At 54.8% G+C, this 115,343-nt stretch carries 110 protein-coding genes and 1 tRNA gene (1 of these 111 cut by a window edge); 29 read left to right on the forward strand and 82 right to left on the reverse strand.

Annotated features, from left to right (window positions below; genetic code table 11):
• Positions 1 to 44: 44 nt before the first annotated feature.
• A complete protein-coding gene (locus R1T41_RS05860; protein WP_317340572.1) occupies positions 45 to 1,220 on the reverse strand; it encodes a methyl-accepting chemotaxis protein in 1,176 nt (391 codons plus the stop codon).
• A 26-nt stretch (positions 1,221 to 1,246) separates the two neighbouring features.
• Positions 1,247 to 1,780 carry a PAS domain-containing protein gene (locus R1T41_RS05865; protein ID WP_062960632.1) on the reverse strand — a complete coding sequence of 178 codons (534 nt, stop codon included), beginning with the start codon at positions 1,778 to 1,780 and terminating at the stop codon, positions 1,247 to 1,249.
• A 268-nt stretch (positions 1,781 to 2,048) separates the two neighbouring features.
• Between R1T41_RS05865 and R1T41_RS05870 the strand changes: the two genes are divergently transcribed.
• The gene (locus tag R1T41_RS05870; RefSeq protein WP_062960631.1) at positions 2,049 to 2,432 is read left to right on the forward strand and encodes a hypothetical protein; all 384 of its coding nucleotides are present in this window, start codon (positions 2,049 to 2,051) and stop codon (positions 2,430 to 2,432) included.
• Between the two features lie 71 nt (positions 2,433 to 2,503).
• Here the strand turns inward: R1T41_RS05870 and R1T41_RS05875 are convergent, their stop codons facing one another.
• The 9 genes from R1T41_RS05875 to uraH all read right to left on the reverse strand — a co-directional run bounded on the left by R1T41_RS05875 (position 2,504) and on the right by uraH (position 13,360).
• Positions 2,504 to 3,586, reverse strand: a complete 1,083-nt coding sequence (locus R1T41_RS05875) for a BMP family ABC transporter substrate-binding protein (RefSeq protein ID WP_258547379.1) — start codon at positions 3,584 to 3,586, stop codon at positions 2,504 to 2,506.
• Positions 3,587 to 3,788: 202 nt separating this feature from the next.
• Positions 3,789 to 4,709: an ABC transporter permease gene (locus R1T41_RS05880; protein ID WP_317340575.1), complete on the reverse strand. Its 921-nt coding sequence runs from the start codon at positions 4,707 to 4,709 to the stop codon at positions 3,789 to 3,791.
• A complete protein-coding gene (locus R1T41_RS05885; protein ID WP_114109455.1) occupies positions 4,709 to 5,788 on the reverse strand; it encodes an ABC transporter permease in 1,080 nt (359 codons plus the stop codon). Before R1T41_RS05885 ends, R1T41_RS05880 begins: the two co-directional genes overlap by 1 nt.
• Positions 5,775 to 7,358 (reverse strand): ABC transporter ATP-binding protein, encoded by a 1,584-nt coding sequence (locus tag R1T41_RS05890; protein ID WP_317341567.1) that lies wholly within the window; start codon positions 7,356 to 7,358, stop codon positions 5,775 to 5,777. Before R1T41_RS05890 ends, R1T41_RS05885 begins: the two co-directional genes overlap by 14 nt.
• 122 nt (positions 7,359 to 7,480) lie before the next feature.
• Positions 7,481 to 7,933 (reverse strand): nucleoside deaminase, encoded by a 453-nt coding sequence (locus tag R1T41_RS05895; RefSeq protein WP_114122998.1) that lies wholly within the window; start codon positions 7,931 to 7,933, stop codon positions 7,481 to 7,483.
• 131 nt (positions 7,934 to 8,064) lie between these two features.
• Positions 8,065 to 9,099 (reverse strand): xanthine dehydrogenase accessory protein XdhC, encoded by a 1,035-nt coding sequence (xdhC, locus tag R1T41_RS05900; protein ID WP_317340578.1) that lies wholly within the window; start codon positions 9,097 to 9,099, stop codon positions 8,065 to 8,067.
• A gap of 5 nt (positions 9,100 to 9,104) precedes the next feature.
• Positions 9,105 to 11,513: a xanthine dehydrogenase molybdopterin binding subunit gene (xdhB, locus tag R1T41_RS05905; protein WP_317340580.1), complete on the reverse strand. Its 2,409-nt coding sequence runs from the start codon at positions 11,511 to 11,513 to the stop codon at positions 9,105 to 9,107.
• Positions 11,506 to 12,999 (reverse strand): xanthine dehydrogenase small subunit, encoded by a 1,494-nt coding sequence (gene xdhA, locus R1T41_RS05910; RefSeq protein WP_317340582.1) that lies wholly within the window; start codon positions 12,997 to 12,999, stop codon positions 11,506 to 11,508. Before xdhA ends, xdhB begins: the two co-directional genes overlap by 8 nt.
• A 7-nt stretch (positions 13,000 to 13,006) precedes the next feature.
• Positions 13,007 to 13,360 carry a hydroxyisourate hydrolase gene (gene uraH / locus R1T41_RS05915; RefSeq protein ID WP_317340584.1) on the reverse strand — a complete coding sequence of 118 codons (354 nt, stop codon included), beginning with the start codon at positions 13,358 to 13,360 and terminating at the stop codon, positions 13,007 to 13,009.
• 421 nt (positions 13,361 to 13,781) lie between these two features.
• On the opposite strand from uraH, the gene puuE reads away from it, so the two are divergent.
• Genes puuE through R1T41_RS05935 form a run of 4 tightly spaced genes read left to right on the forward strand, consistent with a single transcriptional unit; the run spans position 13,782 to position 16,864 of the window.
• Positions 13,782 to 14,702, forward strand: coding sequence for an allantoinase PuuE (gene puuE, locus R1T41_RS05920; protein WP_317340585.1), 921 nt, complete (start codon positions 13,782 to 13,784; stop codon positions 14,700 to 14,702).
• A gap of 33 nt (positions 14,703 to 14,735) precedes the next feature.
• Complete coding sequence (gene uraD, locus R1T41_RS05925; protein ID WP_168177083.1) at positions 14,736 to 15,263, forward strand: 2-oxo-4-hydroxy-4-carboxy-5-ureidoimidazoline decarboxylase; 528 nt, start codon at positions 14,736 to 14,738, stop codon at positions 15,261 to 15,263.
• A gap of 51 nt (positions 15,264 to 15,314) precedes the next feature.
• Entirely contained in the window at positions 15,315 to 16,346 is a 1,032-nt protein-coding gene (gene alc / locus R1T41_RS05930; protein WP_317340586.1) for an allantoicase, read from the forward strand.
• Between the two features lie 5 nt (positions 16,347 to 16,351).
• On the forward strand, positions 16,352 to 16,864 hold the full coding sequence (locus R1T41_RS05935) for an ureidoglycolate lyase (RefSeq protein WP_317340587.1): 513 nt from the start codon (positions 16,352 to 16,354) through the stop codon (positions 16,862 to 16,864).
• Between the two features lie 39 nt (positions 16,865 to 16,903).
• On the opposite strand, the gene R1T41_RS05940 is transcribed toward R1T41_RS05935, so the two are convergent.
• The 20 genes from R1T41_RS05940 to pspA all read right to left on the reverse strand — a co-directional run bounded on the left by R1T41_RS05940 (position 16,904) and on the right by pspA (position 35,310).
• On the reverse strand, positions 16,904 to 17,581 hold the full coding sequence (locus R1T41_RS05940) for an HAD-IA family hydrolase (protein WP_317340589.1): 678 nt from the start codon (positions 17,579 to 17,581) through the stop codon (positions 16,904 to 16,906).
• On the reverse strand, positions 17,578 to 18,252 hold the full coding sequence (locus tag R1T41_RS05945) for a tetratricopeptide repeat protein (protein WP_317340591.1): 675 nt from the start codon (positions 18,250 to 18,252) through the stop codon (positions 17,578 to 17,580). Before R1T41_RS05945 ends, R1T41_RS05940 begins: the two co-directional genes overlap by 4 nt.
• 158 nt (positions 18,253 to 18,410) lie before the next feature.
• Positions 18,411 to 20,117, reverse strand: a complete 1,707-nt coding sequence (locus tag R1T41_RS05950) for a DUF4153 domain-containing protein (protein ID WP_317340593.1) — start codon at positions 20,115 to 20,117, stop codon at positions 18,411 to 18,413.
• A gap of 143 nt (positions 20,118 to 20,260) precedes the next feature.
• Entirely contained in the window at positions 20,261 to 21,043 is a 783-nt protein-coding gene (locus R1T41_RS05955) for a succinate dehydrogenase iron-sulfur subunit (protein ID WP_007088832.1), read from the reverse strand.
• A gap of 25 nt (positions 21,044 to 21,068) precedes the next feature.
• Positions 21,069 to 22,865, reverse strand: coding sequence for a succinate dehydrogenase flavoprotein subunit (gene sdhA / locus R1T41_RS05960; RefSeq protein WP_062951142.1), 1,797 nt, complete (start codon positions 22,863 to 22,865; stop codon positions 21,069 to 21,071).
• Positions 22,866 to 22,869: 4 nt separating this feature from the next.
• On the reverse strand, positions 22,870 to 23,253 hold the full coding sequence (gene sdhD / locus R1T41_RS05965) for a succinate dehydrogenase, hydrophobic membrane anchor protein (RefSeq protein WP_062960618.1): 384 nt from the start codon (positions 23,251 to 23,253) through the stop codon (positions 22,870 to 22,872).
• A gap of 27 nt (positions 23,254 to 23,280) precedes the next feature.
• Positions 23,281 to 23,661 (reverse strand): succinate dehydrogenase, cytochrome b556 subunit, encoded by a 381-nt coding sequence (gene sdhC, locus R1T41_RS05970; RefSeq protein ID WP_062951138.1) that lies wholly within the window; start codon positions 23,659 to 23,661, stop codon positions 23,281 to 23,283.
• A gap of 273 nt (positions 23,662 to 23,934) precedes the next feature.
• Positions 23,935 to 24,987, reverse strand: coding sequence for a MaoC family dehydratase (locus R1T41_RS05975; protein WP_097051624.1), 1,053 nt, complete (start codon positions 24,985 to 24,987; stop codon positions 23,935 to 23,937).
• Between the two features lie 84 nt (positions 24,988 to 25,071).
• On the reverse strand, positions 25,072 to 25,950 hold the full coding sequence (locus R1T41_RS05980) for a CoA ester lyase (RefSeq protein ID WP_317340598.1): 879 nt from the start codon (positions 25,948 to 25,950) through the stop codon (positions 25,072 to 25,074).
• 143 nt (positions 25,951 to 26,093) lie between these two features.
• The gene (locus tag R1T41_RS05985; protein ID WP_317340599.1) at positions 26,094 to 26,987 is read right to left on the reverse strand and encodes an HlyD family secretion protein; all 894 of its coding nucleotides are present in this window, start codon (positions 26,985 to 26,987) and stop codon (positions 26,094 to 26,096) included.
• An 8-nt stretch (positions 26,988 to 26,995) separates the two neighbouring features.
• Positions 26,996 to 27,199 carry a DUF1656 domain-containing protein gene (locus tag R1T41_RS05990; RefSeq protein ID WP_317340600.1) on the reverse strand — a complete coding sequence of 68 codons (204 nt, stop codon included), beginning with the start codon at positions 27,197 to 27,199 and terminating at the stop codon, positions 26,996 to 26,998.
• Entirely contained in the window at positions 27,196 to 29,289 is a 2,094-nt protein-coding gene (locus R1T41_RS05995) for an FUSC family protein (RefSeq protein WP_317340602.1), read from the reverse strand. Before R1T41_RS05995 ends, R1T41_RS05990 begins: the two co-directional genes overlap by 4 nt.
• Before the next feature lie 14 nt (positions 29,290 to 29,303).
• Complete coding sequence (locus R1T41_RS06000; RefSeq protein ID WP_317340603.1) at positions 29,304 to 29,762, reverse strand: MarR family winged helix-turn-helix transcriptional regulator; 459 nt, start codon at positions 29,760 to 29,762, stop codon at positions 29,304 to 29,306.
• A gap of 141 nt (positions 29,763 to 29,903) precedes the next feature.
• Positions 29,904 to 31,007 (reverse strand): serine hydrolase domain-containing protein, encoded by a 1,104-nt coding sequence (locus R1T41_RS06005; RefSeq protein ID WP_317340605.1) that lies wholly within the window; start codon positions 31,005 to 31,007, stop codon positions 29,904 to 29,906.
• An 89-nt stretch (positions 31,008 to 31,096) separates the two neighbouring features.
• A complete protein-coding gene (locus R1T41_RS06010; protein WP_317340606.1) occupies positions 31,097 to 31,414 on the reverse strand; it encodes a hypothetical protein in 318 nt (105 codons plus the stop codon).
• Between the two features lie 37 nt (positions 31,415 to 31,451).
• Entirely contained in the window at positions 31,452 to 32,021 is a 570-nt protein-coding gene (locus tag R1T41_RS06015) for an EndoU domain-containing protein (RefSeq protein WP_317340608.1), read from the reverse strand.
• A gap of 107 nt (positions 32,022 to 32,128) precedes the next feature.
• On the reverse strand, positions 32,129 to 33,505 hold the full coding sequence (locus R1T41_RS06020; RefSeq protein ID WP_317340610.1) for an ATP-binding protein: 1,377 nt from the start codon (positions 33,503 to 33,505) through the stop codon (positions 32,129 to 32,131).
• Between the two features lie 259 nt (positions 33,506 to 33,764).
• Positions 33,765 to 34,343 carry a hypothetical protein gene (locus R1T41_RS06025; protein ID WP_317340612.1) on the reverse strand — a complete coding sequence of 193 codons (579 nt, stop codon included), beginning with the start codon at positions 34,341 to 34,343 and terminating at the stop codon, positions 33,765 to 33,767.
• Positions 34,340 to 34,588: an envelope stress response membrane protein PspB gene (pspB, locus tag R1T41_RS06030; RefSeq protein ID WP_097051635.1), complete on the reverse strand. Its 249-nt coding sequence runs from the start codon at positions 34,586 to 34,588 to the stop codon at positions 34,340 to 34,342. The genes R1T41_RS06025 and pspB overlap by 4 nt, the downstream gene beginning before the upstream one ends.
• Before the next feature lie 56 nt (positions 34,589 to 34,644).
• Entirely contained in the window at positions 34,645 to 35,310 is a 666-nt protein-coding gene (gene pspA, locus R1T41_RS06035) for a phage shock protein PspA (protein WP_097051636.1), read from the reverse strand.
• 169 nt (positions 35,311 to 35,479) lie between these two features.
• Here pspA and pspF point away from each other — a divergent pair, with 169 nt between their 5' ends.
• Positions 35,480 to 36,484, forward strand: coding sequence for a phage shock protein operon transcriptional activator (gene pspF / locus R1T41_RS06040; protein ID WP_317340615.1), 1,005 nt, complete (start codon positions 35,480 to 35,482; stop codon positions 36,482 to 36,484).
• A gap of 15 nt (positions 36,485 to 36,499) precedes the next feature.
• Positions 36,500 to 36,955 (forward strand): hypothetical protein, encoded by a 456-nt coding sequence (locus tag R1T41_RS06045; protein ID WP_317340617.1) that lies wholly within the window; start codon positions 36,500 to 36,502, stop codon positions 36,953 to 36,955.
• Here R1T41_RS06045 and R1T41_RS06050 read toward each other — a convergent pair.
• The 7 genes from R1T41_RS06050 to R1T41_RS06080 form a co-directional block, all read right to left on the reverse strand.
• Complete coding sequence (locus R1T41_RS06050; protein WP_317340619.1) at positions 36,952 to 38,085, reverse strand: acyl-CoA dehydrogenase; 1,134 nt, start codon at positions 38,083 to 38,085, stop codon at positions 36,952 to 36,954. The two genes, R1T41_RS06045 and R1T41_RS06050, sit on opposite strands and share 4 nt — an antisense overlap.
• Before the next feature lie 69 nt (positions 38,086 to 38,154).
• Complete coding sequence (locus R1T41_RS06055; protein WP_062951096.1) at positions 38,155 to 38,775, reverse strand: carbonic anhydrase; 621 nt, start codon at positions 38,773 to 38,775, stop codon at positions 38,155 to 38,157.
• A gap of 106 nt (positions 38,776 to 38,881) precedes the next feature.
• Positions 38,882 to 40,069: an acetyl-CoA C-acyltransferase gene (locus R1T41_RS06060; protein WP_317340622.1), complete on the reverse strand. Its 1,188-nt coding sequence runs from the start codon at positions 40,067 to 40,069 to the stop codon at positions 38,882 to 38,884.
• Positions 40,070 to 40,098: 29 nt separating this feature from the next.
• A complete protein-coding gene (locus R1T41_RS06065) occupies positions 40,099 to 41,271 on the reverse strand; it encodes an isovaleryl-CoA dehydrogenase (protein ID WP_317340624.1) in 1,173 nt (390 codons plus the stop codon).
• A 63-nt stretch (positions 41,272 to 41,334) separates the two neighbouring features.
• Positions 41,335 to 41,802, reverse strand: coding sequence for a PaaI family thioesterase (locus tag R1T41_RS06070; protein WP_097051642.1), 468 nt, complete (start codon positions 41,800 to 41,802; stop codon positions 41,335 to 41,337).
• Between the two features lie 190 nt (positions 41,803 to 41,992).
• Positions 41,993 to 42,835: a substrate-binding periplasmic protein gene (locus R1T41_RS06075; RefSeq protein WP_317340626.1), complete on the reverse strand. Its 843-nt coding sequence runs from the start codon at positions 42,833 to 42,835 to the stop codon at positions 41,993 to 41,995.
• A 235-nt stretch (positions 42,836 to 43,070) separates the two neighbouring features.
• Positions 43,071 to 44,891, reverse strand: coding sequence for a DEAD/DEAH box helicase (locus R1T41_RS06080; RefSeq protein WP_317340628.1), 1,821 nt, complete (start codon positions 44,889 to 44,891; stop codon positions 43,071 to 43,073).
• A gap of 375 nt (positions 44,892 to 45,266) precedes the next feature.
• Here R1T41_RS06080 and R1T41_RS06085 point away from each other — a divergent pair, with 375 nt between their 5' ends.
• The gene (locus R1T41_RS06085; RefSeq protein WP_062951089.1) at positions 45,267 to 46,937 is read left to right on the forward strand and encodes a methyl-accepting chemotaxis protein; all 1,671 of its coding nucleotides are present in this window, start codon (positions 45,267 to 45,269) and stop codon (positions 46,935 to 46,937) included.
• A 107-nt stretch (positions 46,938 to 47,044) separates the two neighbouring features.
• Here R1T41_RS06085 and R1T41_RS06090 read toward each other — a convergent pair whose 3' ends face one another.
• Both R1T41_RS06090 and R1T41_RS06095 read right to left on the reverse strand, forming a co-directional pair.
• The gene (locus R1T41_RS06090) at positions 47,045 to 47,905 is read right to left on the reverse strand and encodes a prephenate dehydratase (protein WP_062960594.1); all 861 of its coding nucleotides are present in this window, start codon (positions 47,903 to 47,905) and stop codon (positions 47,045 to 47,047) included.
• 81 nt (positions 47,906 to 47,986) lie between these two features.
• Entirely contained in the window at positions 47,987 to 48,727 is a 741-nt protein-coding gene (locus R1T41_RS06095) for a 3-deoxy-manno-octulosonate cytidylyltransferase (RefSeq protein WP_317340631.1), read from the reverse strand.
• 338 nt (positions 48,728 to 49,065) lie between these two features.
• Between R1T41_RS06095 and R1T41_RS06100 the strand changes: the two genes are divergently transcribed.
• From R1T41_RS06100 to R1T41_RS06115, 4 genes are all read left to right on the forward strand, one after another.
• Positions 49,066 to 49,761: a c-type cytochrome gene (locus R1T41_RS06100; RefSeq protein WP_062960592.1), complete on the forward strand. Its 696-nt coding sequence runs from the start codon at positions 49,066 to 49,068 to the stop codon at positions 49,759 to 49,761.
• 105 nt (positions 49,762 to 49,866) lie between these two features.
• A complete protein-coding gene (hisN, locus tag R1T41_RS06105) occupies positions 49,867 to 50,652 on the forward strand; it encodes a histidinol-phosphatase (RefSeq protein WP_317340634.1) in 786 nt (261 codons plus the stop codon).
• 95 nt (positions 50,653 to 50,747) lie between these two features.
• Positions 50,748 to 51,965: a cation:proton antiporter gene (locus R1T41_RS06110; protein ID WP_317340636.1), complete on the forward strand. Its 1,218-nt coding sequence runs from the start codon at positions 50,748 to 50,750 to the stop codon at positions 51,963 to 51,965.
• A gap of 84 nt (positions 51,966 to 52,049) precedes the next feature.
• The gene (locus R1T41_RS06115; RefSeq protein WP_317340637.1) at positions 52,050 to 52,433 is read left to right on the forward strand and encodes a nuclear transport factor 2 family protein; all 384 of its coding nucleotides are present in this window, start codon (positions 52,050 to 52,052) and stop codon (positions 52,431 to 52,433) included.
• Positions 52,434 to 52,626: 193 nt separating this feature from the next.
• Here R1T41_RS06115 and R1T41_RS06120 read toward each other — a convergent pair whose 3' ends face one another.
• From R1T41_RS06120 to R1T41_RS06140, 5 genes are all read right to left on the reverse strand, one after another.
• Entirely contained in the window at positions 52,627 to 53,295 is a 669-nt protein-coding gene (locus tag R1T41_RS06120; protein ID WP_317340638.1) for a LysE family translocator, read from the reverse strand.
• A complete protein-coding gene (locus R1T41_RS06125; protein WP_317340640.1) occupies positions 53,292 to 53,792 on the reverse strand; it encodes a DinB family protein in 501 nt (166 codons plus the stop codon). The genes R1T41_RS06120 and R1T41_RS06125 overlap by 4 nt, the downstream gene beginning before the upstream one ends.
• A 56-nt stretch (positions 53,793 to 53,848) precedes the next feature.
• On the reverse strand, positions 53,849 to 54,793 hold the full coding sequence (locus R1T41_RS06130) for a DMT family transporter (protein WP_317340642.1): 945 nt from the start codon (positions 54,791 to 54,793) through the stop codon (positions 53,849 to 53,851).
• Positions 54,794 to 54,906: 113 nt separating this feature from the next.
• Entirely contained in the window at positions 54,907 to 56,865 is a 1,959-nt protein-coding gene (locus R1T41_RS06135; RefSeq protein ID WP_062951075.1) for a potassium/proton antiporter, read from the reverse strand.
• Between the two features lie 238 nt (positions 56,866 to 57,103).
• Positions 57,104 to 57,568 (reverse strand): Lrp/AsnC family transcriptional regulator, encoded by a 465-nt coding sequence (locus R1T41_RS06140; protein WP_062951068.1) that lies wholly within the window; start codon positions 57,566 to 57,568, stop codon positions 57,104 to 57,106.
• Between the two features lie 151 nt (positions 57,569 to 57,719).
• On the opposite strand from R1T41_RS06140, the gene R1T41_RS06145 reads away from it, so the two are divergent.
• The 4 genes from R1T41_RS06145 (at position 57,720) to R1T41_RS06160 (ending at position 61,527) form a co-directional block, all read left to right on the forward strand.
• Positions 57,720 to 58,745, forward strand: coding sequence for a DMT family transporter (locus tag R1T41_RS06145; RefSeq protein WP_317340645.1), 1,026 nt, complete (start codon positions 57,720 to 57,722; stop codon positions 58,743 to 58,745).
• Entirely contained in the window at positions 58,738 to 59,688 is a 951-nt protein-coding gene (locus R1T41_RS06150; protein ID WP_317340647.1) for a DMT family transporter, read from the forward strand. Before R1T41_RS06145 ends, R1T41_RS06150 begins: the two co-directional genes overlap by 8 nt.
• 27 nt (positions 59,689 to 59,715) lie before the next feature.
• Complete coding sequence (locus tag R1T41_RS06155; protein ID WP_317340648.1) at positions 59,716 to 60,669, forward strand: DMT family transporter; 954 nt, start codon at positions 59,716 to 59,718, stop codon at positions 60,667 to 60,669.
• Between the two features lie 96 nt (positions 60,670 to 60,765).
• Positions 60,766 to 61,527, forward strand: a complete 762-nt coding sequence (locus R1T41_RS06160) for an SDR family NAD(P)-dependent oxidoreductase (RefSeq protein ID WP_097051655.1) — start codon at positions 60,766 to 60,768, stop codon at positions 61,525 to 61,527.
• A 73-nt stretch (positions 61,528 to 61,600) separates the two neighbouring features.
• On the opposite strand, the gene R1T41_RS06165 is transcribed toward R1T41_RS06160, so the two are convergent.
• The 3 genes from R1T41_RS06165 to R1T41_RS06175 are packed head-to-tail and all read right to left on the reverse strand — an operon-like array spanning position 61,601 to position 63,268.
• Positions 61,601 to 61,891 carry a 4a-hydroxytetrahydrobiopterin dehydratase gene (locus R1T41_RS06165; protein ID WP_209220577.1) on the reverse strand — a complete coding sequence of 97 codons (291 nt, stop codon included), beginning with the start codon at positions 61,889 to 61,891 and terminating at the stop codon, positions 61,601 to 61,603.
• A 42-nt stretch (positions 61,892 to 61,933) separates the two neighbouring features.
• Complete coding sequence (locus tag R1T41_RS06170; protein ID WP_317340651.1) at positions 61,934 to 62,575, reverse strand: uracil-DNA glycosylase family protein; 642 nt, start codon at positions 62,573 to 62,575, stop codon at positions 61,934 to 61,936.
• A gap of 27 nt (positions 62,576 to 62,602) precedes the next feature.
• The gene (locus R1T41_RS06175) at positions 62,603 to 63,268 is read right to left on the reverse strand and encodes a glutathione S-transferase family protein (protein ID WP_317340653.1); all 666 of its coding nucleotides are present in this window, start codon (positions 63,266 to 63,268) and stop codon (positions 62,603 to 62,605) included.
• A 336-nt stretch (positions 63,269 to 63,604) separates the two neighbouring features.
• Here R1T41_RS06175 and R1T41_RS06180 point away from each other — a divergent pair, with 336 nt between their 5' ends.
• Both R1T41_RS06180 and R1T41_RS06185 read left to right on the forward strand, forming a co-directional pair.
• Positions 63,605 to 65,005: a leucyl aminopeptidase family protein gene (locus R1T41_RS06180; RefSeq protein WP_317340655.1), complete on the forward strand. Its 1,401-nt coding sequence runs from the start codon at positions 63,605 to 63,607 to the stop codon at positions 65,003 to 65,005.
• Positions 65,006 to 65,099: 94 nt separating this feature from the next.
• The gene (locus tag R1T41_RS06185) at positions 65,100 to 65,447 is read left to right on the forward strand and encodes a MarR family winged helix-turn-helix transcriptional regulator (RefSeq protein ID WP_062951051.1); all 348 of its coding nucleotides are present in this window, start codon (positions 65,100 to 65,102) and stop codon (positions 65,445 to 65,447) included.
• Between the two features lie 324 nt (positions 65,448 to 65,771).
• On the opposite strand, the gene R1T41_RS06190 is transcribed toward R1T41_RS06185, so the two are convergent.
• The 7 genes from R1T41_RS06190 to R1T41_RS06220 all read right to left on the reverse strand — a co-directional run bounded on the left by R1T41_RS06190 (position 65,772) and on the right by R1T41_RS06220 (position 74,367).
• Positions 65,772 to 66,440: a LysE family translocator gene (locus R1T41_RS06190; RefSeq protein WP_114109411.1), complete on the reverse strand. Its 669-nt coding sequence runs from the start codon at positions 66,438 to 66,440 to the stop codon at positions 65,772 to 65,774.
• Between the two features lie 244 nt (positions 66,441 to 66,684).
• Positions 66,685 to 67,374: a hypothetical protein gene (locus R1T41_RS06195; RefSeq protein ID WP_317340658.1), complete on the reverse strand. Its 690-nt coding sequence runs from the start codon at positions 67,372 to 67,374 to the stop codon at positions 66,685 to 66,687.
• Between the two features lie 80 nt (positions 67,375 to 67,454).
• Positions 67,455 to 69,089 (reverse strand): ABC transporter ATP-binding protein, encoded by a 1,635-nt coding sequence (locus R1T41_RS06200; protein ID WP_317340659.1) that lies wholly within the window; start codon positions 69,087 to 69,089, stop codon positions 67,455 to 67,457.
• 11 nt (positions 69,090 to 69,100) lie between these two features.
• Complete coding sequence (locus R1T41_RS06205) at positions 69,101 to 70,132, reverse strand: ABC transporter permease (RefSeq protein WP_062960574.1); 1,032 nt, start codon at positions 70,130 to 70,132, stop codon at positions 69,101 to 69,103.
• Positions 70,133 to 70,134: 2 nt separating this feature from the next.
• Positions 70,135 to 71,244 (reverse strand): microcin C ABC transporter permease YejB, encoded by a 1,110-nt coding sequence (locus tag R1T41_RS06210; protein WP_097051663.1) that lies wholly within the window; start codon positions 71,242 to 71,244, stop codon positions 70,135 to 70,137.
• A gap of 3 nt (positions 71,245 to 71,247) precedes the next feature.
• Positions 71,248 to 73,098, reverse strand: coding sequence for an extracellular solute-binding protein (locus R1T41_RS06215; protein ID WP_231887008.1), 1,851 nt, complete (start codon positions 73,096 to 73,098; stop codon positions 71,248 to 71,250).
• A gap of 342 nt (positions 73,099 to 73,440) precedes the next feature.
• Positions 73,441 to 74,367, reverse strand: coding sequence for a LysR substrate-binding domain-containing protein (locus tag R1T41_RS06220; protein WP_062960571.1), 927 nt, complete (start codon positions 74,365 to 74,367; stop codon positions 73,441 to 73,443).
• A gap of 154 nt (positions 74,368 to 74,521) precedes the next feature.
• On the opposite strand from R1T41_RS06220, the gene R1T41_RS06225 reads away from it, so the two are divergent.
• Positions 74,522 to 74,731, forward strand: a complete 210-nt coding sequence (locus R1T41_RS06225) for a DUF1127 domain-containing protein (RefSeq protein WP_317340663.1) — start codon at positions 74,522 to 74,524, stop codon at positions 74,729 to 74,731.
• 232 nt (positions 74,732 to 74,963) lie between these two features.
• Here R1T41_RS06225 and R1T41_RS06230 read toward each other — a convergent pair whose 3' ends face one another.
• The 3 genes from R1T41_RS06230 to R1T41_RS06240 form a co-directional block, all read right to left on the reverse strand.
• The gene (locus R1T41_RS06230; protein ID WP_317340665.1) at positions 74,964 to 76,229 is read right to left on the reverse strand and encodes a class I SAM-dependent methyltransferase; all 1,266 of its coding nucleotides are present in this window, start codon (positions 76,227 to 76,229) and stop codon (positions 74,964 to 74,966) included.
• 136 nt (positions 76,230 to 76,365) lie between these two features.
• Positions 76,366 to 77,349, reverse strand: a complete 984-nt coding sequence (locus tag R1T41_RS06235; protein WP_317340667.1) for an NADPH:quinone oxidoreductase family protein — start codon at positions 77,347 to 77,349, stop codon at positions 76,366 to 76,368.
• Positions 77,350 to 77,451: 102 nt separating this feature from the next.
• The gene (locus tag R1T41_RS06240) at positions 77,452 to 77,757 is read right to left on the reverse strand and encodes a hypothetical protein (protein ID WP_062951010.1); all 306 of its coding nucleotides are present in this window, start codon (positions 77,755 to 77,757) and stop codon (positions 77,452 to 77,454) included.
• A gap of 339 nt (positions 77,758 to 78,096) precedes the next feature.
• Between R1T41_RS06240 and R1T41_RS06245 the strand changes: the two genes are divergently transcribed.
• Positions 78,097 to 78,186 (forward strand) — tRNA-Ser (locus R1T41_RS06245).
• Positions 78,187 to 78,312: 126 nt separating this feature from the next.
• Here R1T41_RS06245 and R1T41_RS06250 read toward each other — a convergent pair.
• Both R1T41_RS06250 and R1T41_RS06255 read right to left on the reverse strand, forming a co-directional pair.
• Complete coding sequence (locus R1T41_RS06250; RefSeq protein ID WP_317340669.1) at positions 78,313 to 78,846, reverse strand: SRPBCC family protein; 534 nt, start codon at positions 78,844 to 78,846, stop codon at positions 78,313 to 78,315.
• On the reverse strand, positions 78,843 to 79,211 hold the full coding sequence (locus R1T41_RS06255) for a metalloregulator ArsR/SmtB family transcription factor (protein ID WP_317340671.1): 369 nt from the start codon (positions 79,209 to 79,211) through the stop codon (positions 78,843 to 78,845). Before R1T41_RS06255 ends, R1T41_RS06250 begins: the two co-directional genes overlap by 4 nt.
• A 179-nt stretch (positions 79,212 to 79,390) precedes the next feature.
• On the opposite strand from R1T41_RS06255, the gene R1T41_RS06260 reads away from it, so the two are divergent.
• Positions 79,391 to 81,193, forward strand: coding sequence for a monovalent cation:proton antiporter-2 (CPA2) family protein (locus tag R1T41_RS06260; protein ID WP_097051668.1), 1,803 nt, complete (start codon positions 79,391 to 79,393; stop codon positions 81,191 to 81,193).
• Between the two features lie 12 nt (positions 81,194 to 81,205).
• On the opposite strand, the gene R1T41_RS06265 is transcribed toward R1T41_RS06260, so the two are convergent.
• Complete coding sequence (locus R1T41_RS06265; protein WP_317340673.1) at positions 81,206 to 81,739, reverse strand: NUDIX hydrolase; 534 nt, start codon at positions 81,737 to 81,739, stop codon at positions 81,206 to 81,208.
• A gap of 96 nt (positions 81,740 to 81,835) precedes the next feature.
• Positions 81,836 to 82,492, reverse strand: a complete 657-nt coding sequence (locus R1T41_RS06270; protein ID WP_317340674.1) for an NAD(P)-dependent oxidoreductase — start codon at positions 82,490 to 82,492, stop codon at positions 81,836 to 81,838.
• A gap of 196 nt (positions 82,493 to 82,688) precedes the next feature.
• Between R1T41_RS06270 and R1T41_RS06275 the strand changes: the two genes are divergently transcribed.
• Positions 82,689 to 83,246: a DJ-1/PfpI/YhbO family deglycase/protease gene (locus tag R1T41_RS06275; protein ID WP_062950997.1), complete on the forward strand. Its 558-nt coding sequence runs from the start codon at positions 82,689 to 82,691 to the stop codon at positions 83,244 to 83,246.
• A gap of 70 nt (positions 83,247 to 83,316) precedes the next feature.
• Here the strand turns inward: R1T41_RS06275 and R1T41_RS06280 are convergent, their stop codons facing one another.
• From R1T41_RS06280 to hutI, 11 genes are all read right to left on the reverse strand, one after another.
• Complete coding sequence (locus tag R1T41_RS06280; RefSeq protein WP_114109406.1) at positions 83,317 to 84,864, reverse strand: TRAP transporter large permease subunit; 1,548 nt, start codon at positions 84,862 to 84,864, stop codon at positions 83,317 to 83,319.
• Entirely contained in the window at positions 84,864 to 85,367 is a 504-nt protein-coding gene (locus R1T41_RS06285) for a TRAP transporter small permease subunit (RefSeq protein WP_037987601.1), read from the reverse strand. The genes R1T41_RS06280 and R1T41_RS06285 overlap by 1 nt, the downstream gene beginning before the upstream one ends.
• Before the next feature lie 60 nt (positions 85,368 to 85,427).
• Positions 85,428 to 86,525: a TRAP transporter substrate-binding protein gene (locus tag R1T41_RS06290; protein WP_317340678.1), complete on the reverse strand. Its 1,098-nt coding sequence runs from the start codon at positions 86,523 to 86,525 to the stop codon at positions 85,428 to 85,430.
• A 71-nt stretch (positions 86,526 to 86,596) separates the two neighbouring features.
• A complete protein-coding gene (gene hutU, locus R1T41_RS06295; RefSeq protein ID WP_247794747.1) occupies positions 86,597 to 88,273 on the reverse strand; it encodes a urocanate hydratase in 1,677 nt (558 codons plus the stop codon).
• On the reverse strand, positions 88,270 to 89,070 hold the full coding sequence (gene hutG, locus R1T41_RS06300; protein WP_317340681.1) for an N-formylglutamate deformylase: 801 nt from the start codon (positions 89,068 to 89,070) through the stop codon (positions 88,270 to 88,272). Before hutG ends, hutU begins: the two co-directional genes overlap by 4 nt.
• Before the next feature lies 1 nt (position 89,071).
• The gene (gene hutH, locus R1T41_RS06305; protein WP_317340682.1) at positions 89,072 to 90,574 is read right to left on the reverse strand and encodes a histidine ammonia-lyase; all 1,503 of its coding nucleotides are present in this window, start codon (positions 90,572 to 90,574) and stop codon (positions 89,072 to 89,074) included.
• Positions 90,571 to 91,395 (reverse strand): glycine betaine/L-proline ABC transporter ATP-binding protein, encoded by an 825-nt coding sequence (locus R1T41_RS06310; protein WP_062950985.1) that lies wholly within the window; start codon positions 91,393 to 91,395, stop codon positions 90,571 to 90,573. Before R1T41_RS06310 ends, hutH (R1T41_RS06305) begins: the two co-directional genes overlap by 4 nt.
• On the reverse strand, positions 91,388 to 92,245 hold the full coding sequence (locus R1T41_RS06315) for an ABC transporter permease (RefSeq protein WP_062950983.1): 858 nt from the start codon (positions 92,243 to 92,245) through the stop codon (positions 91,388 to 91,390). Before R1T41_RS06315 ends, R1T41_RS06310 begins: the two co-directional genes overlap by 8 nt.
• A 101-nt stretch (positions 92,246 to 92,346) precedes the next feature.
• Positions 92,347 to 93,375, reverse strand: a complete 1,029-nt coding sequence (locus R1T41_RS06320) for an ABC transporter substrate-binding protein (protein ID WP_258547145.1) — start codon at positions 93,373 to 93,375, stop codon at positions 92,347 to 92,349.
• Between the two features lie 199 nt (positions 93,376 to 93,574).
• Complete coding sequence (hutH, locus tag R1T41_RS06325; protein ID WP_317340687.1) at positions 93,575 to 95,116, reverse strand: histidine ammonia-lyase; 1,542 nt, start codon at positions 95,114 to 95,116, stop codon at positions 93,575 to 93,577.
• A 54-nt stretch (positions 95,117 to 95,170) separates the two neighbouring features.
• Positions 95,171 to 96,397, reverse strand: coding sequence for an imidazolonepropionase (gene hutI, locus R1T41_RS06330; protein ID WP_317340689.1), 1,227 nt, complete (start codon positions 96,395 to 96,397; stop codon positions 95,171 to 95,173).
• Positions 96,398 to 96,476: 79 nt separating this feature from the next.
• On the opposite strand from hutI, the gene R1T41_RS06335 reads away from it, so the two are divergent.
• From R1T41_RS06335 to R1T41_RS06350, 4 genes are all read left to right on the forward strand, one after another.
• Positions 96,477 to 97,841: a formimidoylglutamate deiminase gene (locus R1T41_RS06335; RefSeq protein WP_317340691.1), complete on the forward strand. Its 1,365-nt coding sequence runs from the start codon at positions 96,477 to 96,479 to the stop codon at positions 97,839 to 97,841.
• Positions 97,838 to 98,542 carry a GntR family transcriptional regulator gene (locus R1T41_RS06340; protein ID WP_062950979.1) on the forward strand — a complete coding sequence of 235 codons (705 nt, stop codon included), beginning with the start codon at positions 97,838 to 97,840 and terminating at the stop codon, positions 98,540 to 98,542. The genes R1T41_RS06335 and R1T41_RS06340 overlap by 4 nt, the downstream gene beginning before the upstream one ends.
• A gap of 1,155 nt (positions 98,543 to 99,697) precedes the next feature.
• Positions 99,698 to 100,054: a hypothetical protein gene (locus R1T41_RS06345; RefSeq protein WP_317340694.1), complete on the forward strand. Its 357-nt coding sequence runs from the start codon at positions 99,698 to 99,700 to the stop codon at positions 100,052 to 100,054.
• A 77-nt stretch (positions 100,055 to 100,131) separates the two neighbouring features.
• Positions 100,132 to 100,470 (forward strand): hypothetical protein, encoded by a 339-nt coding sequence (locus R1T41_RS06350; protein WP_317340696.1) that lies wholly within the window; start codon positions 100,132 to 100,134, stop codon positions 100,468 to 100,470.
• 191 nt (positions 100,471 to 100,661) lie between these two features.
• Here R1T41_RS06350 and thpR read toward each other — a convergent pair whose 3' ends face one another.
• The 6 genes from thpR to R1T41_RS06380 form a co-directional block, all read right to left on the reverse strand.
• Entirely contained in the window at positions 100,662 to 101,207 is a 546-nt protein-coding gene (gene thpR, locus R1T41_RS06355) for an RNA 2',3'-cyclic phosphodiesterase (protein ID WP_317340698.1), read from the reverse strand.
• Between the two features lie 68 nt (positions 101,208 to 101,275).
• Positions 101,276 to 102,142, reverse strand: coding sequence for a pirin family protein (locus R1T41_RS06360; RefSeq protein ID WP_317340700.1), 867 nt, complete (start codon positions 102,140 to 102,142; stop codon positions 101,276 to 101,278).
• A gap of 51 nt (positions 102,143 to 102,193) precedes the next feature.
• On the reverse strand, positions 102,194 to 103,234 hold the full coding sequence (locus R1T41_RS06365) for an NADP(H)-dependent aldo-keto reductase (protein ID WP_317340702.1): 1,041 nt from the start codon (positions 103,232 to 103,234) through the stop codon (positions 102,194 to 102,196).
• Between the two features lie 144 nt (positions 103,235 to 103,378).
• The gene (locus R1T41_RS06370; protein WP_062950973.1) at positions 103,379 to 104,497 is read right to left on the reverse strand and encodes an FIST C-terminal domain-containing protein; all 1,119 of its coding nucleotides are present in this window, start codon (positions 104,495 to 104,497) and stop codon (positions 103,379 to 103,381) included.
• A gap of 153 nt (positions 104,498 to 104,650) precedes the next feature.
• The gene (locus R1T41_RS06375; RefSeq protein WP_062950972.1) at positions 104,651 to 105,352 is read right to left on the reverse strand and encodes a J domain-containing protein; all 702 of its coding nucleotides are present in this window, start codon (positions 105,350 to 105,352) and stop codon (positions 104,651 to 104,653) included.
• A gap of 905 nt (positions 105,353 to 106,257) precedes the next feature.
• Positions 106,258 to 107,016, reverse strand: coding sequence for an arylesterase (locus R1T41_RS06380; RefSeq protein ID WP_317340703.1), 759 nt, complete (start codon positions 107,014 to 107,016; stop codon positions 106,258 to 106,260).
• A 183-nt stretch (positions 107,017 to 107,199) separates the two neighbouring features.
• Here R1T41_RS06380 and R1T41_RS06385 point away from each other — a divergent pair, with 183 nt between their 5' ends.
• The gene (locus R1T41_RS06385; protein ID WP_082832799.1) at positions 107,200 to 107,946 is read left to right on the forward strand and encodes an ABC transporter ATP-binding protein; all 747 of its coding nucleotides are present in this window, start codon (positions 107,200 to 107,202) and stop codon (positions 107,944 to 107,946) included.
• Positions 107,943 to 110,501 carry an ABC transporter permease gene (locus R1T41_RS06390; RefSeq protein ID WP_317340704.1) on the forward strand — a complete coding sequence of 853 codons (2,559 nt, stop codon included), beginning with the start codon at positions 107,943 to 107,945 and terminating at the stop codon, positions 110,499 to 110,501. The genes R1T41_RS06385 and R1T41_RS06390 overlap by 4 nt, the downstream gene beginning before the upstream one ends.
• Positions 110,502 to 110,578: 77 nt before the next feature.
• Here R1T41_RS06390 and R1T41_RS06395 read toward each other — a convergent pair whose 3' ends face one another.
• The gene (locus tag R1T41_RS06395; protein WP_317340706.1) at positions 110,579 to 112,195 is read right to left on the reverse strand and encodes an acyl-CoA synthetase; all 1,617 of its coding nucleotides are present in this window, start codon (positions 112,193 to 112,195) and stop codon (positions 110,579 to 110,581) included.
• Positions 112,196 to 112,358: 163 nt separating this feature from the next.
• Positions 112,359 to 113,891, reverse strand: coding sequence for a hypothetical protein (locus R1T41_RS06400; RefSeq protein WP_317340707.1), 1,533 nt, complete (start codon positions 113,889 to 113,891; stop codon positions 112,359 to 112,361).
• Positions 113,892 to 114,143: 252 nt separating this feature from the next.
• Here R1T41_RS06400 and R1T41_RS06405 point away from each other — a divergent pair, with 252 nt between their 5' ends.
• Entirely contained in the window at positions 114,144 to 114,863 is a 720-nt protein-coding gene (locus tag R1T41_RS06405; RefSeq protein ID WP_062950961.1) for a Bax inhibitor-1/YccA family protein, read from the forward strand.
• 90 nt (positions 114,864 to 114,953) lie between these two features.
• On the opposite strand, the gene R1T41_RS06410 is transcribed toward R1T41_RS06405, so the two are convergent.
• Positions 114,954 to 115,343, reverse strand: the final stretch of a protein-coding gene (locus tag R1T41_RS06410; protein WP_317340709.1) for a hypothetical protein. It continues 1,188 nt past the right edge of the window; 390 of the gene's 1,578 nt are visible here — the last part of the coding sequence; its start codon lies beyond the right edge, outside the window; the stop codon is at positions 114,954 to 114,956.

Genomic DNA, 115,343 nt, shown 5'->3' on the forward strand with positions numbered 1-115,343 from the left:
GGGCATCTATCCCCTTATCGTAGCAGAAAGTTCTTAACAGGTAGCTATTTGCGCGCGGTGCTGTATAGCAGTTCGGCGATGGTTTCAAGGAACCCGCCAAGCTGTTTGCGCAGATTTTCAGACTCCCGCGCCAGTTTGCCCGCCATATCACGCGTGGTATCGGCAGCCTCGCCCGTCTGACCGGCCATTTCGGAAACCACGGTGATATTGTCGGTGACTTCCTGTGCGCCGCTGGATGCCTGTTCGACATTGCGTGTGATGTTCGATGACAGTGCCGTCTGGGTTTCGACATTGTTCGAAATCAGGTCCGAACGGGCGGCCAGATCATCAATGACAGATGCAATTTCGCGGATCGAATTAACCGACGCTTCGATCGCATTCTGGATATCCTGAACTTTTTCCTCAATCGATTCAGTGGCCTTGCTGGTCTGGTTGGCCAGTCCCTTGACCTCGTTGGCGACAACAGCAAAGCCCTTGCCTGCTTCACCAGCACGGGCAGCTTCGATAGTGGCATTCAATGCCAGAAGGTTGGTCTGCGCAGCAATATCGCGGATAAAACTGACGACTTCTACGATTTCGCCTGCGGCGGCTTCGAGCTGACCAATCCGGCCATCGGTTTCCTGCGCCAGACCATTGGCGCGATGGGCAATTTCAACCGATTCACGGGCCTGATCGGCAACGGTGCGGATCGACTGGTTCAATTCTTCGGATGCCTCGGAAACGCCCGAAACATTGGCGGCAGTCTGGCGGGCCGCAGCAGCAACGTTGGTCGAACGCGAACTGGTTTCGTGCGCAATGCGGTTGGCATCACCCGATGCGTTTGAAAGTGCACCTGCGGCTTCGGCAATCTGATCAACAGCCTCGAACGAACCGCTTTTGAATTCTTCGATGATGGTGTTAAAGCCGGTAAGCTTCTTTTCAATCGACGAAGTTGCCGCATTGATTTTCTGCGCCGACGTCAGATAGGCACCGACCAATCCGGTTTCGACAATCCTGCGATAATAACGGTTTTCAGAAACCGCGCCCATGGATGCCGCACTTTCCCGCAGGAAGGCGTCATTGCGGTCGATCAGCCTGTTGATCGCGATGAAAAGTTCGCGCATGTCGGGATGACTGTCGACATTGGTAATGCGTGCTTCGTAATCACCCTCCGCCGCGGCAAGAACAACGTCCAGTGCCTTTTTGATCCCCGATTTGCTGGAACCACCAAATAGCGACATTTTGAAACCTCGAATTAGCAATCAGCCTAAAGGCTTTGAATGAATTTGTCGTATGCCAGACCGGCATCTGAAAGCTTTTGCGCCAGCGCCTTACCAGCCGCAATCATGCCGTCCTTGCGGTTGGCAGTGCTTTCTTCGATCTGGCGGAGTTCCGCGTAAAGCGGGATGATCTTATCCTTGAGGACTTTCGGATCAGCCACCCGACGGTTCGAATGGTAGCCAATAATTTTGCCATTCGCGTCAAGACTGGGCGTGATATGCGCATATACCCAGTAGTGATCGCCGTTCTTTGACATGTTCACGACATAGGCGAAAATCTCGTGACCAGCAGCGATTTCATCCCAAAGCAACTTGAAAACGCAGCGCGGCATGTCGGGATGACGAATGATCGAATGGGGCTGGCCCAGAACTTCCTTTTCACGGTAGTCGGAAAGACGCAGAAAAACCTCGTTGGCATAGGTAATCCGGCCCTTAAGGTCCGTTTTACTGACAATCAGTTCTTCAGGCTTGAAATGGCGTTCCTTGCCGGTTGGCTTGGACCTGACTAGCGTTTCGCTCACGTTTCTGTCCCCGATTTTCTGTCCGATAACCTGCCATTGTAGATCACAGCAGTTTTGCATGTCCGGATATCATGTAACGATATATCCGCGAATGATAAATGTAAAATATCCATGTGATACATAGACTAAGCGTGATGATAAAAATTAGATAAATATAATTGGCCATAGCGCTCCCGACATACAATAGCGGCGCCGGTCAGCGATCATGCCTTGTCAGATGTTCATGCTTTTGATTTTCTGATTATGGTGACGTTTGCAGGGAAGCAGCATGGCACAAGATCTTCGGGACTTTCCATTTCGCGTGGTCATCCATGAAAAGCACTCCGCCCAAGGGGTGCTTGACTGGCTGGACAAGAATATACGCAGCGACAGATGGACCATGGGCATTCGCAATATCGAACTGCCGCGTGCGACTCAATCCGCCCCCATCGTCGACATGGTGATCTATTTTGCCCGTCGGGAGGATATGGAGCTTTTCCGTGAACGCTGGGCTGGCAAGACGCGCGAACATAAGGTCAAACTGAAATTCTGGCGCGCCGCGCTCTATGCCCTGCTGCACCCGAAAATGGAAATGATCGCCTACGAAAAAATCGACGACAGCCCGAAACGCATCCGCCCGGGGGATCCGGAAACAAGCATCAAGAAGCCCTGAAACGAAACAACCCCGCATCTGGTATGCGGGGTTGTTCGTCGTGCTGCCCTCAAGAGGCTTGCAGATCGTGATTACTTCGGCAGTTCGGCATCGATGCCTTTGATGTACCAGTCCATGCCCAGAAGCATTTCGTCGGTTGCATCTTCGCCTTCCTTGATGCGCAGTTCGCCAGCCTGATCATAGATCGGGCCTGCGAACGGGTGGATTTCACCCGATGCGATCTTGGCTTCGGTTTCTTCGGCCAGTGCTTTTACGTCATCAGGCATATTGGTGTAAGGTGCCATGTCGACCATACCGGAATCAATACCCCCCCAGGTGTCGGTCGATTCCCATGTGCCTTCGGCAACAGCCTTGGCACGCGCGACATAATATTCGTCCCAATGGTCAACAATCGCAGTCAATTGAGCCTTCGGTGCGAACTTGATCATGTCAGATGCCTGACCAAAACCGACGATACCGCGGTTCTCGGCAACCTGAAGCGGCGCCGGGCTGTCGGTGTGCTGAACCATGATATCAGCGCCCTGGTCGATCAGTGCCTTGGCAGCGTCGCCTTCTTTGCCCGGATCATACCAAGTATTGGCCCATACGATTTTGACTTTAACGTCCGGGTTAACCGACCATGCGCCCAGCATGAACGAGTTGATGCCACGAACTACTTCCGGGATCGGGAACGAACCGACATAGCCGACAATGTTCGACTTGGTCATTTTACCGGCGATCACACCAGCAACATAACGACCTTCATAGAAACGCGCGGCATAGGTCGAAACGTTTGCATCACGTTTGTAACCGGTTGCATGTTCGAATTTCACATTCGGGAACTGCTTGGCAACCTTGACGGTCGGGTTCATGAAACCGAACGAGGTGGTGAAGATCAGGTTATGACCGGTCTGGGCCAGCTGGCGGATCACGCGTTCGGCGTCCGCACCTTCCGGAACGCTTTCGACATAGCTGGTGGTGGCATTGTCACCAAGGGCAGCTTCGATTGCCTGACGGCCGATATCGTGGCGATAGGACCAGCCATGGTCACCGATCGGGCCGACATAGACAAAGCCAGCTTTGACTTCTTCGGCCTGGGCAGCACCCATGCCGAGTGCAAGTGCACCGGTTGCCACAACGGCGGCAAGCGTGCGCTTCACGAGGTTTGCATTCATTATTTGGTCTCCCTGTTAATCAGCTAATCAGGATTTAAACCCAATTGTTTACGCAATCAATGACGTGTTCTTGTCCAGACCAAGACTCAGCCAAACCGGCCGCATGACACAAGACCGGTTTGATTGAGTGTTGGTCCGATACGCACTTCCTCCCACCGGGTCGGGGTACCCTTTGACGCACCCCGATCCCGTTTCACCAGCCCTATTGTGCGGGCCGGAACGCCTGCCCGATACAGGCAGGTGCATTCAGTCTGATCTTTGCGCGATCACTAGAAATGATCACCAGTACAATCACGGTCGCAAGATATGGCAGCATCGACATGAATTGCGACGGCACATGCACGCCTGCACTTTGCGCATGAAGCTGCAATACCGAAATAAGCCCGAACATATAGGCACCCGCCAATAGACGACCCGGACGCCATGTTGCAAACACGACAAGCGCCAACGCGATCCAGCCGCGCCCGGCGGTCATGTTTTCGGCCCACATCGGCGTATAAGACAGCGAAAGATATGCCCCGGCAAGGCCTGCCATCGCGCCGCCAAACATGGTAGCCATATAGCGGATTTTGATCACCGAATAGCCGATGGCATGCGCGGAATGATGGGAATCACCAACCGCCTTGAGGATCAGCCCCCCTCGGGTACGCGACAGGAAGAACCCAACCGCAATCACCATCACAATCGACAGATAAACCAGAAAATCCTGACCAAACAGGATTTCGCCAACCAGCGGAATATCGGTCAAAACCGGGATATTCAGCCCTGGGAGCGGTTCGATCGCAAAGCCGACAAAGCCGGAACCAACAAGGGCTGAAAAACCCACCCCGAAAATGGTCAGCGCCAGACCCGTTGCGACCTGATTGGCCATCAGGGTCAGGGTCAGAAAGGCGAAGATCAGCGACATCAGCATTCCGGCAACGATTGCCGCCAGAATACCCAGAATGGCCGAGCCGCTTGATGCGGTGACCGCAAAGCCGGAAATCGCGCCCACCAGCATCATGCCTTCGACACCAAGGTTAAGCACCCCGGATTTTTCGGCAATCAGTTCGCCGGTCGATGCCAGCAGAAGCGGGGTCGATGCCGTAATCACGGTCAGGATCAGTGGAATGAGCCAATCCATTATGCGGCCTCCCCTTTGGCTGCCGGGGTTCCGAAACGAACCCGGTACTTGGTCAAAACATCACAGGCCAGCAGGAAGAACAGCAAAATCCCCTGAAACAGGCCGGTCACCGCATTTGGTAGCCCCAACGTAATCTGGGCCAATTCCCCACCCAGATAGGTCAGCGCCATAATCAGCCCGCCAAACAGGATACCCAGCGGATGCAACCGCCCAAGGAAGGCAACGATAATTGCCGTAAAGCCATAACCGGGCGATATGGCAGGCTGCAACTGGCCAATCGGCCCGGCAACCTCGAACAAACCGGCAAGACCGGAAAGCGCGCCGCCCAACAACAGGGTAAACCAGACCATGCGTTTCTGACGGAACCCGACATGGCGGGCGGCCTGTGGGGCCTTACCAACCACACGCAGCTGGAACCCGATCACCGATTTCGACAGCAAAATCCAACCGGCAATCACCACCAGCACCGCAAAGGCGGTTCCAAGATGAACGCGCGTGCCGTCATAAATCACCGGCAGCAGGCCAGCATCCGGGAATGGACGGGATTCAGGGAAATTGAAACCTTCGGGGTTGCGCCACGGACCATGCACAAGGAAGCTCAGGAAAAGCGTTGCGACATAGGTCAGCATCAGGCTGGTCAGAATTTCGTTGGCATTAAATCGGGTGCGCAGAAGTGCTGGTATGCCGCCCCAGAACGCCCCGCCAATTGCCCCAAGCACAAACATTGCGGGCAACAGGAACATGCTTTCACTGTCATAAAAATAAAGCGCAAGACCACCGCCGAATATGGCGCCCATGGTCAATTGCCCCTCGGCACCGATGTTCCAGACATTGGCGCGGAACCCCATCGACAGCCCGATGGCGATGATCACAAGCGGGGTTGCCTTCACAAACAGTTCGGAAATGCCATAGCTGTTGTTGATCGGCAGGATGAAAAATGTGTAAAGCGCATCAAACGGGTTCTTGCCCATAAAGGAAAAGATGATCCCGCCGACTATCAGCGTCATGAGAATTGCCAGAACCGGCGACAGATAGACCATCGCCTGACTATGCTGGCGACGGGGTTCAAGCCTGACCAACGCGATCTCCTTCGATAAGCTCTTTCGTCTTCAGGGTTACGTCGCCATCCAGATCGTGAAGTCCCCCCATCAACAAACCGATTTCCTCGACACTGACATCGGCCATTGGCCGCGGGGCGGACATCTTGCCTTCGGACATCACCACCACCTGATCACAGATGGCGAAAATTTCGTCCAGATCCTGCGAAATCACCAGAACCGCCGTGCCCTTTGCCGCCAGATCAAGCAATGCCTGATGGATGGCACTTGCCGCACCGGCATCAACACCCCAGGTCGGCTGTGAAATCACCAGTACGCCCGGATCCTGAAGGATTTCACGCCCGACGATAAACTTCTGAAGGTTCCCACCCGACAGGCTTCCGGCCTCGGCCGAGGCACCGGTGGTACGCACATCAAATGTCTTAATAATCTTGTCGGCAAATGTACGGGTTGGGACTTCGCGGATCAAACCACGCGCGGACAGCGCCATGCGCCGGAACGCGGTCAAAAACCCGTTTTCCGAAAGGCTCATATCAGGAACAGCGCCATGCCCGTTGCGTTCCTCAGGCACAAAAGCCGCGCCAAGCCGACGGCGTCGGCGCGGACCAAAATGTGCAACCGGATTGCCATCAATCTTGATGCAGTCGGGTGTGCCGATGATTTCGGTTTCACCGGCCAGTGCCTGAAACAGTTCGTTCTGGCCATTTCCGGCGACACCGGCAACGCCCATGATTTCCCCGCCCCGCACCTTCAGGCCAATCCCCTTAAGGTCGGTGCCAAACTGTTCGTCACTGATCAGTGACAGATCGGAAATATCAAGACGCACATCACCGAATCTGCGCGTGCCGCTGCGATCGGGTGCTGTCAGTTTCTGGCCGATCATCATTTCGGCCATGGATTTCGCCGTCTCCTCGCGCGGGTCACACCCGCCGACGACCTTGCCTCCGCGCAATACGGTTGCCTTCTGACACAGTGCTTTGACCTCGTGCAGTTTGTGGCTGATATAAAGGATTGCGCAACCTTCGTCGGCAAGACGGCGCAATGTTTCAAACAGCTTTTCGACTTCCTGCGGTGTCAAAACCGATGTCGGCTCGTCCAGGATAAGCAGCTTGGGATTTTGCAGAAGACAGCGAACGATTTCGATCCGCTGCCGTTCGCCAACCGAAAGTGTATAAACATGACGATCAGGATCAAGCGGCAGACCATAGGTCTTTTCGACCTCGATCACCTGCTGACGCAGGGCAGCCATATCGCGCACGTCATTCATCGCCAGCGCAATGTTTTCCAGAACCGTCATGGTTTCGAACAGCGAGAAATGCTGGAACACCAGACCAACACCCATTTCGCGCGCGTCATGCGGGCTATGGATCGTGACTGGCTTGCCCTCCCACAGCAATTCGCCCTGATCGGCCTGCAGCACGCCATAGATGATTTTTACAAGCGTACTTTTACCCGCACCATTTTCCCCCAGAAGGGCATGGATTTCACCAGGTTCGATACGGAAACTGATATCGTCATTTGCCAGACAGCCCGGAAAGGCCTTGGTCACACCGCGCACTTCAAGCTGCGCTGGTTTTGACCCGCCTGTCATCGCCAAGCCTGTATCTGATCCGGTATTCCCGGTCGTCGACGTCACTGCTGCCACCCCTAAATTGCGATCCGATCACGCACACCGAAGGTATTACCCGTTCACGGTTTGCTAATCAAACGGTCTCAATACGCGATTTTGTCTTCTTTGGCATCCCAGGCCGCAAAGACATCACGCGCTTCCCCTAAATCCAGATGTTCGCACGGCAGGCTCCGATCCGGGATCGGTTTTGCCACTTCATCATACAGGAATTGATCGTCAAAGCCGATTGCCGCGGCATCATCGCGGGAATTGGCATAATAGATCCGGTCAAGACGCGCCCAATAGATCGCCGAAAGGCACATCGGGCATGGCTCGCAACTGGTGTAAATCTCGCAACCGGCAAGATTGAAGGTACCAAGCTTTTCACAGGCAGCACGGATGGCGCTGACCTCTGCATGAGCGGTCGGATCGTTGCTGGATGTTACCTTGTTCCAGCCTTCGGATACGACTTCGCCGTCCTTGACAATGATTGCCCCGAACGGGCCGCCACAGCCTTCTTCCATTTTTGTCCGCGACAAATTCACGGCATGGAGCATGTGTTTATGCTTGGCATCACACACAGCCAAATCTCCCTATATGAACTCCTGATCCGGTAAACGGATCCTCCTGATCAGGCCGCTATTGGCGCGGCCCTTTATCATTTATATGCCTTGCAATGAAGGCTTTATCATCCGGCAAGGCCGTCTTGTGCGATCCTGTTCACCGGATATTGCGCCAGACGTGCTTCACGCACGGACAGCAATTGCACTGCAACCGATGCCGCAATGATTGCCGGCTGTTTGCCGGTAATGCCCTGAATTCCAATCGGGCATGTCAAACGACCGATTTCCGTGTCACCCAACCCGCGATCCTTTAATCGCCGGACAAAGCGCGTGCGTTTGGTCTGGCTTCCGATCATGCCGACAAAACCAAGATCATTCCGCATCAAGGCCGCCCGACAGATATCAAAGTCCTGCGCGTGGCTGTGCGTCAGGATAAGCGCGAAGGCATCGGGCGGCATGTCGCCCACCTCGTCCTCGGGCCTTTCGCTTTGATGCAGATGAAGTTTCGATGTTTCCGGCAGGGTCAGGTATTCATCACGCGAATCGATCAAATGAAGATCGAACGGCAAGGGGGCCAGTGCCTGAACAATCGCCTGCCCGACATGCCCGGCACCAAACAGCCAAAGCGGCGCTGCCCCGTCATCAAGGCGCAGGCACAGCTTCTGCTGCCCCGCCAGATCACATAATCCTCCGCGCCCCCCGGCAAACAGGCGCTCCAATGCATCGGCATCCTGAATACTGGCCGTTTCAAGATGTTGGCTTTCGCCCATCGATAAAATCGCCCAAGCACGATGAACAGGACCGGCATTGCTTTGCGTATTTCGGATCGCTGTCGCCAACTGATGCTTTTGCATCGAGCTCAGCAGGTGAAACGCAATATCGACAGAACCGCCGCAGCATTGGCCGAGCCCTGGCCCCAACGGGAATGGAACCAGTTCCGCATCAAAATCCCGCCCCAGATTCAGGATTTCACGCGCCCGAACCGTCACCTGATGTTCCATATTGCCACCACCAACCGTCCCGACAATGTCGGCTTCACTGATCAGCATAAATGCCCCTGCCTCGCGCGGGGTGGACCCGCGAATGGCCGCCACACTGACCAGCATCACCGGATCGGATGATTGCAGCAAAGCGATATGGGCGTCGGGTGACAGGCGCATGATGTCTATTCCCCCGCCGCCGGAATCGCATCATGACTTTGGGCAATCATGCCCTTGGCCACATTGGCGACCGCATTCAGGACGGCCTCGGGCGTTGCCGGGGCATTCAGCATCGGGATCACCTTGTAATCTCCGACCGATGCGATCGCATCAGCAATGGCACGATGCACTGAAATCGCCAGCATCAGCGGCGGTTCACCAACAGCCTTTGATCGGTGAATGGTTTTTTCAACGTTTCTTCCGGAAGACCACAATTCAAGACGGAAATCTTCCGGTCGATCCGAGCATGCGGGAATTTTATAGGTGGATGGCGCATGCGTTCGCAAACGCCCTGCATCATCCCACCACAATTCCTCGGATGTCAGCCATCCCATGCCTTGAATAAAGCCGCCTTCGATCTGACCACGGTCAATCGCCGGGTTCAGCGACCGGCCGACATCGTGGCTGATGTCAACGCGTGTGACCTTATATTCGCCCGTCAGGGTATCGATCATCACCTCGGAACAGGCCATGCCATAGGCAAAGTAATAGAATGGCCGACCCGACGCGGTTTCACGGTCGTAATGGATTTTCGGTGTCGCGTAATAGCCCGTCGCTGAAAGCGAAACGCGCGCCAAATAAGCCTGTTTGACCAGATCGGCAAATTCCAGCTCGGTCACACCGCCGATAATCACCCGGCCCGGAACAAACCGGACGGCGGCCTCAACCACACCATATTTTTCCGCGGCAAAAGCAATCAGGCGCGATTTGATGGTAATCGCGGCGTCGCGCGCGGCCATGCCGTTCATATCCGCGCCGCTTGATGCCGCGGTTGCCGATGTGTTGGGAACCTTGCCAGTGTTGGTTGCCGTGATCTTGATCCGGTCGAGATCAATCTGGAATTCCTCGGCCACGACCTGGGCGACCTTGATAAACAGGCCCTGCCCCATTTCCGTCCCGCCATGGTTCAGATGCACCGATCCGTCCTGATAAATATGGATCAATGCGCCCGCCTGATTTAGGAAGGTCGTGGTAAAGGAAATGCCAAACTTGACCGGCGTGATCGAAATGCCGCGCTTGATCACCGGGCTTTGCGCATTGAACGCGTCGATTTCCTCGCGGCGCTTGCGATAGTCGCAAGATGCCAGAATATCGTTCGTCAGTTCCGCAAGGACGTTATCCTCGACCGTCATGTGATAGGGCGTCGTGTTGCGGTCGGTTGTCCCGTAATAGTTGGCGATCCGCACATCAAGCGGATCGCGGCCAATCGTCATGGCGATTTCATCGATGATCCGTTCAATCGCAACCATGCCCTGCGGCCCGCCAAAGCCGCGAAACGCGGTATTGGACACCAGATTGGTTTTGCAGCGATAGGACCGGATTTCGACATCGCCAAGGAAATAGGCATTGTCGGTATGGAACATCGCACGATCACAGATCGCGGCCGACAGATCGGCCGAGAAACCGCAATTGGCAGCATATTGAATATCCAACCCGCAAATCCGGCCATCATCATCAAAGCCGACATCATATTCGACGATAAAGTCATGGCGTTTGCCGGTCATGACCATGTCATCATCGCGGTCCAGACGCATTTTCGCCGGGCGACCAGTTTTAACCGCAACAATCGCCGCCAGTGCCGCCCATTGTGATGCCTGCGTTTCCTTGCCACCAAAACCACCGCCCATACGGCGCACTTCGACGGTTACCGCGTTGGCGGGACGGCCAAGGACATTGGCGATATTGTGCTGAACCTCGGACGGATGCTGGGTCGAGCAATGCAAAAGCACGTCACCGTCTTCCTGCGGAATGGCAAAGGTGATCTGGCCCTCAAGATAGAAATGGTCCTGCCCACCGATTTCCATCGCCCCGGACCGGCGATGTTTCGCGCGCACCAGTGCCGATTTGGCATCGCCCTGCGCCATGACATGGGGTGGCGCGACGAATTGCTGTTTTTCCAGTGCTTCCTTGACGCTCAGGATCGCGGGTAGTTCTTCATATTCGATCTCAGCCAGCTTGACGGCATTGCGTGCCTGTTCGCGGGTTTCGGCGGCAACACAGAAAACCGGCTGACCGTAAAACTGCACAATCCCGTCGGGCAGAACCGGATCATCATGGGTATGGGCGGGTGACACGTCATTGACACCGGGCACATCATCCGCCGTCAGGACACACACCACACCGGGGGCGGATCGAACCTTTGACAGGTCCATTTTCGTGATTCTGCCATGTGCAACGGTTGCCGCACCGGGGGCCAGATGAAGAGTGCCGAACGGTTCAAGAATATCGTCAACATAAACCGCTTCGCCCGCGACATGCTTCGGACCGCTGTCATGCTTGCTGGCGGAGCGAATCCCACCCGAAAGCCCCGGTGTCGGCGCCAGAAGCTCACCCGGGTCTTTGGTATCGATGACTTTGGATGCGTTGTCAGACATGGGCAGCCTCCCTGCCAACCAGACGGGTGGCAATTTCAGGTGCCGTTGTTTCGATAAACAGTTTGGTCAAAAGATTTTGCGCGACCAGCATGCGGTATTCCTTGGATGCCCGCATATCAGACATCGGGTCAAAATCCTTGGTCAAAGCCAGTTGCGCCGCGTTCAGACTGGCTTCGTTCCAATCCTTGCCAATCAGGGCTGCCTCACACTTTTTGGCCCGCATCGGTGTTCCGGCCATGCCACCAAATGCCGCACGGAATTCGATCACCTTGCCGCCATCAACCCGAATGGCAAAGGCCGCAAGAACCGCCGTAATATCCTGATCAAACCGTTTGGAAATCTTGTAGGCCTTGAACTGCACCCCGGCCGCAGGCTTCGGAATGATGATGCTTTCGACGAACTCGCCCTTGGCCCGGTCCTGCTTGCCATAGGTGATAAAGAAATCTTCAAGGGCAACTTCGCGACGGATATCGCCCATGCGCAAAACAATCCGCGCACCCAGCGCAATCAGGGCCGGTGGTGTATCGCCAATTGGCGATCCATTGGCGATATTGCCACCAACCGTCCCCGCATTGCGGATTTGCCGTGACCCGATCCGGCGGACCAGCTCTCCGACATCACCGGCAATCATGCCAAGTGCGTTATGGGCATCGCTATAAGTCACACCGGCACCGATAGTCAGAACACCATCCTTTTCCCGGACCGATTTAAGATCCGCGACATCCCCGATATAAATGATCGGATCAAGCCGTTTGAGCATCTTAGTCACCCAAAGCCCGACATCCGTCCCGCCCGCCAGCACCGTCGCATCGGGATGGGCCACCAAAAGTGCGGCCAGTTCATCGCTGCTGCGGGGGGCGAAATAACGCCCCACCGGCATTTCAAGTGCCAGCATGTCGGCACCTTCGATCATCGCGGTCAATCGGGTCGCGATATCGGAACGGCGTTTTTGTTCGACCGGATCGGTTGCGCTTATGCCACCGGCCTTGCGAGCGGCTTCGATGATTGGTCCGTAACCGGTGCAACGGCAAAGGTTCCCGGCAAGGGCATCATTGATGGCACCCCGGTCATCCTCGCCCCCATCCAGCCAAAGCTGATACAGGCTCATGACAAAGCCCGGCGTACAGAAACCGCATTGCGAACCATGGGTTTCCACCATGGCCTGCTGCACCGGATGCAGGCTGCCGTCATCGGATTTAAGATGTTCAACAGCCAGAAGCTGCTTACCATCAAGGGTTGGCACAAACTGGATACAGGCATTGACCGTCCGGTAACGCATGCTGCCCTGACTATCCGGTTCGCCCAAAATGACCGTGCAGGCACCGCAATCGCCTTCGGCACAGCCTTCTTTGGTCCCGGTCTTGCGCTCGTTTAAGCGCAGCCAGTTCAGAACCGTCATTTGCGGATCGATATCACGCAGGCTGCGTTCTTCGTTCCCGAACAGGAACCGGATATCATCGCGCGTATCAAGGGCCGGTTTGGTCATGATGGCCTCAGCTGCCGCGATAGATGGAATAGCCAAACGGCGAAAGCAGCAGCGGCACATGATAATGCGCCTGCGCATCTGAAATACCGAACCGGATTACAACCTGATCAAGGAATTTCGGTTCCGGCAGATCAAGACCGATGGCATCGAAATACGCACCGGCATGAAAGACAAGCTGATACTCGCCCGGCTTGAACGAAGCACCATCAAGCATTGGCGCATCGGTTCGCCCGTCGGCATTGGTTACGGCTTCGGCAACCAGATCATCATGGCCATCACCAAAACGGTGCAGCTCGATCCGGATGCCGCCCGCCGGGCAACCTTTTGCCGTATCAAGAACATGGGTAGTCAGTCGTCCCATGCCGGGCCTCCTCTTTTCTCTCTCATGCGGTGGTCGGTCGCTTCTTCCCTGGTCGGCTTTTCTGATTGATCGTTTTATGCCGAACGAATTTATAGCGTTTCAAAAAGGTCGCATTAGGACACGGATCGTGGAAAGAGGTGATAAAGTGAAACTATATCAATAATTCTTTGAAAAACGATTGCCACAGCTTCGTGCAGAATACGATCAAAGCCGGATAAAAAGCTTTTAAAAGCCAACAAAAAACCGGCCAAAGCGATTTCCCGTCCAGGAACATTATCAAAGTCATATTGATAGTGCGGCATAATCATCCATCAATCAGCGCGCAGGAGTTCTTCCTTGCTGCGCTGCGACCTATGGTTAATGCTACACCAAACAGCCCGCATGACAAAGCCGGGCGTTGCGATATCAGGAGAGGCCAAAGATGACCGAACAAAATTATGCACGCGACCTGATTGGCTATGGCCCCAATCCGCCAAAGGCCAACTGGCCGGGCAAGGCCCGTGTTGCGGTCCAATTCGTGCTGAATTACGAGGAAGGTGGTGAAAACTGCGTTCTGCACGGGGATCGCGCGTCCGAGGCATTTCTGTCGGAAATCATCGGTGCCGACATGCGCGAAGGCGTTCGCCATATGAGCATGGAGTCGATTTACGAATATGGTTCGCGCGTTGGTGTCTGGCGTATCCTGAACCTGTTCCGCGAACGGCAAATTCCGATCACCATCTTTGCCGTTGCCATGGCGCTGGCCCGTCACCCGAAGGTTGGCGAAGTCGCGATGCAGGATGGTCATGAAATCTGCTCGCACGGCTATCGCTGGATCGATTACCAATATTTCCCCGAAGAACTTGAACGCGAACATCTTCACAAGGCCATCGACATCATCAGGGATGTGACCGGGGAGCGCCCGCTTGGCTGGTATACCGGGCGTACAAGCCCGAACACCCGACGGCTTGTCGCCGAAGAAGGCGGCTTCCTATATGACGCCGATGATTACAGCGACGAACTGCCTTTCTGGTCTACACAGACAGACACACCGCATCTGATCGTGCCCTATACACTTGATGTCAACGACATGCGCTTTGCCGCCATGCAGGGCTTCAATTCCGGCGAACAATATTTTCAATATCTGAAAGACAGTTTTGATACTCTTTACGAAGAAGGTGCCGAAACGCCGCGGATGCTATCGGTTGGTTTACATTGCCGTCTTGTCGGCCGGCCGGGGCGGTTTGCAGCCCTGAAACGCTTTGTCGATTATGTGCGCGGTCATGATGATGTCTGGTTTGCACGTCGCGTCGATATTGCGCGTCACTGGCGTGAACATCATCCGTTTACCGAAAACAAATAAGCATCAAGAAAAACAAGAACTGAAATGGCCGTTATGACCAAACCTGAAAAATCATTGTTCGAAACCCGACCGCCCAGCACCTTGGCGCAAAGCGCCTTTGTCTCGCTGTATGGCGGGGTTTACGAACATTCCCCCTGGATCGCAAAGCAGCTTTATGATCGCGGCATCACGTCTGCCCTTGATACCCCCGATGCACTCGCCGATGCCATGGCCGCCGTGGTAAATGGCGCGGTTGACGATGACAAACTGACACTGCTTCGCGCCCACCCTGATCTTGCAGGCAAGCTTGCCTTGGCGGAACTGACGCATTCCTCGCAGAATGAACAAACCGGTGCCGGACTTGATCAATGCACGCCAGACGAACTTGCCCGTTTTACGCAATTGAATGACGACTACAAAAAGAAGTTCGGTTTCCCGTTCATTTTTGCTGTCAAAGGGTTCCATCGGACCGACATCCTGAACGCATTCGAACGCCGCGTTAAAAACGATGTTGAAACCGAATTTAACGAGGCCATCCATCAGGTACATCGTATCGCCAAGCTGCGCCTCGAAGCCCTTTGATCGCCAATGACTGGCCTGAACAAAATAACCAATAATCAGGATTTAAAAGCCATGAGCCATCACACAAACCTTGATGCCCCGGAATTTACCCGGCGTTTTGTCAATTTGGCCGATGAACGTCTGGGCGCAGAGGCAATCTTTGCGACCGATGATTTCTTTGCCGACAAGCAACGCATGCTGCAAACCGCGGATGCGATTTTCTATCCGGACAAATACGATGACAATGGCAAGTGGATGGACGGCTGGGAAAGCCGCCGGAAACGTGTGGAAGGTCATGATTACTGTGTGGTGCGGCTGGCAACATCGGGCCGGATTTACGGTGTCGATATCGATACCAGCCACTTCACCGGCAACTTCCCGCCCGCCGCATCGCTTGAGGCATGCTATTGCCCGGATGGCGATCCCGTAGATGATGCGACCTGGACCGAAATCGTCGCCCCGATCGGGCTGCGTGCCGGTGTCGGTGCAGAAGCCCACCATTATGCCGAAGTCACGGCAGAAGGCGTTTTCACCCATGTGCGCCTGCATATCTATCCCGATGGCGGTATTGCCCGCCTGCGCGTTTATGGACGTCCGGATCGCGACTGGTCAAAAATGGCAAGCAGTGCCGATCAGGTTGATCTGGCAGCCATGATCAATGGCGGCGTGGTCCTGACATGGTCGGATGCCCATTATGGTAACCCGAATGCCATTCTGGCACCGGGCCGGGGCATCAATATGGGTGATGGCTGGGAAACCCGGCGCCGTCGCGAACCCGGCAACGAGTGGCTGGTTGTTGAACTCGGCCATCCTGGCGAGATTGAAAAGATCATCGTCGATACCTGCCATTTCAAGGGTAACTATCCCGACCGGGTTTCCATTCAGGCCGCTTATGTCGATGGTGAAAAGGACAAGTCGCTGCGTGCACGATCCATGTTCTGGCAAACCATTCTGCCCGAACAGAAAATGCAGGCCGACCATATCCACGAATTTGATGCATCAGTGATCGCAAAGCTTGGACCGGTATCGCATTTGCGCATCAATTCCATTCCGGATGGCGGGATCAGCCGCCTGCGCATTCTTGGTAAACCGGCAAAGCGATAAGAACGATGAAACTGAAAGTCGAACCGCTGACACCAGCATCGTTTGCCCCGTTTGGTGAGGTGATATCAACCGCCACAGCGCGGGATGAATACAAGATCAATCTGGGCACAACGACGCGGTTTCACGATATATCACGCGTTGATGTCGGGGATGAAGGTGGTGCACCAATCATCAGCATTTTTCGCGGCACACCGCGCCCGATGCCGATTGAAATCAAAATGATGGAACGCCATCCGCTGGGCTCGCAGGCCTTTATGCCACTAAGCGGTCAGAAGTTCCTGATCGTTGTGGCAGACGGTTCAGACACCCCCGCCCCCGAAAATCTGCGTGCCTTTATCTCGGATGGATCGCAGGGAGTGACCTATGCCAGGAATGTCTGGCACCACCCGCTTCTCGTGCTTGAACCAGAAAGCGACTTTCTGATCGTGGATCGCAGCGGGCCGGGCAACAACCTGAACGAGGTCGACCTGCCGATGGTCAATGGCACCACCATCACACTTGACTGGCCGCAGACCTGATATCGCATCACCAAGACATAGCACCCTGATCGATTTCGATCAGGGTCGGTTTGCCAATCCCAGATTTGCAAGATACCGGTGCAGTTCGCTGGCATCGCCGACGACGTCCTCGGCACCGGCCTGCATCAACATTTCGGCATCTTCCGGATTGCGATGACCGCCACCAAGAAAGCCGACTGCCCGCATCCCGGCCGCCGCAGCGGCAATAATGCCGGCTGGACTGTCTTCGATCACGAGGCAGCTTTCGGGATTTGCACCGCATTCGCGCGCCGCATGCAGGAAGATATCCGGGGCAGGTTTGCCATTGTCCACTTCCTCGACCGAGAAAATCCGCGCCCCGAAGAAATCAAGCAGCCCCGTAATCCCAAGACACATATCAAGCCGCGCCAAATCGCTGCCTGATGCGACACAAACCGGCACGCTCAACGATTTCAACAAGGTGTCGATACCGCTGATTGCCCGAAGATCGGTTTCAAAAAGATGTGCGAGCAAATCTTCACATTCTTTCTGATAATGCGCCGCTTCGATTGCAGTCGCGTGTTCATCATTCAGACGGGCGATCATCCCGGCATAGGACACACCGCCAAACCGGCGTGCCAGATCATCCGAAGACAATGCAATGCCGTGACCTGCAAGTATCTGAACATCGACGGCAAAAGACAGAACTTCGCTATCGATCAGCACACCGTCACAATCAAAGATGACCAGATTGATCACTGCGTTGCCGAACCGCCCCCCAGATCAAGGGCGAGCAATCGTTTCTGAATTTCCTGGGACAGCACCGCACTTGGCTGCGCACCAAGGGCACGCTGATAGGCAGCACGTGCCATCTCGGTCTTGCCCATTGCAAGGGCGTTGTCGGCAAAATGCGCAAGATGTTCGGCCGTCGGCATTGCTTTGTTAACCGCAATGAATATCTCTTCGGCTTCCTGATATTTGCCCTGTTTGTAAAGCACTAGTCCATAGGTATCTAATATCGCTGGGTTTTCAGGCTGAACTTGCAAAGCGCGTTTGGTCAGGCGCTCTGCCTCGGCGAGATTTTCACCTCGCATTGCATAGTGGAATGCAAGCCAATTGGCAGCTTCAATATTCCCCGCATTCGATGCCTGGGTTGCTTCTGCCAGCATGGTGTTACGATAGGTTTCCATCACCGCCTTGATGGCATCGCTATCAAGACCATCAACCCATGTCAGACCGACACGAACCGCCTTGCATCCCTTGCCACCCTTTTCCTGACAAAGGGCAACGGACTCTTCAACCGCGCCCAGCACGGTGGCACTCGGTCCAGCGGCATATTCAACCCCGGCCTCGTCACGCGACAATGCCTTGAAATCAATCATCGCACGATAACGCTCATCGACCGGTTTTTCTGCCGAGCTGGCAAACATGTCCTGAGGCTCCCATTTCGGGGAGGTATCGCCACAGGCCGCCAAAGTCAGAAGTGCTAAACCCACAATGAGATGATGTGTCCGGATCAACAAAGCAGTCATTCCCTGATGCTGTTTCATATGATGACTAAGCATAACCCGCCCCGATTAGGCAGGCGTTAACGATATTGCCCCCAACGTGCCCCACCGATCAGAAGGTCGGAGTAACGTGGCGAAACGATCTCGAAATTTCCGTTGGCAAGATCACGCAACATCAACTCGTGGTCGATTTCACTCTGGTCATGGAAGAAACTGGCTACAACCTGCCAACCATTATCCTGGGCTCCATAGCGATACACATCAACATAGTCGCGTGTCGTGAAAAAGGCCGCCTCTTCCATGCCATCCCCGTCAAGGTCAACCATCAACAGTGCACACTGGTTCGGGGCCCCTGTACCTGAAGCTGCCTTGCGACAGAAACGACGATCATATTCAAGCTGGCCTTCCAGCAGGGTCTTAACCGCTTCCTGAGGTATCTGGTGTTGCGACGGGTAGACCGGAATATTGTCAATTCCGGCCTTCATTCGATCACCATCAGGATCGAAATAGCTGCGTAGTTCGGCAAGTGGCGGCACCACGTCGGGATTTGCGCTCCCAAGTTCGGCAAGTGCCTCCTCGCCCGGCATTCCAAGATTTCGGGCAATGAAAGCAAGATCAGCCGTGTCCCAGTCTGTCATAGATGACAGACGGCTTTGCTGATTGCGCGCCGAAATGCTGACCGGATCAAGGAAGGGCAGATGCATGATAAAGGCCGTCAAGGCCCCGCAAATCGCGATATGGCCAAACGCCCTGCGCAGGGAGACCGGGGTTGACTGACGACGGCCAAATGCCGCCACCGAAAGCCAGACCGTCGCCATCAAGACAAATACCGCCGCCCAGATCGCATAAACCCGCGAAGGGGTCAGGCCATATTCACGCACCCGGATATAAATCGTCGCCATCGCAATCAGGGCGAATATCGGCGCCATCCATAATGTAAAGCGAAAGACGCGATCACCAATCCGGCCAAACAGAGTTGTGCCTTCGCCTGCCTGAACCGCACCAAAAAGCAAATAGCTAAGCCCTGCTGCGGCAGCCATCACGGTCCACCAGACACCAAAATCCTGATCCAGCAGAACTTCCCAGCCGCCAAGTGCGGCTGCAACCAGAAACAGGAAAAGCCCGGATGCCTGGATCGGATACAGAATGCGGAACATACCGCCAATCACCTGACGGACCGGGATCAGAAGCCCCGATTTTTCCCGGGCAATCAGAATACCGGTGGCAAAGGCCGCCCCCGAGAGCGGCAAGGCAACATATGCCTCGCTAATCAGTTCCCAGATCTGGTCGATGCCAACCAGAATCAACAGTGAACATAGCGCATAGAAAACCGGCCAGAAAACGGCAACCCCGACCAAACCGAAAGCCAATGCCAGCTTGATCGACCAGATTTCCGGCACAAGTGCCGCCCGATCCGGATAGTTTGGCAAAACGGTCGTCTGCAACGGCCCCCAAATGCGCCATATTCCAACAGCGACCCCGACCCAAAGCGCCTGACAGGCCAGCAGGGCGAAAATGGCGGTTTCGTCAGTATACTCGAACCCGACCAGATGCTGAAACGCCAATACCTGCAGGGCTGCAAGCAATGGCAGGACGAGCGTCACGGCAAGATCAACACGCAGCCGACGCACCCCGATGGCAAACCAGCTGCAATAAGCCAGTCCGGCGATAAACGTCATCAGGCTCGCCAGAAGATAATTATCCTCCCAGCGATAATCGATCAGATACCAGAATGCGAAGCCATATGCCGCGCCGCTCAAGGGGAACAGCCAATGCGCCTTTTTCATGGGTTTGCCTTTGCTCTCGCCCGATTATCCGGGTCAGGTTTTCTTTATGAACGATATTAAAACAGAAAAAGCCGCCGGGATCATCCGATCTCCGGCGGCTTTAACTTTTTGTCTTAAAAAGACTTTTGTATGGTGCTAACCGATCAGGCGCGGCGTTCTGCGATCATCTTTTTGATTTCGGTGATCGCCAATGCCGGGTTCAGGCCTTTCGGGCAGGTATTGGTGCAGTTCATGATCGTGTGGCAACGATACAGACGGAACGGATCTTCGAGCGCGTCGAGACGTTCACCGGTATATTCGTCACGCGAGTCAGCCAGCCAGCGATAAGCCTGCAGCAGAACAGCCGGGCCGAGGTAACGGTCGGAGTTCCACCAATAGGACGGGCACGCGGTCGAGCAGGAGAAGCACAGGATGCATTCCCACAGACCGTCAAGCTTCGCGCGTTCTTCACGCGACTGCAGACGTTCACCATCCGGCGGTGTCGGGCTGTCAGCCTTGAGCCACGGCTCGATCGAGGCGAGCTGTGCGTAAGGCTGGGACAGATCGGGCACCAGATCCTTGACCACCGGCATATGCGGCAGCGGATAGATTTTGACTTCGCCCTTGATGTCCTCGATCGGTTTCAGACACGCAAGCGTATTGCGACCGTCGATATTCATCGCGCACGAACCGCAAATGCCTTCACGGCAGGAACGGCGGAAAGTCAGGGTCGCGTCGATCTCGTTCTTGATCTTGATCAGTGCGTCAAGAACCATCGGACCGCACTTGTCGAGGTCAATATCGTAAGTATCGGTACGCGGGTTATCGCCGCTGTCAGGATCGTAACGATAGATCTTGAAGCTACGGGTGTTTTTCGCGTCAGCCGGTGCAGAGAACGACTTGCCCTCTTTGACGACCGAATTGGCGGGAAGATTGAATTCTACCATCTCTCAAATCCTCTCTTGCCGCGCCTTAATAGACGCGCTCTTTCGGCTCGATATACGACACTTCATCGGTAAGGGTGAAGGTATTGACCGGACGATAGGTCAGATCAACGCCATACCCTTTGTCCCAACCGACGGTGGCGATCGTGTGCTTCATCCAGACTTCGTCATCACGCTTCGGATAATCCTCGTGGGCATGTGCCCCGCGTGATTCGTGACGGGCCTCGGCGGAATTCATGGTTGCTGCGGCGCAGACCATAAGGTTTTCGAGTTCCATCGTTTCGACGAGATCGGAGTTCCAGATCAACGAACGGTCCGACACGGCAACATCGGGAAGCGTTGCTGCGGTCGCGGAAAGTTTTTCGACACCTTCCTTGAGAATCTCGGACGTACGGAACACACCACAGTTGCCCTGCATGACGCGCTGCATTTCCAGACGGATTTCGGCAGTCGGGCGGGAACCCTTTGCCCAACGCAGACGGTCGAAACGGGCAATCGCCTCGTCGCCGTCAGTGGTTTTGAGTTCCTTGTAGGATGCCTTGGCATCGACGACTTCGGCTGCATGCAGACCGCAGGCACGACCAAACACAACAAGGTCAAGCAGCGAGTTGGTGCCCAGACGGTTCGCACCGTGAACCGATACACAGGCCGCTTCGCCAGCCGCCATCAGACCCGGGACGATTGCGTTCGGGTTATCCGGGGTCGGACGCAGGACTTCTCCCTTATAGTTGGTTGGAATACCGCCCATGTTGTAATGGACCGTCGGCAGGACCGGAATCGGTTCCTTGGTCGCATCAACACCGGCAAAGATTTTTGCGGTTTCGGTAATACCCGGCAGACGTTCCCACAGCACTTCCGAACCAAGATGTTCAAGGTGCAGATGGATATATTCGCCGTGTTCACCAACACCACGACCATCACGGATTTCCTGTGCCATACCGCGCGAAACGACGTCACGTGATGCAAGGTCCTTAACGGTCGGGGCGTAACGTTCCATGAAACGTTCGCCTTCGGAGTTGGTCAGGTAACCACCCTCACCGCGTGCGCCTTCGGTGATCAGGCAACCCGAACCGTAAATGCCGGTCGGGTGGAACTGAACGAATTCCATGTCCTGAAGACCAAGGCCCGCACGTGCAACCATACCATGACCATCACCGGTGCAGGTATGTGCCGAGGTGCAGCTGAAGAAGGCGCGACCGTAACCACCAGATGCCAGAATGACCATCTTGGCGTTAAAGCGATGCAGTTCGCCGGTATCAAGATCCCAGGCAACCAGACCTTTGCACGAACCGTCTTCACCCATGATCAGATCAAGGGCAATATATTCGACAAAGAATTCGGCTTTGTGTTTCAGGCACTGCTGATACAGCGTATGCAGCATGGCGTGACCTGTACGGTCAGCCGCAGCACAGGCACGTTCGACCGGGGCTTTACCGTGATCACGGGTGTGACCGCCGAACGGACGCTGATAGATTTTGCCATCTTCGGTACGCGAGAACGGCATGCCGTAATGTTCAAGTTCATGAACCGCCGGAACGGCGTTACGGCACATATATTCGATCGCGTCCTGATCACCCAGCCAGTCGGACCCCTTGACGGTGTCATACATATGCCACTGCCAGTGATCCTCGGACATGTTGCCAAGCGACGCACCAATGCCACCCTGTGCCGCAACGGTGTGCGAACGGGTCGGGAAGACCTTGGTGATACACGCGGTTTTCAATCCGGCTTCGACCGTACCAAGCGTCGCACGAAGACCGGCGCCGCCTGCGCCCATAACGACGACATCGTAGTTATGGTCGATGATTTTATATGATTCGCTCATTGGTTCAGGCTCCGGCAAAAACGATACGCAAGACCGACACGATGGCGGCAACCGACAGGAAGGCGGCCACAGCCTTGATCAGGAACAGCGATACGATTTCTGCTTTACGGTTGTGCACATAATCTTCGATCACGACCTGCAGGCCGTGCGTGAAGTGCACCGAAACACTGATGATCATCAGGATCATCATGGTCGAATGGAAATACGAGCTCAGCCATTCACGGACTGCATCATAGTCGGCCGTATGGCCAGACAGGATCGATATGATGAACCAGATGCCGAGCGGAAGGTTTGCGACAGCGGTAACGCGCTGGGTCCACCAGTGCGACGAGCCACTTTTAGCAGAACCGAGGCCGCGTACACGACCCAGATCGGATTGCATTTTCATGACAGGTTTGTCCCCTCTTGCCCGGCCTTAGGCCAGACCGATAATCCAGGTAAGAATGGTCAGCACGACTGCCGCGCCAAGGACGATCGGGTTGCCTTTTGCGGCACCCTCATTCGTCAGGCCGCGACCGGTATCCCAGACAAGGTGCCGGACACCGTTGCAAGCGTGGTAATAAAAAGCCGCCGTCCAACCGAACAGCAGCAGCAGACCAAACCACGAGGTGAAAAATGCGTGATAGCCGTTAAAGGCGTCACGACCAGCGCCGGCACCAATCAGCCAGGACGCCAGAAATACGAAACCAATGGCAAGGCCGACACCCATCGCACGGAACGAAATGGACATCTTTGCTGCCATCGGAAGCCGGTACACCTGCAAGTGCGGAGACAGCGGCCGATTGGCTTTGCTCATAGCGGATTTGCCTCTTCTCAAAGTAGCTGGCGGGAAAGCAGGGTTTATTTACCCATGCAACGGGATTGAGTCAATCTAGACACCTTTGAAATCCAAAGAAATCCGCGATCAAATTCCGTTTTCGCCTCGGTTAAACTACGTAGGTTGACCTCTCATATGCCGTTTGCGACCCGCGGGAAGGGCCAAGGGTTTCCCCTTTACGCAGAAAACGGCGTAACGTGCTTTTAGCAATCGCACAATTAGACCTTATTACGCAAGACTGCAGCTGCCAGATTATCTGGGAATTAAAACCGTATAATCAAAGTCCAGAAGAACGCCGGAGTCATATTTTCCTTCGGCGTCACGTAACGGAAAGTCAGATGCCTGACCATCCCGCACCGCAACAAGACGCAAACGAAGGGCCCCCAAGTCACGCCGTCCCGGAATTTCAAACTTGTCGAGCACCTCGGTCCAGGCAAACACCGTATCCCCGGCAAAGGCCGGATTGGCATGCGCACCCGCATTAATCGCGGCAATTCGGAAACCGTTGCCAAGCCCGTTAAAGGACAATGCCCGTGCCAGTGAAATGATGTGCCCGCCATAAATCAGCCGCTTGCCAAACCGCCCGGCACCTGCCGCGACCTGATCAAAGTGGACCTTGGCCGTGTTCTGGTAAAGCCGGGTGGCGATCTGGTGCTCGGCTTCCTCGATGGTCATGCCATCAATGTGATCGATTTTCTCGCCAATCGCATAGTCATCCCAGCAATGGGGCGATCCAGCCAATTCAAAATCATAGGCCGACAGATCGAGGCTTTTGGGGATTTGCAATGCCTCGGGCGCAACAACACCCGGCAATTCAGGAAGTACAGTTTCAGGTGTCGGTGCGCTTTCATCACGTTTGTGCACCATGACCCAGCGATTGTAATCCAGCACCATCTCGCCACGCTGATTACGACCGACGGAGTTGACGTAAACCACCCCGGTCTTGCCGTTCGAGTTTTCCTTGAGCCCGATCACGGTCGATACCGTGCCGACCGTATCCCCCGGATAGACCGGCGCGCCAAATACCCCGCCCGCATAACCAAGATTGGCAACCGCATTTAACGACACATCCGGCACGGTTTTGCCAAAAACCATGTGAAATGCCAGAAGATCATCCACCGGCGCGCCATCGAACCCGATCCGGCGGGCAAATTCATCCGATGACTGCACCGCAAAACGGGAACCATAAAGCCCGGTATAAAGGGCGACATCGCCGCTCGTAATCGTGCGCGGTGTCGCGTGGCGGATTTCCTGACCAATACGGAAATCCTCAAAGTAATTTCCGGGATTTGTTTTCGATGCCATGGTGCCTCCCTGCATGTATGGCGCTTGGTCTGACGGGCTGGAAGCCGTTGCTTTTCGCTTTTTTATCCGGCCATGTGGCCGGGCTTAAGCCGTGTCCATTTCCGCAATCTGATCGGCCATCGCGACCAGACGTTTGGCCGAAACCACATGCAAATTCTCGATCAGCTTGCCATCCACCACGACAACGCCTTTGCCCTCTTGGGCTGCTTCCTGATGGGCTGCGATGATCTTGCGTGCCCAGGCAATCTCGGTTTCGGCGGGGGCAAATGCGGTATTGGCAGCAGAAATGGTTTTGGGATGGATCAGTGTTTTGCCATCAAATCCCATTTCGCGCCCCTGCTTACAGGACGCGGCAAAACCATCATCATCCGAAAGATCAAGATGAACGCCATCAAGAATCGCAAGGCCATAGGCACGTGCTGCCAGCAGACAAAGACCAAGGCTTGTTATCATCGGCAAACGATCAGGCGTATGGGCACAGTTCAGATCCTTCGCCAGATCGGATGTTCCCATCACAAAACCACCAAGACGCGGGTGAGCACCTGCAATTTCTCTGGCATCAAGCATCGCAAGTGGCGTTTCCATCATGCACCAGATACGCATATCTGCGTGCGCGCCTTCGGCCTCCATGATGGTCGCGACCTGCCGGACCGTATCAGCACTCTCGACCTTGGGCAGCAGAATGGCATCAGCCGATGTTTTGGCCGCAGCCACGATATCGGCATATCCCCACGGGGTATTTAATCCGTTGGTCCTGATCTGGATTTCACGTTTGCCATAACCGCCCTCCGCCAGCGCGGAAACAATCTGATTGCGCGCCACATCCTTTGCATCGGGGGCCACTGCGTCCTCAAGATCAAGGATCAGGCCATCAGCAGGCAGGCTGCGTCCCTTTTCCAGCGCCCGGGCATTGGAGCCCGGCATATAAAGAACACTGCGACGTGGACGTGCGGTTGCAGCCATCTGGAACTCCCGTTTGATAATTTTTGTTCAATAATTATCGATATTGTTTCCGAAAATTACCGAAACTTGTTTTGCACTGCAAGCCATCTTTTGCGTTGCGGCATAACATTGCCAATCAGAAAATGGCCTAACAATCTCGTGCATCAAAGGTTCGGGAAAGTGGCACCACGTGCCCCCATCACCGTCACCGTCGCACTACGCCCAGCAACCAACCGGACATTTTCAGGGACGTTATCAAGCGAAACGCGCACAGGTACGCGCTGCGCCAGACGGACCCAGCTGAAGGTCGGTTTGACATTTGCAAGGTTTCCGCCTGCACCCGACCGTTCACTATCCTGAATACCGCCCGCAATGCTGACCACATGACCATAAATAGCGTCATCTTCTCCCATCAGACGGACTTCGACCTGATCACCGATTGCGATACGCGGCAGTTTGGTTTCCTCGAAATAACCAGCGACATAGAATGACTGGCTATCGACCAGAGCAGCAATCGCCTGCCCTGCACCAACATAGTTTCCCCGACGCAACGAGAAATTTGTCAGGATGCCATCCACCGGGGCAACAACCTTGGTCCGCGACAAATTCAAAACCGCAAGGTCAAGATCGGCCTTGGCCAGATCCATATCTGCTTGTGCAGTGGCAAGGTTAGTTGCAACCTGTTCTTTTTTCTGGCGCGATACAACGTCGCTATCCAGCCCCTTGTAGCGTTTCATTTCACGCTGGGCCTGATCCCGTGCGGCGATGGCACTTTCAAGCTTCGCCTGTGCCTGATCGACGGCCACCTGATACCGGGCGGGATCAATGGAAAACAGCAAATCCCCGGCGCGAACAATCTGGTTATCGCTAACATGCACCTCACTGACCAGCCCGGCGATATCCGGTGCAATCGCAACAACATCGGCACTAACCCGGCCATCTCGCGTCCAAGGGGAATTCATATAGTAATCATACAGCTGATAACCGCCAGCCGATGCCGCCAGAACAAGAACAAGCGTCACCAAAACACGGAGAAAATTGGCAAAAGTCGGTTTCATATCATCACCTATTGAACAAACAATGCCGAAAGCGCGACCAGGATCAGCACGAACAGGGCCAGATCCGTCAAAGCAGGATGCGCGGTTATCTTGTAAAAACCGATCCGCGCAAGGCCAACATGCAGCACTTTCAGAAAGAACCAGGCGCCAAGCGCCATGAGCAGAAAGGCGGGTACAAACACGCCATAAATATCGACCGTCGGATTGATCATGCGGTTTCTCCCATCAGGGGTGGCAGGTCAGGCACAAGTGCCTTTTCTGCCGGGCGATCCAGCTTTGGCGCACCGGTCCGAGACAAGGCACGACGTAGCGCAATCAAAGGGATCAGCAATTTACCACGCAATGGTGAGGGCGAAATCGCCACCACGTCGCGCAGGATATTGTCGACTTCTTCAACGATCAGCGGATCGGGCAGTGCGGAGAAGTCATGACGACGATTATCGAAATGTCGGGCCATGTTACGCAAAACGCCATCAAGCTTTGCTGCGATGCGCCGATCCGCCAGCTCCTTGAAACGACGCAGGTCATAAATGCTGGCCGCGATTGAAACCTCGGGCATTGCGCGCATCAGGGTGTCGCGATGGTCCGGTGCGAGTGCCAGCCTCGGCAAAATCAATCCCTGCCGATCCAGCAGGCGACGGACCATAACCATCCGTGGCAAGCTGACCGTCCCGCGCGCGATTGCACTGATATCGCGCCAGTTCGACATCACCAGACGCCGGATACTGTCATCTACCGTCACGCTACGGACAAAAGCCGTCACGACCGCGGCAACTGCAAAACCGGCAAGAGAAGCAATTCCGCCATCGAGCAAAGTCGCAAAATCGCTGCTGTAACTGGTATCGACATTCAGGATCATCACAACATTGACCAGCATCGCCAGAGCAAACCCATAGGTCTGCGGCGAAGTCATCAACACTCCCAGCAAAAGGAAATAGGGTGCAAACGCCATCACAAGGAGCGGGAAACCATCGATAGCGGGCAAAATCGCAAGGCTGTAGATAATCACTGCAACAATTGCCATCGCAGTATAACGGATGAAGCCCTTTAAGGCCGGAACGGGATTATCAAGGAACGACATGATACTGGCACCGACTGCTGCCATCATCGCCGCCGTCCCACCCGCAGGCCATGCCGTCATGATCCAGAAACCGCACACAAGCAAGGTTGCAATCACCGCCGTCAGGCCGGACCGGAACGCAACACCGTAATCGCGATGCAAAGCCCGCTCCTGCGCACTATCACGCCAGCGATCCACGACGTCGGCTGGAACATTGTCGACACGCAACCCATCCCACAACCGGCAGCAATCTGAATAAAAATTCAAAAGCCGATGCAGACGATTACAAAGATTAAGCTGCAACAAGCCATCCCATTCCGATGCATTCGAGAACTCGGCACCATATGCGGCAATTCGCGTATGAAGCGCCTGCGCTGACGATCCATCGTAGTGGCCGGTTGCCATATGGATCGCAACATCATCGAGAATGGCCCGCAAATCTTTGGGGACGCTCCCACTGTAATCGACAAGCGCTGTTATTCTGTCATGAACGGCGAAAAACACAGGCAAAAGAGCGGCTATCGCGCTTTGCAGGGCCTGCAATTGGCGGGTTCGCCCAGCAAATCGGGACTTTTCATATCCCAGATGAACAGAAAGCCCGTGCAATTCACCAATATCTGCCGCGATGCGTGTCCGGTCCTGATGCAATTTTTCAGGATCAGAACCGGCATCAAAACTTAGCTTTGCTAGGTCGGCAATATCGCCCATCCAGCCATCAATCCGTGCCGCGACGACCGGTCCGACATGGCGTGGGAAAATGATATGACTGACAAGTGTGGCACAAATGATGCCAAGCGAAATTTCCTGGACACGCGCAACGGCCGTATCAAAAATAATCCCGGGGTCCGTTACGCACGGAAAACCGACAATCGCTGCGGTATAGCCCGCCAGCATGAAAAGGTAGCTTTTGGGCGTCCTGTCCAGTCGGGAAAGATAAAGACAGCCCCCAACCCAAAGAGCGAGCGCAAGCGAAAGCAGAACAGGCGCATTCACAAGGTTCGGCACCAGCACAATGGCCGCAACCGCCCCAATGATCGTACCGATGACACGATAAATCGCCTTGGACGCCAGAACACCGGACAAAGGATGGGCAACGATATAGACCGTTGCCATCGCCCAGACAGGCCGATCAAGATCAAATGCCAGCGCAATGAATAATGCAAGAACCGCAGCAGCAAACGTTTTTGCCGAAAACAGCCAGTCAGCACCTTTGAGACGCAGGGCAAGAATATTTGCAAACATCCTGTCCCCCTCCTCTAAGCTTCGCTGTCGCGTTGCGCCAGCTTGCCAAGCAATTGCTGCATGACATCAAGCGTGGTCGCAAGATTTTCGGGGTCGATATCCACCGTCAGTTCGTTGCGGATATCGGCAAGAATGACTTCGATCTCGGCGGCTTTGTCTTTGCCTGCTGCCGTCAGCGCAACCATTTTGGCACGCCGGTCGCTCAGATCGCAAACCCGGGAAATGAGCCCGTCGCGTTCCAGCGCATCAATAACCCGCACAAGCGATGGGCCTTCAACACCTATCTCATCTGCGATCAAACCTTGCCGCACCGGACCGGCTGCCCGATTGAGAACAATCAGGGGCATCACCATGGTTTGAGACAGCCCATGCGACTGCAATGTGCGGTCAATCTCGCGCCGCCAACAGCGTGCGACACGCATCAACGTGCTTCCAAGGCTCAGATAAGGGGTATCGGGATCATTGTTTTCCATGCGCAAAACATAACAGAAAAATTAGATAGGATTCTAACTATTATAATCCTATCTGTTATGCGTCACGGGCATAAATCCACCCCTGCACATGGCAGAATGAAAATTATCAATCTATATTCAATGAGTTAAACAATGGCCGCGCTATTGAGCCTTACCAAACAGGCCCGACAACAGCAGACCCGTCACAGGTGGCACCTCGTTTAACGCCCGACCATTGGACAGAAAAACAATCGTGACACCCTGCTTCGGAAACCACGAAAATTCCGCGGAATACCCGAAATAAATTCCATCATGTCCCCAGACCGGACCCCAGTCGGTATTGCCGATCATCATGCCATAGCCATAGGAACCTTCCCCGGCAAACAGCGTATCGGTCGTCGCACGTTCCAGTGCATTCGAGCCAAGCAGAATGCCATCTGCAAACAGAGCCCGCCCGAATTTCAAAAGGTCTTCTGCAGTTGAAATCACCCCGCCATCGGCTAACTGATCACCAACATCAAAATCAGTCACATCCTCAAGCTTGCCATCCCCATTGGCATCATCGAAACCACGCGCCAGATCATCGGGTCGCGGATACCGGCCAAAGGATGTATTGCGCATTTCAGCGGGTTCGAAAATCCGCCGATTAAACACTGCTTCGATATGATCACCCTCGACCTGCTCAATCAAAACGCCCAGCAGGATGTAATTGCTGTTAGACGGATTATATTGCGTTCCGGGCTTGAAATGTGCCTCGCGGCCCGCAATCAGCGGCAGCAATTCGCGATTACGCCATCCATGCTGGGGATCGCGCCCAACCAGCTCAAAGAAAAACTCCCCATCCAGATAATCGGGAATGCCCGAGCTGTTGCGCAAAAGATCGCGGATGGTGGCAATTCTGGCGTTGGCAATCTTGTCGCGAAACTCTTCGGGAAGCCATTTGGCAATCGGATCAGCAAGATCAATCCGCTTTTCAGATGCCAGCTGCAACACGACCACCGCGGTCATCATCTTGGTCAGCGACCCGATATAGAACTGCCTTTCCCGGGTCATGCCCTTGTCAGGATTTACCGCAGCATATCCGGTCGCGGCGAAGCGCATCTGGCCGTCACCATAACCAATGCCGATCACTGCCCCCGGCAAACCGGCCTGCTCGACATATTGCCGCAGAAATTTGACCAGCGGATCGCCCGGTTCTGTTTTTTCCGCGGCATACGCCACCTGCGATGCCGATAGCGCGGCGATCAGCATAAAAAGCACCGGCATCCAAAGCCGCCAAAGGCCTGCAATCACGATTTTGTCCCCGCAAAACGTCAAATTTGGCGCCAGCATTGATCAAATTGCTTATCGGCTGGTTAACCCGTTGATTTATCCATCTGTTTTATCCATGAGACCAGTGCTGCACGAAATTCCGAAGACGGCACCCAGACAATCTCCTCGCCCTGCTCTTCATATGCCGGGGCAATTTCACAAATGGCCGGGTCCACTTTTAAAATATAGGCATTCATTGCCATCTCCCAATGGCCTTCGTCGCCATTGATGATGGCATCTACCCGATCAAGCACGACTTGCGCCCATTCCGGCGCATTCTGAATATCCAGAACAAGACAGGCGGCGATGCGATCATGCCCTTCATCGCCAACAATCCTGCCTGGCCAATCGGGTACCATCATTTCACCGCCTGCCATTTTCAAGCCTCACATTTCGCGGTTAACGCAGCGGGAACGCGGTGTTGATGTTTCCACCATTGATCCCTACCGCAATATAGAAACGTTTTGAATCGTCATCACCTTCACAATACGGCCCCTGTGTCGCCAACACCGGATCGGGTCGGTTTTTTCCGCACACCACCCAACCGGGTGCCCCGGTCGGACATGCTTCCTGATTGGCTTCAGCATAAAGGATGGAGTTCACAACCTCATCCTGGGAACAGCTATCGGGGAACATGGTAGAAATCGATTTCGGAACCCCGTTCTTATCGAAGGATATGTTGTAAATTCCCATCGGGTTCGCTGTCTGGGTGATCACAACATTCGTAATCCCCCCACCCGCAGGATTATTTCCTCCGGGGCGGGAGTGGAAACCGACAGCTTTGCCTTTGCCATTAATCTCACCACAGAAAACATGGTCGCCATTGATGTCGGGCAGGCCGGCATTTGTGATCGTGCCGACCGGGCACGCAATCTGTGCCGTTGCAGATGCAGCACTGAGCATAAACAGCCCACAAACCAGCAGGGTCGCGGCTGCGAAAGTTCGGGAAAGCTTTGAAAGTGTCGTCATAAACGACCTCCTTTGCCTTGTCCTATGCAGTTCCTGTCGCAACCGTCAGGGCCGCGACATACTGCCCGGAACAGACGCCACCAACCCTGCACTGTGAAGCCACGACATTAGAGCTGCGAGAATTCCAGCCCGATCCGAAGTGCCAGGACACTCGCAGGTTCAAAACGCATTGGCACGCCACCGATTTTACCGCCATGCCATTGCGCCTTGGTCAGGACGAATGCCCCAAGTGGCAAGGCATGACTGGTGCGGAAATTGACCAGTGCGCGGATTTCCCTGGGTTTGCGAATACCTTCATCCCGCCACAGACAGTGATAGGCAAAAAGCGGTGTTCCGCTGCGCCGGTCAAGGAAGACAAACGGCACCTCGTAATGCCCCCAGCGTGCGTAATACAGGCTTTCAATCCCCGCACTTGATGTCAGGAACTGGGTCTGGATCGCTGTTTCCGCCAACCGGGTAATAGTTCCGCTATCCATCGCCTTGGCACCGATCAGGCCGGTCCGAAGACCCGGATGGATCAAATGCACCTTGAACGCCACCGCGCGCTGAAATGGCTTGGCGTCCTGATCAACTCGCTCAAGCCTGCGAACCAGCCACGCACTTTCAAGATATTCAAGATAACGGCGCAGCGTGTTTTTGGCGATATCAAGCTCGCGCGCCAGTGTCTCGATCGAAAATTCTGCACCCGTGTTATAGGCAAGAAGCACAAACAGCCGATGGAGATCCGACGGGCTTGAAATGCCATGCAGCCCCGGAAGATCCGAATGAAGTGACCGATGGATTGATCCTGCCTCGCCATCACGATCGTGGAAGCCACCTTCATTGATATAGGCCTCGAACAGATCGTTAAGCTCGATCAGGCCATCGGGAATATCGGCGGTATAGCGCCCTACATTCGGGGTTTGCGGCAACACATCCGATGGCGCGATCCCGCGCTGCTCAAGATATTCGGCAAAACTGAAGGGCGGTAAAAACAGGCTTTGAATATGACCAAGTGCATCCTTCTTTGGCGCCAGCGCGCTAACCGCGACCACGCGCAACATCGGATCAGCGACCAGCAATTTCGCGATCCGGTCTTCCCAGTCACGCTGATAGGAAACCTCGTCGATAAACAGCCATAGCGGATGGTCTGCCGATATGCCCCGCATCGAACGCAGAAGCTTTGGCAGACGCGGCAGGTCGATTTCCAGAAACAGCGGATGTTCAAGCGAGATGTAGCAAACATGACGTCGCGGGGTATCAGCATTCAGCAATTCAGCCACCGCCTGACGCAGCATGACGGTTTTGCCAACCCCACGTGGCCCGGTTAAAACAACGGCCTTTGATCCGTCATTCTTTTCAATCGCCGTCCAGAACCGTTTGAAAAAGGCACGTTGCGGCAGATCATGAACCAGATCGTCGGTGATGCCATCCCACCATGGATTATCAAGCATCAGCCGGTGCAGGAAGTCCTGCTCGCCCGGATGTTCAATCATGGTCGCCATTATCACCCCACCCCGTTTTCCGGCTGATTTTCCGGCATGCCCGCCGCACGTTCGGCATCAAGCTAACCGGGAAAACCTTTAAATTAGGTATAGTGATAAACGCTATTTCGGTATTTTTCAGCAAATACTTGCGATTAATCCAAGCTCCTCAAAAAGAAACCGGGCCTGCAAAACAGGCCCGGTCAGGCAGCAATGCTGAATATCATGCGGTATCACTGCATGGCAGGGGGGATTGATACCGGCAACATCACAGCATGCGTTACGCTTTATCGTTGGGGGAGGATGAAGCGTCGTCAGCTTTACCATCGACATCATTCTTGTCGCTGGCATCGTTCTTTTTCATCTTTTCAAGCTCGGAAGCGAGCCGGTAATCGCCGGAAGCCACATAACCCTCCATCGAACCGGTCCGACGTTCGAGATCATCGAATTTCTCACGAAGATCTTCCATCCAGGGCTCCTCGAAATCGACACCCATGGTCGGACGTTCTTCGATCGCACCGGCATGCGTGGTCGAGGCATTATATGTTCCCGGGCGACCGGCCCCGCGGAATTTGCCGCGCAGACCATCAAACCATTCCGGATGATGCACATAGGCCCATGCAAGGGCAAACAGCATCACACCGACAGGGAAGCTGAAAATCAGGATCAGGATGAAGGCGATCAGAACCCCTTTGCGCGGGATACCGAACTTCTCCGCGATCCCGCGTGTTGTCCTGCGAATGACGCCACCGCATTCCTTGCCATCCTGGTCATGATGCCGGAAACGGCATCCGCCATGACGATGTTTCTTGTGACCGCGCTGATAACCGGCACCGGCAGCAGCTTGCTGGGCAGTCATATCCTGTTCCTCCATTCGGCAACCTCGGCATCCAACAGGCGTTCAAGTGTTTCGACACGATTTTCAAGGCGTTCTGCCCGGCCTTTCAGCATGGCGACGATTTCCTTTTCCTTCGCCACCTGTTCCGGACTGGATTTTTGCTGTTCGGCTTTCATCCGTTTCCAGAGTGTTATGTAGTGAAACACAACCCATACCGGACCGACAACGACAACAAACACAATTAGCGGTACAGCAATCGCCCACATTTCAGTCAGCTCAACCTTTGTTGCAGCTTATCGCATCGAAACACGCAAACCGCTGATTATTTGTCTTTTTTGACCCGAGCCTTAAGCTCTTTCAGATCGTCCTCGATCCCGAGCTCGGCTTCAAGATCATCGAACTGCTCTTCAAGGCTCTGCCCGCGACCAAGGTCCCAGGAGTCCGCGCCAGCTTCAAGCTCGTCAATGCGACGCTCCATCTGCTCATAGCGCAGAAGCGCTTCGTCGATCTGACCGGAATGCAGCTTTTCACGCATCTTGACACGCTTTTCGGCGGTCTGCATGCGGATTTCAACTGCACGCTGCTTGCCCTTGGCTTCGTTAAGCTTGTTCTGAAGCTTGTTCAGATCATCATCGAACTTGCCAAGCGTTTCCTCGATCACTTCAAGCTCGCGCTCCAGCACGACACTCTGATCGGCCAGACGGCGACGCGCCATCAGCGCACCTTTCGCCAGATCATCACGGCCTTTGGAAATGGCAAATTCTGCTTTGCCTTCCCACTCAAGCTGACCGTCATGAAGTTTCTTGAGCTTGCGCTCTACTTCCTTCTTGTCGGCAATCGCCTTGACGGCAGCGGAACGAACTTCGACCAGGGTATCTTCCATTTCCTGGATCATCAATCGAACCATTTTCTCCGGATCTTCAGCACGATCCAGAAGCGAGTTGATATTGGCATTTACGATATCGGACAAACGCGAGAACACGCCCATTGTCTGATCTCCTTAAGAATACGGGGGACGCAAAAATTCTGATCCAACTATTGCAGGCAGCGTGCCAGTTTTATTTTTCAACAAAATCAATGATTTAACATATCATCACTCTTGGAAAGTTATATTTTTCGCGACTTTAATATCGTTTTTCGATAACGTTTTTCGCGAAATGGACAGTTTACAACCAATCTTGGGCGAAGACCCCGTTTTTCTGGCCGCCCTTGAACATGTTTCACGTCTGGCGCCGATTGAACGGCCGTGTCTGGTGATCGGCGAACGCGGGTCGGGCAAGGAGCTGATTGCATCACGCCTGCATTACTTGTCCCGACGCTGGGGAGGCCCTCTGATCAAAGTCAATTGCGCGGCCCTGTCCGAAACGCTGCTTGATACCGAGTTGTTTGGTCACGAAGCCGGCGCGTTTACCGGAGCCACCAAACGCCATGTCGGACGATTTGAACGCGCACATGGCGGCACCATTATTCTGGACGAAATCGCCACCGCCAGCCCCATGGTGCAGGAAAAGCTTCTGCGCGTTGTTGAATACGGTGAAATAGAACGCGTTGGCGGCTCTGACGTAATTGAAGTCGATACCCGCGTGATTGGCGTCACCAATGAAAATCTGCGCGAACTGGCCCATCAGGGAAAATTCCGCGCCGACCTGCTTGATCGCCTTGCCTTTGATGTAATTGCCGTACCGCCACTTCGAGAACGATCCGATGATATTCTGCCGCTTGCCGAACAATTCGCCCTTGAAATGACCAAGCGCCTGTCACGTTCCGTTTTCGCCGGCTTTACCCCCGCCGCAGCACGACAGCTTCTGACCCATTCATGGCCGGGCAATGTCCGCGAATTGCGCAACGCGGTTGAACGCAGCCTTTATCTGGCTGAAGATGACGAAAACCCGCTTGGGCGTATCGTACTTGATCCCTTTGCCAACATCTGGTCCGAAACCGGAGCCAAAACCGCCGCCCCGGCCAAGGCTGCGCCCCAAAACTCAGGTGACGAAACCGGCATCGACTTCAAATCAGAAGTCGCAGCCTTCGAAATTCGCCTTCTGGAAAAGGCACTGGCAGACAACGCCAACAATCAGACCGAAGCCGCCAAACAACTCAGCCTGAATTATCATCAGTTCCGCCGATTACTAGACAAACACAAACTGCATCCCGGAAAATAGACCCGGAACACAGGCATGTATCAGCCCCGTACCAAAAATTACTGCAAATCCGATCCAGCCAAACGCTGGAACCTACCCGACAGGGTCTTTTTTGCCTGCGGTGCGTGTCACATTCTCGCACACGCCTTTCTTGATCGGCACACAACAAGGACAATGCAGCCACTCTGGCTGCGCCCGTTTGAAGGTTATACCGGCAGCCATATTATCGTCATATGGAACGAGTGGGCGTTTGACTATCATGGTTATAGCAAGCGCACCGACCTAATCGCCCATTATTTCAAGCGGGCGAGACAACGCTGGCCGGAATGGAATGCAGAACTTACCCTGCTACCTCGTAACGTTCTGATATCGGAGCAAAAATCAAAGGAAATCAAAGGCCTTTGGTTACGCGAACCAGATCAGTTTCTTCACAACGCATTGCCCCGCGCCGAACGCTATCTAGATCGATTTGGCCCACCACCCGGCATTTAATCGGCCAGCGACCGCGCGATCACCATACGCTGGATGTCGGATGTGCCTTCATAGATCTGGCACACCCGGACATCACGGTAAATCCGTTCGACCGGGAAGTCTTTCAGATATCCGTAGCCACCGTGAATCTGGATCGCGGCAGAGCAAACCTGTTCGGCAATTTCGGACGCATAAAGCTTTGCCATGCAGGCCTCGGTCAGGCAGGGCTTGCCATCATCGCGCAACGCTGCTGCACGATGCACCAGCAACCGTGCCGCATCGATTTTGGTAGCCATATCGGCAAGGCGGAATGCCACCGCCTGATGATCAATGATCTTTTTACCGAACGTTTCGCGCTCATTGGCGTAATCGCGCGCAGCTTCGAACGCAGCACGCGCCATGCCGACCGACTGGGCGGCAATACCGATGCGCCCGCCCTCAAGGTTCGCAAGCGCGATCTTGTACCCCTGACCCTCTTCACCCAGCATCTTTTCCGCCGGAACGCGGCATTCAACAAAGGTGATCTGGCAGGTATCCGATGCATTCTGTCCAAGCTTTTCCTCGACCCGTGACACCACATAGCCCGGCGTATCGGTGGGCACGATAAAGGCGGAAATGCCACGTTTGCCTGCTTCCGGGTCTGTCACAGCAAACACAATCGCAACATCGCCTTCACTGCCCGATGTGATGAATTGTTTGGAGCCGTTGATAATCCAGTCGTCTCCGTCGCGCACGGCACGCGTGCGCAGTGCACTGGCATCTGATCCGGCCTGAGGTTCGGTCAGGCAAAATGCGCCGATCTTTTCGCCACGCGCCATCGGGACCAGATATTTTTCTTTCTGATTTTCGGTGCCAAATTTCAGGATTGGCATGCAACCAACCGAATTGTGTACCGACATGATGGTCGATGTTGCACCGTCGCCCGCAGCAATTTCTTCTAACGCCAGCGCATAGGCGACATGATCCATGCCCGCCCCGCCATATTCTTCGGGCACGAGCATGCCCAAAAAACCAAGCTCACCCAGCCCGGCAATCGCTTCGGCCGGGAAGGTATGGTGGATGTCCCATTTTGCGGCGTGAGGTTTGAGTTCATTTTCGGCGAACTCGCGCGCGGTATCGCGCACCATGATTTGATGTTCTTCCAACCGCATGGCGGTCACCCTCCCAATTGGGCGATGCACCAGCCATGCGATCAGAAGATCGTTTTCATCAGGCCGGGCCTATTCTTCGCCCTGAACAAATTTGTCCTGCTCGGCATCAAAGCGCCACAGGATCCCTTCTTTCATGCCGTACCACCAACCATGCAGGTTAAGGTCACCGGCATCGACCCGCTCCTTGATGAACGGGAACGTCATAAGATTTTCAAGCGAATTACGGATCGAATGCCGGGACACCTTATCCACATCCGGCCCGTGATGGAGGCAGCATTTCGCAATGCTGACCCATTCGCCGATAAAGTCACGATCAGGCACCTTGCCCGCGTCACCATGCTCGACCAAAGCCGCCATACCGCCACATCCCGAATGACCAAGAATGACGATATCCTTGACCTTAAGATCGCGAACGGCAAATTCGATTGCAGCCGACGTTCCGTGATAATTCTCGTCAGGCTCATAAGGCGGCACCAGGTTTGCCACGTTACGAACGACGAACATCTCACCCGGTTCGGCATTAGTCAAAATCGCCGGATCAACACGGGAGTCCGAACAGGCAATCAGCAGAACTTCCGGCTTTTGGCCCATATTGACCAAATCTTCTACTCGTTCAGGGCGTTGCTCGTAATACATCGCCTTGAAGCTTTTAAATCCGGCAAGCATCCGGTCGACTGTCGGTTTTGACATCACGCGAATTCCCTCATCCTCGTCAATCACTCTGGCGACAAAATAGGGTGAATTCGCGCAAGTTGGTAGCCCCAATCACTGATTTTTAGAACAACTTTAATCTGGCTCACAAAAGCTCTATGGCGACCGCAGTTGCTTCGCCACCACCAATACAAAGTGATGCCACCCCCTTGGTTCCACCATGGGTTTTAAGTGCATGGATCAAAGTCACCAGCAGACGTGCACCGGTCGCACCAATCGGATGGCCAAGCGCACAGGCACCGCCATGGATATTGACTTTGCCATGGTCAAGGTCGAGATCACGCATGGCGGCCATTGCCACCACAGCAAAGGCTTCGTTGATTTCCCAAAGATCAACGTCATCCTTGGCCCAACCGGTTTTCGCCAGCACTTTTTTAATCGAGTCAATCGGGGCGGTTGTGAACCAGCACGGCTCTTGCGCATGGGTTGCATGTCCCATGATTTTCGCCAAAGGTTTCAAACCACGTTTTTCTGCCTCGGACTGGCGCATCATTACCATTGCCGCCGCTCCGTCCGAAATGGATGCCGAATGAGCCGCTGTCACGGTACCGTCCTTACGGAATGCCGGACGCAAGGTCGGGATTTTTTCCGGTTTCGCTTTGGGCGGCTGTTCATCGGCGGAAATGGTTACATCGCCTTTACGGGTGGTAAATGACACCGGGGCAATTTCCGTATCGAAATGCCCGGCATTTGCCGCATTCTGTGCACGCGTCAGTGACGTGATTGCATAATCATCCTGCTGTTCACGGGTAAAGCCATATTTATCAACCGTCGCCTCGGCAAAGGTACCCATCGAACGACCCTTTTCATAGGCATCCTCAAGCCCATCCAGCGCCATGTGATCATAGACCTCGGTATGACCGTAACGCTGACCACTACGCATATTGGGCAGCAGGAAGGGTGCATTGGTCATGCTTTCCATACCACCAACGACCATGACATCGGCACTGCCGGCACACAGAATATCATGAGCAAACATCACGGCTTTCATGCCCGATCCGCACATCTTGTTGATCGTCGTTGCACCGGCGGAACGCGGGATGCCTGCATTCCATGCGGCCTGACGCGCCGGGGCCTGCCCCTGACCGGCGGGCAGAACGTTACCCATGATGACTTCGTCTACATCGTCGGCTGCAACACCGCCACGTTCAAGCGCGGCCTTGATGGCAACGCCGCCCAGTTCGGATGCGGTAACGGTTGCAAAATCACCCTGCATGCCGCCCATCGGGGTTCTGGCGCAGGAAACGATAACGATGGGGTCTGAATTGCTCATGAATCTGATCCTGTATTCCAAATAGGGGATTAGGCGGTTTCGCCAAAAAGCTCACGGCCGATCAACATGCGACGGATTTCGCTTGTTCCAGCACCGATTTCATAAAGCTTGGCATCGCGCAACAGGCGGCCGGTCGGATATTCGTTGATATAGCCATTGCCACCCAGCGTCTGAATGGCTTCAAGCGCCATCCAAGTTGCTTTTTCCGCAGCATAAAGGATCACACCAGCGGCATCCTTGCGCGATGTTTCACCACGATCACATGCCTTGGCAACTTCGTAAACATAGGCGCGGCAGGCATTCATTGTGGTGTACATATCGGCAATCTTGCCCTGCATTAGCTGAAACTCGCCAATCGCCTTGCCGAACTGTTTGCGTTCGTGAATATAAGGCACGACCACATCCATGCAGGCGCGCATGATACCGGTCGGGCCTGCTGCCAGAACAGCACGCTCGTAATCAAGGCCGCTCATCAAAACGCGGACACCGCCATTCAGATTGCCAAGAATGTTTTGCTCGGGCACTTCGCAATCCTGAAACACCAGTTCACAGGTGTTGGAGCCCCGCATGCCAAGCTTGTCGAGCTTCTGCGCGGTCGAGAACCCCTTGAAACCTTTTTCAATGATAAAAGCCGTAATTCCCTTGGGACCGGCATCGATATCGGTTTTGGCATAAACCACCAGCGTATCGGCATCCGGGCCATTGGTGATCCACATCTTGTTGCCGTTCAGGATGAAACGGTCGCCCTTTTTCTCGGCACGCAACTTCATCGATACCACATCCGAACCGGCCCCCGGCTCGCTCATGGCCAGCGCACCGACATGCTCGCCACTCATCAGCTTCGGCAGATACTTTGCCTTTTGTTCGGCATTGGCGTTACGCTTGATCTGATTGACGCACAGGTTGGAATGGGCCCCATAGGAAAGAGCAACCGAGGCCGATGCGCGGCTGATTTCTTCCATGGCAATCACATGTTCAAGATAGCCAAGGCCGGTGCCACCATCTTCCTCGGGAACCGTCATACCCAACAGACCGAGATCACCAAATTTGCGCCACAGATCATTGGGGAATTCATTTTTCTCATCAATCTCGGCAGCACGCGGCGCGATTTCGGCCTCAGCAAAGGATGAAACGGTTTCGCGGATCGCTTCTGCGGTCTCACCTAGATCAAATTTCAATCCGGGAAATTCGAAAAATGCCATGATAATTATCCTGCCCTAGAATGGAGTTCTGTTTGGTCACGGGTATAAGACCCGCTTGATGGTTTAAGCCGCTGCGTCGCCCAGAAGTTCTGGCGGCAGCTTCATCACTTTCAGTGTCTGAAGCGAAGTCGCGCACAGAACCGGTTCGCCATCCTTGCTGCCGAAAACATCAATGCGCGTAACAATAATCGACCTACCGCGCGAAACGACTTCACCCACCGCCCGCAATTCCTGCCCGATGCCCGGTGCAACGATATTAAGCTTGTATTCGATGGTCAGCATGCCCTGATCTTCGGCAACAAGGCTCCATCCGGCGAAACCGCCTGCAATGTCCGCAAGCCCGGCAATCAGACCGCCGTGAAAATAGCCATTGTGCTGGATCAGATCGGCACGCGACGGAACCACAATCTCGACCCGCCCCGGCTTCACGTCGATGACCTCAGCCCCAATCGACAGATTGTAGGGTTGCTGACGAAACCGATGTCGGACTTCGACATCATAATTCGGATTTTGCGGCTCAAACTGTGCCATTTCTCGGTCCTGTTCTGCCTGCGGCCATTCCGGCCCAATCTTTTTAATAACCGGGAATGACGGGTTGTGACGCGATTCCGTTTTAGTTTACGTTTACGTTAACGTCAAATCAAATCCGCACAACTATACCGATTTATGATCGCAACAGGTCAGGTACCGGTTTTCAAAAGTTTTCTGGGATTAGCAGGGATCAGTTTGTACCCGCGCTCCAGCGGGAGATGCTGGCTTCGAGCATATCGGTCATCACGTCGTCGTTCACCAGCTTGAACAAGGCTTGCGCGATCCGACCGCGCAATGCACCAGTATTGCATGGCGACTTGTGTGACATGGTCAGATACAGGCTTTCTTCACTGACCGGAACGTCGTAACTGCGGATGCCGTCAATATTTTCCCGCGCAGCAAAAGCTTTGCCGGGAAATTCTTCATAAATCAGATATTCGCCGCGATCACGATCCAGCATCTTCAGGCCCTGTTCCAGACTTGGGACTTCGCGGATCATCAGGTTTTGGGCCGCGTAGGTATCAAACCCCTGACCAAAACTGTTATTGATCACGGTAAGACCTTCAAGCCCGCGAAGGTCCGACCACTGGCGATAATTGATATCGATATTGTCCTTGGTCCAGATGACAGTGCGCGTCCCCTGAAATGCGGGATAAAAATAATCCATGTATTCGAGCCGCGGAACGGTGAAGAAAGCCCCGGCAATCATATCGATCCCGCCTTCGCGCATATGCTGCTGCACGCGCCCCCAGCTGCCGGTATTAACAACCTCGATCACGATACCCGCAGCTTCGCCAACGCGCTGAAGAAAATCTGCTGCCGCGCCAATCAAATGATTGCTGCCATCTTCTGCTGGCCAGAGATAAGGCGGATAATCAGGATTTCCGGATGCCAGCAGACGGGTACAATCGCGCCCGCCATCATCATTGACGGCAAGATGCTGCGATGCGTCGTGGGAATGCGCAATATTTGCCAGCAACAGTCCGGCAGCACAAACCGCCCCCGCAAACCCTGTCCGGGTTATAAATTGCATATCCACCACTCTCCAACTGCATTATCGATCACACAGCGTCGATTGTTTTATGAAGTATGTAAGAAGGCACACGAACATATTCATCATACAGAATATGTTTTTTAGCACATTATCACAGACATTCTCCAACTGCGCGATGAGACAGAAACCAAAGAAGCCCCCGCAGAGCGGAGGCTTCTTTTAAAATCTTCAGATTTCCCGGATATTCCAGCCAGAGCCAGAAAGAGGAGATACCTTAGGCGGAACGGCGTTTCATGCCCTGGTTGCCACCACGGGCTTCACCACGGCCACCTTCGGCACGGCGCGGACGATCACTGAAATCACGACCGCGGGTATCGCGATCACGATTTTTGAAACCACGTTCACCGCGCGGCTTGTCAGCAAAACGACGCTCGCCATCACGTGCCGGTGCACCTTCGCCACGCGGGCGGAAGTTGGTGCCACGATCCGTACGCTCGGTACGATCAGAACGCTCGGCACGATCCGGACGCTGATCGCTAGCAGCGCGGTCAAAACGCGGTTTGCGATCAAAACGGTCACCACCGCGATCATTACGATCCGAACGGGCCGGACGATCGCCACCGCGATCACCACGCGGCTGATCTGACTGGCCAAAACGACGACCACCGTCACGATCGCCACCAAAAGCACGACCGCCTTCGCGATCACCTTCGAAACGGCGCGCACCATCACGGTCACCTTCGGCACGACGCGGACCGCCGAATGAACGGGCACCGTCGCGGGCGCCATCACGGCCACCACCAAATCCACCGCGACCACCACGGCCAGCATCGCGACTACCGTCACGACCGCCGCCGAAACCGCCACGACCACGACCGCCATCACGACCACCGCCAAATCCGCCGCGACCACCACGACCACCATCGCGACCGCCGCCGCCCGACGAACGGGCAGGCGGAGCCGAATGGAATTCATGATCTTCGTCGATTTCAACCTGCTGGCCGATCACGCGTTCAATGTTGCGCAAATGACGAACGTCACGCGGTTCGCAGAACGAAATCGCAATACCTTCGGCACTGCCGCGACCGGTACGGCCAATGCGGTGCACATAGTTTTCCGGATCGGTCGGCAGGTCATAGTTGATGACATGCGTGATGCCCGGAACGTCAATACCACGTGCTGCAACGTCAGTTGCGATCAGGACCGGGAACTGGCCATTACGGAAATTCCGCAGGATTTTCTGGCGAATACGCTGCTGCTTGTCACCATGGATGGCGTCGGTATCAACACCTTCATCGCGCAACTGGAACGAAAGTTCGTCCGCATCGGCTTTGGTTTTGGTGAAAACAAGTACGCGTTCGCTTTCCTGACGTTTCAGCAACTGAACCAGAAGCGAGGTCTTGTCGTGACGTTTCACGAACATGCCACGCTGGGTAACACGCTCGGTCACGCTGGACTGCGGCGCGGTTTCAACCTTAACCGGATTGTTCAACAGACGGTCGGTCAGATGTTTGACAGCCGGCGGCATGGTTGCCGAGAACATCACCGTCTGGTGCTCACGTGGCAGCACTTCGGCAACGGTCAGAACGTCTTCTGAGAAACCCATATCGAGCATACGGTCGGCTTCATCAAGGATGAAGACTTCGATATCGTCGAAACGGATGGTGTTGCGTGACATATGGTCAAGCAGACGACCCGGGGTCGCAACCAGGATATCAACGCCACGGCGCAATTCCTGAATCTGCGGGCCCATCGGCGAGCCGCCATAAACAACGGAAGAAAACAGGCGAATGCCTTTTTTGAAATCGCGCAGGCACTGTCCAATCTGATTTACCAGTTCACGCGTCGGCGCCAGAATAAGCGCGCGCGGCTGACCCGGTGCCGGGCGTTTCGGATTTTCGGCAAGACGCTGCAACAGCGGCAGGCAGAATGCGGCGGTTTTACCACCACCCGTCTGGGAAATCCCCATCAGGTCACGACCTTCAAGCAATGCCGGAATGGTTTTTGCCTGAATCTCGGTCGGTGCGGTGAAACCGGTAGCTTCAACGTTGCGCAGCAGGGGCTCGATAAGGTTGAGCCCTTCAAAATTAGTCATAAAGGAAAGTCCTTCAAAATCCGGTCGGCGCCATGTTCGCGCCATGATGTGCCTGCTCGACAGCAATAGCGACCGGTGCACGGCGATCAAGCCGCTGCTTCGGACCCTGCATGAGAGGCATATGATGAGGCCATGACGTCATCACGTCATCGCCGCCCTCGCCTTTTCACACAGTTCCTGACAGCTCAATCTGCCCTACAAGCGAAGGAATGAAGCGGGTGATACAGGCCCCTCGGAACAAAGTCAATCAATCCCTGCGCCGGGCAGCCATGCAAAAACGCATTTATCATTCCCATATGTAACACCGAATTAATCTATCGATATCGAATTTGTGCGCATTATCGGCCGGTTACACAACATTCAAGGGGATGGACCATGCGGTTTCGGGTTGTTACGGGGATTTTCTCAATCCCGGCGATCTGCCTGCTGACGCTGATCGCGATTATCGCAACGGTGGCACTGAATTATCAAAGCAGCCTGCGAAACGGGAAGTTCGAACAGATCGAACATCTGACCGAAGGTGCGGTCACAATCGTCAATGCATATATCGCCAAAGTTAAAGCTGGCGACATGGACGAAAATACCGCCAAGGCAGAGGCTCTTGCCCTTCTCAATGCCTATCGGTTCGATGGCGAGAACTATATTTATGCATCCGACTACAGCCATTGCATGGTTCTGGATCCTCTTAGCCCCGGTGACGTTGGCAAATGTAATCCCGACAGCAAAGTACGCCAAAAGATCGTCAGCACCGCCAAAGCCGGTGGTGGTGTCATCACCTATGAAACCAAAAAGCCGGGCGAAGGCGACCGCCTTATCGAAAAGGCGGCCTATGTCCGCCCGATCCCGGAGTGGAACTGGGCACTTGGCGCTGGCGTCTATATGGATGATGTTGCTGCAGAATTTCAGTCTGTTATGCAACGTATTGCGATCATTTCCGTCATCGCCATCATCATTGCGGGCGTTCTGTCCTGGTTCGTCGGGACCCGTATCACCAAAAGCATCGTGGGCCTGAACCGCTCCATCGCGACAATTGCCGAAGGCAATTATCAGGCACCGGTTGATACCGAGTCCAACTTTACCGAAATCGGCGATATGGCATCCGGCGTTCTTGCCCTGCGCGACAAATCCGCACAGGCCCAGCAGCTTGAAAAAGATGCGGCCCTCCAGAAACAGAAAGCCGAAGAAGAACGTCGTACCAATATCCGCAACATCGCCAAAAAACTCGAAAGTGAAGTTGGCGGTATCGCCGGTGCCGTTGACCAGTCGGTTAAACGCAGTGGCGATCTTGCGATCAGCATGTCGCACAACGCCGAAGGTATTCTGGATCAAAGCCAGCAGGTCGCTTCTGCCGCCGGATCGGTGTCACAGAATGTCGACGCGGTTGCCGCCGCAACCGAGGAACTTTCATCCTCGATCACGGAAATCAACGTCCAGATTTCCCAGATGTCCAACACAGTCGAACGCGCAACACATGAAAGTCAAAGTGCATCAAATGATGTTGGCGGCCTGTCAGATGCTGTCGACAAGATCAAGGAAATCGTCAGCCTGATCAATGACATCGCAGGCCAGACCAACCTTCTGGCGCTAAACGCAACCATCGAGGCCGCCCGTGCTGGCGATGCCGGCAAAGGCTTTGCCGTTGTCGCAAGTGAGGTCAAGAACCTCGCCACCCAGACAGGACGCGCAACCGAGGAAATCGCAGCCCAGATCAACGGTATCGTCGAAGGCACAGAACGCGCTGTCACCGGCATTTCACGTGTGTCGGAAACCATCGACCAGGTTCGATCTGCCTCGACCGCCATTGCAGCCGCAATTGAGGAACAGGGCGCCGCGACGCAGGAAATTGCCGGCAATGCGAACCGCAGTGCCGATGGCGTGAAACAGATCTCCTACAGCGTCGATCAGACCATGAAGAATGCGCAAAGCACGACAACCCACGCAGGCGATCTGCGCAATGCGTCCGAAGAACTTTCTTCACGTTCTTCGGAACTGACCCAGATCATTCAGCGATTCTCAAACGACCTAGTCAAACAGGCCGAAAATTGATCCTTGCTGAAAACAGCCTAGCGCATAAATAAGAAAACGGGCCATTTCCTTTAGAATGGCCCGTTTTGCTTATCTTATGACTGATCGCAAGAGGATTTTAACCCGATCTATTCCGCCGGAAGATCATTTTCCCGACGGAAGGAATGGGATGGATAAACACCCAGAATGCGAACCTCGTGCGAGAAGAACTGGAGTTCCTCCAATGCATGACGCAGACCAAGCTGTTCGGGATGGGCTTCGACCTCGGCAAAGAACTGGGTCGCGGTGAAATGCCCCTCAACCATATAGCTTTCAAGCTTGGTCATGTTGATGCCGTTGGTTGCAAAACCGCCAAGGGCCTTGTATAGGGCAGCCGCAACGTTGCGGACGCGGAAGACGAAGCTTGTCACCACCGGCGTGCCGTCGTTGGCGATATCAAGCGGCTCGCGCGCCAGAATAATGAAACGGGTCGTGTTATGCTCAGCATCCTCGACCTCGGTACGCAGCACATCAAGACCGTAGATTTCTGCGGCAAGTACCGGCGCAATCGCCGCAATGCTTTTATCGCCCAGATCAGCAACTTCCTTGGCACATCCGGCAGTGTCCGGACCAACAACGGTGTTCACGCCAAGTTCCCGACGGATTTTGCGGCACTGACCCAGTGCGTGAACGTGGCTTCGGATTTCCTTGATATCCGAAATCTTCGCCCCCGGAACCGCGACCAGCGCATGATTGATCCGCAGGAACGTCTCGCCAATGATATGCACACCGGAATCGGGCAAAATGTGATGAACATCCGCCACGCGACCGGCCAGAGTGTTATCAATCGGGATCACAGCCAGATCGACATCGCCGTCGCGCAATGCACCAAATGCGCCCTCAAACGTCCGGCAAGGTACAGTCGTCGCCCCCGGAAAGGCGCGCCGGGCTGCCTGATCGGAGTAGGCACCGTGCATTCCTTGAAAAGCGATACGTTGTTGGGCAGTCATCTGGTTGTTTCCTGATATCTAATATGATTTCCATGTTGCATCCTGCGGCTTTACCGCCAGACAAAACATAGAAAAGCCTAATTACGCGCCCAGCACAAGTCGTGCGCGTTCAAGGTCTTCGGGAGTATCAACGCCAAGTGGGACGCCGTTCACAAGGGCAACTGCGATCACCATGCCGTTTTCAAGTGCACGCAACTGTTCAAGCTTTTCACGCATTTCAAGTTCAGCAGGCGGAAGACTGACAAACCGGTCAAGCGCCGCCCGGCGATAGGTATAAAGCCCGATATGGTGATAAAGCGGCCCATCGCCATGGGGGGCTGTCGCGCGCGTGAAGTAAAGTGCGCGTGCAACCCTACCGGCACCAAAGGCGGCAACCGCCTTGACCACATTGGGATTGGTCCGTTCTTCTTCGCGCGTAATTGCGGCTGCCAGAGTCGCGATATCGACATTCGGATCGGCAAGTGGCTCGAACACCGCCCGAATATCTGCCGTATCAATCGTCGGCAGGTCCCCCTGCACATTGACCACGGCATCATATTTTCCTTCCGGATCAAAGCTTTGCAGCGCCTGATGCACGCGGTCCGATCCGCTGGGCAGATCCGGATCGGTCAAAACAGCAATCCCGCCAGCCGCCGTAACGGCATCGACGATTTCCTGTTCGGCACAAGCCACGATAACCGGGCCGATTCCGGCCTCGGTGGCCCGACGCCAGACATGAACAATCATCGGCTCCCCGTGAATATCGGCCAACGGCTTGTTGGGCAGGCGTGTCGATGCCATGCGGGCAGGAATAACGACAACGGGATTGCGCGGCGTAGTCATCTTGGGCCTCCGGATTGGCTTGATCCTGCTTTGATCTCGCGCAAAGCGCGTGTCTGATGACCTGTGCAAGAAACAATGGCTTGATTCGGCGGGACAATAGCCGGTTTTGGGGATTTTGCGAAAGACGGAATTGAATATGACGAAGGTCTATCTCGTCTGTTTTCGCCTTTGTGTTTAAGAAAGGTTGATGCAAATCTCTGAAACGTATAGTTTTCCCTCCGACCGGTCTGACCTGCTGTCGCATGCGCGCTCTTGTGATCTTTAAGAGCGTTTTGGGGGCGCATGGGTCAGCTGTTAAAAAAGAAACCTGAGAGTGATTAGGCTGTAGGGATCCCGTCATGAAAACGATGGAAATCAACAAGATCGTCGCCGGTGTTATCTGTGCTGTGCTTTTGGTCATAGTTGTTGGCAAGATCGGAAGTGCCCTTGTGCACCCCGATGAACTGGAATCGCCCGTTTACCCGTTCTCCGAAGAACTGATGGCCGGTGCTAGCGCGCCTGCTGCCGCACCGGCAGAGCCCGCCGGGCCGGAGCCGATTCTGGCAATGCTTGCTTCGGCTGACCTCGCTGAGGGCGAGAAAGTCTTCAAAAAATGCGCATCATGCCACGACGTCGAAAAAGGCGGCCCGAACAAAACCGGCCCGAACCTTTATGGTATTGTCGGCAACGATTTCGCCCACAAGGGTGACTTCGCCTATTCCGATGGCATGGCCAACCATGGCGGGACTTGGGGCTGGGAAGAGCTTAACCACTTCCTTTACAAGCCGCGCGATTACGTTGAAGGCACGAAAATGAGCTTCGGGGGCCTGAAAAAGCCTGAGGAGCGCGCCGCTGTCATCGCATGGCTGAACAGCAAGTCGGATAATCCACTGCCTTATCCTGATCCGGCAGAAGCCGCTGCAGGTGAAACCACCGACGCAGCCGCAGATGCCCCGGCCGAGGCTGCGGAATCCAACGATGCGGCTGCTGAAGAAGCACCTGCGGCAGACGCACCGGCAGAACCTGCAGTAGAGGGTGAAGCACCCGCCCAATAAAGGGCAGGAAAATTCACCGGATAATCGATTGATTTTTTACAGGGGACAGGTAACTGTCCCCTGTTTTCGTTCGCGGCCAATCATTTCAAGCAGGGATTCGTTTTAATGGAAAATCTCGACCACTTTCTGGAGATCGCCCACAAGCTGGCCGATACCGCCCGTCCGGTCGTGCACCAGTATTACCGCACCCCCGTAGCAGTTGACGTCAAGGCTGATGCAAGCCCAGTGACCATTGCCGACCGCGAAGTTGAAACCGCGATGCGTGCAATTCTGTCGGCAGAACTTCCTGATCACGGAATTCTTGGCGAAGAACATGGCCGCCACAATATCGATGCCGATTTTGTCTGGGTCCTTGATCCGATTGATGGCACCAAGTCGTTCATCGCGGGCAAACCAAGCTTCGCGACCCTGATTGCGCTGTGCCATAAAGGCGTCCCCATACTTGGCATCATTGATCAGGCCATCACGAATGAACGCTGGGTTGGGGTTATGGGGCGCCCGAGCACGATGAATGGTAACGAAATCAACGCGCGTGAATGCGAAACGCTTGATACCGCGACTTTCTTTACCACTGCCCCGGAACTTTTCCGAACCGATGCCTCGACACGAGCCTACAAGGCCATCTCGGAGAAATGCCGCCAGCCGATGTATGGCGTTGATGCCTATGCCTATGGTCTGGTTGCGCTTGGCTTTGCCGATACCGTGGTTGAATGCGGTTTGCAGGCATATGATTTTTGTGCCCTTGTCCCCGTTGTTGAAGGTGCGGGTGGCGTTATGACCGATTGGCAGGGCAAGCCACTTACGATTTTCAGTGATGGTGCCGTCATCGCGAGTGGCGACGCACGATGCCATCAGAATGTTCTTTCCACCATCCGGGCAGCAACAGCCTGATCTCTCTTCCAGCCCTTCGCTTTCCGCCTTTGATGTTTGGTATTTGCCTTGAATTGCGGCAATATATCCAATGAACCAATCAGTTAGGCTGTATCATGTTCGAATGGGTCATCATCCTTTTTCTGGGATCGGGACTGCTTTACGGGTTGCAGTCACGCAGACTGCAACGAAGCAATATATCTTCGCCCATGATGATGGCCTTGGCCGGGGCGCTAATCGCCGTACCGCTCGGCATATGGCATGAGGCACCGCTGACCCCCTTTGCCGATCGCATTCCCTTTGCCACCAGCTTTTCCGAAATGACGCTGGCGATCATCCTGTTCCTTGACGCCGCCGTTCTTGATTACCGCAAGGAAAGGCCCGCCATCCGGCTTGCCAATCGGTTGCTTCTGATCGGTTTGCCGCTAACAATTGGTGTGACATGGGCCTTTATCATTGGCCTACATCCATCCGTTGGTGTCTTGCCCGCCCTTATACTGGCACTGATCGTTAGCCCGACAGATGCAGCCCTTGGCCGGCCGGTGATGGAAAACACCGCCGTCCCCGACCCGGTGCGACAGGGCATCAATATCGAAAGTGGCCTGAATGACGGGCTGGTTTTGCCGGTATTCACTGCGGTCGTATTGCTCGAGGCCGACCTTGTTGGCGAAAGCAGCAACAATTGGCTGACAGAGGCGGCGATTGAAATTTCCGTCGGCGCCGGGGTCGGGCTTCTGGCCGGATATGTCATCGGCCAGATCGTCAATCACGCGGTCACCACCAACACCATCATCGACCGCTTCGAAAGGTTGCTCGGCGTACTCGCTGCGCTGTTCATCTTTTTCCTCAGCGAAAAACTTGGCGGAAACGGCTTTGTTGCGGCCTTCGCAGGTGGCCTTGCTCTTAACATCTCGTCAGAACAGGTCCGCGAAACCATCGAAAGCTTTGGTGAAGCAGAATCAGAGCTGCTTACCATGCTGACCTTCTTCATTTTCGGTCTGGTGGTCATACCGGCAGTATATCAGCTTTGGACATGGGAAATGCTGATCTTCTCGATCGTCAGTCTCGCGATCCTGCGCCCGCTTTGCGTCTGGCTTTGCATGATCGGTAGCCCCTACAGTCTGGCCGAAAAACTCTATATCGGCTGGTTTGGCCCACGTGGCATCGCGTCGGTTATTTACCTGCTGATCATGATCACCATGATCGATCCGAGGGGTTATGAATCCCTGATTGCCGCCGCCGTCATGATCGTCGCCATTAGCTTAACCGCGCATGGCCTGTCAGCCGCCCCACTTTCAAATATGCTGGTTCGTCATCTCGCTAAAAACGACTGAAACGCCGATCACAGCAAACAGCTTCAAGCTCACACAAAGCCAACGCACTCATCAATCAATCAATAATTACATCGAGGCATCCAAATGTCTGACTATATCGGTTCTGATATCATTCACCCGGTCGCAAAACAGCTTGATACCTATAACGCCCACGACATTGATGCTTTTATGCAGTGGTGGGCCGATGACTGCCAATACTACGCTTTCCCCGACGAACTTTTGGCCAATGGTGCAACCGAAATCCGCGCACGCCATGTAACCCGTTTTCAAGAACCCGATCTGTGTGGATTACTGCTTTCGCGCATGGTCATGGACAATATGGTGATTGATCACGAAACGGTCACACGTACCTTTCCCAATGGCGTCGGGGAACTTGACGTGATCTGCATTTACCTCATCGAAGACGGCAAGATTGCAAAGGCTTGGTTTAAAACCGGCACACCGCGCCTACATAAACAACCTAGATAAAAAGGCGCCCGGTTCTGAGGATAACCCAGCCGGGCGCAAGTCTTGGTTTGCAGTAAGAGAGCTCTGGATGGAGTGTAAAATCCAGAGGGCCCGGTTACCAATCCGGACCAAGGACCTTCGCACCTGAATACGAAAGTCCGGCATCGTCACCCTTCGCAACCGGTTGGAAACGAAGGGTGACGAATTCGATAAATCACCGCTCGGTCAGTGCCAGCCGGACACCAAGTGCGATAAACATCCCTCCAAGCGAACGCTGCAGCCAAATAGCAAGCAATCCGTTACCCCGAAGGCGGGTCGCGGCAAATCCGATGGAAAACACCACGACCGTCTCGACACAAAAACCGATCACATTGACCAATGTGCCAAGCACCAGAAACTGAACCGCACCATCCCCCACCGCGGGGTCAACAAACTGTGGCAGAAACGCCATAAAGAAAATCGCGACTTTGGGATTAAGTACATCGATCATCGCGCCCTGACGCCACGCCTGGAAGGCTGTCATCGTCCGTATCGGAAACCGTTCTGCGGCAGATATTTCAGATGCCGCATCATCCGGGCCATGCTTGGCAAAACTGCTGCGCAAGGCACCAATCCCCAGCCACACCAGATATGCGACTCCCACCCATTTCACCACCGAGAATGCCAGTGCCGATGTCGCCAGAATAGCCGAAAGCCCAAGGGCTGCGGCAACCACATGCACAAAGGCACCGGAACAAACGCCAAGACTGGAAAACACCCCGATCTTACGACCATGGATCGCGGTCTGCGCAGTGATATAAGCCAGATCCGGCCCGGGCGAGATATTGAGCAAAAGAGCTGCAATCAGAAATGGCGTGTACTGAATCAGAAGATCGGCCATCATGCATCGGCCTCCAGACAGTAATAAACCAGATCAATCGCAAGCGGCTTTACTCCGGCCTCGATCAACATGGAATGCAGTTGCCCACGGTGGTGTGTCTGGTGATTGAACATATGTGCCAAAATCATTTCACTCGGCAGGGTATATTCGCCGGCCAGCATCGATTGATAGGACAAATCGCTTGCCAGCGTGTCCGCATCAAGTTGCTCGGTAAAAGCGATGATTTTGGCATCCTGTGCCTCGCGCGCGGCGCGGAATTCGTCAAATCGGGCATGTAGCACGGTATCAAGTGCCAGACGTTCGGGCGTACCGACCAGACGTCCCAGCCATAAACGATCTGCCACCAGAAGATGGTTCAGTGTCCTGATGATAGACGGGAAAAAGGCCGCACGTGGCGCGGCAAGCGCACCGGCATCAAGGTCGGCACAAGCGTCGAGAACATGCTGGTTTGCCCACCTGTTATAGAGGGCCATCCGTTGAAAATAGGCAACACCGTTCATCGCATTTCATCCGTCGTCATCTCGTCGCAACACCTGTTAGTTCGAAGCCGTAGACATTATCTGGCCTTTACGTCGCAGGGTGTTGACGCTGGCTTAGTGCCTGTTGTCTGCATCGCAATGACCGCCGGTTTGTGCATTCGCTTGGTCAGGATCACGATATTACCCAGCAGAGTAAGGCCGACGCCTAGAACGATATTGCTGTCCCAGACAAATCCTTCAAACCAGGTCGACAGCAAAAGCGCTACCACCGGAAACATGACGGAACTATATGCCGCACGATCCGGACCGATCTTGCCCAATAGTGTCAGGTAAGAGCCAAACGCCAGCACAGATCCGAACAGGGAAAGATAAATCAGCGCGGCAACAAAGGACGGGCTGGTATCAAAGGTAAACGGAATACCGGCAGCAAGGATGTATCCGATCAACAGGATCGAGCCATACATCATGCCATAAGCATTCGCCTGAAGAACCGGAATGCCGCGCGCCTGATTGCGCGCCGATGCCATATTGCCGAGGGATGCGATATAACTGCCCGCAAGCGAAACCAGCAAACCAACGCTACCACCTGCTGCCAGATCAAACATCGCCAGATCACGCGCGAACACCAGCGAAATTCCGCCAAGCCCGATTGCCGCCCCGATCAAAGTCCGTGTTTCGGGCCGTCGTTTGAAAAATATCGCACCATTAATCATGTTCATGATGACGATGGTCGAGAACACCACAGCCAAAAGGCCCGAGGTCAAATGGGCGCTGGCGATGTAAATCAACACATAATTCAATGAAAACAGGCACACGCCAAGGGCGGCCATGAATACATGATCACGCAGGGAATAACGCATTGGCAGGCGGCGGATCACGCACCATGCCATCAGAATTACTGCCGCCAGAACAAACCGATAGGCAACAGCCAGTTCCGGCCCGACCGAAAGCTGGTACTGGATCGCGATCCAGGTGCTTCCCCAGATCAGAACGACAGCGCTATATAATCCAAGCGGGCCCATAACGGCACTCCAACGAAATCAATCGCTGGAATTTAGGGCAGTTTGCGCCATTCGCACAAACCAGCAAAACTTATCTATCAATTAGATAGGCTAATCCCTTTGCCAATCCATGCTCAGGATTTGTCGGACTGTCCTGCTTCTGTCCGCACCGGTCCGACATCATCATCTCCGCCGTCATTGGCTGCCACTTCAATGCCCGACATGTCCTCGACCGGCTCTGTGATTTCATCGGAATCAAGGACATCATCACCACGCTGCTTGCGCATTTTTTCACGCAGTCGACGGCGCTGCCATTCCTTCCATATTGCCAGCAATTCTGTCCGCGAATGGAACATCGGCAGATGCCGTTTCGGCTTGACCGGCTTCTGTTCGACCGCCATGCCAACTTCGACAATTTCGTGTGTGTCATCGATCCGGCGAACAATCAGCTCAACCATACCATAGGCAACCCGATCCCCGGGTTCGATATCCCCCGAAAGATTGCGCTCGAGAATTTCGGCAACGGTTGCCTCTTCGTCCTCTTCCTTGACCGCAAAGCCATAAAGACGACCGACATCGGCGATACGCGTATCGGGAGGAAAACTGAAATCACCAAACAGGTCGATATCATTTGCCCCTTCGGCCGGACCGGCAAACAATTGATCAAGCAGTTCGACATGGCGTGGCGGGGTAATAATATAGACCTGATCGCCACCTTCAATCCGCCCGGCACTGTGCGGGCGTAACGATTTGCCATCCCGCAGGATCAGGCTCGGCCGTGCCCAGCGCGGAATACGGTGACCCGTTGCCACTGCACTTTCATCATGAACGCGATAAACAACGATCTCCTGATTGGCGTTGCCCGGCAGCTCAAGGTCAATACGATCCACCGGCCCATGTCGCGGCGGAATCATAATGCCAAGCCACCGCGCCATCAGCCGGATCGTCCACCCCTGCAAAAGCAGCGATGTGATTACAACAATAAATGCCGTGTTGAACAGCAACTGTCCGTATTCGACGCCCTCAACCATCGGTACGATCGCAAGCAGGATGGAAACCGCCCCGCGCAAGCCGACCCATGAAATGAAGGCAGTATCGTTGCGTGAAAAGTTAAAGAACATCAGGCAAAGCCATACCGCCACCGGGCGCGCGATAAACACCAGCACCAGTGCCAGAATAACACCCGGAATGACCACTTCGCCAAACTGTGACGGGGTTGCCAGCAGGCCCATGGTGACAAACATCGCGATCTGCGCCAGCCATGTCGTGACATGCTGAAACCTGCGCACACCAACGCTCATGCGCATCTGGCTGTTGCCGGCATAAAGACCGGCGACATAAACCGCCAGAAATCCGCTGCCACCAACGATACTTGTCGCACCAAACAGGCTGAGCGCGCAGGCAAGCGTGACAATGGGAACAAGGGCCGGTTCAAGCTTGACCCGATTGATCATCTGGACGATAGCCATACCACCCAGAAGTCCCAGAATACCGCCAAGCCCGATTTGCAGGACAAACCGTTCAAGCAATTCCAGTGCAAGGTTGTCCCCGCCCCCCTGCATGATCAGTTCGACCAGTGAAATGGTCAGAAACACCGCCATGGGATCGTTCGAACCGGACTCGACTTCAAGCGTGCTGCGCGTGCGATCACGCAAATTGATCCCGCCAACCCGCAGCAGGAAAAATACTGCCGCCGCATCCGTTGAACTGACAATCGCCCCGAAAAGCAGTGCCACCAGCCAGGGCACATCCAGCACGAGCCACGTGACCCCGCCAACCACCCCCGTGGTCAGCATGACCCCCACCGTCGCCAGTACAAGCGACGGTGCTGCTGCAATTTTCAATGTTCGAAGCTGGGTTTCAAATCCGCTATCAAACAGGATCATCGCAAGCGCGATAGACCCGATAAAATAGGCCAGCGGCGCATTATCGAAATTAATGCCGCCAATCCCGTCTTCTCCGGCCCCAAGCCCGACAAACAGGAACACAAGCAGCAATGGTGCCCCAACCCGGAAACTAATCAGGCTGGTAAAAACAGCAACGACAACCAGAACCGATGCAATCAGGATCACCAGATTCATCGATTCGATCATATTTGCCGTCTCCATCCTGTTTGTCATTACCCGTGGGACAGGCCCAAAGGCCTGTCAGGTTCCTGTCGCACGCCAGTTACGACGGGAAAGTTTGAAATGCGTTACCGCAACACGCCTGCACAACGATGGTTTAAAACGCCCAAAGGCGGCATTCTTGCGGCAAAATTGCCCGACATTTAGTCAAATATCAGGCAACTGGAATTATGTACTCCTACCGCTCAGAGTGTGACACAACCGATCACTTATCTCCATCAAGCGCCGCCGGAACAAAGCCGGTTTCTTTGGCCGTAGACAAGGCAATTTCCGGAATAACCTCTACCACGCCAGGGACTTCCTTGATAGTATCGGTCACAAAGCTTTCAAGATGTGCCGTATCGCGCAGCCGTAATTTCAACAGGAAATCAAACCGCCCTGTCATGTGATGGCATTCAAGAACCTCGTCCGCCTTGATCAGCGACTTGACCAGCTTCTTGTTTCCCTTGGCCGGATCGGTCCGTAACCAGACCATAGCGGTAAGAGCGCGACCGATGGCATGTCCATCAACTTCAACGCGGTACGCCTTGATCACCCCCTGCTCGCGCAGTTTACGTACACGGTCATTTACCGCCGAAACAGAAAGGCCGACCTTCGTCCCCAGTGCCGAATAAGACAAAGACGCGTCATCCTGCAAGATGTCGATCAACTTGCGATCAATGGCATCCATAAAACATCCCCCTGAAGAATTTTTATCAATATCAGACGATCTTACACGAAAACTGTGTGCGCATGAAACTTTCGGCCAACCTTTTGGATAAATGGTAGGACTATTTCACCGATCAAGGCTGGATTTTTTATAAAATCGGCCTTATTCGTTGATGATCATGCACCTTTTTCGTGTTTCTCCGGATGACGATGCGCTTCGCGGCGCCCTTTTAATGACCGGTGCTGCAATCCTTTTTGCGGCGATGGCAGTGCTTATCCGCTACATCACACGCGAAGTTCATCCGTTTGAAGCAGCCTTTTTCCGGAATCTGTTCGGGTTGATACCGATGATTCCCTGGATGTTGCGTGACCGGTTTGTTGGTCTGCGCACGCTTAAACTGAAACTGCATTTCATTCGGGCAGTGATCGGGCTGGCCGGAATGCTGTGTCTGTTCTCGGCCCTCGCAATCGCCCCTGCCGCACAGGTCATCGCGATCAATTTCACCGTCCCGATCCTGACCACCATCCTTGCAGCCCTTATCCTGCGTGAGACCGTCCGGGCGCGCCGTTGGTCCGCCGTGGTTCTTGGGTTTGTCGGCGCCATGATCATCGTGCGCCCGATTGGCCAAACTCTTGAAACCGGCGCAATTCTGGCCCTGTTGGCGACCCTGTTTACCGCCTGTGCCGTGACGACGGTCAAAATGCTTTCACGCAGTGAAAGTGCCAACGCCATCGTGACCTGGATGGGCATGATCATGACGCCCCTGTCTCTGATCCCGGCAATTTTCTATTGGCAGCAACCAACATGGCAGCAACTCGCCATCCTTATTGCTATCGCCATTCTCGCAACTGCCGGGCAGCAGCTTTTTGTGCGTGCCAATCGCGCGGCTGACCAGTCCTACGTCATGGCGTTTGATTTCCTTCGCCTGCCATTTGTTGCCGTACTTGCCTTCATCATGTTTGGTGAAACGGTTGATTTCTGGACCTGGGCCGGGGCATCGCTGATTATTGGATCAACACTTTACATCGCGCGACGCGAAGCTGTTCTGGCAAGGAATGAAAAACGCCGCCGCCGCATGCCGACAACAGCAGCAGCCGACTCACAGGCCATTCCGGTCACCAAGGCCAAAACCATCAATCCGCCTGAAGACACCCCAGAAGACAATACAGGAAACAGAACGGGCCGCATCGATGCGTAAGTGGTTCAACAGCCTGCCGCCCTATCTTCAGGCATCGGTTTTCGCCGTGATCGCATCACTTATGGCAGCCCTGTTTTCGGTCATTGTACGTATGGCGACCCGCGAGATTGATCCGTTGCAGGCGGTCTTCTTTCGCAACTTCTTCGGGCTTCTTTTTATCGCCCCCATCGCACTCAGGTCCGGTTTTGCTCGGCTGAAAACACACCGCATGCCGATGTTTCTGCTGCGTGCGTTCCTATCGATGGGTGCCATGAGCTTCTGGTTTTCAGCCCTTGCCTATATGCCGCTGGCCGAGGCGACGACGCTGAACTTTACCGTGCCACTTTTCGGAACGATCCTGGCTGCAATCTTTCTGGGTGAAACGGTCCGAAAATACCGTATCGCAGCCCTTTTTGCCGGTTTCGTTGGTGTCATCATCATCATCCGCCCCGGCAGCGAAACAATGCAACTGGCCAGCCTACTGCCGATTGCGGCGGCCCTCTGCATGGCAAGTGCCGGATTGACCATCAAGTCGCTGGCCAGAACTGAAAACAGCACCACCATCGTGCTTTACATGATGCTGCTGACCACGCCACTAACGCTGGTGCCCGCCCTTTTCGTCTGGCAAACCCCAAGCCTGCAGGTATTGGGGCTGATGGCGCTGGGCGCCTTTATCGCCAACATCACCCAGATTTGTAACACCAACGCATTTCGCATCTATGATTACAGCTTTGTCGTCGGGTTCAATTATCTGCGCCTGCCGTTTGTCGTCGTCATCGCATTGGTGATGTTTGGCGAAGTCCCCGAAATCTGGCTTCTGCCAGGTGCTGGTCTGATTATCGGATCCGCACTGTTCATTGCGCGTCGCGAAGCCAAACTTGCCAAAGAAGCCAAGCGGATCAATCGAGGCCCATCACCTGCGGCAAGTGATCTTGACCCGCCACCCACGCGCGAAAATCACTGATCGACCATTCAAAGGAACAAGTGTCTCATGAAAAACTGGTTCAAGAATCAATCCGCCCCGGTTCAGGCCAGTTTTTATGCCCTTTCTGCGGCCATCCTTGCCGCCTGCTTTACCCTGACAATCCGCTTTGCCACGGCTGAAATCCATCCCTATCAGGCGGTATTTCTGCGTTTCCTGTTTGGCCTGATAATGATTGCACCCATCGTGATGCACCGTGGCCTTGGCGAACTGCGCACGAAACGCCTGCCGCTTCTGGGATTGCGTGGCGTATTGTCGGCGGCCGAAATGTGCCTGTGGTTTATGGCCGTTCTTTATCTGCCACTGGCCGAGGCCACCACGCTGAACTTCACCGTGCCGCTGTTTGGCACCATTCTGGCAGCCCTGATTTTGCGCGAGACTGTGCGCATTCATCGCTGGCTGGCTGTTCTTGTCGGGTTTGTCGGTGTCGGACTGATCATCCAGCCGGGAACCGCTGCCATGCAACCGGCCAGTCTTTTGCCGATTGCCGCAGCCATCTGTATGGCAAGTGCCGGTCTGATCACCAAACGGCTGGTTGCAACCGAAGGTACAACCGCCCTTCTGTTTTATCTGATGCTGATCACAACCCCGGTATCCCTGATTCCGGCCCTGCTTGTCTGGCAAACGCCAAGCTGGCCGGTACTGGGCCTGATGGCGCTTGCCGCACTCATGATGAACGTCATGCAGGTGTGCAATGTCAAAGCCCTGCAGCTGGCTGATTACAGTTTCTTTGTCGGCTTTTCCTATCTGCGACTGCCGATCATTGCCATTCTGGCCCTGATGCTGTTTGGCGAAATTCCCGATATCTGGATATTGCCGGGCGGGGCACTGATCATCGCAGCAGCAATCTATGTTGCCCTGCGGGAGCGGAAAATCGGCAAATCCGTCACACCAACCGTCCCCGATATCGCAGCACAAGACCCGGTTGCCGCAACACCGGAAGGCCGACATTCGGGCCCCTGACACAACAAAGTCAAATGACCTTGCCCGATAAACAAATAATTTGGTATAGAATTACCTATTATTTTTCACCGGACTGGATACAGGGAATTTGAAGCCATGCAGGTCAAGGGATCCATCGCCATTGTCACCGGGGCTGCGTCCGGTCTTGGAGCTGCCACTGCACGTGTTCTTGCCAGCGCCGGAGCAAAAATCGCAGCCTTTGATTTGAACGAGGCCGGGGCCAAAGCCACAGCAGCCGAACTGGGTGGGATTGGTTATGGTGTTGATGTGTCGAACGCCAAAAGTGTCGAGGACGCGGTTTCGGATGTTATCGAAACACAAGGCATTCCATCCATTCTGGTAAACTGTGCAGGTATCCTGCAAGGCGAACGCATCGTCGGACGCGAAGGTCCGGCTGACCTTGAGGCTTTTGCGCGCGTGATCAACGTCAACCTGATCGGCACGTTCAATATGATGCGCGTTGCTGCCACCGCCATGAGTCGCAATGAACCGACCGAAGGTGGTGAACGCGGTGTTATTGTCAATACCGCATCCATCGCCGCCTACGAAGGCCAGATCGGACAAGCCGCCTATTCAGCATCCAAGGGTGGCGTAGCCGCAATGACCCTTCCAGCAGCACGCGAACTGGCCCGTCATGGCATCCGTGTTGTTTCGATTGCGCCTGGTATGTTTGGCACCCCGATGGTCACTGCCCTGCCCGATGAAATGCAGCAGGCGCTGGCGTCAAACATTCCCTTCCCGAAACGCCTTGGCGATCCGGCAGAATATGGCCGACTGGCCCTGCATATCTGCGAAAACGAAATGATCAACGGCGAAACCATCCGGATCGATGGCGCGGTCAGGCTGGAACCCAAATAAGCCCTGCTGCCACGAAAAACGCCCTGCCAGTCCCACAATGGCAGGGCGTTTTCTTTCTGACGCATCACGCAGCTTAATGCGATACAACCGTTTCGGCAAAGGTCGCCAAATCGATATCCTTTTGCGTCACGCCACCCGCATCATGCGTTGTCAGCGTAACCCCCACCTTGTTGTATACATTGAACCATTCCGGATGGTGGTTCATCTTTTCGGCCTGCATCGCAACTCGCGTCATGAAACCGAATGCCGAATTGAAATCGCCGAACATATAAATCTTGCCGATTGATAACCCGTCTTCTGCCAGATCCCATCCATCCAGCTTGGCAATTGCGGCTTCGATGGCGGTTTTGTCCAGTTTGCTCATTGTGACCTCCTGCATTTTTCGTTGCCCTATTGGACCATAAAATCAGTTTGTGCCCAACAACCGATGCACCCTGTCGCGCAAGACCGGTAAAAGGTCGACTTCGAACCACGGGTTCTTTTTAATCCAGCCGGTATTGCGCCAGCTTGGATGAGGCATCGGCAGCAATCCGTCTGGCAAATATTCGTCAAATCGATGCACCGTTTCAGTCATGCTTTTTGCACGGCGCGGGCCAAGATAACGTTCCTGTGCATATTGCCCGATCAAAAGTGTCAGGCCGATATCAGGCAAATGTCGTAACAATTCATCATGCCATGTCGGGGCACATTCGGGGCGCGGCGGTAAATCGCCGCCACGTTCAAACCGGCCAGGATAACAGAATCCCATCGGCATGATTGCAAGTTTGGCCGGGTCATAGAAATCCTCGACCGTCATTTGCAGCCAGTCGCGCAACCGGTCCCCCGATGCATCGTTCCATGGCAAGCTGGTTTCATGCACCCTCGTCCCCGGGGCCTGCCCGATCACAAGGATTTTCGCACCTGCGGCCATCCGCACAACCGGACGCGGCCCCAGCGGCAACGCACCTTCGCATATCCGGCAGGCCCGGACATTGACCAGAAGATCGTCGAGCGCCGGGTCATCACCCGGCGGATCGATTTCGGGAAGCTCGCCGGTCACTCCGGCCATTGCATGCTCCTGCTTTGTTGCTTCTGCCTATGTGTCGGAAATCTCGCCACCGGCGACCACCCATTCCTCGGCCAGAGCATCGCGATACCATTCGACCATCTCGGGAAGGCCAAGTATTGCTTCCATATAAGCATTGCCAACAGGATCAAGCGACACGCCATAAGTTTTGAAACGGGTTACGACCGGTGCAAACATCGCATCGGCAATCGAAAAATGACCGAACAGAAAATCACCGCCCTGCCCGTATTGGGCCCGGCAGGTTTTAAAAATCTCACCAATTCGCGCGATGTCCTTCTTAACACCCTCTCCCCGACCCCGGCCCGGCAGGCTTTTGCGTAAATTCATCGGCATATTGCTGCGCAATGCGGTAAACCCGCCATGCATTTCCAGTGAAACCGACCGCGCAATCGCGCGCACATCAAGATCAAGCGGCCATAGCATGGCATCTGGCCTGCTATCGGCGAAATATTCCAGAATGCTTAATGCCTCCCAAATGGTTTTGCGGCCATCAAACAGGGACGGAACCTTTTTGCTGGGCGAAAAAATCTCGGCCTTGGCATGCCATTCCTCGGTATAAAGCGGGATCAGCTTTTCCTCGAAATCAATCCCGGCCACGCGCAGACCAAGCCACGCACGAAGCGACCAGGAAGAATAATTTTTGTTGCCGATATAAAGAACGGGGCGCGTTTCCATTGCGGTATCCTTTATCAAACGGATGATGGTGGCAGACCACTATCGGGGCTTTCAAAATCCGGTTCAAGACCGTTGCATCGCTGATTTTCGTTTGCCGTTTTACCGTACCCGAACGTCTTCTTTTGCATATGGCAATGCCATGTCCCTTCGACGGCCAGAACAGATCATCATCCGCATGATATTTCCGCATACGGGGTTTTCTTTTGGGCGATTGCCGATTGACGGTGGCATCCGTAAGATCGGATTCATATCTCGCCGTAGGAAACGTTGTCGGCCACCCTGTCCATGGGTCTTCTCCCGGCAACGCCAACATGCCACCACAAGGGAAGTGTCAAATTGTTCGATCACATCATCGCGTCTGAAAAATCGTCCAACCCGATCCGCATTACGGCCGTCGCCGAAGCCGATTTCAAAAACTGGCTCGGCAAACAAACTAATGGTCATCAGGCATGGGTCAAATCTTCCGGCTATGAGGGCAAACGCGGCACCCATCTTGCCCTGCCCGGCGAAGCGGGCGCCTATCAGACCGTTGTGATCAGCTATGTCGATGATGCAAAAACCCAGTGGGATTTTGCGGCACTGCCCGGTGCGTTGCCTGCGGGCGAATATATCCTGACCGATGATGTCACGGAAAATGATGCAGTCTGTGAAAAGGCCGTTCTTGGTCTTTATCTTGGCGGATACCGGTTTGATCGTTACCGCAAGTCGGATGCCAGCACCGCCAAACGGGCCCTTTTTGCCATTCCGGCAAACGAGGCGGCCAAGCGTGCCGAGAATATCGCACGCGGCATTGGCCTTGCCCGCGATCTGATCAATATCCCGGCCAATGACATGGGCCCCGAGGAACTCGAAGCCGCCGCACGCCGCCTTGGCGAGGAATTCGGCGCAAAGGTCACCAGCATCGTTGGCGAAGATTTGAACAAGCGAAACTTCCCGGCGATCTATACCGTCGGCAAGGGCAGCGACCGCGACCCGCGCCTGATCGATCTGCGCTGGGGCGATGAAAGCGCACCCAAAATCACACTGGTCGGCAAGGGTGTCTGTTTTGATACCGGTGGCTATGACCTGAAACCGTCCAGCAACATGCTGCTGATGAAAAAGGATATGGGCGGCTCGGCACAGGTTCTTGGTCTGGCGCGCATGATCATGGCAGCCGGTCTTCCGGTTCGTCTGCGCGTTCTGATCCCGGCTGTTGAAAACATGGTATCGGGCAAGGCATATCGGCCAAGCGACATTCTTCAGACCCGCAAGGGCATCACGGTTGAAGTTGGCAATACCGATGCCGAAGGTCGGCTAGTCCTGTCCGATGCGCTGACCGAAGCCGTCGCCGAGGATCCGGAAATGCTTCTGGACTTCGCGACCCTGACCGGGGCGGCACGTGTTGCACTGGGCCTTGGTCTGCCTGCCCTGTTTTCCAATAACGATGATCTTGCCAATGGGCTTCTCGAAAACGGCCTGGCGCTGAACGATCCGATGTGGCGCCTGCCGCTGTGGGATGATTATCGCCCGATGCTTGATAGCAAGGCAGCCGACATGAACAACATTTCCGGATCGCCCTATGGCGGGGCAATCATCGCCGCTCTGTTCCTTGATCGTTTCGCCGAGGGCGCAAAAGCCTGGGCACATATTGACCTGATGGCGTGGAATCCTTCTGCCCGCCCGGGACGCCCCGAAGGCGGTGAAGCCCAAGGCATTCGGGCTGCTTTCAAGCTGATCGCGGATCGTTACGGAAAGTAAACGTTCAGTTTTTCCCAATTAGACCTTTGACATCTGTGCAGGGGTCAGGTAGACAGATTACGTATTCGTAACAAATTAATTGTTGGGCACAGGCATGTCGATCGAGATCAAACCGTCTCAGGCGCTTGACCTTTGGCGTATCGCGATTGTGGAAAGTGTGCGTCGGGACTCTCCCGACCTATCGGCCCGCCAGATGGCCCTTATGCTAACTGTTTACCTGACCCCGGCCCCGCATACCGTGCGTGGCCTTTCGGATGCACTTAACATCTCCAAACCGGCCATTACACGTGCACTTGACCGCCTCAGTTCGCTGGGTATGGTCAAACGCAAGGTTGACGAGGACGACCGTCGCTCGGTCCTGATTCAGCGCACGGTAAAGGGTTCCGTTTTCCTCCGCGAATTCGGCGACATTATCGTCGCTGCCGGCAAGAAAACCGAATAGCCGAGGCTTTCGAGCCAAGTTTTTTCGGGTGTCACTGCCATCGGCAAGCAGAATTCACCCGGTTTTTGGCAGCCAAGAATTGGCAAGAGTGCGGAATTCCGCCAAATGGGGCAGATTTTCTGTCCCATCCTTTCTTACCCCACCTTCCCACACGTAAGAATAGCCAACAAACAGACCAGTTGGTTTGTTCAGAGTTTTTGCGTCCGGGCATTTGATCTTTGATTTAATCTTTTGATATCAAAAACTTATATCGAAACACCCGCGCATAGAGCCGCAACATACACTCCGTGACACAAGAAGTTTCTGCTTACCCCAGATTTCGGCTTAACGGGTCTTGGCAATACTTTCCGGCATGTCAATCAAGGACAAAAGCAGGGCCGCAACAATCAAAACACCGCCGCTGACACGGCCAATTGTGTTTTTCCCACCGCGTTTTATCAGCCAGGGCATCAGACGGGCGGCGCCCATCGCATATATCATTACGAATGTGTAATCAAAAATCACAAAGGTGGTTCCAAGAATCATCAACTGCGGCAAAAGTTCCGCCGACGGATCGATGAATTGCGGAAACAGTGCTCCGAAAAAAGCAATCGCTTTCGGGTTGCCGGCTGCGACAAGGAAGCCTTCGCTGAACAGGCGACGTTTGCGCACGGGCTCAAACCCCGATGCTGAATTCATTTCGATATCGTTACCATCATTTCCTGCCTTGGATTTGCGCAGGATCGCTGTCACGCCGATAACAAACAGGAAAGCAACACCGCACCATTTGACAACACCAAACGCCGTCGCCGAAGTCGCAAGCAACGCCCCCAGACCAACCGCGGCAATCACCATCTGGATCATGTTGGCGGTCACATCGCCAAGTGCCGTAATCATTGTCGGGCGAGGACCATAACGCAACGAATGTGACATCCCGATCAGAACACTTGGACCCGGTGTCGCCACCATAAGTGATACCAGTGCGCAAAAGCTGAGCCATGTTTCAATCGGCATTTCAATCCCCGGGTCACATCAAACGCCCTCGGAATATCACGCTCAAGCTCTCGAACAAGTGCACTCTGCGCACGGCTGGCATCCACCAGACCAAGTGCACAGGGAGTCACCGCCCCTGCCACATACAACCCGGTTCAAAACGCGTTGTATGGGAATGGACCAATCCGCAAAGATCGTTCAGGAATGGGGAGACAAATCATATGGCAAACGGCCACAAGGCATGCACAGGATTTGCAGGAGCGTCTCACCGCCCAGGCTTTTTATCACCTGGCCAATTGTCATAGAACTTGCGCACCTGGACCGAGCGGATGGCTTCTGGTGGCACAATGCCCCGTGCGGTCGATAAAAGCCGGTTCTGAAGAGCGGCAAAATAGCGATTGGTCGTTGGCGGAAATGGAGAGAATGGTGGTTCGGATTTGATTTCCTCAACATTTTCCTTTGCCGCTTCGGCCGCTTCTTTTTCCGCTTCGAGTTCTTCTGGCGTTTTGGGCGGTGGCGGCGCGATCAGTTCCGGTCCGTTATAGACAAAGCCACGTTTGCCTGCCTCGAGCTTGTCATACCGGTTCTGGGTATCACGATACATGATGCGCTGAAGATCACGCAGAAAAGCGTTCTGAAGTTTGGGCTCAGCCTGTTCGAGGATGGCACGGTCCGCCACCGACGACGCCTCCAGCCAAACATGAAACACCATCTGCCGGATTGCACCGACCTTTGGCAAAACCACGGTCAGCGCAATTGAATCCGACTGGATTACCGTTTCGGGAATCTCGGGTTCCTTTGGCCCACTGCTCTCGGATGTGGCGTCCCCGCCATGTCCGCCACCAGACGCATGCGCGTCTGGTGCCAGCAGCAACATCAACCCCATCGATACCGCCGACAGCGGCATGACAAGCCAGTTCCTGAATCCTTTCGGGTTTTTTCCCGGTTCGGTCATGAACACTCGCTTCCAGCCCGTAATTGTACCATGGCATTGCCCGACGAACGCGGTGAGCCCTTGTCAGGTTCCCGTCGGACTTAGCTTTGCACGAACTCCGACCCGGCTGCACGCAAATCAAGTGCCGCAGCCAACAATGCCTTTGTATAGGATTCCTTCGGATTTTCAAAGACTTCGTCGGCATTTCCGCTTTCGACAAGCCGCCCGCCCTTCATCACCATCACCCGATGCGAAAGAGCGCGCACCACACGAAGGTCATGGCTGATAAACAGATAAGCCATCTTGTGGCGCGCCTGAAGATCACGCAAAAGTTCGACAATCTGTGCCTGTACCGACATATCGAGTGCCGATGTCGGTTCATCAAGAACCATGAAACGCGGTTTTAAGACCAGTGCACGCGCAATGGATATGCGCTGGCGCTGCCCGCCAGAAAACTCATGCGGATAACGATCCATGGCGTTCACCGGCAAATCGACTTCGCGCAACGCCTCGGCAATGCGTTCAGTGCGTTCCTGCCGGGACATTTCCGGGTTATGGATTTCAAGCCCTTCGCCGACGATCTGGCTGATCGACATACGCGGGCTCAGGGATCCGAACGGGTCCTGAAACACTACCTGCATGTCGCGACGTAATGCGCGCAAATCACCCCCGGAAAATTGCCGGACATCTTTACCATCAAATCGAATATCGCCGGTCGATGACAGCAGACGCAGAATTGCCATCGCAAGTGTCGTCTTCCCCGATCCACTTTCGCCAACAATGCCCAATGTTTCGCCCTGTTTCAGGCTAAGCGAAATATGATCGACCGCATCAAGGTAATATTCCGGGCGGCCAAGCAGCCCCTTCTTGCCAATCGGGAACCTTACCAGAATGTCATTTGTCCGGATCAGTTCCTGAGCATTGTCGGGCAAAGGTGGCGCATTGCCACTTGGCACTGCCGCCAGAAGCTTTTGGGTATAGGGATGCTGCGGATTGTCAAAAAGCCCGCGGCCCGTGCCGCGCTCGACCACCTCGCCATCCTTCATCACACAAACATTATCGGCCATTTTCTGCACGATCTGAAGATCGTGAGTAATCAGCAGCAACGCCATACCAAGCTTGGACTGCAGCTCTTTTAGCAACTCAAGGATTTGCGCCTGAATGGTCACATCAAGAGCTGTGGTCGGCTCGTCGGCAATTAGCAATTCGGGTTCGTTCGCCAGTGCCATCGCAATCATTACCCGCTGGCGCTGGCCGCCTGATAATTCATGCGGCAATGCCTTCAATCGCGACGCCGGATCGGGAATACCCACCAGATCAAGCAGTTCAAGAATGCGTTCCCGCGCCTTGCGCCCACGAAGCCCCTTATGAAGCAGCAACACTTCCCCGATCTGCTTTTCAATATTATGCAGCGGGTTTAACGATGTCATCGGCTCCTGGAAAATCATCGCGATCCGGTTTCCCCGAATCTTGCGCAGGATTTTCGCATCCGTGCCGATCATTTCCTGCCCGTCAAAGATGATCGAACCGCCCGGATGGCTTGCCCGCGGATAGGGCAGCAATTGCAGGATCGAAAGTGCGGTCACCGATTTACCCGATCCGCTCTCGCCAACAAGCGCCATTGTCTCGCCGCGCTTCATGGCAAACGAAACACCCGTGATCGCCGGAACCCCGGCAAAACTCGCCGAAAGGTCCTTTACCTCAAGAAGCGGCTGTGTCGATTGATTGGTCGTCATAACCGTTTCCTTTAAAATGTCTTGCGCGGATCAAAGGCATCACGCACCGCCTCGCCGATAAAGATCAGAAGGCTCAGCATAAGAGCAATCGCAAAGAACGCCGTCATGCCAAGCCACGGTGCCTGAAGGTTATTTTTCCCCTGCGCAAGCAATTCACCAAGCGACGGCGAGCCGGGCGGCATGCCAAGCCCCAGGAAGTCAAGCGATGTCAGCGCCACGATCGAACCGTTCAATACAAACGGCAGGAATGTGATCGTCGCCACCATCGCGTTTGGCAGCACATGACGATACATGATGCGATAGTCGGTCATGCCCAATGCACGCGCGGCCCGAACATATTCAAAATTACGTGCCCGCAGGAATTCTGCACGCACAAGACCCGTCAAACTCATCCAGCTAAACAGCACAAGAATGAACAAAAGCGTCCAGAAACCCGGCGCAAACAGGCTGGCCAGAATGATCAGAATGAACAACTGCGGCAATCCGGCCCAGATTTCGATCACACGCTGGAAACCAAGATCGACCCAGCCGCCAAAATAACCCTGCACCGCACCAGCCGCGATCCCGATCACCGAACTGATCGCGGTCAGAGCAAGACCAAACAGGATCGATATCCGGAACCCGTAAATCAGACGCGCCAGCACGTCACGCCCAAGGTCATCTGTTCCCAGCCAATGACGGAATGATGGCGGGGCCGGCTGTGCCTCGCGCATTTCGAAATCAATAGTGTTGTAGGAAAACGGGATTGGTGGCCAGATGGCGAAACCATGTTCTTCGATCTTGCCAAGGATATAGGGATCGTAGAAATCCGTTTCGACGTCAAAATCCCCGCCATAGGCAGTTTCAGGATGATCTGACAGGATCGGGACGTACCAGTTGTCGTCATATTTGACAAATATCGGTTTGTCGTTGGCCACCAGTTCGGCAGCCAGACAGATCACAAACAGGATCGCAAAAACAACCAACGACCAATAGCCACGCCTGTTGGCCCGGAAATTTGCCATGCGGCGTTTATTCAGCGGCGAAAGAATGATGTTACCCATGATCAATTCTCCCGCGCTTCAAAGTCGATCCGCGGATCAACGAAGTGATAGCTGAGGTCACTGATCAGGTTCAGCACAAGACCAAACAACGTAAACAGATAAAGTGTCGCAAACATCACCGGGTAATCACGCTTCATCACGGCTTCAAAACCAAGCAACCCAAGCCCGTCGAGCGAGAAAATCACCTCGATCAGGACCGAACCGGTAAACAACAACCCGATCAATGCACTCGGAAAACCGGCAATGACCAGCAACATCGCATTGCGGAACACATGCCCGTAAAGAACCCGCTTTTCCGTCAATCCCTTGGCCCGTGCTGTGACCACATATTGTTTGTTGATTTCATCAAGGAACGAGTTTTTCGTCAGCATCGTAAGAGTGGTGAAGCCACCAATGGTCAGTGCCGTAATCGGCAATGCCAGATGCCAGAAATAATCCGCAACCTTACCCAAAAGCGATAATTCATCAAAATTCGATGATGTCAGCCCCCTTAACGGGAACAGATCGAAATAGGTTCCACCGGCAAAAACCACGATCAACATCACGGCAAAAAGGAAGCCCGGAATGGCATAACCGACAATGATCGCCGCCGATGACCAGACATCAAAATTTGATCCGTCCCGCACGGCTTTGGCAACGCCAAGCGGCACGGAAATGATATAGATGATCAATGTCGACCATAGGCCAAGCGATATCGAAACAGGCATCTTATCGATGACGATATCGACCACGTCGCGATCCTGAAAATAGCTTTGGCCGAAATCGAACGTCAGATAATTTTTCATCATCATCCAGAAACGTTCATAAGCCGGTTTATCAAAACCGAACTGCTGTTCAAGCTGAGTGATGATTTCAGGATCAAGTCCCTGTGCCCCGCGATAGGTCGAGGTGGAGGAAAAATTGTTCCCGCCGCCGGCACCACCGCCGCCACCGCTATCCGCACCCTGATTGCTGATGCGGGCAGTTGCGGCAACATCGGTGCCCTGCAACTGGGCAATCATTTGCTCAACTGGTCCACCCGGTGCGAATTGCACAATGGCAAAGTTCAGCACCATGATGCCAAACAGTGTAACCGGGATCAGCAGAAGGCGACGCAGGATATAGTTCAGCATGGCCTAATACCCCCCTTTCCGGAGCTGTCGCGACTTTTCGGGATCAATCCACCATGTCATGACGGATGATCCCTTAAGTGGCACCACATCAGGTCTTCCGAACACATCCCAATAGGCCATCCGGTCCCCGCCAAGATAATATTGCGGGATCACATAAAATCCCCACTGCAAAACGCGATCAAGTGCACGCACACGCTGCACAAGGCTTTCGCGGCTGTCGGCATCCACAACCAGATCGATCAGTTCATCAATAACCGGGCTTTTGATACCCGCAAAATTGCGACTGCCGGGTTGGTCGGCGGCTTCGGATGACCAGAAAATCCGCTGTTCGTTCCCCGGTGAAAGGCTTTGTGTCCACCAGAAAGTCGTCATATCGAAATCATAGGCCTGAATGCGATTGACCCACTGCCCGGTATCGATCAGGCGAATGTCCATGGTTACGCCAAGCTGGCGCAGGCGCGCCTTCAGAACCAGCGCGATCTTCTCGAGCCCCGGCTGGCGGATAATCAGCTCAAACCGGAACGGTTCACCGGTCTTACTGTTGACCAGCTGCATATTGCGCAATTCCCAGCCCGCATCCTGTAAAAGCTGCATCGAATGGCGCAATGCTTCGCGTCGGCCATTGGGTGCATCAAAGTTCGGCAATTGTGGTGGCTGGGTAAACAGTTCCGGTGGAAGCTGGCTTCTGAATCCTTTCAGGATATCAAGCTCCTCGCCCTGCGGCACACCGGTCGCTGCCAGTTCGGAATTGGCGAAGTAGCTGACATTGCGTTTATACGCGCCATAGAACATCGCACGGTTCAGCCATTCGAAGTCAAACGCATATTGCAGGGCTTCCCGTACGCGGATATCGGCAAATTGCGGTTTACGCGTATTAAACACATAGGCCTGCATGCCATTCGGCAGATTATCGGGCAGAAATTCCTTCTTGATCTGGCCATTCTGGACTGCGGGCGTGTTGTATGCCGTACTCCATTCGCGCGAAGAGTGTTCGCTGCGGATCATATATTCCCCGGCAAAGAACGCCTGACGTTGCACATCGGGATCAAGATAGGTGTCAAACCGCAACGTATTGTAATTGTTGCTGCCACGATTAACCGGCAGATCCTCTGCCCAGTAATCCTTGACCCGTTCATAGGTAATCCGGCGACCGGATTCGAAATCACGGATTTTATAGGCGCCGCTACCTACCGGAATATCAAAGGTGGTTTTGGAAAAGTCCCGCCCTTCCCAGTAATGCTTCGGCATAATGGCAAGCTCGGCCACGATCATCGGCATTTCACGGTTGTTGCCCGGTTTGAAATCAAACCGGACTGTCAAATCGTCAATCGCCTCGACCTTTTCGACCTGGGCGTAATATTGCCGATAAACCGGGCTGCCCTTTTCAATCAGGATATTGAACGAAAACACGACATCTTCGGCGGTGATGTCCGTACCATCCTGAAACCGCGCGCGCGGATCAAGGTGGAAAATGGCAAATGACCGATCCGCGGGATATTCAATGCTGCGTGCAATCAACCCGTAAAGCGACGAAGGCTCGTCCGCACTAGATACCATAAGGCTGTCATAGATCAGGCCAAGCCCGCTGGCAGCCGTGCCTTTAAGGGTATAGGGGTTTAATGTGTCAAACGCGACGATAGAGCCCTGCACAAGCGTCCCACCCTTGGGGGCATCCGGATTGACGTAATCGAAATGCCGGAAATCAGGCCCATATTTCAAATCGCCATAAAGCGATATGCCGTGTGAAACGGTGGTCAGGGGTTTAAGCTGCTCCTCATCAACCCGCACGGTCGGTGCGGCTGTAATATCGGGTTTATCGCCATTCTGTGCCATCGCTGCCGTAGAAACCGTCAACGATGCTGCGAATATCAGCGCCCCAAATGCGCCCCCGAAATAGCGGGAAATTTTTCCCGGGTTCCCCATTTTCCGTGCGATGCACGTCTCGCCTGCTTGCCGCGTCATATTTATTCCTGAAATGTGCCCGGCTCGAAGCCCGAACCCCGGCAGGGCCAATACGCATCATTGGATCATCTGACACAATTACGGACGCACTGTTCGAAACGTTCCGGACAATTCCCGCCAAGAATAACGGGGACTGGTTACGCCGACGTTACGTCCGCAACGCATCTTGATCCAAACGACATATTCATAATGAGGAATAAAATGGTTCAATTTCAAGGCATCATCTTGAAACTGTCATTCCGCCCCTGATTCTTTTTGCAAAAGCTTGCGCTTGTCCGTCTCCATCCTGATTTCGGTCATCAACCAGTCGCGAAACGCCCGCACCTTGCGCCGCTCCAGACGTCCCTCGGGATAACACAGTGAATAGGCATACGGGCTATCTACCGGCAAATCGAACGGCACGGTCAAACGATTGGTTACCACATATTCCCCAATCATCGCCGGGTCTGAAATCACCGCGCCAAATCCGCTGGCCGCAGCTTCCATCGCCATATCAAGAGTAGCAAAAACCGGCCCCCGGTCGGGATCAACCCCCTCTATCCCCGTACCCTTCAGCCATATGCGCCAATCTTCTCGCTGAGCCGAACAATGCAGCAGGGTAACGCGACCAAGGTCTTCTGGGGTTTTCAGTTCTTTCGCAAGATTGGGGTGGCACACCGGCAAAAGCCGTTCACCGGTCAAAAATTCGTGTACCAGTTGATCACCGGGCGTATCGGCAAAACGGATGGCAATATCGGTTTCATTAAAATCTACCGGGGCGGCATCGTCGCTATATGTTCCCAACTGCACTTGCAGGTCGGGATGTTCCATCTGAAACCGTCCAAGGCGCGGCACGATCCAGCGCATCGCAAATGTCAGAGGCGACAGGACCTTAAGCTGCGTATCATCCGGCCGGTTTTCGATCCGCGACACGGCCAGCTCGATCGAATCAAATGCCGCAGTTAACGACGACAGCAAGTTGCGCCCCGGTCGCGTCAGCTTGAGGCGCCGGTGATGACGTTCAAACAATTGCCGCCCCAACACATCCTCAAGATGCTGCACCTGTCGGCTAACGGCCCCTTGCGTCACATTAAGCTCATGTGAAGCTTTGGTGAAACTTTCAAGACGGCCGGCAACTTCAAAGGCACGAAGCGCATTTAACGGCAATGGGCGGCGTTTCATGGCAACCAACTTGCATGATTAAAAATCATGCAATGATGACTAAAGATGGTTTGAGCGCAAGTGCTTTTAAGCGTAACTCTGGGTTTAACAGAACGAGACACATTCAGGCCGCATACAAACCGAGAGCTGGCCGATAGATTGAAGGAATGAGATCATGGTCGCGATCACCAAAAATGCCGGCGCTTTTGTCACCACCCGCCGTCACCACAACAGCGTAAATGTTATGGAATTGCCGCGTCAGTGGGCAAAACGTTATGTTCTCCGCCAGAAGCTTGCGACGATGGACAGCCATCTGCTGCGCGACATTGGCTGGGACGTATATGAAGCACGTATCGAAGCCGCCAAGCCATTCTGGAAAGCCTGAGCATTCCGCTTAAAGGCTCCAAAACGAGAGTATTTATTATGTCTCCCCGACTTTTCCGCTTGCAGGGGCCGCTTTCATTCCCCCTGCAGGTTATTGAAGCGCTGACAAGCGTCTTCAGTCTCCCGACACGCAAGACCGAGATTCGTACCCGTTATTGACGGTTTTGTGTTCCTGATTGCCGGCCATCCCCCGATGGTCGGCATTTTTTTTACCCGGATAACCCCGAACCGGATTACCTCTCTGGATGCAGGTACATCAGGTTTGCTGCATTCAGCACCGAATACATCACCGCGAACTGGGCATCAAACTCATATTTGTCGGGTCTCGGGTCAAACATCTCGTAAATCTGGCCGACCGTGCGTTTGCCATTGATGCGCGTCAGAATGCCGGGGCTAGCCGGGGGCAGGCTGCGCGTTACAGATAATCCGGTAAAATTGATCTTGATATGGCCGGTTTTGGCGACAGAACGGGCCAACGCAGCCCCGTCTATACGCACAAAGAATGGCACCGCATTACGATCAGGTACGGGCGGTTTGACCTTGTTTTCCGATTTCACCACATAAAACAGATGCTTGGTAATGTTGCCTGCCATCAATTCGGCCAATGCGGCGCGCTTACGGAACGGCACATGTACGGCCTTGTCCAGAACGTCGTGGCGCGAACAATAGGTCGTCGGGTCATAGCGCATCGGTTCGATGAATTGCTGAAGCCGCAAACCGGCTTTCTCGACAAAATCAAAAACCTCGTCAACGCGATATGCCCGATCCTGCTGATGCAAAAGCAGATCATAAAACCCGGAGTCTCCCCCCTGGATGTGATCATTTACAAACGGGTTACGCTTCAGCCAGTTTGTGCCAGGCAATGAGTCAAACAGTGCCTTGCCAAGATTAAGCCGCTTGCGCCCACCAGTTTCCGCCGAAAGGCGGTCCATCATCTCCTGCATATGATAAACGCCGATCCGGCCAAGTTCGCCGTAAACCATTAACCCCATACCGCCTTTGGGTTTAAGCGCATCGGCCAACGCCTTTAACCCGGCATCCGGGTCGGGCAGATGATGAAGCACACCACAGCAATCAATATAGTCAAACGGACCATATTTTCCGGCCAGATCAACAAACGATCCGGTAACAAATTTGACGTTCTTTTCAAGGTTGCGGCGTTTGATCCGTGCCTCGGCGATCTCGCGCGAGCTTTCCGAAAGATCGATATAGACAATCTCGACCTTGGCCTTGCGATCACGCGCCTGCTGCGCCAGCATCACCAGCGCGTCCCCGGTACCACCGCCTGCGACAAGTATTTTTATCTTTTTGTCATTCGCCGACGGATCGTGGCCACCAAAGATGAAATGAACCACTTCGTCCCAGTTTCCTGGTGATCCCACGACGAGGCGCTGGTCTTCATCCTTCGGATCACGGGCCGGGTAGGGGAAGGTTTCATATTGTGCCCGCGTTTTATCGGACGCTTTCGGCTCGTCTGGCTTTTTCCGGGTTTCGGACATCAGCGGCATTCCAATGGATCAACAGGTGCTTTAGCAAGCCCGGCAGGGAGCCCGCAGGACGGAACGATATCAGGGACGGCAACATCCTATAAAATTTCAAGGATTTGATTAATAGAATAATCGTCAGGCGACGAACTCATTCGCCGCAGCGGATCACAAGCTTCCCCGTCGCAGTCCGGTTACGGATCGCTTCTAGTGCCACCATCGCGTCGGAAAGCGAATAAACCGCCGACACCATTGGTGATATCTTCCCCGATGACAGCAGATCCAGAAGCTCAGCCATGCCTGCCTTTGAGATATCCGGGTTCTGTTCCAGATAGGCCCCGAAATAAAAGCCAAGTGCGGCGACATTCTTGACCAGAAGGATGTTGGCCGGAATTTGCGGCACCGATCCGCTGGCAAATCCGATCAGAAGGATACGTGCGCCGGGCGCAACACAACGCAGGCTCTGATCAAACACGTCGCCACCGACCGGGTCATAAACCACATCCGCCCCCGTTCGACCGATCCCGGCACAGATTTCCTTTACCCGGTCCCGAATGCTTTCGGATTTGTAGTCAATCACATGATCCGCGCCATGCGCTTTGGCGATGGCGCATTTTGGCTCCCCACCCGCGGTTGCGATGACGGTGGCACCCAAAAGTCTGGCGCACTCCACCGCCGTAAGGCCAACACCCCCTGCTGCCCCGTGGACAAGAACGACTTCCCCGCGCTGCAAGTTGGCGCGATATTTCAATCCAAACCATGATGTTCCATAGGCAATCTGGAATGCAGCCGCCGAATTAAATTCGACATTATCGGGCAGGATAGTTACAGATTCTGCATCCACCGCGATCTTTTCCCCATACCCGCCCCAGTCGGGCATTGCCATAACCCGATCCCCGATTTTAAGGCCCCGCACATTCGGACCAACCGCCGAAACTGTCCCGGCAATTTCAAACCCTGGCGCAAACGGGCCCTGGGGGCGCTTCTGGTATTTGCCTTCAAGGATCAGCGTATCGGCAAAATTGACGCCACACGCTGCGATATCAATGATGACGTCACGGGATTGTGCGAACGGTTCATCGCAATCGATCAGCATCGGCGCGTCGCCAAATGCCTTGCATATCCATGCCTTCATGGCTGTTTTCCATATCGTGATCCTGCCCGATCACAGACAGTGTGCCGCGCGCAAATCGATCCGACAAGGAAAAGCCCGACAAAAGACAAAGATGAAAAAGTCTTAGAAAAACTTCTGACGCCTGCGTTTGCGGGTCATCAGCAACAGCAGGATACCCGGCACCAGCAAAATGATGAAGGCCGGGGCAAGAAGAGCCGGAACAAACGCATTGTCCCAAATCCAGGCCGAGATATAACGCTGGATCACGGACTGTAACAGGTTCAGGCTTCCGGCATCCAACCGATACCAGAGCTCGCCTGCCGCCACAAAGCGGAACGTTCCTGTCTGAAGCGCGGTAATGCCATCACCGACCAGCACAGCAAGACTGGCAAACAGCAATATCCATCCCAACGCTCTGAAAAGCCACATAGCCGTCTCCGAATTCCCGGTCAGAACTTTTCGTTTTCGTTATGATCGCGGCCACGCTACCGGCTTTGCCCCGCCAGCGTGAAGGTTTCCGCGAATCACCCTATCGTCCCGGTACATCTGGAACCATAGCCTGAAACCTTAGAGGCGATTGATCAACAAGAAGTAAATATTGGACAAATTGCTACAACTTTATCCGTCAAGTTATTGTAACAAGGGCACTTGTTCGCCGTTTGGATAGCGACCTGAACAAACATCAAAAAGTACGGGATTTTGCCTTGTCAACCGGGGTCGGGTCGGCTAATGTCCGCCCGCTTTCGCGATATATACAAGATCGCATGTGGAGAGGTGGCCGAGTGGTTTAAGGCGCACGCCTGGAAAGCGTGTTGGGGTGTAAGCCCCTCAGGGGTTCGAATCCCCTCCTCTCTGCCACTTTATCAGTCATGAACACGTGACCGATTGCATTCCCCGATAATCTCTACGTTTAGAACGATAGCAGGGGACGGCAATCCCCTCCCCCACTCAATATTCAAACATCCTGATTACTGCTGATCACAATTACGCAGGTATTTTGCGACCATAGGCATCCTTCAGCCGCGCCCAATTATTCCAGAACGGCTCGGGCTCAATGCCTGAAATCCGACCGGTCAGAATATCGATATGCGCATGCCATCCGGTACTGACACTGAGCAGGTTCGACCGATCGGCAAGGCGGCGATGGATGATTGTCAGCAATACCTGATCGCCGCTTGGTTCCAGCTCGAACGACACATCCCCGCTGCCAACCCAGGTAAAGGCAAGCCTGCGTAGCGGTTCAAGTGCGGTAATCTTGCTTTGCATCCGGTGTTCGCCGCCAAACCCGGCCGGTTTGTTTCCCGGCGGGTTGGTCAGGGTATCGTTGCGCCAGACAAATTCGAACGGTGCGCCGACCTTCAATTCCATCCCGGCCGATGCCAGCCATTTGCTGAGAAACTCATCTTCGGTCAGATAGGACCAGACCCTTTCGATCGGGCCGGGCAAAAGTCGCTGGATTTTAAGCGTCGCGGGCTCAATCAATGTGCCGAAATCGTCTATCTTTCCAAAATTGGTCATTGGGTGTCTCCCGTCCTGGAATTGGGGCTGATCTTAGCGTCATCCCTGCGCAACAGATTTTCCAGAACATCAAGCCGTTCGTTCCAGAACCGCGCATAGAAGCCAAGCCATTCATAGGCACTCGCCAGCGGGGCAGGATCAAGGTGGCAATAATGAGTGCGCCATCTGATTTCGCGCCGGATCAATCCGGCACTTTCCAGCACCTTGATATGCTTCGATGCCGCGGCTAGTGAAATGGCAAATGGTTCCGCAAGCTGACTGACAGTCCTCTCCCCTTCCGACAGATCAAAAAGCATCTGCCGACGCGTCGGGTCACCAAGCGCGTGAAAAACCGCATTCATCTGCTGTGCATTTAATTCAACCATACAGTTGAATGTAAATTCCACCCCATACTGAGTCAACCATCCTGTTAAATGATGTCACTCTCTTTCGGCACGAGGTTTTAGATGCGCGATGTTTACGCGCCCGCTAAACTGAAAATCCGGGGACAAGCCACCCGATATAATTGGCAAAAAACCACATCAAGCACGGGGACAACGACAAAATGGCAGTAATTGAAGGCGGGTTCCTGCACACGGCGGTCCTTTTCCTTGGTGCAGCCGTAATCGCAGTGCCTATCTTTAAAAAACTGCGTCTGGGTTCCGTGCTGGGGTATCTGTGCGCAGGGGCATTGATCGGACCATTTGGCCTTGCCCTGATTGCAGAACCGGAAGAAGTCCTGCATTTCGCCGAGTTTGGCGTTGTTCTTTTGCTGTTTATTATTGGTCTTGAATTACGTCCCCAACGCCTGTGGGCGATGAAAGGCGAGATTTTCGGACTGGGTCTGATGCAGGTTGCCGTCACTGCCGCTCTTCTTTATGCCGTGCTGATTGCTTTTGACTGGCCGTGGCAGCAGGCCGTGATTGCCTCCCTTGCCCTGTCGCTTTCCTCAACCGCCTTTGCCCTTCAAATCCTTGAAGAAAAGGGCACACTCAATAGCGACCATGGCAATACCGCCTTTTCGATCCTGCTGTTTCAGGACCTTGCCATTGTGCCGCTGATCGCCCTTGTCGCATGGCTCAGTCCGACAAGCGACGGCGGCGAAGCCGGAACCGACTGGATATATATTGCCAAGACCATCGGTGCGATTGCACTGGTTATCGGGGCGGGCAAATATCTGCTTAATCCGTTTTTCCGTATCATTGCCCTGACCCGGGCACAGGAAATCTTCACGTCTGCCGCACTGCTGCTGGTGATCGGCGCGGCCCTTCTGATGCAAGCAGTCGGTCTGTCGATGGCACTTGGCGCGTTTCTGGTTGGTGTGATGCTGGCAGATTCCGAATATCGACATCAGCTTGAAACCGATATCGAGCCCTTCCGTGGCATCCTGCTGGGTCTGTTTTTCATCGCGGTCGGCATGTCGGTCAACTGGCCGTTGGTCGCCGATAATATCGGAATTGTTCTGGCATCGGTTGCCGGGCTGATGGCAATCAAGGGGATCGTGGTTTATGGCCTGTGCCGGATTTTTCGCAAATGTCACGCGACCGCCTGGCGGGCCGCGATCACCATCCCGCAGGGGGGTGAATTTGCCTTTGTCCTGTTTAGCATGGCGGCATCGCTTGCCGTCATCAGTGCCACACGCGCCAACCTTCTGACCGCCATCGTCACCCTTTCGATGGCTGCCACCCCGCTTGTCGGTGCGATTGCCGAAAAACTGTCTGCCAAACTGCGCAAGGATGATCAGCCGGATGTGGACGGCATCGAAATGGCCGAACTGCAATCGGTGATCATTGTCGGCTTTGGCCGTTTCGGACAAATCATTTCACGTGTCATGGCAGCCCGTGGCATCAACGCCACCGCGATCGACAATGATCCGAAACGCATCCAGATGGCCAGCCTTTATGGCAACAAGGTCTATTTCGGCGATGTCCGGCGAAGCGATGTTCTTGCCACCGCCGGAGCCGCGAATGCCGATTTGATCTGCCTGTGTATCAATGATCGTGAGGCGACCAGACAGGCCGCCAAATATATCAGCGAACTCTTTCCCAAACCGAAATTGCTGGTGCGTGTTTACGACCGCAACCATGCACTCGATCTTATGGAAATCGGGCTTGGCGTCGAACAGCTTTATCGCGAAACCTTTGATGCAGGTGTTTCCATGGCACGCCACGGGCTTTCAATGCTTGAAACCGAACACGATGTCATTGATCAGATTGCAGATGAATTTCGTCGTCGGGATATCGATATGCTGCACGCCCAAGTGGCCGAAGGCCGCATTGCCGGCATGGCAAAGGTTCATGAAAGCTATCAGCTTGACCGCAATGATGCGCGCACCAACAAGGATGATCCGGCAATGTCGCGGCTGTAATTGTCCGCTCCGTTAACCTTGGGCAAAACCCCGAAGCTTGTCACGCATCACCAGAACCGAATGCTCGTCGGTGTAATCCTCCAGCCGGTCAAGCGCCACCCATGCCAGATCATCGGATTCATCGGTGATCTTCAGAGGATCGCGCATGTCGGCTTCAAACAGGAACCGCATGTCATAATGCAGATGCGCTGGTCCCTTGGCATTTTCTGGAATTTCGTGAATGTCGATATCAAAAATCGCAGATGACAGGGGCCGTATCCACGAAAGCCCGCTTTCCTCATAAGCCTCGCGCTGGGCAACAAACAACACATCACGCACTCCGTCACAATGCCCGCCAAGCTGAAGCCATCGTTTAAGCTTCCGGTGATGGGTCAGCACCACATGACTGCGCTTTTCATTCACGACAAAGGCCGATCCCGTGACATGTGACGTTACCGAATCATTTTCAAATGCCTTGGGTTCACCTGCGATAAAGTCACTGATACGTAGGTGGTTTTCCAGGTCACGATCAGACTGTGGGACAAAGCTGGCAAGGTCGATATGCATGATATTCCGGTGTTTGAAATTGACGGTTTGCCGACCCTAGCTGAAGCCGCCACAGCAGAACAACCGAAAACCCGGAAGCATAAAGACGAAGTCAACCTATTTCCGGACGATCCGATTTACCGCATCGGAAATCTCCGTTCCACCATCGGTCAGTTCGATAATCTCCCGCCGGATTTCCGGGGTTTCAATCAATTTGGCCAGAAACTGCGCAACATTGCCACGCTTGACCGTGCCGTAAGGAATCGCAAATCCGGCGTTCACGCGCCCGTCCTGATCTTCATGCAACAATGTTCCCGGCCGGAGGATCACCCAATCGCGATCAGATGCCGCCACATCGGCATCGGCGCGCTTTTTCTCGGTCATGTAATGTTCAAACCGCGGATTGGGGTCTTTGCCGCGTCCGGCTTCGGGGAAGGCGGAAACAAGATAAAGCCGCGAAATGCCTTCCTGCTTCATCGCCGCCAACACATGCCCCGGCCCGTCGCCATCAATTCGCGTGGTCCGGTCAAGGCCGCTGCCCGCCGCCCCGGATGAAAAGATAACAATGTCATGACCCCGGATCAAAGGGGCAAGTGTTTCGGCAGTCAGTTCCATCAGGTCACCAGCAACCGGTGTAATCCCTGCATTCCTGAGGTTATCGGCCTGTTCGGTTTTACGATGCAGCCCTGTAACCTGATGCCCGTTCGCCAGTAAAATCGGCGCCAGACGATGACCGATGCCCCCCGTGACGCCAATGATGAAAACCCGTGCCATATCGCGTCTCCGACTTCTTCATTTCGATGCAAACCTGTCTTTAGAGCTAGTTTGCAACCTTTCGATGTCAATAAGAGCCGCAGTTTCCAGTTGGCTCGGACATCGGCACAAAATTGCCACAGGAAAATTTGGAACGTTTTGAAATCATAACCGTTGGTGAGGTGTAGCGCTCGACATCAATGAAAGGAGAGACGTTATGCCTGCGATTGATACCGCAAAGATTCTTATTCTCGCGACCGATGGCTATGAACGTTCGGAATTGCGTGTTCCGCGCGACAAACTGTCGACCCACGGGGCTGATGTCAAAATCGCATCTCCCAAATCATCTCCGATCAAAAGCTGGGATAAAAAGGATTGGGGCGACACGGTCGATGTCGATATCGAAGTCAAAGATGTCGATATCAACGATTACGACGCACTGGTTATCCCCGGCGGCCAGATCAATCCCGATCTTCTGCGCAATGACGAGGCATCCGTCAGTCTGGTCCGTGAATTCGTCGCATCCGGTAAACCGGTTGCAGCGATTTGCCACGGCCCGTGGCTTCTGGTCGAAGCTGGTGCTCTGCGCGGGCGCGCCGCAACTTCATACAGTTCGATCAAAACCGACTTGCTGAATGCCGGTGCGGTTTGGCGCGATGAACCCGTGGTCTGCGATCAGGCGATTATCACGTCACGCAATCCTAACGATCTTGATGCCTTTGTTTCCAAGATTGTCGAGGAAGTCAGCGAGGGTAAACATCGTCGCGCTGCATAACCGATCAAGGTCCCCCGCCTGATCAACAAAACGCCCCGGTTTTCCCCGGGGCGTTTTTTATTCAAAGTCATCAGAAAACCACGCTTGGCAACCATTTGGCCAAAGACGGCCATAGCCAGATCACGAAGATGCCGAACACCTGAAGTGCGATAAACGGCACCACACCGGCATAAATCTGTCCGGTGGTGATTTCAGGTGGTGCGGCACTGCGCAGGTAAAACAGCGAGAAGCCGAATGGCGGCGTTAAGAACGACGTCTGCAGATTGATCGCAATCAGGATCGCCAGCCACACCGGATCATGCCCCATCATGATCAGCCCAGGTGCGATCAATGGCAGCAGGATCACCGTGATTTCCACAAAATCAAGGAAGAAGCCCAGAACGAAAATCACCGCCATGCAGAAGAACAACGCCCCCATCGGGCCACCGGGCATGGATTCAAGGATTTCCGCGACATGATCTTCGCCACCCAACCCGATAAATACCAGCGAAAACATGCTGGCGGTCAGGATGGTGGCAAAGATCATTGCCGTCACCGTCATCGTCGATGTCAGGGCGGATTTCAGAACATCCGCCTTCCATGCCTGCTTCAAGCAGGCGGCAATAGCCGCAACACCGATGATCGCCAGCACGACATAACCCGCACCAAAAACGTAATCCAGCCCGTCCAGATCGTTGCGCTGAAACCGGACCGGTGCAATCCCGGCCATGACAGCAAGGACAAGAAGGGCCGCAGTTCCCGCCAGCACCAGATTGCGACTGGCACCCTGCCGGATACCCGCCATCAGGATCGCGCCAATCGCGCCGACCGATGCGGCCTCCGTCGGGGTCGCGATTCCACCAAGGATCGCACCCAGAACCGCAATAATCAGCAAAACCGGCGGCAGGATGGCGCGGATCACCTCGCCCACATCCGGACGACCATCGTCACTTTTGACTGGCGGCATATCATTTGGCCGGAAAAAACCGCGCAGCAGGATATAGGCGATATAAATCACCACCAGCGTCAGACCAGGGATCAGGGCGCCTGCAAAAATCTGCCCTACCGAAATGGTTTCGATGGTGAACTTGCCCTGTTCGTACTGTGCCTGCTGATAGGCCGATGACATCACATCCGACAGAATGATCAGAAGCGTCGAGGGTGGAATGATCTGCCCCAATGTCCCCGCCGTGCATACAAGCCCCGATGCCATTTTCGGGTTATAGCCAGTGCGCAACATGGTCGGCAGCGCGATCATGCCCATGGCAATCACGGTTGCACCAACAATCCCCGTCGATGCCGCCAGCAACGCGCCCACCAGAACGACCGAAATGCCAAGCCCGCCGCGCAACTGGCCAAACAACCGGCCCATGGTATGCAACAGATCTTCGGCGATGCGTGATCGTTCAAGAACCACGCCCATCAGAACGAATAACGGAATGGCAATCAGCACGTCATTGGTCAGAACGCCAAACACCCGCTGGCCAAGGGCGCCCATCAACGCAATATTCATCGCGTCCGTCGCCCAGCCGATAAAGGCAAAAATCACCGCAACGCCGGCAATGGAAAACGACACTGGAAAGCCCAGCAAAATGCAGCCCATCAGGGCCGCGAACATCAATAGATCAAGATATTCCATCAGGCGGTACGCCCCCGCAGAATGATAATTTGCCGCAGAAGACAGGCAACCGACTGAATAATCAAAAGAATACAAAAGGCCGGAATCAGGGATTTAAGCAACCAGACGGCAGGAATACCCCCGACCGAAATCGCCCCTTCCAGCATCGAAACGGAATTAACCACCGACGGCCATGACCAATACAGCAACGTCGCCATCGACGGGATCGCCAGCACGACATAGCCAAAGGCATCAATCCTGGCCTTGGTCGTTTCATGCGCTGCGGCATAGAAAATATCGACCCGTACATGACGATCAACCAGAAGCGTATAACCCGCACCCAGCATGAAAAGCCCGGAATGCAGGTAAAGCACGCTTTCATTTAACGCGATCGAACTGAACCCGAAAACATAGCGCAGCAAAACCACGGCAAACTGCAAAAGAACCATCAGAAGTGCGAACCATCGCACAGTCATTCCGGTCCACTGGTTCACCTGATCCAGTGCATCAGCAAGGCGTTGCATGAAATCCCCCGCGAAACGACAAAACCGGCGCGAGCAAACCCGCGCCGGTCTTCAGTTCTATCAGAAGCCAAGGACCTTGGCGCGCGCATTCATCTGACCATTATCGGCATAGGCCATGTAGCCGCCAATAAGATCACGATAGGCAACAAAGCTTTCGGCTGTTTTGCGTGTCAGTGCATCGTCACTTTCGCGAAGCTCGCCAATGACTTCGGCAGCTGCCTTGCCCATTGCTTCGATCACATCATCAGGCAACATGCGCACCTGCACTTCCTGTTCGGCAACAAGCTGCTTCAGCGCCATCGCATGCTTGGTCTCGTACTCGGTCCAGACCTCGTTATAAAGGCTGTCACAGGCAAATTTGACCACGGCCTTAAGATCGTCGGGAAGGTCAGCATATGCCTTGGCATTTACCGCGCATTCCTCGGCCGAGGACGGCTCGCCCACACCGGGCCAATAGTAATTCTTGGCAACCTGATAGAAGCCAAGCGCACTATCGGACCACGGACCGATGAACTCGCCCGCGTCAAGCGCACCGGACTGCAATGCCTGGAACATATCACGCCCGCCCATGGCCTGAACCGCCATGCCAAGCTTTGCACACATTTCCGATGCAAGGCCGGTGGTACGGAATTTAAGCCCCTTAAGGTCTTCGGCCGATTTGATTTCATTGCGGAACCAGCCAGCCCACTGTGGGCCAGAGTTCCCGCAAAGGAACGGTTTCAGTCCAAACTGGCCATAAATCTCGTCATAAAGTTCCTGACCGCCACCATGGGTCAGCCAGCCAACCTGCTCGTCTGCACGCAGGCCGAACGGCTGCGACCCGAACAGAAGAATGCCCTTGGATTTCGATCCCCAATAAGCAGGAACCGCGTGATAAATGTCCGCAGTCCCTTCGGCAACCGCATCAAACACGCCGTTGCCGGGCACCAGTTCACCGGCGGCATGCAACTTGACCTCGATCCGGCCACCCGAAAGGGTCGTGATGCGATCAGCCAGTTTCTGTGCGGCAACGCCTGGTCCAGGCAGGTTTTTGGGCCAGGCGGTCACCATGTTCCACTGTCGCTTGTCCTGTGCAATGGCGGGGGTGGCAAAGGTCGCCGCGACGGCAGCAGCACCGGCACCGGCAACACCGGCGGTCAGAAATTCACGTCTTTTCATTTTATATAGCCTCCTTGATGAAGAACCCTGATTGGTCGGGGGCATTTGCCCCCTGCCCGTATTTCGTCAGATTACTTGCCAAGAATCCCGGGAAGATTAAGCCCGTGTTCTCGTGCACAATCCAGTGCGATGTCATATCCCGCATCGGCATGACGCATCACGCCGGTTGCCGGATCATTCCAAAGGACACGTTCGACCCTACGTGCGGCATCTTCCGTACCGTCACAACAAATCACCATGCCGGAATGCTGCGAAAAGCCCATTCCGACACCGCCACCATGATGCAGCGAGACCCATGTGGCCCCCGATGCCGTATTCAGCAGCGCATTAAGCAACGGCCAGTCACTGACCGCATCCGAACCATCTTTCATGGCCTCAGTTTCGCGGTTCGGGCTTGCAACCGAACCACTGTCCAGATGGTCGCGACCGATCACCACCGGGGCTTTCAGTTCACCGTTTTTGACCATCTCGTTAAAGGCAAGCCCGAGACGGTGACGCTGTCCCAGACCGACCCAGCAAATACGCGCGGGCAACCCCTGGAACGAAATGCGTTCGCGCGCCATATCCAGCCAGTTATGCAGATGCTTGTCATCCGGAATCAGTTCCTTGACCTTCTGATCGGTCTTGTAGATATCCTCGGGATCGCCCGACAACGCCGCCCAGCGGAACGGTCCGATCCCCTTGCAAAACAGCGGCCGGATATAGGCCGGGACAAATCCCGGAAACGCAAAGGCGTTCTCGAACCCTTCTTCGAGTGCCATCTGACGAATGTTGTTGCCGTAATCGACGGTCGGGATACCCGCATCGTGGAAGGCAACCATCGCCTCGACCTGAACGCGCATCGATGCGCGCGCCGCTTTTGCCACGGCTTTCGGATCAGATTCCTGCTTCTCGCGCCATTCGGCCACGGACCAGCCCTGTGGCAGGTAACCATGAACCGGATCATGGGCCGATGTCTGGTCGGTCACGATATCCGGGCGAACGCCACGTTTGACCAGTTCCGGGAACACATCGGCGGCATTGCCGATCAGGGCAACCGATTTTGCCTCGCCCGCCTTGGTCCAGCGATCAATCATCGCCAGTGCTTCGTCCAGCGAATGGGTTTTTTCATCGACATAACGGGTACGAAGGCGGAAATCGGCCCGCGTTTCATCGCATTCCACGGCCAGACAGCATGCACCGGCCATAACGGCGGCCAATGGTTGTGCGCCGCCCATACCGCCAAGACCACCCGTCAGGATCCATTTGCCCGTAAGACTGCCGCCATAATGCTGACGCCCGGCCTCGACAAAGGTTTCATAGGTGCCCTGAACGATGCCCTGTGATCCGATATAAATCCATGAACCCGCCGTCATCTGGCCATACATCGCCAGACCTTTTTTATCGAGTTCGTTGAAATGATCCCAATTGGCCCAATGCGGCACAAGATTGGAATTGGCAATCAAGACACGCGGCGCATCCTTGTGGGTGCGGAACACGCCCACCGGCTTGCCCGACTGCACCAAAAGAGTCTGATCATCTTCCAGTTCCTTCAGGCTGGCAACGATCTGGTCAAAATCCTTCCAGGTACGTGCCGCCCGGCCAATGCCACCATAAACCACCAGCTCATGCGGGTTTTCGGCCACATCGGGATGCAGGTTATTCATCAACATGCGCATCGGTGCTTCTGTCAGCCAGCTTTTCGCGGTGATTTCCGTGCCGGTTGCCGGATAGACATCGCGCTGGTTATGCCGCGGATTGTTGCTCATGATTTGCCTCTTAACGTCGGGGCCAGTTCGGCCAATTTTTCAAGAATGGAAGTCAGATGCGTGCGCAGTTTTGCGGCACGGCTTTCGTCATAGGCCCAGGGTGCTGCCTCGGCCTGAAGATAGGTTGATTGCGCCAGTTCCATCTGGATGGCGTGCTGATTGATATCGAGGCGACCGTAATGGCGCGTGGTCCAGCCGCCTTTGAAACGGCCATTGAGGATGCTGGTGTAATCCTTCGCCGCGGCACAGATATCACGCGTTGCCGCCTCGATCACCAGATCGCAGGTCGTACCCAGATTGGTGCCGATATTGAAATCGGGAAGCTTCCCGTCAAACAGGAACGGGATATGTGACCGGATCGAATGGCAATCATACAGGATCGCAACCCCGTGCTTTTCACGCACCCGGTCAAGCTCGCTTGCCAATGCCTGATGATAGGCGCTGTGAAAATGATGCGCCCGAAACGCGATATCATCGTCGTCAGGGGCCTGATCCCAGATGTTTTCACCATCAAAATCGGTTAACGGCACCAAGGTCGTGGTGTTCTGACCGGGATACAGACTGACCCCTGCCGGGTCACGATTGGCATCGATCACGTAACGGTGGAACGTTGCCCGAACCGTCGTGACATTATCCAGAAGCCCGTCATAAAGCGTATGGATATGCCAATCCGTATCGGCAAGTTCGCGCCCGCGATCATTCAGTTTTGCGGCAATGTCGTCTGGAACATAGGTCCCCGTATGGGGTAATCCCAGAACGATGGGGCCATCGCCGCGTTGTATTTCCACAGGATTCATATCAACCGATCTCCTGATTGATGAAAGTGGCCTTCATAAAAGTCCGGATGGCGTTGAAATCGTCATGCATCGGGCGATCATCGCGATAGGACGGAACAACCGCACGAATATCGGCGTAAACCTTGCCGGTGCGTTTTGCCGGTGCGACATCTTCTGCCCGAAGGTCATAAGCCTGTGCTGCTGCCAGAAGTTCTATCCCCAGAACCGTTTCCAGATTGTCGAGGATACCCAGCAACTTCCAGGCTGCCGGTGTGGCATGGGTCAGGATATCTTCCTGAAGGGCTGATGTGATCCCGCCGTCCAGGCTTGCCGGGGCGGCAAGGCGACGGTTTTCCGCAACCAGTGCCACAGCGGTATATTGCGCAATCATGTAACCGGAACACACACCGCTTTCGGGCACTAGAAAGGCAGGCAAACCGCTTACCATCGGATTGACCAATCGATCAATCCGGCGTTCCGAAATTGCTGCCAGTTCGGCTGCCGCCACTGCAAGCCCATCGAGAACCAACCCCAATGCGGCGCCTACCGCATGGGCTTGGGAATGGACTTCCGGCGTGGATGCATCACCCGAAACTGCCGGGTTATCGGTCACACTTGCCAGCTCGCGTTCAACCGTTTCGACGGTATTGTCAAACAGGTCTCGTACAGTACCGTGCACCTGGGGCACTGCGCGCACACTTAACGGATCCTGCGTGCGTTTGCCTGCCGATGCCGCCAGCATCGGGCTATCGCCCAGATAATCGCGCAGAATACTGCCGACTTTCTGCAAACCATCGGACTTCCGCAATCCCAGTGCTTTTTCGGAAAATGCCGTGATCTGACATCCAAGGTTTTCGGCACTGAGTGCCGCCGCCGTATCAGCCCACCCCATCAACAACTGCAACCTCGAAAGTGCCACACAGGCAAGCCCGGTCGCACAGGGCGTCCCGTTAACCAGACTAAGCCCTTCCTTGGCTTCAAGTTGCAGCGGAGAAATCCCGATCTGCCTGCAGGCTTCTGTACCGGTAATTCGCACGCCACCCTGCACGGCATGACCATGCCCGATCAGAACCAGTCCGATCGACGCCGCATGGGTCAGATACCCGACAGATCCCCGCGATGGCACCACCGGAATGCAGTTGGCATTCAAAAGCGCCAGCAGGGCGTCGACCACCTCGATCCGGACACCGGATGCACCATGTGCAAAATTATTGATCTGGGCGGCCATGATCGCGCGGGTTTCAACCAGTCCCAGTGGATCACCAACCCCGCAGGCATGGCTCATCAGGATGTTATGCGACAAAGCCTGCTGACGATCCCGATCAATGATCACGTCACACAGGGCACCAACACCGGTATTGATGCCATATCCCTTGATGCCACGCTCCACCAGCGCATCAACAATTTTTCGTGCTTTTACGATCCGCTCACGTGCTTCCGGTGCCAGTGCAAGGCGCGCACCATTGGCAACGGCGGCAATCTGCTGCCAGCTCAGGGATGACGAAAGCACAACATCCTGTGTCATTGCGCCTCCACTCCGACCTGACGGCGCTGAACGAACCGGGCAACATAGTCGTTTGCCGGATTGTTCAGGATGTCAGCCGGTTTGCCGACCTGCACAAGCTGTCCGTCTTTCAGGATCGCGATTTCCGACCCGATCCGAAGCGCTTCTTCCAGATCGTGGGTGATAAAGACGATGGTTTTGTGCAACTCGGTCTGAAGCTGCAAAAGCTGGTCCTGCATTTCCGCCCTGATCAACGGATCAAGGGCGCTGAATGCCTCGTCCATCAGGATCACGTCGGTATCGGCGGCCAATGCACGTGCCAAGCCGACACGCTGGCGCATCCCGCCGGACAATTCATGGGGATACTTGTTTTCATATCCCGTCAAATTGACCGCATCGATCCATTTCTGGCCGATTTCACGTGCTTCCTGTTTGGATGTACCCCGCACCTTCTGACCGTAAATCACGTTCTGCATCACGGTTCGGTGCGGCATCAGGGCAAAGCTTTGAAACACCATGCTGACACGATGGGTCCGGAATGAACGCAATGCCTTGGGCGACAGGTTCAGGATGTTTTCACCATCAAACAGAACCTCGCCACTGGTCGGCTCGATCAGCCGGTTCAGGTGTCGGACAAGGGTCGATTTCCCCGACCCTGACAGGCCCATGATCACAAAAATCTGGCCCGGTTCAATGGTCAGGCTGACATCGTTAAGACCAACCGAACATCCCGACACATTGAGGATTTCATCCTTGTCCTTGCCTTCGCGCGCCATCTGCAACGCGTTCTGTTCCTGATGGCCAAAGATTTTGAAAACGTTGCGGATTTCGATTTTACCCATGGCTCGCGCCTCCTGCCTTCGGCTTGCCAAGGCCCTGTGTAATCCGGTCCAGCAACACGGCAAGAATGACAATCCCGATCCCGGCTTCCAGTCCCTTGCCGACATCAAGTGTCTGAATACCGTTCAAAACCTGTTCACCCAGTCCGCGTGCGCCAATCATTGACGCAACAACCACCATCGACAGCGCCATCATGATTGTCTGGTTCAGGCCCGCCATGATGGTTGGTGTCGCCAGCGGAAGTTCGACCCCGAACAGGATTTGCCGTGGGCTGCCACCAAATGCGGTTGCGGCTTCAACCACTTCCTTGTCGACCTGGCGAATACCCAGATCGGTCAATCGGATCAGCGGCGGGACGGCATAAATGATGGTGGCAAGAATGGCCGGAACCTTGCCCAGGCCAAACAGCATCAGGGCCGGGATCAGATACACAAAGCTTGGCATCGTCTGCATGATATCAAGGATCGGCAGGATGATGCTGCGCACCAGACTGCTTTTGGCCGCCAGAATGCCAAATGGCACCCCGATCACGACGGAGACGATGGTCGCCATCAGCATCAATGCCAGTGTCTGCATCGTCAGGTCCCATAGACCCAGTATTCCGACCACAAACAGCAAAACGCCAACCGCAACGGTCAGAACCCAGCGCCGCGAGCTGTACCACGCACCCGCCATGAAAAGGACGATAACAACCCACCACGGCAAGCCGCGCAGCACCCATTCGATGAACAGGACGGATTGCAAAAGCGCATGCGAAATCGCCTTGAATATCCAGCCGTAATTGATGACCAGCGTTTCGATGAAATCATTCACCGGGCCGCGAATGGAATAATGAAGGTTCTCGGGAAACATCGAAGATTTTCCTTTATTCTTGCCTGCTTGTCCGGATGCGCCCTAGGGCGCGAAACGGTTCTCCTGCCCACATTCCGGCAGGAGAACGCAGTCCGACAGACTTACTTGAGGCTGTCTTCGATCTTCGCCTTTGCCTCGGGCGAAACCCATTCACCCCAGACATCCGCCTTGGTTTTCAGGAATTCCTTCGCGGCAACATCGGCATCGACTTCATTGTCAGCCATATAGGCAAGGCTGCCATTGACGTCTTCAAGCGGGAAGGTTGCCTTTTCAAGAACGGCTGCGATTTCCGGTGCCTCTTTGGCAAAGGTGCTGTTCACGCCATAGGCAACATCGACACTCGGAAACGCGCAGGCTTCCTCGCGCTTGCCATCGGATTTCGAAAGTTCGGCCCAGCACGCATCGCTATAAGCCGGTTCATCAAGCTGGATCAGATTGAACTTGCCCATCATCGCGGTCGGCGACCAGTAATAGAACAGAAGCGGTTCGCCCTGCAGATATGCCGACTTGATCGCCGCGTCGAGTGCGGTACCCGTGCCCGGGCGGAAGTTCACGTAATGATCGTCAAGCTGATAGGCTTCGAGCTTTGCGGTACTGATCCCCTCGCAGGTCCAGCCGGACGGGCAATTCAGGAAACGGCCCTTGGACGGTTCTTCCGGATCGGTGAACAGTTCGACATATTTCGGATCGGAAAGCTGGGTGACACTTTTCAGGTCAGGTGCCATCGGCTCGATGCCGCGCTTTTCGTCCCCTTTGATCACGTAATCAGGCACGAACCAGCCTTCGCTGGCCCCGACAAAGGTTTTGCCAATGGCAACGACCTTGCCCTGATCAACGGCCTTGTTCCAGATATCGCTGCGGCCAAGCCATTCTTCGGCAAAAATCTGAATGTCGTTATTGGCAACCGCCTGTTCGAGCGTGATCGAATTGCCCGGAATGGAATCCACCTGGCAATCGTAGCCGGTCTCAAGGATGTTCATTATCACTTCGGTAATGAATGCCCCGCTTTCCCAGCTGATACCGGCAAATTTCACCGTATTGCCGTCACTGCAATAGGATGCGCTTGCACCCGTCGTCGAAAGACCAAGTGCAACAATTGCAGCAAGGCCCGTGGTTTTAATGTGTTTCATAGACATGGTAGCCCCTCTGTTCAAAATGCGTTCGGCACTTTTGCTTTTTGGACAGACCCGAAGGTCAGCCGGTTTCTTCCCTTGCGTGGTGATCGTTGCCACCGACCCTTTTTGTTTTTGCCGCCTCGCTTTTGACGATTGCGGGGATTTCCCCGGATCACCGGTTTTTGCACCGGTGATCCGAAAACTTTTGCTGTCCTTACGCCTGTCCCCCGACGACAAAACCCGAAAGTTTCGCGGCCGAAACAAGGCTGCCATCGGTTACCAGTTCCGCGGCCTTCGCCAGATCCGGGGCCATGTAGCGGTCCTGTTCGACGCTTGGAATATCTTTGCGGACCATCGCCAGAACGTCCTGCAAACCGGCACTGGTTTTAAGCGGATGGCGGAATTCAACGCCCTGTGCCGCACAGATCAGCTCGACCCCCAGAATGTAGGAAAGGTTGGCATTCATCCGCGCCAGCCGGCGTGCGCCGTGGGCGGCCATTGATACATGGTCTTCCTGATTAGCACTTGTGGGGGTGCTGTCGGTCGAACACGGATTGGCAAGATGCTTGTTCTCGCTCATAAGCGCTGCCGTCGTGACCTCGGCAATCATCAGACCGGAATTCAAACCCGGATCGGGGGTCAGGAACGGCGGCAGGTCATGTGAAAGTGTCGGATCAACCATCAATGCCACCCGACGCTGGGCAATCGCCCCGATTTCGGCAACGGCAAGCGCGATCTGATCGGCAGCGAAGGCCACCGGTTCGGCATGGAAATTCCCGCCCGAAACAATCCGGCCATCTTCTTTCAGAACCAGCGGATTATCGGTGACCGCATTGGCCTCGATCTCCAGCGTTTGCCCGGCAAAGCGCAGCAAATCCATGGCCGCCCCGGTCACCTGCGGCTGGCAGCGGATGCAATACGGGTCCTGAACGCGGGTATCGCCTTCGCGATGGCTTTCGCGGATTTCGGAACCGTCCATCAAGGCGCGCATCGACCGCGCGACATTGATCTGCCCCGGATGACCACGCAGCGTATGGATTTCATCCACCAGCGGGGCGGTCGATCCCATGATCGCATCGGTCGAAAGCGAGGCGGTCACAATCGAACTTGCCGCGTTGCGCCAGGCTGAAAACAGGCCGACCAATGCACATGCGGTTGAAAACTGTGTGCCGTTAATCAGGGCAAGGCCTTCTTTCGGGCCAAGGACCACCGGCGTCAGACCTGCCTTTTTCAGGGCATCCGCACCGGCCATGGTTTCACCGCGATAGACCGCTTCGCCAGCCCCAATCATGACAGCCGTCATATGGGCGAGCGGCGCCAGATCGCCCGACGCCCCGACCGATCCTTGTGACGGGACAACCGGGGTTACGCCATATTCCAGCATCCCCTCGATCAGATCGATAATGTCCCAGCGCACACCCGATGCACCCCGCCCGAGCGAGAGCAATTTCAACGCCATCATCAGACGCGTGGTCGGGATATCAAGCGCATCCCCGACACCGCAGCAATGGCTGAGGATTAGGTTGCGTTGCAGGGTTTCGGTATCCTTGGCGGCAATCTTGACCGACGCCAGTTTGCCAAAACCGGTATTGACCCCGTAAACCGCATCACTGCCGTCGGCGGCGGCACGTACCATCGCATGGGCGGCCTCGACCCCGGCCTTGGCCGACGGGTCCAGCTTCACGGCTGCCTGACTGCGCCAGATATGTTCAAGATCGGCCAGTTTCACCGAAGCGGGGATCAGGGTGACGGTCATTTTGCATCCTTGTCGAATACAGGTTTCGGGGCGCGTGGGCAGAGTTCAGGGCGCCTAGCGCGCGACCGGAACCCCACCGAAAATACGTTCAAACAGCGGGTTGAACCCGATGCGGTATGAAAGCTCTGCCGGGTGCGACACATTCCAGATCGCCAGATCAGCCCGCATGCCTGCCCTGACCTGCCCGGTATCGGACAGCCCCAGTGCACGGGCGGCATGGGCCGTTGCCCCGATCAAGGCTTCTTCGGGGGTCAGGCGGAATAATGTGCAGGACATATTCATCGTCAGCAGGATCGACATCAGTGGCGATGTGCCCGGATTGCAATCGGTTGCAACCGCCATCGGCACGCCATGCTTTCGAAAGGCGGCGACGGGCGGCAACTGTTTTTCATGCAGGGTATAAAACGCGCCGGGCAACAGGACCGCGACCGACCCGGCTTTGGCCATCGCCATCGCGTCTTCTTCGTTGGCATATTCGACGTGATCGACCGACAACGCGCCATAGCTCGCGGCCAGTTTGGTGCCGCCGATATTTGAAAGCTGCTCGGCATGCAGTTTGACCGGGATTCCAAGCGCGCGGGCGACATCGAACACGCGGGTAATCTGTGCGGTATCGAACGCGATGCCTTCGCAGAAACCGTCAACCGCATCGACCAGCCCCTCTGCGTGGGCGGCGCGCAAAGTCGGGATGCAGACCTCGTCTATATAACGATCCGGTTCACCCTTGAATTCCGCCGGGGTGGCATGGGCACCAAGGAAGGTGGTTTTGATCCGGACCGAACGATGTTTTTCAATCGCGCGAGCTGCGCGCAGCATGTTCAGTTCCGTCTCGCGGTCCAGACCGTAACCCGATTTGACCTCGATCACGCAAACACCCTCAGCCAGCAGCGCATCAACCCGCGGCAGGGCATTTGCCAGCAATTCTTCAACGCTGGCGGCGCGCGTTGCGCTTACGGTTGAAACGATGCCGCCGCCTGCCCGAGCGATTTCCTCGTAGCTTGCGCCTTGCAGGCGCATTTCGAATTCAACGGCACGGTTGCCGCCATGCACGACATGGGTATGGCAATCAATCAGGGCCGGTGTGACCAACCGCCCGCCAAGGTCACGATAAGGGAATTTTTTGCTGTCTTTATAGTCTTCGGGGATGGCATCGGCATGGCCGACCCAGACGATTTTCTCGCCCTCGATCGCGACGGCACCATTATCAATCATGCAATATGACAGTTGATCTTTGCCCGGCGCTTTATCGATCGCGACAATTTTCGCATTTCCCAAAAGCATGTAAAGCTCACCCTTGATAAGTCTGTTATTAAATATAATATGTACGTACATAATATCACTGTCAAGACGGGTATAGGCAATGACGGTTATCTGGGCAAATCAGGCACTTACGACTTCGGGTTGGGAAAACAACGTTCTGATCGAGATCGATGAAAGCGGCAGAATCACTAGGGTTCAGGCCGATTCCCCTGCTACTGGCAACCGTGTTGGCACGCTTTTGCCCGCGATATCAAACCTGCATAGCCACGCGTTCCAGCGTTCGATGGCCGGACTGACCGAAAGACGCGGCCCCGATCCCCGTGATACCTTCTGGACATGGCGGCAATTGATGTTCCGCTTCCTGGATCAGCTCACCCCGGATCACGTGCAGGACATTGCGGCCTTTGTGCAAATGGAAATGCTCGAAGCCGGTTACGCCAACAATACCGAGTTCCATTACCTGCACCATCAACCGGGCGGCGTTCCCTATGACAATATCGCCGAGATGGCCGAACGCATTGCGGCGGCGGCAGACATAACCGGTATCGGCCTTACCCTTCTGCCGGTGCATTACCAGTTCGGCGGTTGCGACAAACGCCCGCTTGGCGCGGGACAAATCCGGTTTGGCAATGATCCGGAACGCTTTGCCAAACTGTATGAGGAAAGCAAAAAGGCGTTAAAATCCCTGCCGTCCGACACCCGCATGGGGGTTGCCCCCCATTCGCTGCGTGCCGTGGGGCGGGAGGATCTGATTACCACCACGCGCCTGTCAAAGGACGGCCCGGTTCACATGCATCTGGCTGAACAGGTCGCCGAGGTCGAGGAGGTCGAGGCATCCTGGGGCAAGCGCCCGGTCGAATGGCTGCTTGAAAATGCCGATGTTGATGAAAACTGGTGCCTGATCCATTGCACGCAGATGCAGGAACACGAAACACTTGGACTCGCCAAAACGGGTGCGGTTGCCGGACTTTGCCCGATCACCGAAAGCAGCCTTGGCGACGGTATCTTTGATGGTGTGCGTTACCTGAATGCGGGCGGTACCATTGGTGTCGGGTCGGATTCCAATATCCGTATCGCCCTTTCCGAAGAACTCCGGACACTGGAATACAGCCAGCGTCTTCGCGATAAATCGCGTGCTGCCCTTGCCACCCCCGAAAAATCCACCGCACGCCGTTTGTTTGATGCGGTTGCCAAGGGTGGCGCACAGGCCGCAGGCCGCGATGCCGGCCGGATCGAGGTCGGCGCACTGGCCGATCTGATGGCGCTTGATGGCGCGGCAGTTGACCTTATCGGTCGGACAGGCGATACGATCCTCGATACATATGTCTTTGCCGGAGATGATCGTATGGTGCGTGATGTCTGGTCGGCCGGTCGCCATGTCGTGACCGAGGGCCGCCATATCGCACATGATACGATCACGGGCCGGTATCGCAAGATGATGGAACAACTCAAGGAAGCGGTGTGAGCACCACCACGGAACTGACAAACTGGCAATCGGTCCATGACGAGGTCCTGCGCCGCATTCACACCCGTGAATGGAAACCAGGCGACCAGATCCCCAAGGAAGTCGAACTGGCCGAGGAACTGGGCTGCGCACGTGCGACCGTCAACCGGGCGCTCCGCGAACTTGCCGCCGAGGGCTTCCTTGATCGCCGCCGCAAGGCCGGAACCCGTGTCGCCGCCCACCCGGTGCGGCGTGCAAGGCTTGACATCCCGGTCATACGGCTTGAGATCGAGGGCCGCGGCCAGAAATATACCTATGGCCTGCTGTTAAGCGAACGCCGCAGCCCGCCGCCGGAAATCTGCGCCAATCTGGGCGTCACCGCGGATAGCGACATGCTGCATATCACGTCGCTGCATCTGGCGGATGGCAAACCCTATATGTTTGAAGAACGCTGGGTTTCGGTCGCCGCCACGCCGGAAATTGTTGATGCTGATCTGTCCAAAATCAGTGCCAATGAATGGCTGGTACTTCATGCCCCCTACACCAAGGGCGACATTTCATTTTCCGCTGTGCTGGCATCCGAAAACGAAGCCAAAATCCTGCGCACCCAAAAGAATGAACCGCTGTTCCTGATCGAACGCACGACCTGGGAGGGGGAAAAGGGCATTACCTCCGCCCGGCTGGTGTTTGCGCCAGGATACCGGATGCATACGGCGCTTTAGACCTTCCGCAGAGCCTTTGGTTTCTGCGCATATCCCCTCCTTTTTTCAGATTTCCTGAAAAAGTTCTTGATTTGTTCTTTTAGTTATGGCATAAAAGTAAAGTCAACGGGAGAAATGCACCCGGACCGAAACCCGCAAAGCCTTACAGGCTCTGCGGGTTTTTGCGTTTGGGGCCGAATCAAAGAGGGTATCAGGATGCAGGGACAAAGATTGAGGCGGGGCGGCGGGGTAGCCCACAAGATATGCGTCGGCGGGTGGCGGAGCCATTACGGCGGCGTTCCGCACCGCTTCTAACACGTTTCGAACACGCTTGTTTGTCATGACGGGAGAGGTGCGTCTTATCGGGGAAGCGACCCCGAATTTGCCGAAAGAGGCAGCAATGGCAGCAGTGGCGGCAGTGATTTGTGGCCCGTCGGTGGTGGACAGGTTGGGGGCAATACGCCCGAAGACCGTCTGTTGGTGAAGATGGCGGCGGCCCGAGGTTTGTCTGGACGTCGGGGTGGCAGGTTGTCGCCGTGGCCGGATCAACCAACGAGCCGCCGGGCGGTCCGTGGGGCCTCAGTTGGCGGGGTTGCTGGAGGCCCGAAGTTTGTCCGGGCTCCGTAGTCATGACATTGTCGGAAGTGGCCGGAGCGGACAGCGAGTCTGCAGGGCGTCTGGTGGCTGGTGGAGGCACGAGATTTGTCCAGCGGTGCCGGAAGTCCCGCATCGCCGGAAGTCGCCATGGCGCAGGCCGTGAACCCGATGACCGTCTGTTGGCGAGGTTGGCGGAGTTCGGGCTTCCTCAGTTGCGGGACTTCCTGTTTGGGCTTGGGTACCCTCTGCTGTAGCTGCCATGCTTCCGTGGTCGTTGGCATGGAGGAAACAGTGCAGCCCGGTAGAGGTTCAGTGCCGAGGATCGCGTTTGTGAAAAGGTGATTGCCCCTTTTCTTGAAGGTGCTGGACTAGAAATGATCGGCACCCCAAAGACGGGTCAGGTTGGCCATATTCAACAAATAATGTAACAACGATGAATATAAATGCTGTTCACGCCACAATGGACGAGAGTTTAGAGGAATTCGCCCGTGCGCAGAGAAGAGTAAGCTACTGTCTTTACGATTATCTAACATCCAAAGTTTACCAATATGGCCTCAGTACATCAATGATGGTGAAACCGTGATTCCTGAATATGAAAAAACTCTGAAAGAAATTACTTCTCCCCTATCTTCTATTGGCTTCGAAATGAAGACGAACACCGATTTTAAAGCTGTTTTCATGTCTGATGGTGGGTGGAAAATCTTACTTGAAGGAGATAGATACTACAGACCTTTAATTGAGATAACCATTTCACCACCACACGATAATTCAGAATATTCGTTAAGAATAATAATTAAATGCTATGAAACTATAGAAAAAGAGAAACAACTACCGCCAACGGCAATAAACCAAGTGGAGTTTTTACTTAAAAATTTTCACTCATGGGTAAAGAATACACAAACATATAAATCAACCTACGACAAATTAAACGCTTGAAGCTATACAATTATTTTTTTGATATTTATCTTCAAATGGATATGTATACGATCCATTATTATCTATGAGTTAATTAAATGAATAGAAAATCATCCTTTTTAGAACATATACCAGACCTGTTACATCCAGCCAGATGGTTAATAGATGATGGATACGAACCATCACTAGATGGGGAATATTTTATCAACTTCAAAAAAGGAAAAATAAATATACAAATATACTATGGACATAACGCTGATCCTTCTGATGTTGGAATCATAATCGATACATCAGAGTCTCACCGTCATGAGAATGGATATCCAGTAACCTACAGTGTATTTGAAAGCATTTGCGCAAAGAAGAATGGCTTTATTAAAATTAACTATAATGATAAAATATCTCACATAAAAAAAGGTTTAAATATACTTAGAAGATAACCCTTCTTTGCTTGAAATTGGAGAATTAGTAAAAATAAGAAACAAATACAATGAAATAATAGAAAACGAAATGCCATTGCACATGAGAAAATATCTGGAAAATTCTAAACCTTCAAAAATACGATAAGACGCGGCGCAGTAGAACGGGGGGACAGATTTATTTTTTAATGCGGACGAGAATTTACGCCCCTCTAATTACCCATCCCATCATACGCTGCCACCACCCGAAATTCCGGACCGTCTGTTGTTGAATGACTTTCATACAGACAGAACCGATCAACGGTGAACGCCCTGCTTGACAAGTCGAGGTGATCAGCAACGGCCTGTTCAACGGTCGCGCGGGCGGCATTGCGGTTGCGGGCCAAAGTGATGTGCGGGGTGAATTTGCGCATATCCATGTCCGGGCATTCTTCAAGCCGCAGCAATGCCTTTTCCACGCGGCTTGCCAAGGCGTGCAAGGCGGGTTGATCTGCGACACCGGCCCAGAAAATGCGCAGTTTGCGGGCGGAGGCAAAGATGCCAAGGCCCTGCACGCGAAGATCGAACGGTTCGAACGGAAGGTCTGACAGGGCAGTGTCGATTTCTTTGGCAAGGCCGGGATCGACATTGCCGATGAATTTCAGCGTGATGTGCATGTTTTCCGGGGTCTGGGCATCGAGCCCCCTGATCCCGCGCGCCAACGGGTAAAGGTCGTCGGCAATATCAGCCGGTATTTCGACGCCAACAAACAAACGCATATTCGGAACTCACGCACGGAAATCTGGCGGGTGGGGATTTGATCGTTAAGCGGACGACCGCCCGGTATTTATCCGGTCGAACGGCCCGGAAGCGGGATGATGTCATCCTCGCCCGGGATTTGCGGGAAACGGCCCGCGGCCCAGTCGGCCTTGGCCTTATCGATCCGTTCCTTGGAACTGGAAACAAAGTTCCACCAGATATGGCGATAACCGACCGGCAATCCGCCGAGCAGCATCACACGGCAATCGGATTGGGCGACGATATCGGGAATTTCTTCGGGCGGGACATAAATGAAGTTTTCCGGTTCATACAGGTCACCGTCGATGCGCAGACTGCCGGAAACGACATAAAGGGCGGCTTCCTGATTTTCACCGGGCAGCAGAAGCTGCGCGCCTGCATCCATGCGGACATCAAGATAAAACAGCTTGGACTTGACCGGGACCGGGGCGGTTTTGCCAAATGCCTCGCCCGCGATCAGGCGCATATGCAAACCGGCATCATCAATGACCGGCAGGTCATCCCCGGCGATATGGAAAAATTCCGGATCGGATTCTTCTTCGTCTTCGGGGAGGGCTGCCCACAATTGCAGGCCATCGAGTTTATGATGGCTGTTACGCACCGCATCGGTTTCGCGTTCGGAATGGGTGATGCCGCGCCCGGCACTCATCCAGTTCAGATCGCCCGGCTGGATTTCCAGAAGACTTCCAAGGCTGTCATGATGGCGGATCGCACCGTCGAAAAGATAGGTGACGGTGGCAAGGCCGATATGGGGATGCGGGGCAACGTCAACACCCTGCCCCGGATCGAACGATGCCGGTCCCATGCGATCAAAAAACACGAACGGACCGACAGACCGGACATCCCGATGTGGCAGGACGCGGCGCACGGACAGGGGACCAAGATTGGCTTCCTTGCCAGAAATCAGTGTGGACATGCGCCGCCTCCTTTTTAGGTCTGCTTCAGACTAATCTGGTTCGAACCTGCCTTACGGGCAAGGGTTCGGCCAGGTGGTCTGGATTTTCTCGATCTCGGCCAGAACGTCGTCGGACAGTTCAATATAGGCAGAGCCGATATTGGATTTGAGCTGTTCCATGCTGGTCGCGCCGATGATGTTGGCGGTCAGGAACGGGCGGGTATTGACATAGGCCAGCGCCATCTGTGCCGGATCAAGCCCGTTATCCTTGGCAAGTTTGACATAGGCCATTGTGGCCTTGATGCCATTTTCGGTCAGGTAACGGCCGAAATATTGCGGCCAGATGGTTGTCCGTGCGCCTTCGGGCCGCGCACCGCCGATATATTTGCCCGACAATGCCCCACCGCCCAACGGCGAATACGCCAGAAGACCGGCATCTTCGCGGATCGAGCATTCGGCCAGACCGACTTCATAGGTGCGGTTCAAAAGCCCATAGGGGTTCTGCACCGAAACCACGCGCGGCCAGCCTTTTTTCTCGGCCAGTTCAAGGAACTTCATCAAGCCCCACGGGACTTCGTTCGACAGCCCGATATGGCGGATTTTTCCCGCCTGTACGAGGTCATGCAGGGCTTCGAGGGATTCCTCGATCGGGGTGAATTCCTCGTTCGCGTCATGGACGTAACCGAGTTTGCCAAAGAAGTTGGAATTCCGGTCCGGCCAATGGAGCTGATAGATATCGACATAGTCGGTTTTAAGGCGCTTGAGCGAACCGTCAATCGCCTCGTTGATCTGTGCACGGGTCAGGCGCGGGCCACCGCGGACATAGGGAAAACGTTCGGCCGGGCCGACAATCTTGGTGGCGATCACCAGATCATCCCGGCGACCGCGTTTTTCAAGCCAGTTGCCGATGATGGTTTCGGTTTTGGTGAAGGTTTCTTCCATCGCCGGAACCGGATACATTTCGGCGGTATCGATGAAATTGATTTCGTTACTGGTGGCGTAGTCAAGCTGTTCGAAAGCTTCGTCCTGGCTGTTCTGCTGGCCCCAGGTCATGGTGCCCAGGCAAATGACACTGACATTGATGTCAGTTCGTCCCAATCGACGATATTCCATAGATCAATCCCCTTTTGCGCCCTGATTGGGCGCACTTTATTTTCAATGGTATGAATATATCCCGGTCGCGGAGTGATGAAAGCTTTTAGCGCGAATTTTCTTGCAACATCATGGAATTGCAATGAATTTTCGACGCATTCGACCCTAGATGAACAGGGTCAGAACACCGGTATAGCTGTAAAAGCGATCATTGCAGACCTCGCCACTGCCGTAAAATCCGGTGAGCGGCAGATCACCGATTTCATCGCGGATGATCATCATTTCACGGCTTTCGGTGCCAAACAGATGGGGCCCGCGGGCGACACAACTGCAATACAGCGCACCACGCGGTTTGCCCGGCAGGCGTTTTTGCAAATCAGCCAGCATGCGGCGCAGATCCTGTTCGGCGGCAACACCGTCACGCCGGACAAAACGGATGGTATCGCCCACCTGCACATCGCCACTGATGGCCATCAGATTGTTGTGCGGATCGACCCCCATCAGGTTGCGGACAACAAAATCGCCGGTGTCCGACCCCGGCACCATCAGGGCGACGTGATAGCGGCCCGAGGCGATGGAATGCTCGCTGCCGTCGGCTTCCATTTCCGATTTGAAAACGTCGAGTGCCGGACGGTCATCAAGGGTGGCAATGATTCCCTCGCGTCCCTCGGTCACGCGATGCACCGGCCCGACCGGCGTGCAGGCCTGACTGATGCCGACCTGCACCATTGTTTTGCCGGCAAACAGAACGCCCGACAGGCCGCCATTGACGACCCTGTCGGCAATTTGCGGGGCACCACGTTCGCCCGATGCAATACCGCCCACCAGATAGGTTGAGCCCATGCGTGCCAGTTCGGACAGTGTTGCGAGACTTTCCGGGGCCGCCGGATCGCCATGGACAAGACCAAAGATCGGTTGCAGGCGATCAATCGCGCGCTGCAGTTCCGGCGCGTCAAGATCGGCATCGGTTTTAAGCGGTTCGAAAATATGGAAATCGTCGGGGTCGATCTGGGCGACCATGACGGAGGCCGCCGGAACGCCGAAATAGGCGCGGCCTGATCCGCAGACGCCAATCCCGACGGTGCCAACCCAGTGTTCAAGCGACAGGCGGGAACGCAGGAAAGTCAGGATGCTGCCTAGATCGGCGGCCAGTGCCTCGGACACATATAAAAAAGCCAGTGCCTGTTGCGGCAATGGCTGTGTTTGCAATTGATCGGCCAGTTCGGTGGCGACTGCTGCCCAATTTTCCCCGCTGGCATGTGCCGCATGAAATTCAGCCGTCATGCATTCTCCCGCTTTTTGAAAACCTGCCTGATGATGTGGCGGTCCGTTTTCTTGGTCTTGTGGTTATCCAAGCTCTATCTAAGCATTCGGGTGGGCCATTCACAATGGGCGGACTAAAGATTTCATTCCCGCTTTGGTAAAGCCTGTAACCCGTCAGGCAATATGTCGGCGCAACAGGTCCATGGCGGCATTAAGCTGCGTCATGCGTTGATGCGATCCATAATTGCTGTCGGGATGGTGAATGGCGGCCAGAACGCGATATTTGGCGCGGATCGACTTTATGTCGGGCCGGGCATTGGGCGCAAAGCCCATGACATGCAGGGCTTCGTTAAAGGTCGTGACCCCGCGATCAAGCGGCTCGAACGCCAGATTATCGACGATGGCGCGCAAACGTTCGAGTTCCTCGCGCGATTGCAGAAGTTCGACCGGTGGCTCGTGCTGCCGCTTTTTCATCGCGTGGGCTTCTTCAAGGGCCTTGCGTTCGGCGGCAAGGATATCGGCCTTTTCAACGCGCATCTTGACCTCGCCCTTGTCAAAATGAAGCGCCATATTGAGCGCCTTGCGCACCGCGATGATCGAATGCCCCGGTGGCAAACGCAATTGCAGCCTTGGTTTGCGCCGCCAGGGGCGGCCTTCGGCGGGGCCGGATTTCAGGACGATGGTTTCACGGTCACCGGGGGGCGGATCACCCGGATCCTCGTAATCCTCAATCGCGCCCTGGGGCACAATCAGCATGACGGAACGCGCCAGATCGGCGGCATTCACACCGCGCTTGGTCGCCAGCGCCAGAACGGCATCACGGAAAACCGATGAACACGGAATGGTATAGGATTGTTTGACGGATTGTGTTGCCATCACCCCCTTATCGCCCCCTGCCCTATTTTCAGCTGTAAAATCAGCCTGTTAGATCACGCTTTCAGATATTGCCGTTCGTGAAACTGCCTGTTGAGGCAAAGTGTAGCGGTCGGGGACTCGGCCTGCAACTGCGTTTGTAGGCAAAATTGAATCGCTTCCGATTCATCCACAGGGAAAATCGGCGGTTTCTGTTTGATGTTTCGAGAAAATGATCCAATATAATGCACTGATATTAAATGATATTTTTGGTTTTGGCAGAAATTCGCCGGGCGCATCTTTGGTGTTTCAACAGCAAAAATCCGCGACGGCCTTTCGGGCACAAGGGAACGTGGCAATTTTCGGCTAATTCATTGTTATAAAATGACTATTCTGAATTTCCGGAAGTGCCTTGCAGTTGGGTGGGCTTCCGGCATTTTCATCCATCCGGTGTGCCGGCCTGCTGCGTCGTGGTCACGCCAAAGCGTGTTACCTACAAATGCAGTTGCAAGTGGCAATATTCGAAACATAACCGAAAGTAAATGGTGTGTTAATTTCACACCTGATCAGGTGTTTTGAGCGGTTTTTGCCCGTTTTCGGGTCCGTTTTGATGATTTTGAAACCGCGTCCGCAACACCTTAAACAATTGATTTAATTTGATTAAATTCGAATTTTCAGTTTCATCGCAATTGATCACGGCTATGGCGACAGCATCGTTTCGGTTTGTTTCCTAATTCTATCTACGAATGTAGTTTTTTGGTTGGATTTCGACGAAATTGCCGTGCCTGCGGGGCGGTTCCACGCCCGTCCGGGTGCATTTTGACACCCTTTACCACATTGTTATTAAACGGTTTTTCAGAAATCCGCCCAAAAACAACAAAGGCTGTGACGGGCGTCACAGCCTTTGGATCGTCAGATGTTCGGGAAAATCAGGAATCGGCTTCCAGCACGTTAATCACCTGCGGCAGGATGCGTTCAACTATCACCTTGACCCCATCGGCATTGGGATGGATGCCGTCATCCTGATTAAGGCTGGAATCGGCGGCGACCCCATCAAGGAAGAAGGGATAGAAGGCGAGCTGATATTCTGCGGCCAGTTCGGGGTAGATTTCATTGAATTCAGCCCCGTATTCCTTGCCCATATTGGGTGGTGCCATCATTCCGGCCAGCAGAACGGCAACATCGCGATCGCGCAGTTTTCCAATGATTTCATCAAGGTTTTCGCGGGTCTGGGACGGTTCGACCCCGCGTAGCGCGTCATTGGCACCCAGTTCAAGCAAGACCACATCGGGATCATCGACCAGCGCCCATTCAAGGCGCGAAAGACCCGCCGCCGTCGTATCGCCGGAAACCGAACTGTTGATAACCTTGACGTTGTGCCCGGCATCGCGAAGGGCAGCTTCAAGCCTAGGGGCAAAGCCATCCTCGTGCGAGAGGCCGTAACCCGCCATCAGGCTGTCGCCATAAAGCATCAGGGTTTGCGGGGCATTGCCCGAAGCAGTGTTTGCCGCATTGTCGGCCGCCTGGGCATCATGGATGCCAAACAGGCTCATCGCGCCAATCAGAATGCCAAAAGCCATACCGGCACAGCGGAACAACCGGCGGGAAAGCCCACCCAAAAGTCCGGTTTTTTGTTTGAAAGTGAACTGGTTAACAGCCGGGTCTTGCCCGAACAGCGTATATGCCACAAATCTCACCTTATGTTTTGTCATCCTGCACGGACGGTTACCCGTTGGTTACCTGCTGGTCACTCATTGGTTACCTATTGGCTCCCTTGGTATAAACAAGTTTGAACCGCCGATACTAAATTCCGTACAGTTATTTAACCCGTTTCCTTAACCTTGCAATGCCTTAGCCCGATTGGACCTGTAATGAGTGTTACCGAAACTGCCACTATCGCGGATAAAAACACGGCCACGACCGAGGCCGGGCGTCAGCGTACCGTCGATGTTTCCGGGCTTAAGCTGAGCCTTAAGGGACCGGCGGGGATTGTTGATATCCTTAAAGGGGTCGATATCCAGATTGATGCCGGCGAACGTGTCAGCCTTGTCGGGCCGTCCGGATCGGGCAAAACGTCGCTTTTGATGGTGATTGCCGGGCTGGAACAGGCGCAGGAGGGCACGATCAATATCTGTGGCGAGGATTTGCGCAAGCTTGATGAAGATGGTCTGGCACTTTATCGCCGCCATCATGTCGGCATCGTGTTTCAGGACTTTCACCTTGTGCCGACCATGACAGCCCTTGAAAACGTCGCCCTTCCGATGGAGTTTGCCGGACGCAAGGATGCGTTTGAACGCGCCGAGGCGGAGCTTAAGGCCGTCGGGCTTGGTCATCGCATCGGGCATTATCCGGGGCAGTTGAGTGGTGGCGAGCAGCAGCGCGTGGCACTCGCGCGTGCGCTTGCGACCGACCCGGAACTGCTTCTGGCGGATGAGCCGACCGGCAACCTTGACGGGGCCACGGGCGAAACGATTATCGAATTGCTGTTTGATCTGGCGAAACGCAAGGGTTCGACTTTGCTTTTGATTACGCATGATCCGGGGCTGGCATCGCGGTGCGACCGGTCGATCATGCTGCGCGACGGGGAAATCGTTACGCAACAGGATACCGGGGCATGAGCAGTATTTCCCAATCCACCAACGGGACGGAAAAGCTGTGGTCGATTGCCTGGCGGGTCTGCCGACGGGAATTGCGCGGCGGGTTTTCCGGCTTTCGCATTTTTCTGGCCTGTCTGGCACTTGGCGTCGGATCAATCGCCGCGGTCGGAAACGTTTCGGAATCCGTTTTAAATGCGCTTGAGCGCGATGGCCGGGCCCTTCTGGGCGGGGATGTCGAGCTTCGCCTTGTGCATATGCCCGCAAGCGAGGAACAGCAGACCTGGCTTTCGGAGAATACCGAACGCATGGGCGAGCTTGCGACCATGCGCGCCACCGCCTATGGGCCGGAGCAGCGCAGGCTGGTCGAGCTTAAGGCGGTTGATGATGTCTATCCCCTGTTTGGCGAGATGGAACTTGCCGACGGTATTCCGTTTGACGGTGCCCTTTCTAAAAAGGACGGTGTCTGGGGCGGTGTTGCCGAGGCCGGGCTTCTGGAGCGGCTTAAGATCAATGTCGGTGATACGGTGCGCCTTGGCGATATCAATATCCAGGTGCGCGGCGTGATCGCAACCGAACCCGACAAGGCGGTTGGCTTTTTCAATTTCGGCCCGCGTTTGATGGTGTCGATGGATGCCCTTGCGGATACCGGGCTGGTGCAGCCGGGCAGCCTGATCAATTATTATTACGCTTTGGATCTGAATGACGCGGAAACGCCAAAGGTGTTTCGCGACCGGCTTGATGCACAGTTCGAGGATGCCGGATGGCGCGTGCGCGATGTATCGGATGCCAATCCGGGCCTGCGGCGGTTTATTGAGCGGCTGACGCTGTTTCTGACACTGGTGGGGCTTTCGGCCCTGCTGGTCGGCGGGATTGGGGTTGCCAATGCGGTGCGCAGCCATATCGAAAGCAAAACATCCGTCATCGCGACGCTTAAATCCATCGGGGCATCGCATGGGCTGGTGTTGCGGATTTACTTCCTGCAAATCCTGATGCTGTCACTTGTCGGGATTGGTATCGGGCTTCTGATAGGGGCGGTCACACCGGCGATCATCGCACCACTTCTGGCGGGGCGTTTGCCGATTGATGTGACATTGGGCCCGGCATTGCCGTCGCTTCTGATTGCGACGGCGTTTGGCGTTCTGACCACACTGGTCTTTGCCATGCCGTCGCTTTTGCGCGCACGTGAAATTCCGGCAGCCCGGCTTTTCCGGGCCAGTGCGGGATTAATGAATGGCAGTGCGCTTCGCAAGCGTGACCTGCCCTATGTTGGTATTCCGCTTATCCTGTTGCTTCTGCTTACGGTGTTTACCGCAACAGATCGCGAGATCGCGCTTGGCTTTATCGCCGGGTCGCTTCTGGCGATTGCGGTTTTTGCCGCGGCAGGCAAGGCAATTGTATCGCTTTCAAAACGGATGACCGGCGGGCGGAATGCCTTTAGCCGACTGGCGCTGGCGAACCTGCACCGGCCGGGTGCGAGCACGGTGCCGGTTGCGCTGTCGCTTGGGCTTGGTCTGACGCTGCTGGTGACGATTTCGGGGATCGAAGGCAACCTTGATCACGAGATCAACGAGAATTTGCCGGACTCCGCCCCGGCGTTTTTCTTCCTTGATATCCAGCCTGATCAGATGGATCAGTTCAAAACGCAACTTCTTGAAAAAGATAACGTTTCGGATATCGAACAAACACCGATGCTGCGCGGGCGCGTGGTTGCGATTGACGGGGTCGATGCCAATGATGTTGGTCCGGGGGATGATCGCTGGTTCCTGCGCGGTGACCGTGGTCTGACCTTTGCCGCAAGCCCGCCGCCGGAAACCCAGATCGTGCGCGGGGAATGGTGGCCAGCCGATTATGACGATGCCGCCAAGCCGCTTGTTTCCATCTCGCGCGATATTGGCGAGGCATTTTCGCTGGAGCCCGGTGACACATTGACCGTCAATGTGCTGGGCCGGGATATTACCGCCGAGATTGCCAACTGGCGTGAAATCGAATGGCAAAGCCTTCGGATGAATTTCGCCATGGTGTTTTCGCCGGGCCTGATCGACAAGGCACCCTATAGCCTGATTGCGACGGCGCATATGCCGCGCGAGATGGAAGAACCGGTTGATCGCATGATCGGCATGGATTTCCCCAATGTGTCAGCCATCCGGGTGCGCGAGGCGCTTGAAGCCGCCAATGCCATTCTGGCCGGAATAGGAATCGCACTTAACGCGACCAGTTCAATCGCGATTGTCGCCGGTGTTCTGGTCCTTGCAGGCGCAGTCGCCGCCGGACGGCGCAAACGGATTTATGATGCGGTTGTTCTCAAGACCCTTGGGGCGACACGCGGCAATATCCTTTATGCCTATGCGCTGGAATACGGGATTTTGGGCCTTGCGACCGGGGTGATTGCCGCCCTGTTTGGCAGTCTTGCGGCATGGTCGGTTCTGGTGCTGATCATGGAAGCATCATGGACGTTCCTTCCGATGACGATCTTTGGTCCGATTGCGATTGGTCTGTTTGCGACCCTGTCGGCGGGCTTTATCGGAACGTGGCAGGCGTTACGCAGCCCTGCGGCACCGCTTTTGCGCAACGAGTAGCGGGCAGGACATAACACCAAAAAGGGCCGGTCCATCACAGACCGGCCCTTTTCATTTTGATTTGGTATCGGCCGGAACTATGCCAGATCGCGAAGGGCACGGCGGACGACCTTGCCGGTTGTCGTCATTGGCAATTGTTCTATGAAGGCGATTTCACGCGGATATTCGTGTGCTGCCAGACGGGTTTTGACGAAATCACGGATATCGGCCTCAAGCTCCGGACTTTGGGCAAAGCCATCGGCCAGCACGACGAAGGCCTTGACGATCTGGCCGCGCTGTTCGTCGGGCTTGCCGATCACACCGGCCATACGCACGGCGGGATGACCGATCAGGCAATCCTCGATCTCGCCCGGGCCGATGCGATAACCCGCCGAACTGATCAGATCATCATCGCGCCCGACAAAGCGGATATAGCCATCCGCGTCAAGTTCGCCCATATCGCCGGTCAGAAGCCATTCGCCGATGAATTTATCGCGGGTGGCTTCGGGGTTGCGCCAATATTCCAGAAACATCACCGGATCGGGTGACCGAACCGCAATCCGGCCCATTTCCCCGGCAGGCAGCACATTGCCCGCCATATCGATCACCGCAACATCATGCCCCGGCACGGGGCGGCCCATGACGCCGGGTTTGGGTTCCATGATCGACTGACAGGAACTGACCACCATGTTGCATTCGGTCTGGCCATAGAACTCGTTGATGGTGACGCCAAACACCCGACGCCCCCAATCAAGAAGTTCCGCGCCCAATGTTTCACCGCCGCTTGCGATGGAGCGGATATTACATTTGAACTTTGCCGCCACATCATCCCCGGCGGCGCGCATCATCTTAAGCGCGGTTGGCGGCAGGAAGGTATTGCGCACGCCATATTCGGCAATCAGGCCAAAGGCGGCCTCGGCACTGAATTTTTCAAAACGATGGGCCACGACCGGCTTGCCGTGATGCCAGGCCGGCAGCAGGACATCCAGCAACCCGCCGATCCATGCCCAGTCGGCCGGGGTCCACATGACATCGCCGTCCTGCGGAAAGAAATCATGCGACATTTCGACACCGGGCAAATGACCCAGCAACACACGATGGGCATGCAGCGCGCCCTTTGGCTGCCCGGTGGTGCCGGATGTATAAATGATCAGGGCCGGTTCATCAGCACGCGTCTTGACCGGTTCGAAATCGTCGCTGGCCTCGGCCGAGAGTGCCTTGAAATCAAAACAGCCTTCAGGCGCGCCATCAATGACATAGACATATTCAAGGGCCGGAAGCAGATCACGGATTTCAGCAATCTTGCGTGCCCCTTCCCGATCGGTCACCAGTGCCTTGGCGGCACAGTTGCCAAGCCGGTATTCAAGGGCCTCGACCCCGAACAGGGTAAAAAGCGGCACGGCAATGCCGCCCATTTTATAGGTCGCGATATGGGCAACGGCGGTTTCGGGGCTTTGTGGCAACAGGATGCCGACCCGATCCCCGCGCCGGATGCCGTGACGGCGCATGACATTGGCGAAACGGTTCGACAGGCGTTTGAGCTGCGCAAAGCTGTAATCGCGGCGTGAACCATCGCGCCTGCGATACATCAGCGCAAGACGATCCGGATCGTCTGCCCACTTGTCGCAAACATCGACACCAATGTTGAAATGGGTGGGTACGTTCCAGACAAAATCCGAACGCACCGACGCGTAATCCGCACGAACCGGCAGCATGTTTCCTCCCTGTATCCGCCACGTCTTTTTGATTTTTTGATTTCACGACGTTTTGGTCGGCGACATGCTAGTCGATGCATCCGCAAATATGAACCATTTTGTCATGCGCCATCAGGCACAGCCCGGTGTCATACCGAACGGTTCAATCTAAACGGAAAGGGCTCTAGCGCGCCGGATCAAGCAGGAAGGTAAAATTGGCCGGTTGGCCAGCATCGGTAAAGGCCGTGGCATGACAGCCAAGGCAGGTGCCATCCGCCTGATGCTGGATAAAGCTTTCGAGCGCGGTATTGGTCAGAAAACGCGGAATTTCCCCAACACCAAACGGGGCACCGCCGCCATTACCGATCCATTGCGTTCCGAGCAGAAAATAGTTCTGCAAGACACTGCCTTCGAGTTTGCGCTGCCAGACAAAATTGGCTTCGGCCGTGCCGGAAAACAGCCGCCAGCATCGGACAATATCGGGGGCAGCAACCCTGTTCCCATCGGTGTCACGGGCATAGGGCGGCTGATCGGCCCAGCGCAGATCGGACCTGATGATCCCGTTTGCTACGCGATCCGTTTTACCTTCCAGCTCACCCCCGCCAAAGAAGATGTAATCGCGGTCGGTTTTTTCGGGTGCCAGACAGCCATCGGGGAAAAGATCGTTGGCGATGATGCTGTTGGGACGCCGGGCATTGTCGGCCAACGGTGCATTGTCGGCATGTTCGAAGCTTGACCAGATCCAGCGATCACCGTTACCGCTTTTGACCCGCTGGACAATATGCAACCCGACCAGTCCGACCGTGACATCAAGGCATCTCGCGGTGCCATCAAGCGTATCATCGGCAGCAAGTGCAATCCGGGCCGGACGGGTATAGTAACGATCCTGATCCGCGGGGCTGGTAATGATCCGCCATGCAAATTTCGTCAGTTGCGCACCGGGTGTCAGCCAGGTCTTGTCGCTGGCGAGCAATTCCGAATTATCGGCAACCTTTCCGCCGGCTGACAGGGTCAGCATCGGAAATTCCACCGACTGGCCGCTTTGGGCAAAGGTCAGACGACCCTGCGCCGTCCCAAGACCATTCCAGCGGATATAATCAGCCGCAACGTCATTGATCCGCGTGTCATACAGGATGAAATTACCCGCCTGATCAATCAGGATATCGCCCGATGACTGGATAAATGCCGACAGTAACAGATGTCCATCAGGCAACCCGGCGCGGCAAGAGGCATTGGCCTTTGCGACATCGCCAAACACATCATTCTTGGTGGCATAACTTTCCCAAAGCCCATGCCCCGCATCGGGTTGGCGATATCCGGTCGCAATCGGCGCACCCGCATTATCATGGGGCCATAGCAGCGAAACAAAGGATTGCCATGAAAAGCGGTCAAAAGGACGCTGTGCCTCGTAAGCGACGAAGCGATAGATGAAATTGGCATCGAATTCGGGCACGTCGACGGGCATGGCGGCACAAAGTCCGCCCACGCCGGTTGTCGCGCAAAATTCATCTTCGGGATAAACCGCGTTGAAAACCGGTATCTCGTTGGCCTTTTTCGATGCGACAAAATTGGGATTCTGGGCAGATGCCGCCGACAGGGTGACAAGCAGAACGATGCAGGCAACCAGCAATCCAGCAACAAGTCGCAGCAAAGTCACCGGTAAAGACCGATCCGGGTTTTCTGACATATCATTGATATCGAAAAACTTTTTTCGCATGCCCGATCAATCCGTAATCACAACCGGCAGAAAAGCACGGTTCGTGAAACCTGATACGTGATTATAGGCCGAATTGACCAGAAAGTCGCGAGAGCACATCCCGCGCAGCCAAGTGAACAAGATCACAATATCGTCAGTCCGAAACGAAAGGTCATCGGCCAAACCGTTGCTTTTCACGGAAATCCTGCCATATTTTCAGCATCGCAGAGTTCTATGAACATTCTGCCCGTTATGGATCAAAGAGGGATTTCAATGGCTTTTGAAACGCGTCAACGCGGCTATGACGTCTCGGTTGGCCGGTCGGCGGCCGAGATTGATGAAGGTCTCCGCGCCTATATGCTGCGTGTCTACAACTATATGGCATCCGCACTTGCCCTGACCGGTATCGTCGCGATGGCTGTGTCGACCAGCCCTACCCTGATGCAGGCGATTTTCGGAACCGGCTTGCACTGGATCGTGATGCTGGCCCCGATCGGCCTCGTCCTGTTCCTGAGCTTCCGCATCCACAAGATGAGCTTTGGTGCTGCACAGACCACATTCTGGATTTATGCGGCTCTGATGGGTCTGTCGCTGTCGTCGATCTTCCTCGTGTACACGGGTGAAAGCATCGCGCGGACCTTCTTCATCACCGCAGGCACCTTTGCCGCGATGAGCCTTTATGGCTACACGACGAAGAAAGACCTGTCGGGTTGGGGAAGCTTCCTGTTCATGGGCCTGATCGGGATTATCCTGGCCAGTGTCGTGAACATCTTCCTTGGCAGCACGATGCTTCAGTTCGTGATCTCTGGTGCTGGCGTTCTGATCTTTACCGGTCTGACCGCCTATGACACCCAGCGGATCAAGGAAAGCTATCATGCGCACGATGATCAGGCGACCGCAGGCAAAAAAGCCATCTTTGGCGCCCTGCAGCTCTATCTGGACTTCGTGAACCTGTTCGTAATGCTGCTTCAGTTCTTCGGTAATCGCGAATAGAACTGATCCCGGCATTCGCAGTCGGAAAACCCCGCATCCGAAAGGCTGCGGGGTTTTCTTTTGCCTGTTTGGAACGTGACAGGAACCGGATTACGACGCCTTGGCTTCGCTGGTGCCACCGGTTGCATCAATCACCGATTGGCGCTGAGCGAGTTGGTGCAGCATGTTTTCGGCACGTGTAAAGCTGCCCGAAGCAGCACGTGCCGCACCACGCGCAGCCGCCTCGTCAAATGCCTCGTAGGCCTGCGAGAAATTCATCCGTGCCTGGGATATCAGCTTGATATCCTTTTCCGCGGCACCGGTCGAAAACTGGACACTGCCAAGCGCAAACATGGCCCGCCCCCAGAGGTAGGGATGATCCCGTCTGGAGCAAAACTTGAGTGCGGCCTGAAAAACGGGGATCACCTGTTCGGCGGGGACGCCGATGCTGCCGATAGAGGACTGGGCGACAACGGATTCGGCCAGGCCATAAGCAATCTG

Origin of the sequence: Thalassospira lucentensis, from assembly GCF_032921865.1 — a bacterium.
GTDB classification, from domain to species: Bacteria; Pseudomonadota; Alphaproteobacteria; order Rhodospirillales; family Thalassospiraceae; genus Thalassospira; species Thalassospira lucentensis_A.

Excerpts from the sequence above, each read along its gene's own strand:
- R1T41_RS06060 (WP_317340622.1), bottom strand. The coding sequence starts at position 40,069 with ATGAGCAATTCAGACCCCATCGTTATCGTTTCCTGCGCCAGAACCCCG.
- R1T41_RS06260 (WP_097051668.1), top strand. The coding sequence starts at position 79,391 with ATGGCAGTAATTGAAGGCGGGTTCCTGCACACGGCGGTCCTTTTCCTT.
- puuE (WP_317340585.1), top strand. The coding sequence starts at position 13,782 with ATGACCGAACAAAATTATGCACGCGACCTGATTGGCTATGGCCCCAAT.
- R1T41_RS06125 (WP_317340640.1), bottom strand. The coding sequence starts at position 53,792 with ATGAACGGTGTTGCCTATTTTCAACGGATGGCCCTCTATAACAGGTGG.
- R1T41_RS06085 (WP_062951089.1), top strand. The coding sequence starts at position 45,267 with ATGCGGTTTCGGGTTGTTACGGGGATTTTCTCAATCCCGGCGATCTGC.
- R1T41_RS05995 (WP_317340602.1), bottom strand. The coding sequence starts at position 29,289 with ATGTTTGCAAATATTCTTGCCCTGCGTCTCAAAGGTGCTGACTGGCTG.
- hutH (WP_317340682.1), bottom strand. The coding sequence starts at position 90,574 with ATGACACAGGATGTTGTGCTTTCGTCATCCCTGAGCTGGCAGCAGATT.
- R1T41_RS06240 (WP_062951010.1), bottom strand. The coding sequence starts at position 77,757 with ATGTGGCTTTTCAGAGCGTTGGGATGGATATTGCTGTTTGCCAGTCTT.
- R1T41_RS05990 (WP_317340600.1), bottom strand. The coding sequence starts at position 27,199 with ATGATCAATCCGACGGTCGATATTTATGGCGTGTTTGTACCCGCCTTT.
- R1T41_RS06395 (WP_317340706.1), bottom strand. The coding sequence starts at position 112,195 with ATGCTGCCGGTTCGTGCGGATTACGCGTCGGTGCGTTCGGATTTTGTC.
- R1T41_RS06095 (WP_317340631.1), bottom strand. The coding sequence starts at position 48,727 with ATGACTACGCCGCGCAATCCCGTTGTCGTTATTCCTGCCCGCATGGCA.
- R1T41_RS05955 (WP_007088832.1), bottom strand. The coding sequence starts at position 21,043 with ATGGTAGAATTCAATCTTCCCGCCAATTCGGTCGTCAAAGAGGGCAAG.
- xdhB (WP_317340580.1), bottom strand. The coding sequence starts at position 11,513 with ATGTCTGACAACGCATCCAAAGTCATCGATACCAAAGACCCGGGTGAG.
- R1T41_RS06235 (WP_317340667.1), bottom strand. The coding sequence starts at position 77,349 with ATGAAGGCATGGATATGCAAGGCATTTGGCGACGCGCCGATGCTGATC.
- R1T41_RS06005 (WP_317340605.1), bottom strand. The coding sequence starts at position 31,007 with ATGCCGGTGCTTTTTATGCTGATCGCCGCGCTATCGGCATCGCAGGTG.
- alc (WP_317340586.1), top strand. The coding sequence starts at position 15,315 with ATGAGCCATCACACAAACCTTGATGCCCCGGAATTTACCCGGCGTTTT.
- R1T41_RS05860 (WP_317340572.1), bottom strand. The coding sequence starts at position 1,220 with ATGTCGCTATTTGGTGGTTCCAGCAAATCGGGGATCAAAAAGGCACTG.
- pspF (WP_317340615.1), top strand. The coding sequence starts at position 35,480 with ATGGACAGTTTACAACCAATCTTGGGCGAAGACCCCGTTTTTCTGGCC.
- R1T41_RS06210 (WP_097051663.1), bottom strand. The coding sequence starts at position 71,244 with ATGCTGAACTATATCCTGCGTCGCCTTCTGCTGATCCCGGTTACACTG.
- R1T41_RS06195 (WP_317340658.1), bottom strand. The coding sequence starts at position 67,374 with ATGACCGAACCGGGAAAAAACCCGAAAGGATTCAGGAACTGGCTTGTC.
- R1T41_RS06150 (WP_317340647.1), top strand. The coding sequence starts at position 58,738 with ATGCGTAAGTGGTTCAACAGCCTGCCGCCCTATCTTCAGGCATCGGTT.
- R1T41_RS06230 (WP_317340665.1), bottom strand. The coding sequence starts at position 76,229 with ATGTCCGAAACCCGGAAAAAGCCAGACGAGCCGAAAGCGTCCGATAAA.
- sdhA (WP_062951142.1), bottom strand. The coding sequence starts at position 22,865 with ATGAGCGAATCATATAAAATCATCGACCATAACTACGATGTCGTCGTT.
- R1T41_RS06020 (WP_317340610.1), bottom strand. The coding sequence starts at position 33,505 with ATGGCGACCATGATTGAACATCCGGGCGAGCAGGACTTCCTGCACCGG.
- R1T41_RS06010 (WP_317340606.1), bottom strand. The coding sequence starts at position 31,414 with ATGATGGTACCCGATTGGCCAGGCAGGATTGTTGGCGATGAAGGGCAT.
- R1T41_RS06370 (WP_062950973.1), bottom strand. The coding sequence starts at position 104,497 with ATGACGGCTGAATTTCATGCGGCACATGCCAGCGGGGAAAATTGGGCA.
- R1T41_RS06075 (WP_317340626.1), bottom strand. The coding sequence starts at position 42,835 with ATGCAATTTATAACCCGGACAGGGTTTGCGGGGGCGGTTTGTGCTGCC.
- R1T41_RS06385 (WP_082832799.1), top strand. The coding sequence starts at position 107,200 with ATGAGTGTTACCGAAACTGCCACTATCGCGGATAAAAACACGGCCACG.
- R1T41_RS06145 (WP_317340645.1), top strand. The coding sequence starts at position 57,720 with ATGATCATGCACCTTTTTCGTGTTTCTCCGGATGACGATGCGCTTCGC.
- R1T41_RS06265 (WP_317340673.1), bottom strand. The coding sequence starts at position 81,739 with ATGCATATCGACCTTGCCAGCTTTGTCCCACAGTCTGATCGTGACCTG.
- R1T41_RS06170 (WP_317340651.1), bottom strand. The coding sequence starts at position 62,575 with ATGGCCGGAGTGACCGGCGAGCTTCCCGAAATCGATCCGCCGGGTGAT.
- R1T41_RS06275 (WP_062950997.1), top strand. The coding sequence starts at position 82,689 with ATGCCTGCGATTGATACCGCAAAGATTCTTATTCTCGCGACCGATGGC.
- R1T41_RS06090 (WP_062960594.1), bottom strand. The coding sequence starts at position 47,905 with ATGACTGCCCAACAACGTATCGCTTTTCAAGGAATGCACGGTGCCTAC.
- R1T41_RS06120 (WP_317340638.1), bottom strand. The coding sequence starts at position 53,295 with ATGATGGCCGATCTTCTGATTCAGTACACGCCATTTCTGATTGCAGCT.
- R1T41_RS06205 (WP_062960574.1), bottom strand. The coding sequence starts at position 70,132 with ATGGGTAACATCATTCTTTCGCCGCTGAATAAACGCCGCATGGCAAAT.
- R1T41_RS06270 (WP_317340674.1), bottom strand. The coding sequence starts at position 82,492 with ATGGCACGGGTTTTCATCATTGGCGTCACGGGGGGCATCGGTCATCGT.
- R1T41_RS06130 (WP_317340642.1), bottom strand. The coding sequence starts at position 54,793 with ATGGGCCCGCTTGGATTATATAGCGCTGTCGTTCTGATCTGGGGAAGC.
- uraD (WP_168177083.1), top strand. The coding sequence starts at position 14,736 with ATGACCAAACCTGAAAAATCATTGTTCGAAACCCGACCGCCCAGCACC.
- R1T41_RS05985 (WP_317340599.1), bottom strand. The coding sequence starts at position 26,987 with ATGAAACCGACTTTTGCCAATTTTCTCCGTGTTTTGGTGACGCTTGTT.
- R1T41_RS06390 (WP_317340704.1), top strand. The coding sequence starts at position 107,943 with ATGAGCAGTATTTCCCAATCCACCAACGGGACGGAAAAGCTGTGGTCG.
- hutU (WP_247794747.1), bottom strand. The coding sequence starts at position 88,273 with ATGAGCAACAATCCGCGGCATAACCAGCGCGATGTCTATCCGGCAACC.
- uraH (WP_317340584.1), bottom strand. The coding sequence starts at position 13,360 with ATGGGACGACTGACTACCCATGTTCTTGATACGGCAAAAGGTTGCCCG.
- R1T41_RS05870 (WP_062960631.1), top strand. The coding sequence starts at position 2,049 with ATGGCACAAGATCTTCGGGACTTTCCATTTCGCGTGGTCATCCATGAA.
- R1T41_RS06115 (WP_317340637.1), top strand. The coding sequence starts at position 52,050 with ATGTCTGACTATATCGGTTCTGATATCATTCACCCGGTCGCAAAACAG.
- R1T41_RS05945 (WP_317340591.1), bottom strand. The coding sequence starts at position 18,252 with ATGTTTGCCAGCTCGGCAGAAAAACCGGTCGATGAGCGTTATCGTGCG.
- R1T41_RS06405 (WP_062950961.1), top strand. The coding sequence starts at position 114,144 with ATGGCTTTTGAAACGCGTCAACGCGGCTATGACGTCTCGGTTGGCCGG.
- hisN (WP_317340634.1), top strand. The coding sequence starts at position 49,867 with ATGGAAAATCTCGACCACTTTCTGGAGATCGCCCACAAGCTGGCCGAT.
- R1T41_RS06280 (WP_114109406.1), bottom strand. The coding sequence starts at position 84,864 with ATGGAATATCTTGATCTATTGATGTTCGCGGCCCTGATGGGCTGCATT.
- R1T41_RS06000 (WP_317340603.1), bottom strand. The coding sequence starts at position 29,762 with ATGGAAAACAATGATCCCGATACCCCTTATCTGAGCCTTGGAAGCACG.
- R1T41_RS05950 (WP_317340593.1), bottom strand. The coding sequence starts at position 20,117 with ATGAAAAAGGCGCATTGGCTGTTCCCCTTGAGCGGCGCGGCATATGGC.
- hutI (WP_317340689.1), bottom strand. The coding sequence starts at position 96,397 with ATGCTTTTGGGAAATGCGAAAATTGTCGCGATCGATAAAGCGCCGGGC.
- R1T41_RS05875 (WP_258547379.1), bottom strand. The coding sequence starts at position 3,586 with ATGAATGCAAACCTCGTGAAGCGCACGCTTGCCGCCGTTGTGGCAACC.
- R1T41_RS06025 (WP_317340612.1), bottom strand. The coding sequence starts at position 34,343 with ATGACTGCCCAGCAAGCTGCTGCCGGTGCCGGTTATCAGCGCGGTCAC.
- hutH (WP_317340687.1), bottom strand. The coding sequence starts at position 95,116 with ATGACCGTCACCCTGATCCCCGCTTCGGTGAAACTGGCCGATCTTGAA.
- R1T41_RS06135 (WP_062951075.1), bottom strand. The coding sequence starts at position 56,865 with ATGATCGAATCGATGAATCTGGTGATCCTGATTGCATCGGTTCTGGTT.
- R1T41_RS06255 (WP_317340671.1), bottom strand. The coding sequence starts at position 79,211 with ATGGTTGAATTAAATGCACAGCAGATGAATGCGGTTTTTCACGCGCTT.
- hutG (WP_317340681.1), bottom strand. The coding sequence starts at position 89,070 with ATGAATCCTGTGGAAATACAACGCGGCGATGGCCCCATCGTTCTGGGA.
- R1T41_RS06045 (WP_317340617.1), top strand. The coding sequence starts at position 36,500 with ATGTATCAGCCCCGTACCAAAAATTACTGCAAATCCGATCCAGCCAAA.
- pspB (WP_097051635.1), bottom strand. The coding sequence starts at position 34,588 with ATGTGGGCGATTGCTGTACCGCTAATTGTGTTTGTTGTCGTTGTCGGT.
- R1T41_RS06285 (WP_037987601.1), bottom strand. The coding sequence starts at position 85,367 with ATGCAACGCCTTGCTGATGCACTGGATCAGGTGAACCAGTGGACCGGA.
- sdhD (WP_062960618.1), bottom strand. The coding sequence starts at position 23,253 with ATGAAAATGCAATCCGATCTGGGTCGTGTACGCGGCCTCGGTTCTGCT.
- R1T41_RS06350 (WP_317340696.1), top strand. The coding sequence starts at position 100,132 with ATGAATAGAAAATCATCCTTTTTAGAACATATACCAGACCTGTTACAT.
- R1T41_RS06140 (WP_062951068.1), bottom strand. The coding sequence starts at position 57,568 with ATGGATGCCATTGATCGCAAGTTGATCGACATCTTGCAGGATGACGCG.
- R1T41_RS06070 (WP_097051642.1), bottom strand. The coding sequence starts at position 41,802 with ATGGCACAGTTTGAGCCGCAAAATCCGAATTATGATGTCGAAGTCCGA.
- R1T41_RS06175 (WP_317340653.1), bottom strand. The coding sequence starts at position 63,268 with ATGGAAACGCGCCCCGTTCTTTATATCGGCAACAAAAATTATTCTTCC.
- R1T41_RS06225 (WP_317340663.1), top strand. The coding sequence starts at position 74,522 with ATGGTCGCGATCACCAAAAATGCCGGCGCTTTTGTCACCACCCGCCGT.
- xdhC (WP_317340578.1), bottom strand. The coding sequence starts at position 9,099 with ATGCGCCTGTCACCCGACGCCCATATCGCTTTGCTGCAATCATCCGAT.
- R1T41_RS06365 (WP_317340702.1), bottom strand. The coding sequence starts at position 103,234 with ATGGAATATCGTCGATTGGGACGAACTGACATCAATGTCAGTGTCATT.
- thpR (WP_317340698.1), bottom strand. The coding sequence starts at position 101,207 with ATGCGTTTGTTTGTTGGCGTCGAAATACCGGCTGATATTGCCGACGAC.
- R1T41_RS06375 (WP_062950972.1), bottom strand. The coding sequence starts at position 105,352 with ATGGCAACACAATCCGTCAAACAATCCTATACCATTCCGTGTTCATCG.
- R1T41_RS05895 (WP_114122998.1), bottom strand. The coding sequence starts at position 7,933 with ATGCTCCATGCCGTGAATTTGTCGCGGACAAAAATGGAAGAAGGCTGT.
- R1T41_RS05880 (WP_317340575.1), bottom strand. The coding sequence starts at position 4,709 with ATGGATTGGCTCATTCCACTGATCCTGACCGTGATTACGGCATCGACC.
- R1T41_RS06290 (WP_317340678.1), bottom strand. The coding sequence starts at position 86,525 with ATGAAAAGACGTGAATTTCTGACCGCCGGTGTTGCCGGTGCCGGTGCT.
- R1T41_RS06165 (WP_209220577.1), bottom strand. The coding sequence starts at position 61,891 with ATGAGCAAACTGGACAAAACCGCCATCGAAGCCGCAATTGCCAAGCTG.
- R1T41_RS06100 (WP_062960592.1), top strand. The coding sequence starts at position 49,066 with ATGAAAACGATGGAAATCAACAAGATCGTCGCCGGTGTTATCTGTGCT.
- R1T41_RS06160 (WP_097051655.1), top strand. The coding sequence starts at position 60,766 with ATGCAGGTCAAGGGATCCATCGCCATTGTCACCGGGGCTGCGTCCGGT.
- R1T41_RS05980 (WP_317340598.1), bottom strand. The coding sequence starts at position 25,950 with ATGGCTGCAACCGCACGTCCACGTCGCAGTGTTCTTTATATGCCGGGC.
- R1T41_RS06315 (WP_062950983.1), bottom strand. The coding sequence starts at position 92,245 with ATGTTTCCCGAGAACCTTCATTATTCCATTCGCGGCCCGGTGAATGAT.
- R1T41_RS06065 (WP_317340624.1), bottom strand. The coding sequence starts at position 41,271 with ATGGCATTTTTCGAATTTCCCGGATTGAAATTTGATCTAGGTGAGACC.
- xdhA (WP_317340582.1), bottom strand. The coding sequence starts at position 12,999 with ATGACCAAACCGGCCCTTGATACGCGCGATGATATCCGGTTCCTGTTC.
- R1T41_RS06110 (WP_317340636.1), top strand. The coding sequence starts at position 50,748 with ATGTTCGAATGGGTCATCATCCTTTTTCTGGGATCGGGACTGCTTTAC.
- R1T41_RS06310 (WP_062950985.1), bottom strand. The coding sequence starts at position 91,395 with ATGGGTAAAATCGAAATCCGCAACGTTTTCAAAATCTTTGGCCATCAG.
- R1T41_RS06055 (WP_062951096.1), bottom strand. The coding sequence starts at position 38,775 with ATGTCAAAACCGACAGTCGACCGGATGCTTGCCGGATTTAAAAGCTTC.
- R1T41_RS06335 (WP_317340691.1), top strand. The coding sequence starts at position 96,477 with ATGACGGTTATCTGGGCAAATCAGGCACTTACGACTTCGGGTTGGGAA.
- R1T41_RS05935 (WP_317340587.1), top strand. The coding sequence starts at position 16,352 with ATGAAACTGAAAGTCGAACCGCTGACACCAGCATCGTTTGCCCCGTTT.
- R1T41_RS06190 (WP_114109411.1), bottom strand. The coding sequence starts at position 66,440 with ATGCCGATTGAAACATGGCTCAGCTTTTGCGCACTGGTATCACTTATG.
- sdhC (WP_062951138.1), bottom strand. The coding sequence starts at position 23,661 with ATGAGCAAAGCCAATCGGCCGCTGTCTCCGCACTTGCAGGTGTACCGG.
- pspA (WP_097051636.1), bottom strand. The coding sequence starts at position 35,310 with ATGGGCGTGTTCTCGCGTTTGTCCGATATCGTAAATGCCAATATCAAC.
- R1T41_RS05975 (WP_097051624.1), bottom strand. The coding sequence starts at position 24,987 with ATGGCATCGAAAACAAATCCCGGAAATTACTTTGAGGATTTCCGTATT.
- R1T41_RS06015 (WP_317340608.1), bottom strand. The coding sequence starts at position 32,021 with ATGACGACACTTTCAAAGCTTTCCCGAACTTTCGCAGCCGCGACCCTG.
- R1T41_RS06080 (WP_317340628.1), bottom strand. The coding sequence starts at position 44,891 with ATGACTAATTTTGAAGGGCTCAACCTTATCGAGCCCCTGCTGCGCAAC.
- R1T41_RS06155 (WP_317340648.1), top strand. The coding sequence starts at position 59,716 with ATGAAAAACTGGTTCAAGAATCAATCCGCCCCGGTTCAGGCCAGTTTT.
- R1T41_RS06250 (WP_317340669.1), bottom strand. The coding sequence starts at position 78,846 with ATGACCAATTTTGGAAAGATAGACGATTTCGGCACATTGATTGAGCCC.
- R1T41_RS06320 (WP_258547145.1), bottom strand. The coding sequence starts at position 93,375 with ATGAAACACATTAAAACCACGGGCCTTGCTGCAATTGTTGCACTTGGT.
- R1T41_RS05890 (WP_317341567.1), bottom strand. The coding sequence starts at position 7,358 with ATGACAGGCGGGTCAAAACCAGCGCAGCTTGAAGTGCGCGGTGTGACC.
- R1T41_RS06400 (WP_317340707.1), bottom strand. The coding sequence starts at position 113,891 with ATGCGAAAAAAGTTTTTCGATATCAATGATATGTCAGAAAACCCGGAT.
- R1T41_RS06185 (WP_062951051.1), top strand. The coding sequence starts at position 65,100 with ATGTCGATCGAGATCAAACCGTCTCAGGCGCTTGACCTTTGGCGTATC.
- R1T41_RS06200 (WP_317340659.1), bottom strand. The coding sequence starts at position 69,089 with ATGACGACCAATCAATCGACACAGCCGCTTCTTGAGGTAAAGGACCTT.
- R1T41_RS06360 (WP_317340700.1), bottom strand. The coding sequence starts at position 102,142 with ATGTCCACACTGATTTCTGGCAAGGAAGCCAATCTTGGTCCCCTGTCC.
- R1T41_RS06050 (WP_317340619.1), bottom strand. The coding sequence starts at position 38,085 with ATGCGGTTGGAAGAACATCAAATCATGGTGCGCGATACCGCGCGCGAG.
- R1T41_RS06220 (WP_062960571.1), bottom strand. The coding sequence starts at position 74,367 with ATGAAACGCCGCCCATTGCCGTTAAATGCGCTTCGTGCCTTTGAAGTT.